The following is a 110,722-nucleotide window of genomic DNA, read 5'->3' as shown; positions in this document are numbered from 1 at the left end:
CCGTCCTTGAGGGTGATCTTCGCGGTGGTGGCGGTGATGTTGTCGGTGACTTTCAGCAGCCGGTCGGGGAGGACGTAGAAGTAGATGTACTTGTCGTCCTGGCCGAGGTCCTCACCGTCCCGTTCCAGACGCGCGACGAGCCGATCGTGGACTTCCTGACTGAAGCGGGCGCGCATCTCGATCTCGACAGGCACGGAAATCTCCTTGTTTCGGGCATGGGTGACCCGCCCGGACCGGCCAGGGGTGGGGCCTGGAGGTCCGGCGGGTGGCGGTATTCAAATAGAGCGGGGCGGACGAGGGACCGTCAGGCGATGTCGCCGAACCGGTCCCGTACGACGCCGTCGTGCAGGTAGTTCGGGAGCAGCACCCCGCCCACCGACACGCGCCGGGTGGCGACCTGCTCCAGGGAGTCGCTCGGGAACCCCTCCAGCAGGCGCAGGCACTGCTGCACCCACTCACGCGAGGTGTTCCACTCGGCGGCGTCGCGGTAGCGGACAGCCAGCGCGTACGCGGTCTCGGCCGCCGTCCAACGGTCGGTGCCGATCTCCCGCTGGAAGCAGGTCTCCAGCTCCTCGACGGAGGCGACGCGGGTTTCGCCGGTCATGGTGCCCTCTCTCACGTGGTGGTGTTCAACGCGGCGACGGCACGCCGGTGACGCGAACGGCCGTCAGTAGGTGAAGAGTTCGGCGAAGGTGCGGTAGTCGTGCAGCTCGTCCTTCTCGAACCACAGACCCACCTCCATCTCCGCCTCCTTCTTGTTCCCCGAGGCGTGCACGAGGTTGGCGACCGCTTTGCCGGAAGCGGCGCTCGCGGCCCGGCTGTGGTGGGAGAAGTCGCCGCGGATCGTGCCGGCGGGGGCCTCGTTGGGGTACGTGCTGCCGACGATCTTCCGTACGGTGGCCACCGCGTCCGCGCCCTCCAGCACGAGCGCGATGACCGGGCTCTGCTGCATGAACGTCGCGGTGAGGTTGTAGACCTCGGCGCCGAGCCGCTCTTCGAGGTCGAAGTAGTGCTTGCGCGTGAACTCGGCGTCCATCTGCTTCATCTTGACGCCGACGATCTTCAACGCCGCGTCCTCGAACCGGGAAATGATCTTTCCGGCGTATCCACGCACCAACGCGTCCGGCTTCAGCAGTACGAGAGTGCGCTCCACCGGCTGTTCCTGTTCCTGGGTCATCGTTTCCCTTTCGGCTTTCAGGCAAGCGATATGACGGACTTTCAGCTTGTCATCGACCCGGGATCACCGGGGCCGGAACAAGTGCTCCGGAGCGGAAACCGAGAACCCCTGGCTGAGCCCATCAGCCACGCAGGGCCGCGTAGTCCCCAACCGTGCTGCCCTGCGTGGCCGTGCAGTGAGAATCCCACCGGACAACGCCCGTGAACGGACAGATTGTCCGTGTGCTTCTCACTCGACTCCCCACACGAACGACCCTCACGTGATAGAGGGTCAACTTCTTTGACTACCAAGGAAGTTGAATTGGAAATGGTTGAAGTGTGGTCACGCCTCAACACAGTTGAGCGCGTAGCCCTACTCACTTGAGTACACGTACTCAAGGCGAAGCTGCGGCTGGCTCGAAGACTTGGCGCATGAGACAAACCTCTGCCTCGGCGGACACGGCCACCCGCTCCCCGCGCCACCCGCACCTCATGCTTGCGATGGCAGCACTCGCCGCCCTGGCGCTCACCGCCTGCGACACCGAGCAGACAAAGGCCGACCGATCGCAAAGCAGCCCCGCCGCCGTCGCCGAGGCTCGGCCCGCAACGGCCTTCACAGAGATGCTGGGCAAGGTCGCGCAACAGTGTCCTGCGAGCGCTCCGCCGGAGGGTCCGCCAAGCGGTCCGGCGGAGACGTCGGCCACCGTGGAGACACCGCCGAGCGACGCGATCGAACCGATCGCCCCCACGGCGGGACCGGAGGTTGAGCTGAACGCCCGCGACTGGTGCGCGGGCAATCTCCACGAAGAGCGCATCGCCCAAGCGCTCTGGAACCTGGCGGAGCCCACCCCCACCAAAGTCAGGGCGATCCTGAACGACCTCGGCTACATCGACGAACGCATCCACGATCTCAAGCAGTCCGGTACGACCACGCGGTTCTTCCTCGACCTCCGTGACCAAGGCGGACGGCTCTGCCTGGACGGCTCGGCAGCTGGCGAGGAGACCGTCGTCGACAAGTGCGTAGCCTCCGTGACCGGCCCATTCACGCCTGGAGAACGAAAAGGGTGACGCCCGGCTTCAGGCTCCTGAACGACGCCGCCGGGAGGCGTTGTCGCTTCTTATGGGCAAGCTCCTCAAGCGAAACATCACTCCTCTCGACTGGTCAGTGCGCCACACCGGTCTGTCAAGACTCCCCGCGCCCGAACGGTACGGACAACTTGTCCGCGCACCGGCCCTCGCGGGCTGGAAAGGTTCCTGGCCGGCGGGGTGGCGATCTTCCGGGCGGTGCCGCGAGCCGTCCGGAAGGCCGTCACCACGTTCACACCGCCGAGTGCCAGGAGCCCTCACGAGCGGTTCCCGGCACTTCTCTCCGGTCAGACGAAAAGGAGTCCGCGTGCTTTCTGTGGAAACCCCCGTGAGGACTGAGCTGGGCAGGTTCTTCGAGGTCTCGGCCCGGCAGTTCGCCACCGATCAACCTGTACCCGAGATGTTCTCGGCCGCCGTCGACGCGGAGTGGCACCTGCTCCTGAACGCCCCCGGGTACGCGGCGTTCTGCGCCGAGCACGCGGGCCGGCTGGTCGGCCACGTCGAGAACTCCGGCTTCGGCAAGGTCACTTGGGTCGACGCGTACGAGGAGATGTTCGGCCCGCTGCCGCAGGTGTGGTTCACCGACGCCGACGGGGTACTGAACGAGCAGGCGCTCGCGCGCTACCGGGAGACCGGCGAGGTATGGGCGGAGTGGGACTGCACCCCCCTCCCCAGCGACGACGTCGTACCGCCCGTTGCCGGATGACGACCGGCCCACGAACAGGAGCGCCCCGGACCCCCGTCGGGGCGCTCCGCCTCGTCGAGGCCCAGACGACCGAGCCCCGCACCGTGGACATCGCGGGGTACGTGGACGCGGTGTCGGCACACTGCCCCTACCTCGCACCATCCGTACGCCGTGGCCTGACCACCTGGACGGTCTACGAAGTCGCCTGCGACGACCGCGAGTTCGCCGAAGCGGGTCTGTTCCACGCGGGCGTCCAGGCGGCGGAGTGGGTCCGCCCCCTCGCAAGCCGTCCGCACGGCGCGCTGGTGTGCGAGAACGTCGTCCTCCTCGGGGACACGGGCCGTCTTCTGGACTGGCCGCACTGGGCGCTGAAGCACCTGTACGGTCCGGTCGGCCTGATGATCGGCAAGTTCCACCACGGCGAAGAACGGCTCGACCGCGAGGACCTCCCCATCCCTCCTCCGCCGTACTCGTTCCTCCCCGTCCGCCCGGCCGTCCGCGTCCGAGACCCCCGTTTCCTCGCGGACACGCCCGATCTCGCGGACGCCCTCACGGTCGCGGTGGACGATGGACGGGACGTCTTCGCCCAAGCCCAACTCCCTCACGACTGGCAGGCGGTAAAAGCATGGTCGCGTTCCCTCCCTGTCCCGCAGAGGCCCGCGCCGCCGCGCAAACCGCCTGCGGAGGCCCCGTAGAGCTGAAGGAGCTGACGAACAGGCGGGGTTCGGCGGTCTGGAAGGCCACCGGACCCACCGGCGCAGTCGCGGTGAAGACCGGCTACGACGACGGCGTGAGCGTCACGATGAGGGAGGCGGCGATGCTGACGGCCCTGCCCGGCCACAAGGTGACCGCCGGCGGATACGACGGCGGGGCGTGGCTGGTCACCCCCTGGCACGACGGCCCCTCGACCTGGAAGACCTTCACGGCAGTACGAGCGGGCGACGGCGACCGCGCACCGGCCCTCCGTGCGGCAGTCGAGCTGTGCCGGGCCGTCGCCGACCTCCACGCCTCCGGCTGGATCCACGCCGACCTCCAGCCCGCCCACGGCATCCATACCCCCGACGGCATCCGCCTCATCGACTTCGCCTGGTCCCGCCCCGAACCCCACGGCCCGGTCGACGGCTACCGCGGCGGCATCGTCCACCTCATGGCCCCCGAACTCGCCGTCGCCGCCCGCGACAAGCAACCGGTCCTCGCCACCCGGCACAGCGACGTGTACGCACTGGCAGGCGCACTGTGGACCTGCGCATCGGGAGCCTGGCCGCTCGACTACCAAGCCGCAGGCATCGACCGCCAGGCCGTGAGCCAGGACGGCATCCGCGACGCCATCGCCACCGGCCAACTCCCCCTGACCCCACCCACCTGGCCCGCGTTCCACAACGCCCTACACCCCGTACTCACCGCACCTCCCGAACACCGGCCGACAGCAGCCGAGTTGGCGCAGATCCTGTGTGCTGTCCAGGCGTGATCTCTCTCCGCGAGCTGCGCCCGGACGACGCACCTGCCGTCCTGCGCATCTACAGCGAACCGTCCGTACGCCACCTGTCGAGACCGGCCATGACCGCCGCCTCGGCCACCGCATGGCTGACGGCATGCCTGGCCGAACAACGCACGATCCCAAGGACGTTGCACTGCTTCGGCATCGACCGCACCGGCGACCTGATCGGCGTGATCAAACTCCGCACCGAGGGAACGACCGCCGCCCTCAGCTACATCCTCCGTGACGACGCCTGGGGTCACGGCCACGCGACCACGGCGGTGACCCTCGTCCTCGACTTCGCGTTCAGGACCCTCCGCCTGACCTCGGTCAACGCCAAACACCACCCCGACAATCACGCGTCAGCACGAGTCCTGACCAAAACCGGCTTCACCCGCACCGGCCACTGCACCTACATCCGGCCCCTCAGACCGGCCACGGTGCGTAGCTGAATGGGTCTCGTCGGCAGCGAGAACAGACCGGAGATGCACACAATCTGTCCGTAGGAACTTTCCGGGAACCCCTTGACGACCGGCGCGCGAACTCCCCTCAAAACTGACCTATTTCACACGAATAACACCGCTTTAACCTCTTCACGAACACGCGATGCGAGCCCTCGTCCCGGCATCCACAGCCTCCACCGCCACGACGCCCCGCCGTCGATCCCGTTAACGCTCGGCAACCACAGGCGCGGGACAACTCCCTTTCCGTACCCTGATTCGAGTCCTCCATCGCGAAGGGAAAGAACCACCGATGAGTGAAAACCTGACGCTGGGACGCCGACTCCGCACGGCACGCAAGACCCGCCAACTGTCCGCCGCCCAGCTGGCGCAGAAGGTCGCGGTCTCCCCGAGCTACATCCAGAAGCTGGAGTCCGGCGCGCGGAAGGCTTCACCGTCGCTGATCCTGGCGCTCGCCAAGGCGCTGCGCTTCGGCCCGGAGGTACTGACCGGCCAGCCGTACTACGGGGAGCCGGAGGCGGAGGACCGCGTCCACGCCGTCATCCCCGAACTCCGCCGTCTCCTGCTCTGCTACGACAGCCCCGACGACCTGGAGATCGCACCGCGCTCCCTCGCGGTGCTCGCCTCGGAGGTCGATCAGGTGGCGACACTGCGCCGCGATGCGCGGTACGCGCCGATGGGCCCCCTGCTCCCGCCGATCATCACCGAACTCACGCACGTAGCTCTCAACAGCCGGGGCGAGGAGCGCAGCAAGGCGTTCTGGCACCTGGCCCGCGTCTACCGCGCGGTGAACTCCCTCGCGCACAAGATGGGACACCACGACCTGTCGAGTACGGCACTGGAGCGGGTCCGCTGGGCGGCGGACCGTTCCGACGACCCGCTGATGCAGTTCACGGCCGGCTACCTGGTCAGCGGCGCGATGCTCCGCCAGGGCGCCTACACCACCGCGCGCCGCAAACTCCTGCAACTGCGCGGGGAGTTGGAACGCCTCCAGCCGGAACGCTCGTACTCGGACGACGCTCTCGCGATCGACGGCGCGCTGCTGCTGAAGCTGGCGGTCCTGGAGGCACGGGAGAACAACGCGGACCGCGCGGACGCCTACCTGCGGGAGGCCGAGCAGGTGGCGGCGCTCGCAGGGAACCGGGACTCACTGGCGTACGAGATGTCCTTCGGCCCGACGAACATCCGTATCCACGAGGTCCACGCGATGATTGACATGGGCGACACGGAACAGGCGCTCGCCCGCCTCACCGAGTGGTCCCCGGCCTCCGGGAGCGAGTGGGTGCCGCCGGTGACGACCGTCGGGGAGCGGTCGAGTCACCACTTCATCGACGTGGCGTCGGCGAAGCTGGTTGCCGGGGACAGGGCGGGCTCCTTCACCGATCTCAAGCGGGCACGGAAGGTCGCGCCGAACCACACCCGCTTCCACCCGTCCGTCCGGGAGACGACAGCGGCGCTGCTCAGGGTCGAGTCGCACCCATCCAACGAGCTTTCCACGTTCGCGAGTTGGACCGGCCTAAGCTCAACCTGAGCCGTTGTCAAGGCTCTTGAGGAGCGGACCCTACGGACTATCTGTCCGCGCACCGAACTCGCTGAATGGAATGGTCTCTTCACACATAGTGGTGAGGAGGCCATTTTCATGTATGACGTCAATCCCGCGGCCAACTTCCGTCCGCCGCGCTGGATGCCCATCGGGGAAGAGTCCGAGCTGTGCTCGGTGGGCGTGTGGTGGGACGTCGTCCGCGCTGGGGAGGCCGTGGGCCGCCGCGCGATCGAGATCCTCCGCAAGAACCGCGAGCCCCTCGGGCCGGTGATCATGGACTTCGGGGGTGCGGAACCCCGGCTGTACTTCCTGGTCCCCGTCGGTACGGCGGCGGACTGGACAGAACCGGAGACAGTCGCGCTGGGCCCCAACTGCCACGTCGTCGTGCCGTCCGCCGAGACCACGACGCCGCCGGGGATGCACTGGTACGTCCCCGCGAGTGGACCGAGGACGCTGACTCTTCCCGCATCCCTGCGCCGCGCGCTGATCCAGGCCCGCGCCGAACAGCGCGGCCCCGCAGGGGAATCGACCCCCTGATGTCCCTGAGCATCTCCTTCGCGCTGCTCTTCGGGATCCTCGTCTTCGTCCTGATCCGGGGCAAGACAGTGAAGCCCGGCCCCGCGACCGTCTGCGTGCTCTTCGGCTTCTTCCTCGCGAGCACCTCCATGGCCCCGAGCATCAGCCAGCTCGTGACGAGCTTCGCGGACGCGATCAGCAGCCTCCGCCTCTGAACCCCCTCGCACCTCCCCCCCACCCCTGCCCGAGGTCCCCCATGCCACCGACGCTCGATTCCCACCACCCCGCACCGCCGCCCGTTGCACCACGCCGCCCCCGCTGCTCTCATCATGGGAAGGCAGACTGATGCGCCTCGTGTACCACCCGGCCGGCCACGACGACGAACTCCGCGTGGCCCTCGTCGAGTTGGAGGCGGGCCGTTGGAGAACAGCACGGGAGCTGCTGCTCGCCACGGGAACGCACGGCGCGCTGCGGACGTCGCGTACGCAGGCGCTGGCCGTGGCCGCCGCGAGGTCGGACGTGGTCGGCGTATGGCTGCGCGAGGAACCCCACCACTACGACGCGCACCTCATGAACGCGCGGGTGGCCGTCGAACGGGTCCTGCGCGCACACCGCCAACACCACCCCCGTACCTGGGAGTTCGAGGCGGACGCGCGGCGCGAGGTCCTGGCAGCGGCCCGCCGGGCGCCGGACGACCCTGTCCCGTGGGTGTGCCTGCTCGCGCTGGCCCAGGTCGACACGCGCCAGCAGTACTACGAACACCGCGCCCCTGCCCCCGAGTTGATACTCCCGACCGGCCCGTGGGGAATCCTCGACCAGGTCAACCAACGCGACCCCTACAACCGCGAGGCGTACCACCGGATCGTGCAGTTCCTGCTCGCCCGCGACGCCCTGCCCACCGCCTCCCAGGCCGCCGTCTTCGACCTCGGCCGCAGCGTCGTCTCCCAACAACCTCTGGGGTCACCGCTGTTGCTCCTCCCCGCGTACGCACTCGTCGAGCAGCGACGGCGCATCGAGGTGGACCTCCTGTGGCGCAGCCAGTGGCAGAAGGAGCCGTTGGTCGGCTACAGCCTCAACGCGTTCCGCAACTGGTTCCACCGGGCACCCCCCACCCTGCGGTCGGTGGCCGACCTGAGCCTCCTCGCCTACGCGCTGTGGGCCGGCGCCAAGTACCAGGAAGCCGCCGAGGTGTTCGCGGCACTCGGCCCGTACGCCTCCCACGAACCCTGGTCGACCGTGTGCGAACGCACCACAGGACCCGACCCTGGTGAGGCGCTCCTCCTGCGGGCTCGCGCGGAGTCCCTCGGCTACGCACGCCGCGCTGCGCACCGCTTCTGATCTCTATTGGCATGAACCTGACCATCCTGTTCCACGATTCCTGGAGGTGGACCTGTGAGTCCCAACCGCCATGCCGCACAACGAAAATCCGATGACGCCTATCTGCGGGAACTGGGATACGAACCCGTCCTCACCCGCCGGATGGGACCCTTCGGAAACTTCGCCGTCAGCTTCAGCGTGATCAGCGTCCTCAGCGGCTGCATGACCCTGTACGGGTTCGGCATGAACACCGGCGGCCCCGCCGTGATGCTGTGGGGCTGGGTCGCCGTCGGCGCCATGGTCATGTTCGTCGGCGCCGGACTCGCCGAGGTCACCTCCGCTTACCCGACCTCGGGCGCGCTGTACTACCAGGCCGAGCAGCTCGGCGGCCGGAAGTGGGGCTGGTACACCGGCTGGCTGAATTTGCTGGGCCTGCTCGGCGCAATCGCTGGCATCGATTACGGGTGCGCCCTGTTCACTGGGGCGCTCTTGAACCTCCAGTGGGGGTTTGAGCCGACGCCGGGGAAGATCATGCTGATCTTCCTGTGCATCCTCGCCCTGCACCTCACGCTGAACTGGTTCGGGGTGCGCCTGGTAAGCATCCTCAACAGCATCAGCGTCTGGTGGCACGTCGGCGGCGTCCTCGTCATCGTCGGCGCGCTGGCCATCGTCCCCTCCCACCACCAGTCGGCCGGCTTCGTGTTCGGGGAGTTCGTCAACAACACCGGCTGGAGCAGCCCGGTCTACGTCGCGCTCCTCGGCCTGCTGCTCGCGCAGTACACGTTCAGCGGCTACGACGCCTCCGCGCACCTCAGCGAGGAAACCACCGACGCCCAGGTCTCCGCATCGCGCGGCATCATCCACGCGATCGGCTGGTCCTGGCTGGCCGGGGCCGTCCTCCTGGCCGGACTGACCTTCGCGATCCAGGACTACGCAGGAACCGTCGGCACCGAGACGGGGGTCCCTCCGGCTCAGATCTTCCTCGACGCCCTCGGCCTCACAGGGGCAAAGCTGCTGCTCCTGGTCGTGATCGTCGCCCAACTGTGCTGCGGCAACGCCGAGACGGCCGCCGCCTCCCGCATGGTGTTCGCGTTCTCCCGCGACGGCGCACTCCCCGGCTCCGCCCAGTGGCGGCAGCTCGACCCCCGCACCGGCACCCCACGCAAAGCCGTCGCACTCGCCGTCGTCTGCGCCGCGCTCCTCGCGCTGCCCAGCCTCTACAGCCCGGTCGCCTACGCGGCGATCACCAGCATCAACGTCATCGGGATCACGCCCGCGTACGCCATCCCGATCTTCCTGCGCGTCAAGAACCGTCACCGTTTCCGGCCCGGACCGTGGAACCTCGGCAGCTGGGGCGTGATCGTCGGCATGGTCGCCGTCCTGTGGGTCGTCTTCGTGACCGTCCTGTTCTGCCTCCCCCAGACCAACCCGGTCTCCGTCGACACGTTCAGCTACGCGCCGATCGCCCTGCTCGTCGTCCTCGTCCTGGCCTGGGCCTGGTGGCGCAAGCAGGGCAGCTCGTACGAGGTCCCGGCCAGCAGCTCCGACCGCTCGGCGTCGTCCTACGAGAGCGAGATCGTCTGATGACGGCCACCGTGAACAACACCCCCCTCAAGCAGGAGAAGACCCTCCCCCTCGCCGACCTCGTCACGGCGGGGACGATCGACACGGTCCTGCTCGCCCTCCCCGACCTCCAGGGCCGCCTGAAGGGGAAGCGCTACGACGCGGGCCACTTCCTCACCCGCATCGCGGACCACGGCGCCGAGATGTGCGCCTACCTCCTCGCCACCGACGTCGACATGAACCCCGCCGACGGCTTCGCCCTCACCTCGTGGGACACCGGCTACCAGGACCTCCCCGTACGCCCCGACCTGACGACCGCACGCGTCGTCCCGTGGATGCCGCGCACCGCGATCGTCCTGGCCGACGCCATGACCCCTGAGGGAACCCCCGTAGAGATCGCACCCCGCCACATCCTGGACCGCCAACTCACCCGCCTCGCCCACCACGGCCTGCACCCCAAGACCGGCATCGAGACGGAATTCGTCCTCTACAAAGGCACCCACAACCAACCCGGCCACCACCCCCTCCACCCCCTCACCACCGAGAACCTCGACTACGCCCTCGACCACAACCCCACCTCCGACCGCTTCTTCCGCCGCCTCCAACGCGCCCTCGCCAAAGCCGGAATACCCGTCGAAGCGATCAAGACCGAAGCAGGCCCCGGCCAGATCGAAGTGACCTTCCCCTACGGCCCCGCCCGCGACGCCTGCGACAACCACCTCCTCTTCAAACACGCCGTCCGCACCCTCGCCACCCGCTCCGACCTGACCCCCACCTTCATGGCCGCCCCCGAAACCGGCCGCGCCAACGGCCTCCACCTCCACCTCTCCCTCTGGTCCAACAACACCCCCCAACTCAACGCCCCCGACGGCAACCTCTCCGACACCGCCCGCCACGCCATCGCCGGCCTCCTCACCGCCCTCCCCGAACTCGCCCCCTTCTACGCCCCCACCACCAACTCCTACAAACGCTTCACCCCCGACTCCTTCGCCCCCGCCACCTTCAACTGGGGCCACGACAACCGCACCTGCGCCATCCGCGTCATCGGCCACGACGACACCCTCCACCTCGAAATCCGCGTCCCCGGAGCCGACGCCAACCCCTACCTCGCACTCGCCGCAGCCCTCGCCGCCATCACCCACGGCATCGACCACAAACTCGACCCCGGCCCCCCGGAAACCGGCAACTCCTACCGCACCCACCACATCCCCGTCCTCCCCACCCTCGCCGACGCCCTCACCGTCTTCGAGGACAGCACCCTCGCTCGCAACGCCTTCACCACGGACGTCATCGACCACTACGCCCACCTCGCCAAACTCGAACTCGACCACGAACGAACCCACGTCACCGACACCGAACGACTGCGCTGGCTCACCCGCGCCTGACGCAGCACTGTTCATCCAAGTACCTGGCCCTCGCGCTCATTCGCGCGAGAGCCTCAGCGGTGAAACCCTGCGCATCGGTTCGGGAACTCGGCTGACCGTCCGGAGAAGGCCCCGGCGATCTCGCGGACCAGGTCATGTACGCGGCAAGTGCGGTCCGTGAAGGCGAGCCGTCCTGCCGATTCATCGGCGGGACGGCTCTGCTCAGGTGTTGTCGCAGGTCTGGTGGTACGGGATTTCCGGTAGGAATTCTTTCCACTGGGCCGGGGTCAAGTTGCGAGCGACGGCCTGGCAGGTGAGGGCGGTGGTGTGCCGAGGGTCGGTGGTCCACAGGATCACCGAGCGGTCCATGCCGGCGAAGGCGAGCGTGTGGCCGTCCGCGCTGAAGGTGACTGCCATGACCGGCTGGGTGTGGCCGGTGAGGCGGGCCCGCAGGCTCCTTCGGGCGACGTCCCAGAGTTGCACGGTGTGGTCGGCGCCGGTGAGGGCGAGTGCGTGTCCGTCGGGGGCGAAGACGACGCCGTCGATCGCACTGTTGTATCCGGTGAGCAATAGGATCCCCAACCCCTGAAAACATCTCAACCACGCCTGAACGGCAGAGTCCGTGGAGAGCCCGGTACTCGGAGACGAGTACGCCGGGTTCGGCGAGCGGCATGGAGAAACGGACCGGTGGCAACACCGGCACCGCGCTCCGTGCCGACTCAACAGGCACCCCCAAGGGGGGGTCTGACTGCCCGTCATTTTGGGGGTGCCGCGTAACTGGCAAGCGCACCATGCACGCTCCGTGGCGCACCTGTGACACGAGCGCGCCCCATCGCCCATTGGTGACGGGGGCTCGCCGAGATTCGCCCGTAGAACCTACGGGGTCACCCTGTATGCGTGGCAGTCAGCGCAACCCTTGATGTATGCCCACCGGAACTTGCCGTTGGGGCTGGTCCGAGTGATCGACGTCGGGTCGTTGCTCCAGTCGCCCAAGCTGTCGCCCATCATGCGGAGCCAGACGTGGCCAGCGCACCAGGCCGCCCCGTCGAGGGGGTTATCGGTCTTGGTGGCCACAGCCTTCGTGGAGGTGAGGGTGAGCGTGTAGATGTTGTTGCACGAGCGCTCGTACTGGAACTTGCCCGGCTTGTCGATCAGAATCGTGTCGGCGGCGAAGGCGGGCGTGGTAGCCAGTGTGAAGGCCGCGGCTGCGGCTCCGAGGACCGTCGCGGCGCGCTTACGCATGAGGGCTTCTCCTCGTGTTCGGTGGTAGTCGGTCAACCGCCACCAAGGTAGGAGGCCGGACACTCACGGAGTACCTATAACTCTTCAGGGTGCACCGGGAGTTCGCATAGGTCGGCCCGGGGCGCGGTGGGGTGGGGTGGGGTGGGTTCTATTGATCCTCGCAACACCCTGGAGTTCAGGGAGTTGCGAGGATCGTGGATTTTGAGGAGTTGAAGGCGAGGTTCTTCGAGACGTTGGACCGTGAGGACGGCAGTGTCTCCGGTGCTGCGCGGGCGGTCGGGGCGAATCGTCACACGGCGGCTGCGTGGGCGCGGAAAGCCGGTGTCCGTGGTCGTGGTAAACCAGGCGCGAGCGAACATTCCGGTAGGGCGGAGTACGACCGGCTTCGCGTGTCCGGGGTGCGACGGCGGGACGCCGCAGCACAGGCCGGTGTCCACGAACGCACTGCCGAGGACTGGGACCGCGGCATCCGGAAGATCGGCGGCGATGTTCGCGGCGAGCATCCAGCCGCGGTTGACCTCCCACGATTGCGAGGGCAGGTTGTCCAGCCCCATGGCCTTGTTGGTGCGTACCCGGTCTTCGACGCCGGCGTGGGAGCGGTGCAGCACGTCCAGGAACTGGGCGTGGCCCGAGCCGGCGATGCCCCACATGTGACGGATGTTGGTCGCGGTGACGCAGTAGCGCCAGCCCGTCTTCCTTTCGAACTCGGTCAGCTTCTTCAGATGCCGCCGGGCCGGACGGACCCGGCGCACGATCAGCCGCATGCCCTCGGGCCAGCCCTCGCGGGTGTTCAGCCCGGTCAGTTCCGCGACGAAGTAGCCTTCCTGGAGGCTGCCGTCCTGGTGCACGGAGGTCTCCCAGGCCATCCCGGGCAGGCGGGCGATGGCTTTCTCGTCGTCTTCGGTGATCTTCCAGCCGACGGTGTAACGGACCGTGCGCCGTGTGGTGTTCAGTGCTTCGAGATGTTCGAGCAGCCCGTGGGTGGCCCCGGCGCCGTCGACCCGGATGAGGATCTTCGCGGCCGACGATCCGGGGATCTGTGCGAGGGCGTCGGCGAGCACGGTGATGTGGTCGGCCACCGTGTTCGCTCCGGCGTTGCCCGGCCGCAGCAGCATGGCCAGGGACTCCGTGGTGTTCGCGCACCACGCGGCCAGCGGATGAAATCCGTACGTCTTCTTGAAGGTGACCGCTGCCCCGGCCTTCTTCGAGGCGGAGGTGATGACCGTCGCATCGAGGTCGATGACGATCCAGCCGCGCAGCCGCTTGCCCGCCACCGTCAGCCAGGGGAAGCCGCCCGGCCGCAGTTTCAGCAGGCCCCACACGTGCCTGCGCACTCTCGCCCGCGCCTTGGCGATCTTCGCCAGGGTGGCCTCGTCAAGCGCGGCAAGAGCACGGCGGGCCGTCGAGTCCGATGCCTCGGGCCCGGACAGCGGGCGATGGTGAAGCTGGGGCTGCTCGGCCTCCGACAGGTTCGACGCCCCGAGCACGATCGCGACCGCCAGGTGCACCAGCACCTCCGCCCGGCCCCGCCAGCCGGCCACCGTGCTGGACGGCAGCACCTTCGCCAGCGCCCCCGTCAGCCCGGTGCGGTCAGCGCACCCACGCAGTAGCACCGCCCCGGCATGCCCGACCAGCCTCTTCCCGTCAGCCACCACGGACAGCCGACGGTCCCACCCTGCACGCTCAACCACCGGAAAGGTGCCTTGCTCCCGCAGCGGATATGACCTAGACACTCACATCCTTGCAGGTCAACGGCACCTTTCTGCTATCGGGGCGTCAGACAGCCCAATTCCGCTGAATAGCCAGGGCTAAGAGGTTGTCTCACGTGGTGAGTTTCGCGAGCTTCTTGTAGCAGGTCAGGGCGGCTGCGAGGCCGAGGAAGGCGAGGAAGTGCGATCCCTTCCGCTCGTATCGCACGGTGAGGCGGCGGTAGCCGAGCAGCCAGGCGATGGACCGTTCGATCTTCCAGCGGTGCCGGCCGAGTCGCTCGCCGGACTCGATGCCCGGACGTGCGATGCGCGGGACCAGGCCCCGTTCACGGAGCCAGGCCAGGTGGTCGGCGGAGAAGTACGCCTTGTCCGCGCGGATCTTGACGGGACGTCGTCTTCGTGGTCCGCGCCGCGAGCGGACGGCGGGTATCGCCCGGATCAGCGGCTTGAACGCCTGGCTGTCGTGGAGGTTCGCGCCGGACACCGCGAGGGCGAGCGGGATGCCCTGGGCGTCGGACAGGACGTGCAGTTTGCTGCCCTTCTTGCCGCGGTCGACCGGGTTCGGCCCGGTCAGTGATCCCCCCTTTTCGCACGGACGGAGGCCGCGTCGATGATCGCCGAGGTCCAGTCCAGCTCACCCCTGGCGCCGAGTCGGTCGAGCACGGCCCGGTGCAGCCGGCGCCACAGGCCGGCTTCGGTCCAGGCCGTGAACCGGCGGTGCGCTGTCGCCGGGGACGTACCGAACGTCGGCGGCAGGTGCCGCCAGGCACACCCGCTGGTCAGTACGTACACCACCGCCGTGAACACGGCCCGCTCATCACGCGGAGCGGTCCCGCCTCCCTGCGGTCGAGCGACGAACGACGGCAGCAACGGGGCGACCAGCTCCCAGAGTTCATCAGGAACCAGCCGCTTCGACAGATCGGCAGTCACGACCGACATCATGCCGCACGAACATCACGCCACATGAGACAACCTCTAAAGCTTCCGCTGCGTCGATCATCCACCGGGCGGTTAACCTCAAGCACTAAGGCGGAGCACCGGGGTTCAGGCCCTCTCAGGGGAGGTGGTCCCCGCGCCTGCGGGGGTGTTCGCCCCGCGGCGCCCCTTGCGTGACCCCGGCCTATGCGGTCCGCGAGGTACTGCCAGAGCCTCCAACGCTTCCACTTCGGGCGCCGACACGTCGGGAGGACATCCCAGTCGTCGGGGTCCGGCCAGCCCTCCGGCGGGTTCGTGGTGCCACGTGGCCACGGAAGGTTTCAAGTCGTGCAACACCCCCTCCCCCTCAGGCCAACAACAACGCCCCGTCCCACGACGTCGCGGGAACACCCCCGGTCGCGTACGTGTGCAGCGCCAGCGCGACCCCGGCAGCCCCTTCCAGCAGCCCGGGCCGGTCGAGGGGACGGGCGGCGAGGTGATGGTCGTACCGGTAGCCGAACGGTGCCTCGGGATCGAACTCGTCGATCACCCGGGCCGCCAGCCCGTCCGCGAGGCCCAGCAGGTCCGGGTCCTTGCTGTCGTGCGCCATCCGCAGCGTGATCTGGAGCATCCCCGCCCACCCGTGGCACAGCGCCGAGTCGACGGTCAGCTCCTCGCTCGCGGCGTTCACCGCACCGTACAGAGCGGCACATGCCTCGGCACACCAGTCCCCGCGCCCCAGCGCGAGGCCCGCGAGGTGGACGGCGCGGGCCGTGCCGACGGTGCCGTAGCACCAGGAGTCCCGCCCGTGTTCCGAAAGTTCGCCGTCGTCCAGGTGGGCCCGGGTGATCAGGTGCGGCCAGTACCCGTCGGCCGTACGCCACCGCGTGAGCAGCGCCATGATCCGTTCGACGGCTTCGGCGTGCCCCTCCACCCGGACGCCCGCCCGCCAGGCGAGGGCGAGCAGCGCGAGGGGGCCGGAAACCCCGTGCGCGAGGCCGAGGTTGAGGTGTTCGGGGAGTCCGTGGTCGAGTCCTTCGGTGATCCACCAGCCGTTCTCGGCGGTCGCGGCGGCCACGAGGGAGGCGAGGAGTTCGGTGAGCGCGGGGGATGCGTCGCGCCGGGCGAGGAGGTAGCGCCCGGTCCCGGTGGTGCCGCTCAGGACGTCGTACGTGGTCCAGGCGCCCACGGAGTGCCCCGCGCGCAGGCGTTCGCGGTCGGCGTGTGCGCGTCGGCGGGCCTGGTCGACGATGTGCCGGTCGAGCCCGGCGAGGAGGGTGGCGTAGCCGCCGTACGTGTCGGCGGCGGCCCGGGCGGCGAAGGCGAGGGCGGTCATTCCGCTGAACAGGGCCTGGGGTTGCAGGCGCAGTCCGGCCGCGAGGGCGGCGGAGAGGTGGGCGTGGACCTGGGCCGCCGGGCGGTGGAGTTCGGTGTGGAGGAGGGCGATCGCGGGGTGGCCGTCGGAGAGGCTCTGGGGGTGCCAGACGGGCTGGGGGTCGCCGGGGTAGTGCATGAGGTTGTCGGGGGCTGCGGCGACGGCCGCCACCCGTTCGGGGTCCGTGAGCCGGTCGGCGATCTCGGCGGCGATCCGGGCCGCCGCCTCCCGGTCAGTGGAGGTCGACGCGGGTGACGGCACGGATGCTCTCCAGGTCTTCCAGCAGGCGGCGTTCGGACGCGGGCAGACCGTGGACGCGCACGGTCTCCCCCGCCACGAGCCGCTCCACCAGCGCAGGCGCGCTGCCGGTCACGACGTGTCCGCAGGCGGCGATCCGCCCGTGCCCGGTGAGGAGGGGCGCGCAGGCGCGTACGGCGGTGTCGTCGCCCAAAGGGCGGGGTACGGCGGGTGGTTCGGTGGGCCAGAAGCCGCCCGCCGACGCGACGCTCAGGGCGAGGTCGGTGGCGCGGTCGGTGAAGACGTCCTCACGCAGGAGGCCGGCGAAGGCGGTCACGGCGTCGTCGAGGGCTGCGGGGAGGGTGCCGAGGCGTCCGTCCGGGCCCGCGTCGGGGGTGAACAGGGGTGCGGAGGCGGCCGGTCGGGTGCCCCGGAAGAGGTCCTTGACCTCGTAGTACGGCCGGTGTTCGCGGCGCGGGACGCCGACGTTGACGCTGGTCGCGGGGGCGCTGCCGGTGCTCTCGCCGACGTGGTGGTAGCGGGCGGGCCAGTACAGGAGGTCGCCGGGTTCGGCCTCGGCGACGAACGACGAGGCGAGGTAGGGCTGGTAGTCGAGGACCGTGTGCACCGGCTCGGTCCAGGGGCGGCCGTCCCAGAAGCGCATGCGTTTCGTGCCGCGTACGCAGTACAGGAACGTCGAGAAGCGGTCCTGGTGGACGCCGACGGGGCTGTGTTCGTAGGAGCCGTGGAACATGGTCGAGCCGGCGGAGTGCTCGGGGCGGCCGACGCGTTCCCACAGGCCGGCGTAGAAGCGCCGGGCGCGGTCCCACAGGGGGTGGGAGAAGGCGTGGAAGCGGTGGACGACGAGGGCGTAGCGCTGCTGGTCGAGGCGCTGGGCCAGGCGTCGTTCGTACCGGGCGAGGGAGCCGTCGGCGAGGTCGGGGAGGTAGTCGTGGAGCCGGGTCTGCTGGCGGCGCTCCACGAGGAACTGGAGGTTGGTGGGGACGGCGAGGGGGTGCGGGGGGCGGCTGCCGCGCACGGCGGCCCCGAACACCTCGTCCTCGGCGAACGGCCCGTCCTCGACGGCCTTGTACAGCACGGGTGCCCGGTCCCAGTAGCGGTCGACGAAGGTGTCCCAGTCGAAGGACTTCTCGGTGGTCAGGGTCATCGGGCGGGCACCTCGGCCAGGTCGAGGCCGCGCAGCCGGTAGAGCCGCTCCAGCAGCGCGAGCACGTTCTTGTCGTCGCCGAGGGCGTGGCACACCTCGGCGACCCGGGTCCGCTCGCCGCCGCGCAGCGCGCCGTACACGCGGTCGGCGGCTGCGGTGGGGAGGGTGAAGACGTTGCCGTTGACCGCCCACACCTCGTGCCGGGGGCCGTCGGGCATGCGGACGATCTCGCCGGTGAGGCGGATCGGGGTGTCGGGGGCGAGGGGGACGGCGTCGCGGGGCGCGGGGATCGGTTCGAGTCCGGCGGCCGACCGCAGCGCGGCCCAGCGCACACGCAGCGTACGGCGCAGGCGCTCGCCGCCGACGAGGTCGCGCAGGTCGTCGCCGAGGCCGGTGAGGCGGGCCAGGGGTTCGCCGATGTCTGCGCCGAGGGGGAAGTACGGCACGGTCTCGTCGTGTCCTCGCCGGGCGTGCACCTGGTCGGCGAGGAGGTCGCGCAGGGCGGCGAACGGCAGCCGCCGGTCGACGGGCACGCGCAGCCGCAGCGCCGTGCACCGCTCCCGGTAGACGTCGACGTGCCGCCGGTCGCCGGGCCAGTACAGGAGGTCGCCGGGTCCGCCGCTGAGGGTCGGTACGCCGCCGTCGGCGATCTCGGCGGGCGGCGGCCCCTGGGCCTCGTCCCACAGCCGTACGTCCATGCGCCCGCGCAGGATCCAGGTGAACGCCGCGTGCGTGGGCGGCTCGGCGGCGCCGGCGTGCTGGGTGAAGCGGTCGCCGGTGAGGATCTCGGCGGTCAGCGGCAGGTTGGGCCAGCCGACCTCCCGCCACAGGCCCTGGATCGCTTCGCGTACGGCCGCCCAGAGCGCGAAGTCGAGCAGCAGCGGCTGCCGTACGGTCAGCAGGTGGCCGTGTCCGGGTACGGCGGTGTCGAGGCGGTCGTGGTAGGCGTCGGGGGTGGGGTCGTCCGGCAGGAGGGCGCCGGGTGCGCGCAATCGGCCGTCGCCGATGAGGAGTTGGACGTCGGGCGTGACGCCGAAGCGGGTGCCGGCGCGGAAGGGGGCGCTGGCGTGGACGGTGAGTGCGTGGAGGGCCTCGATGGTGGCTGGGGGTGGGGCGGGGAGGCGGGTGGGCTCGCGTTCCCAGTGGTCGTGGGCGAACCGGGGCCAGTCGATGGTCATGGGGTCTGCCTCTCCGGTCGCTTCTTCGGTCTGGGGAAGCGTCGCCGGATGCGGTCCGTGTGGTCCGCGAGGGGCTCCATGCCCAGCTCGGCGCGGCGGTGGTCCACGTTCTCGGGGTCCTCGACGGGGCAGGGTTCGAGCCAGCCTGCCACGGGTTCGAACTTCGTGCCGTAGACCTGGGGTCGGCCCTCGTCGATGCGCAGGGCGTCGGTCAGGTAGGCGACGTCGCGCCAGGGGAGGTCGCCGCCCTCGGCCGCCTGCCGCATCAGGTCGAGGCAGTGCCTGCGGAAGTCGAGGTGGCCGTACGCGTGCTGGACGAGGCGGCTCGCCACGCCTGCCGCCGCGGCGCCGACGAGGGTGCGGCCGGGCCAGCCGTGCTCGGCGACGACCGTGGTCAGCCAGGCGATCCCGGCGTCGGTCAGGGTCCGCAGGCGGTCCTCGGCGGCGGGGTCGGTCATGCCGCCGTCCGCCCACGGGGTGCGGATCGCGCCGTCGAGCCGGTCCAGGCGCAGGAGGCGGCGGCGGATCTCCCCGGCGGGCGCGGGGTCGGGCGCCGGTTCGGGGGCGTCCAGGGGGTCGATGCGCAGGCGGATCGTGTGCCGGTTCCACAGGTAGGTGATGCGGCGGCCCGCTCCCGGCCAGTCGAAGGCGGCCTGTCCCTCGCCGGGGCTGTGCAGGAGCAGCCGTACGCCGTGCGTCTCGTCGGTGACGTCGAGGTCGGTGAGGTCGTCGAAGACGTGCTCGGCGGCGTCCCGGAGGGCCACGCCGAGGCCAGCGAGGGTGAGGTGCGCGGCGTCGAAGTGGTCCGGGTGCGGGGGCCAGCCCGCCTCGGGTTCGGGGTGGGCCGTGACGGGGGACGTCGTGAAGGCGTGCGGTGGGGGTGCGAGGGCGAGGACGGGGCCGCCGTCGAGGGCGCGGAGGAAGTAGGGGACGTCCATACGGCGCAGTTGGGCGAGTTCGGCGCGGTCGAAGCGGACATCCGGGGTCGCGGGGGCGGGGGCCGCGCCGCCGCCGGACAGCCAGCGGGGCATGAGGGCGTCGTAGTAGCGGAACGTGGGCTGACGCAGGACGCGTACGTGGTGGCCGGGGGCGGTGTCCACGAGGAAGCGGCGGATCGCGGGGCGCTGACGGCACATCAGGGTCCAGGCGTCGAACATGCCGCGCAGCATCGCCGGGAGGTAGGGGCCGTATCCGGTGCGGCCGTCGGTGTCCGCCACGACGGTTCGCGTCTCGGTTCTCGTGTGGGCGCGGTGGCGGCGGTGCAGGGCCAGGGCGCCGGACGGGGTGGGGCGCCAGCACACCGGGGGGCCTTCGGGGGCGCACCAGCGGGCGGTGGTCTCCAGGCCGACGTGGTGCTGGGGGGTGTCGGCGGTCGGGTCGTGCAGGAGGCCGGTGTCGTAGAGGCGGGTGACCTTGCAGAAGTAGATCTCCAGGTCGATGGGGTAGAGCAGGGGTTCGGGGTCGCCGGGGCGGGTGCCGGTGACGAGGTTGCCGCCGATCAGGTCGGTGATGCCGAAGGCGAACGCGGCGGCGGTCAGGGAGCCGGTGCGGTGCCAGAAGCGGGCCGCCTCGGGTGGGGTGAGGCGGGTGCCGGTGAGTTGCCAGGGGCCTTCGGTGCGGATCGGGGCCCACTGGGGTGGGGGTTCGATCCACTCCTGCCACAGGTAGCCCTTTTCGGCGCCGGGCCAGCAGGTGAGGAGCGGGAAGTGGACCTCTCCGGAGGCGGGGGGTGCGGCGTCGAGGAGGCCGAACAGGGAGGTGGGCGGGCCGGTCTCCGGCTCTGCCGTGAAGAGGAGTTCGCCCGATGCCGGGCGCGGTTTGTAGGCGATGCGGGCGCCGCCCGCGCACTCCAGGCGCAGGACGCGCTGACGTCCGTTGTGGGTCTCCTCGCCGTGCGTCCACAGTCCGACGACCGGGCCCTGGAATGCCGGATTCCCCGGCCAGCAGGTTGTGGTGTCTCTCTGTAATCTGTCCAGGAAAAGGGTGAGAAACGCCTCGCAGCGCGCCGCCCATTCCGTGACGCGTTCACGTGTGTAGTGCGGTCGTCCGGCCGCGCAGGCGACGAATGCCTCGGAGACGACCGGGCCGAAAACATCGCCGTTCGCGATTTCCAGGACGCTTGCGGAAATGACGGCGGAATAACGCCGGGTGGCGTCCGCGCACCAGTTGTCGAGCCGGTCCAGCAGGGCCAGCAGCGGCTCGAACCGGGGTTCCCTCAGCGCCTGCGCGAGCATCCGCGCGTCGCGCTCGCCGCCGAGGAGGCGTTCCGTCGCGACCGTGCCCTCGGGGCCGTCGGCGACCACGGGAGGGAACAGGGCGCCTGCTCCGCCGGCGCGGATCGCGTCGACCATCTTCCGTGCGGCGTACGGCAGTTCAGCGTGTGTGTCCTTCACGTCCTCGTCAGGGGCCCGCATCTCCCACAGCGGCCCCACGCTCACTCGCGCATCCGGCAAAGCTGCCCTCCCGGCTCGTGCCGTCCGGGTGGCACCGCCGTCGACGGCACCACCCGGCGCGCGTCAACAGCAGTAGATCCTCGAACACGTACCGCACGAGGTACCGCTGCCCGAGTTCATCGGTGACGTGAGCGGTGGAATATCCTGTTCCAGATCGCCGATCACCAGGTCGAATACGTCATCCGCACTCTCTTCCGACCCGATCCGGCCCTTTTCCTCGACAGCCTGCATGAACAGCCTCCTGCCGCGCTGGGTAATGGAACCGTCAATCAGTAGAACGGGGGGAAATAGGCGTGTCAAGGGTGCGGGGATTGCCATCGCATCGCCCCGGCACCGAAATTCCCGCCCGGCGTAGCGGGGGCTCCGGGTGGGAGACTGCCTCCGGTGAGCGCACCACTGGAACCAGCGAACTGGCGGAACTCCCCGTGACCGCATCACTGACGTGCACGAAGGTCCGTTCCCTCGAAGGGGGGTACGTCTACTGCTGGGAGAACGCGGAAGGGGGAACCGGCAGCGTCCTGATCGACCCGGAGGGATCGGTGGTCCGGCCGCAGGGACGGCTGCCCGACCGGGTCACCCGCACCTACTGGTAGCTCCTCCAGCACATCGAGCCCGGCAGATCGTCGGGGGTCTCCCTGCTGCCAGGAATCGGCCGGGGGTTCGCCGTCGGGCCCCGCCGCGACCATGCCGTCCGTGGCGATCCGCTCGCTGGGCCGGACCGGCAGGATGTCGCCGCCCCGGAGTTCACCGGGCGCGATCTCCTGCTCGGCGTCGCCGCGCCGGACGGTCGCGGTGGCCGGGACGAGGTCGGGCAGAGCGCGCGAGCCGTGCCGGGCGCGGGCGACGGCGTACTCCTCCAGGGCCTCGGCTGTGGAGAAGCGGGGAGGCGAGGGGGCGGCCTCGCCGTTCGCGACGGCGGCGACGGTCATCAGCGGGCCCGGCGATTCCGCGAGGGCGGAGGGGTGGGCGGGCGCCTCCAACAGGGTCGGCAGCAGCCGGCGCCGGTTCTCGTCCGCCAGCGCGGTGCCGACCCGGGCCGGCGCCTCGGCGTTCGTGGCGGCTGCGGGGCCGTGTCGGTTCGTCGTCCCCATGAGACCTGCCAGTGCGGCTCGCGCTGAATTCGGTGAAGCCTGGATCAAGCCTCACGACGGCTGCGCGCCAGCCACCGCCCGGTCGGGGTCGTCCCGGCGCGGGCCAGGTCCTCGGGGGTTCCCTCGGCGGCGAGGCGTCCGCCGTCGGGACCCGGTCCGGGGCCGATGTCGAGGACCCAGTCGGCGTTCCAGATCAGATCGGTGTCGTGGTCGATGACGATCACGGTGGCGCCGGTGTCGAGGAGCCGGTCCAGGGTGGTGACGAGGGTGGCGACGTCCTTGGGGTGCAGACCGACGGAGGGTTCGTCGAAGACGTAGACGGTGCCCGGCTTGTCGCTGTGCAGGGCGGTGGACAGGCGCATGCGCTGCGCTTCGCCGCCGGACAGGGAGGGGGTGGGTTCACCGAGGGTGAGGTAGCCGAGGCCGACCTCGCGCAGGGCGCGCAGGGGACGGTGGACCGCGCGCTGGCCGGCGAAGCGGTCGGCGGCCTCGTCGACGGTCAGGCGCAGGACGTCGGCGATGGTCAGTCCGTCGCGGACGACGTCCAGCACGGCGGGGTCGTAGCGTCCGCCGTGGCAGGTGTTGCACGGCATCGGCAGGTCCGGCAGGTACTGGATGTCGATGGACAACTCGCCGAGCCCTTGGCAGCCCGGGCACTGTCCGGCCTTGGTGTTGTAGGAGAAGTGGCCCGCGTTCCAGCCGCGTTCCCGGGCCTCGGGGGTGGCCGCGTAGAGCTTGCGTACGGCGTCCAGGGCTCCGGTGTAGGTGGCGGGGGTGGAGCGGGAGTTGGCGCCGATGGGGGACGCGTCGATGAAGCGCAGGGTACTCAGCGGCTCGTCGCAGGCGAACGTGCCGACGTGGTCCGGCAGCGGGGTGTCGGTGAGGTGGGCGCGCAGGGCGGGCGCGAGGCTGTCGAGGATCAGGGAGGACTTCCCGGAGCCGGAGACGCCGGTGACCAGGGTGAGGCGGTTCAGGGGGAGGGCGACGGACAGGTCGCGCAGGTTGCGCAGTTCGGTGACGTGCAGGCGCAGGCACGGGCCGCCCTCGTCGACGCGTCGGGGCGTGCGGACAGTGAGGGGTGCGGTGCCGGCGAGGTAGGGGCCGGTGACCGAGCGGGGGTCGGCGGCCAGGTCGGCGGTGGTGCCCTGGGAGTCCAGGGTGCCGCCGGCGCGGCCGGCGCCGGGGCCGATCTCGATGAGGTGGTCGGCGGCGCGCATGATCTCCAGGTCGTGGTCGACGACCAGGACGGTGTTGCCGTCGTCGGCGAGCCGGTTCAGCGCGGCGAGCAGGCCGTCGAGGTTGGCGGGGTGCAGTCCGATGCTCGGCTCGTCCAGGACGTACAGGACACCCGCGGTGCCGGCGTGGAGGGTGGCGGCGAGTTGGATGCGCTGGAGTTCGCCGGTGGACAGCGTCGGGCCGGGGCGGTCCAGGGTGAGGTAGGCCAGGCCGAGGTCGATCAGCGGGCGCACCCCCTCGGCGAGGCGGCCGGCGAGGTCGTCGGTGAGCGCCTTCAGGTCGCGCGGGAGCCGCGTCGAGAGGGTCTCGGCCCAGGTCAGGACCGTGTCCAGGGTGAGAGCGGAGGTCTCGGCGACGGTGCGGCCGTCGAGGAGGGTCGCCAGGGTCTCCTCACGCAGCCGGGTGCCGTGACAGGTCGGGCAGGCGCGGGTGGTGGTGAAACGGGCGGCGCCCGCGGTGTCGCGGGCCTCGGTGACGGCACGGCGGGCGCTGACGTACGTCATGTTCAGCCGGAACACGCGGCCGGTCTTCGTGGGGACGGCGATCTCGTGCGCCTCGGGGGGTCCGTCCAGGACGAGGTGGCGCTGTTCGTCCGTGAGTTTCCGGAAGGGTACGTCGGTGGGGACGCCCATCTGGGAGACGACCAGGGGCATCTCCCGCCGTCCGGGCAGCTTCCAGGAGGCGACGGCGCCCTCGTCGAGGGTCAGGGAGTCGTCCGGGACGAGCGTGTGGTCGTCGATGTCGTCGACGGTCCCCAGGCCCGAGCAGGTCGGGCAGGCGCCGAGCGGGGAGTTGAAGGAGAACGACTCGGAGGCGGGCATCTGGAAGTACGCGCCGCACTCTGGGCAGGTCTGCCAGCCGTTCTCGTCGGTGGTGCCGGTGCCGACCTCCTCCAGGGTGGGGGTGGAGAGGTGGCCGTTGGGGCAGCGGTGTTCGCCGACACGTGAGAACAGCAGCCGCAGCAGGTTGTAGACCTCGGTCAGCGTGCCGACGGTGGAGGAGCGGCCCGGCGTCGGCGGACGCTGCCGCAGCGCGACGGCCGAGGGGACATGGGTGACGCGGTCGACCGGCGACGGAGGCGTCTGGCCGACCCGCTTGCGCTGGTAGGCGGTGAGGGCGTCCAGATAACGGCGCGAGCCCTCGGCGTACACCGTGCCGAGCGCCAGAGAGCTCTTGCCCGAGCCGGACACGCCGGTGATCACGGTCAGCGCCCACAGCGGAATGTCGACGTCCAGGCCTTTGAGGTTGTTGTGCCGGGCCCCGCGCACCTCCACGAAGCCGGGCAGGGCGCGGGCGGCGGGGTGGGGTGCGGACATGCCGGGCCTCCAGGGAGCGGGTCGGTACGAATTCACCACGTATTCGACTTCGACGGACGGGACTTTCGATCCGGAATTCGACATCGCCGAGAAATATGCGCAGGCGAGATCAAGCTTTCCGAAAAAGAGCCGCTTACCTCAACGTAACCATTGGGAAGTGTGTCACGGATCACTCCCCCGGGCCTTGTCCAGCCTGCTCAGGCATCGACAGCGCCCAGGTGGCCATGGCGTCGAGCACCTCACGCAGCCCTTCGCCCACGGGGGTGAGGCGGTACTCCACTCGGGGCGGGATCTCCCAGGGCCCCGGCGTTTGCCCGGGTCGTCCGGTTTGATCATGTGATGCCGTAGAGGCTGAGGACGAGGGTGCGTTCGGTGTGGGCTCGGCGGCCGGCGGCGGTGTTGACGTACCCGGCAAGCTTGAGCGCACCGCGGATCAGGTCGCGGACGGCGGCGAGGACTGAGGGCGTGTTGTGGGTCCTGACCTGGGACTTGTCCTCGTTGAAGGTCACATCCCGACACCAGTGGACGGTGTTCTCCACGGTCCAGTGCCCGCGAGCCCATGAAGCGATCTCGGCGGCACTCGCTTCCTCGGCGGGCAGGTCGGTGATGGCGTAGACGGTCTCGCTGGACCACTTCTTCGCTCCGTAGAGACGGCGTCTGCGCTGGATGCGCAGGACCTGGGCCGCGTGGGGAAAGAGCAGGCCGTTGACGGTGACGACCTGGACGAGACGCTGTTCGTGGCGGCCGTGGCCGCGGGCGTCGTCACGGTGGATGACGGGGATCTCCTTCCAGGGCAGGGCGTGGAGCTGACGGGCTTGGCCGCGCTGGTTGTTCTTGATGGTCAGCAGGTAGTGGGCGCCGCGTTCGTGCAGGTAGGTGGCGTGGTCGCGTTGGGCGTGGAGGGCGTCGGCGGTGACGACGGCCCCCTTGAGATCGGCGTCGTCGAGCTGGTCGAGCAGGGGTTGGAACTCGGGGATTTCGTTGGTCTTCGCGCCGATCTCGCGGGAGGCGAGGGTGATGCCGTCGCCGTGCCGGACGGCGGAGAGCACGAAGACGCGGCTGCCGTCCGGGCGCTTCGCACTGCGCAGGCACTTGCCGTCCACCGCGATGGCCCGGCGCCGGGAGCGCACCGGTTCGGCGCGGGCGGCCGCCCGGTGGGCGCGGCGCTGTTCGCGTTCGATGCCGCCGTCGGGCATGAGCGGCTCGGGAGAGTGGGACACCGTGGACAGCAGGGGCCGCAGGTGGTCGTAGCCGGCCGCGCTGACCTCACCGGGATCGAGCCGCCCCAGAACGGTGCGCAAGGTCTTCTCGCTCGGGATCCGGTAGCGGCCGCGCAACGGATGGTAGGGCAGACCGAAAGCGGCCAGTTCCTCAGGCGTCGCACGTCGGCACCACTCCGCCGCCGCGGTGATGGAGTCATGGCCCGCCGGGGTCATCGCACAGACCACCAGGGCCAGCAGCGAGGAGACCCGGTAGCGCACCCCGCACGCCCCGCGAGGATCGGTGACCGACTCGAACTCGGCAACCAGGCCGCGGACTTGGTCTCGCGCGGCATCCGAGCCGAGGGCCTCCAGGCGGGGCGCCGGAGAGACGGGAACGACGGCAGGGGATGATGGAGGAACGAACACGGCACCTTCGTGGATCTTGCAGCGTAGAGAACTCCATGATCCACAGGTGCCGTGTTCATCTGCTTCCGAGGCCCGCCAGCATGATCAACCGGCCCAGGCCGGGGCGATCCGGGCAAACGCCGGGGCCCTGGGGATCTCCGCGTACGCGGTACGGGTGACCAGGCCATGTCGCTCGAACCGGCGCAGTCGGCTGGTGAGCGTGTGGGGGCTGATGCCGGGCAGGGCGTCTCGCAGTTCGGTGAAGCGTCTGGGCCCCGGGAGGAGTTCCCGCACGATCAGCGTGGCCCACGGTCCGTCGAGCAGGGCGAGAAAACGGGCGACACCACATTCGCGTTCGCAGAGCTTGTTCATTTTTCCGAGGCTAGTCAATTAGTGCAGTTGATGTAACCGAGGTGTCCCGTGCACTAATGACGCCATGACTTATGTGATTCACGGCGCCACCGGCGCCCAAGGGGCTCCCGTCGTCGCCGCGCTGTCCGCTGCGGGCAAGTCCGTCGTCGCACTCACCCGTGACGCGTCCGCATCCGTCCCCGGCGCGCGGATCGCGGCCGTCGACTACACCTCTCCCTCCGCCCTCACCGACGTCTACCGGGGCTCGGAGGGCGTCTTCGTCCATCTGCCGGTGGTCCCGGAGGCCGACCGGCTGGTCTACGCCCGCAACGTCGTCGCCGCCGTACGCGAGGCCCGTCCCGGCCGGGTGGTGTTCTCGACCAGCGGGTTCGTCCTGGGCTCCGTCGGCGGTGACGGTTTCGGGAGCGCGGTTGCGCTGCTCGTCGAGGGGCTGGCGGACAGCGGGGTTCCATACGCGGTGATCGAGCCTCGGCTGTACTTCGAGAACCTGCTCCTGCCGTTCGTCGCCGAGGCGGTCCGGGAGGAGGGCGTGCTGCGCTATCCGCTGCCCGCCGGTTTCCGGGTCGCATGGACCTCCCACCTGGACATCGCCGATGCCGCCGTCGCCCTGTTCGACCGCACGGACGTGACCGGTGTGGTCGCCGTCGGGCAGGACCCGGCGATCACCGGGGAGGACATCGCCGCGGCCTTCGCGGCGCGGACGGGCCGGAAGGTCGTCTTCGAACCCCTCTCCCCGGAGGCCTTCCGCACCGCCGCCGCGCCCCTGCTGGGCGAGGGTCCGGCCGCGGATGTCGCTGCGGGCTACCGGGCCATGAGCACGCTGCCGCACCACGCGATCCCGGCCGAGCGGTCCGCGCGGAAACTGCTGGGCCTCACCCCGCGGACCGCCGGCCAGTGGCTGGCCGACATCGGCCTGTAGCCGCCGCCCGGCGTGCACCCCCTGACGGCCGCGCACATCCACCCCATCACCTGTGACCTGCGACACATGAACCCATTGGTTACGTTGAGGTGACCGGTTACCGACGGTGACCATAGGAGGGCGGGCGAGGGGTGAACATCCCCGAATTGCGGCCCGCCACCCGTCACCCCCAGCCTGTTGTCAGAGCGCCACACCGCCCGCACCCTCGCGGGCATCAGGAGGAACCGTCATGACCAGCAAGAACGTCGACATCGCCCGCGAGTACTTCACGGCCATCCAGACGGGCGACCTGCGCAAGGTCGGGGAGCTCCTCGGCGAGGACGTCGTCTGGCATCAGCCGGGCGCCAACCGGTTCTCCGGCGAGCACAAAGGGCGTGACGCCGTCTTCGCGATGCTCGGCGGGATGATGGAGGCCAGCCAGGGGACCTTCGCCATCGACACCGTCCACGCCCTGATGGGGAACAGCGACACGGTGGCCGCGAACATCCACTTCGCCGGCCGGCGCGACGGCGCGTCCATGAGCATGGACGGCGTGGACGTCCTGCGCGTCGGCGACGGGAAGATCGTCGAGGTGTGGCTCTTCTCCGCCGACCAGGCCGCCGAGGACGCCTTCTGGGGCGAGTAGGCGGACCTCGCCCGCCGGGGTCCGGAGCCAGTGACAGGCACTCCGGACCCCGGCGGAGGGGGCGTTCCGCGACGAGCGCTTCCGGCTGGGCCGGCGAGAAGGATTGTCATGCCCTCGACATAACCACCCGTACCCGACAGGAGGAACGGTGCGCTTCACCCGCAACGCGATAGGAACCCTCTTCGTGGGCGGCGCTCTCACCATGACGCTCGCCGCGCTCGTCTACCCGTCGATGCTCGGCATCGAGAAGGCATCCACCGGCGGCGAGAGGATCATCGCCGACACCCAGTGGGGTCCCCTGACCGAGGCTGACCGGGACTTCGTCGTCAAGGTCCGCGCCGCCGGACTGTGGGAGTACCCCGTCGGCCAGATGGGCCTCCAGAAGGGCACCAGCAAGGGCGTCGTCAACGCGAGCGAACACCTCATCGACGGCCACGCCGCCCTCGACGTCACCTGCCGCAAGATCGCCCCCCTGCTGAACATCACCCTGCCGAACGTCGCCAGCCCCCAACAGGTCGGCTTCGTCAGCCAGCTGGCCTCCGCGAGCAAGGGCGACCAGTTCGACCGCGAGTACGCCAACATCCTGCGCCAGACGCACGGCTCGATCTTCACCACCGTCGCGAAGATCCGCGCCACCACCAAGAACACGCTGGTGCGCTCCCTCGCCGACCAGGGCAACGACATCGTCCTCGACCACATCGTCCAGATGGAGCAGACCGGTCTCGTCGACATCGACCAGACCCTCTTCCAGCAGACGACCCCGCCCAGGCTCCCGAAGTCCGACCTCACGCCGCCGCCCGGCGTCGCGGGCGGACAGGTCCTCGTCCTGGAGCCGCCGCCGACCGCGACCACCACACCGCTCGACATCGACGCCATCGCCGGCACCGAGGACGGGGTGACCGCCGATCCTGTCGGCGGCTGATCCGCACGACGATGCCGCCGCGAGTTCCGGACTCGCGGCGGCATCGTTCCCGTGTGTACGTCAGGTCCGGGCGTCGTAGTCCTCACGAGCCGCCATCACCTCGGCCATGTGCTCCTCCGCCCAGCGGCCCAGCGCTTCGAGGGGTGCGTGCAGGCTGCGGCCCAGGTCGGTCAGTTCGTACTCGACGCGGGGCGGGACCTCGGTGTAGCTGTGCCGCGTGACGATGCCGTCGCGCTCCAGGTCCCGGAGGGTGTCCGTGAGGACCTTCGCGCTGATGCCGTCCACCGTCGTACGCAGGTCACCGAAGCGCAGCGGGCCTCCGGTGAGGGCGATGACGACCATGGCCGTCCACTTGTTGGCGATGCGGGCGAGCGAGGTCCGGGAGGGACAGGTCGCCGTGAGGATGTCGAAGGCCGGATGCTGTGTCATGCGTGGCACGCCCTTGCTCGTTCACGTGGGACGTACTTGCGGGACTACCATTCGGTATTCCTGGAAGCATGTTCTGTGGAAGATGACTTGTGGCTGATCTCAAGCAGGTGTACCGCGATCTCGTCCAGTTCGAGATCGAGCTGTGGAACGCCGTCGACGCACGGTTGCAGGCCGCGCACGGCCTCCCCCTCACCTCGTTCGAGGTGATGCGCCTCCTCGGGCAGCGCTCCGAGTGCCGCGTCCAGGACGTCGCGGAGGCGTTCGGAATCACGGTCGGGGGCACCAGCAAAGTCGTCGACCGGCTGGAGGCGTCCGGTTACTGCCGCCGCCGCCCGAACCCGAACGACCGGCGCTCCTCCCTCATCGAACTCACCCCCGAGGGACGGCGGTTGACGGACGCGGCGGAGAAGGACTTCGAGGCGGAACTCGACCTGCGGATCGGTTCGGTGCTGTCCGAGGACGAGCTGGAGACTTTCGGCGCCACGCTCAGAACGCTGCGGGCTGCTCGACCCGTGTAACGGCGCCGGGCAGCCCTCCCGCAAAAGTCACCGAGCGGGGACCGCGTACACGCCGAAGTGGTTGCCCGCGGTGTCCTCCAGCCGGGCGAAGCTGAAGCCCGAGGCATCGGTCACCTGCGGCATGAGCACCTTGGCGCCCAGGCCCTCGGCCCTCACGACGGCCTCCCGCACGTCCGGGACGAGGATGTAGAAGATCGCGTAGTTGTCGAACTTGCCCTCGGACTCCCAGACGCCGCCCGCCGGCAGTTCGCCACCGGGCGTCAGGACCGCGTGATAGGTCACGTCGGGCATGTCGGTGTTCAGGGCGTACTTCCACCCGAACATCTCGCCGTAGAACTCCTTGACCTCGTCCGGCCTGTCGGTGCCGAACTCGATCCAGGCGGTGGGGAAGGAAGGACCGGCCATCTTGTTCTCTCCTCAGGGGAAATAGGGGGATTTACGAGCATGCAGCACGACGCACGCCGGCGCACTCCTGCGGTCGCCGGGAGCGGACTCCGGTACGCCGCAGGATTGCCGAGGGCACCACCGTAGACGTATCCATTCCATGGAAGCAACTTCCCGGGATTAATGTTCCGTACTCTCGCCGACCTGCCGTCAGGTCGCGTGGACCTCGACCGTGCGGCCGTCCGGGTCGGTGAGCAGGTGGCGGCCCGGGGACAGTGGCGGTGTGGCTGTCGCGCCGTCGATCGACAGACCCAGCCGGAGGGCGTCGGTCCGGCGGTCCGGGCGGGCGGGGTAGAGCTCGAAGACCGTGCCGTCGCCGAGGACGGCGGCGTAGTGGTCGGGTCCCTGACCATGCCGCTCCGCCGTGAAGCGCAGGCCGAGGTTCTCGTAGAAGCGCCGGCACTCCTCCCGTTGGGGCGAGTACAGCACCAGCAGCGTCACGCGGGCCGAATTCGAGTCGGTCATGAGGTGGTGGGTCCTCTCGCTGGGGGCGGTCGCGATCTGCCTGGTCTCGGCACCGGGATCGACTCCCCCGCACCTCCGAGCCGACGCCATCATGGCCAACGCCCGCCCCCGCCCGGTCCAGACCCCCCTGATCACCACCGCCTACGTCGCCCCTGCGCCTCAGCGCTCGACCCCCGCCGGCGTCAGGCTCAATCGCCTGGCCCACCGGTCCGTGGGATGAGGGCGGCGTTCGACCAGCTCCCTCCTTCAGCTTGTCGATCACGACGACGGCGTTGGAGGGGTCGCAGTTCATCCGCGCGGCCAGTTCGCCGAGGGTCGTCGGAGCTGTCAGCGCGCGCAGGCTGGGGGTGGGCCCCGCCGCTGAACACGTACGGCGTCATCACGGGCGGCGCCCTGCTCGACAACCTCGCCGCGCTCGGCCACGACCCGGCCGGCGTTCACACGTGCCGACTACGTCGTGGCCGAACCCGAGTGGGCGCAGCGTCACGTCCTCGAAGCGCAGGCCCTGGAGCCGCAGGTGCGGACCGTCGCCGAGAGCGAGGAGGCCTTCCCCGGCGCCCGGGTGCGGCTCACTCCCGGCCACACGGTGTACGTCATCGAGGCGGGCGGGAAGCGGGTCGTCTTCGGTGACGCCTTCCACTCCCCTCTCCAGATCACCCGCCCCCCGTGGGAGAACACGATCGGCTTCGCGGTCCACTTCCCCGACCCGTTCGGCATGTCCGCATCGAGAGCCCGGGAGGACGCCCGGCTCTGGTAGCGGGCCCTGTTGGGAGGGACCGCCGCCAGGGCCTCACGTCAGGGGGTGCTTGGGGTAGCGCTCACCTCAGGTCGCGCTCCCTTCGAGCAGCGCCCCCTTCAGGTGGCGGCCGTAGAAGCGGTCCCCGTCCTCCAGCTCGAACCACGGGGTGCCGGTGTGGCCGCCCAGGTTGGCGTGGAGTGTCTTCTGTTCGCTGCCGAACGCGTCGAACAGGTCCAGGGCGCGCTCGCGGGGGTTGCCCTCGTCGTCCCACTGGAGCAGGAGCAGCAGGGGGACGGTGACCTTCCGGGCCTCCTCGCGCTGGGCGTGGGGGATGTAGCCCCCGGCGAAGAAGCCGGCGGCCCGGATGCGGGGGTCGGTCGCCGTGAGGTGGATGCCGAGGGCGGCCCAGCCGGAGTAGCCGACCGGGCCGTCGATGCCGGGGAGGGCGAGGAGGGCGTCCAGGGTGGCCAGCCATTCGGGGGCGGCGCCGGTGACCAGGGGGCCGACGAGGGACTCGAAGGCGTCGTCGGCCGGTTCGCCCGCCCGCATCGCCCGGCGGATCTCGGCGCGGGCCTGTTCGGCGGCGGCCGGCCGGGGGCGGTCGCCGCAGCCGGCGGCGTCGACGGAGGCCACCGCGTAACCGCGGGCCGCCGTGTAGCGGGCCCTCGCCACCAGCCGGTCCTGCTTGCGGGACATGCCGTTGTTGTGGGCCATGAGGATCAGCGGGAGCGGCTGAGCGGAGTCCGGCGTCCACAGGGTGCCGGGGGTCTCGCCGAGGGTGAAGTCACGTTCGAGGACGCCGTCGTCGAGGCGCTGCTCGGAGATGAACTGCATGGGTCGAGCCTTTCGGGAGTACACGACGGCGCTCCCGGACGACCTGTCGCCCGACCGTGACCCCGGAGAGGAGCACCCATGTCGATACAGCGTTCACGGGTACCACCTCCTCGTTCTCTCGCACGGCCACCGGAAACCTAACAGGGGCCGCGCGGTCCGCCAACGGGTTTTCTACAGGTCGAGCACCGCGCGCAGGGCGTTGTCCACGAGCTCCTGCTGTTCGGGGCCGATGTTGCCGTGCGGTGTGCCGGTCTCGAAGCGCGTGGCGGCCAGTTGGAGGAGGTTGACGGCGACGAGGGAGGCGTCGACCGGCGCGGTCAGGCGCACGCTCATCGCCGTATCCGGGTGCTGCGCGGGCGCGTGGAGCACCACGGCGACGACGGCGCCGTACGCCTCGGCGAGGCCGTCGAGGCTGACGACGAGGACGGTGCGGGTGCCTTTGCCGGTGTCGACGTCCCAGACGTCGCCCTTGCGGACGGTCACAGGGTGTCGCCCTCGCCCGTGAGGTCGAGGGGCGCCAGGGAGGCGAGCGTGCGGGCGGCGTCGAGCGTCATCTGGCGGCGTACGGCGCGGACGATGTAGTCGTTCAGCGAGGGGGCACCGGCGGCGGCGTCCCGCAGCTGCTTGTCCATGGCGTCGGGGATGCGCAGGGTGATGGCGGTCATGACACCAAATCTAGTGGCAGAGGTGCCGTCACGGAAGCGGGTCTTCTCCGTCGGCGGCTGCTTGACTCTCCCACTGGGGGAGAGTCGAGGGTGGAGCACATGCGCAAGGACGACGCGTCGGGGCCCACGTGGAGCATCGGGGCCGTGGCACGGCGGACCGGGCTGCCGGTCAAGGTGGTCAGGCACTGGTCCGACGTGGGCATCGTGACCCCGGTTCACCGGACCGCCGGCGGCTACCGCCAGTACGACACCGCCGGCGTGGCCCGGCTCCGGATGGCCCGCACCCTGCGGGACCTGGGGATGGGGCTCGGCGCGATCCGGGCCGCGCTGGACCGCGAGGGCGGGCTCCCGGAGGTGGCCGCGGCCCACGCCGAGGCGCTGGAGGCACAGATCCGCCGGCTGCGGACCCACCAGGCCGTCCTGCGCGCCGTCACCCGCCGTACCACTCACGAAGGGCTTGCTCTGATGACCCGTACCGCCCGCATGTCCCCCGACGAACGCCGCGAGCTGGTCCACGACTTCCTCACCGGCACCCTCGGTGATCTGGACGTGCCCGACTTCCGCGAGGGGCTCCTCGCGGCCGGCTCCGAGCTGCCGGAGGATCCCACCGACGAACAGGTCGAGGCGTGGCTGGAGCTGGGTGAGCTGGTCGCCGGTGACGAACTGCGGGCCGCCATGCGGCGCATGGCCGAGTACGCCGCTCGTCAGGGGCGGGGAGTACGGGACCCCGGCGCGGCGGCGGAGATGCGCGCGCTCACCGACACCTGGACCGCACGCGTCCGCGAAGCGATGCGGACCGGCATCGCGGCGGACTCCCCGGCCGCCGATCCGGTCGTCGCCGGTATCGTCGCCGCCTGGCTGCCCAGCCGCGCGAACACCGGCCCGGCCGTGACCGCCGACGGTCCCGGCGCCCGCGGGCTCCTGCGCGAGCAGCTCACCGCCGCGGCCGAGCCCGCCGTCGAGCGCTTCTGGCATCTGCTGTGCGTCCTCGGTGGCCGGCCCGTGCCCGCCGGGATCGCCGAGGAGGGCCGGTGGCTCGTCACCGCCCTGCTCACCAACCCCGCGCCGGGCGCGCGCGACGCCCGGCTCGAAGCCCTCTACGCCGACGACAGCGACCCCTGGCCGGGGGGTGTGCTGGAGGCTTTCGTCCGCGTCCAGGACACCGTCGGCACGCTCGTGCGCGCGGCGGGGCCGGACCGGTTCGGCCTGCCCACCCCCTGCACGGACTGGACCGTACGGGATCTCCTCGACCACCTGGTGTGGGAGAACCTCGTCTGGGGCGCCCTGGCCCAGGGCACGTCTCCCGCCGTCGGCCACGCCGAGGACCACCTCGGCGACGACCACGTCACCGCCTTCGCGACCGCCGCCGCCACGGCACGCGCCGCCTTCCGGCAGCCCGGCATGTTGACCCGCTCCTTCGGCCCCGCCCCCGGCCGCCGTGTGGTCGAGCAGCTCCTCGTCGAACTCCTCGTGCACGGCTGGGATCTCGCGACCGCCCTCGGCCACGGCCACGATCTGGAGCCCGACATCGCGCGCGCCGCCCTGCCGGTGGTCAGGGAGATCTACGGCGGCCTGCCCCGTACCGCCGGCGGGTCCCTCGCGCCGGCCCGGCCCGCTCCCGAACACGCCCCGGCCCTCGATCAGTTGGCGGCGTTCCTGGGCCGAGCGACCGAACGCGCCTCCTGAGGGCAGGTGCCGTTCCTGGACGCGGTGTCACTCGTAGCGGTACTTCAGGGAGTCCGCCTCCGCCTGCTGGATGTCCGCGATCGTCAGGTCCGGGTTGCGCAGTTGGGCCAGGGTGACCTCCGCCGAGGTGGGCTGCGCGTCCGCCGCGAGCCAGGCGTCCGGCTTCCATGCCGAGCTGCGCAGGAGGGCCTTGGGGCAGTGGGGGTAGACCGCCTCGATGCCGATGACCAGGGCGCCGGCGGGCGGTTTGCCCACGGCGGTGAGCTGGGACAGCAGGTCGGGGCGGGTGGAGACGCAGGCCCGGCCGTTGACCCGGAGGGTCGTGGTGCGCCCGGGGATGATGAACAGGAGCCCGGCGCGGCCGGTGGCGATGACGTTGTGCAGGGTGTCGAGGCGCTTGTTGCCGGTCGCGTCCGGTATCGCGAGGGTCCGGTCGTCCAGGACGGAGACGAACCCGGCGGGGCCGCCGCGCGGCGAGACGTCGCAGTTGCCCTCGGCGTCCGCGCTGGCGATCATCACCAGCGCGGCGCAGCCGATCAACCGCCGGGTCTGCTCGGTGAGTTCGGTCATCTCCTTGCGCCTGGCCGCGTCGCCGGGGTCTTCGTAGGCCAGGCGCAGCGCCTCGGTGTCGCGGACGGCGTCGAGGCTGAGGGAGTCGAAGGCGGTGCCGGTGAGCGATGTCGTCATGCCGTCGACCCTAGGCGGTGCCGGCGATCTTCGCGGAGGGGTTTACGCGGGGCGTTCGCGCAGGGGGTTCACGCGGGAAGTCCACCCCCCGCCAACCGCTCCGGCCGCCGACCACGAACCCCCGCCTACCGCGCCAACCGCCGCCCCCCGAACCCACCCGCCCCGGTCGCCTCCTTCCACCAACTCTCCAGCGCCGCCTGATCGAACGTCCGCCAGTTCGGCGTCTCCGTGACCAGCGCCCGCCCGAGCCGCCGCCCCAGATCGACCATGCCCCGGCCGACAGGAGCGCGGCCCGCGTCGTACGCGGCGAGTCCCTCGGCCCAGGTGTCCGCCGAGGTCAGGGACGTCTCCAGGAGGGTGACGTCCTGGAGTGCCTTGACGGCGCCCGCGCCCGTGTGAGGACGGGCGACCGTGGCCGCGTCGCCGACGAGCAGGGCGCCGTTCACCGCGTAGTGGGGTGCCGTGAAGTCGTAGATGGGCTGGAGGAGCAACTCCTCGGGCGCGGTCTCCTGGACCAGGTCGGCCCAGTAGGGCGGCAGCAACTCGGCGCAGACGTGGGCGAGATGGGCGCTCAGTCCGTCGCCCGCCGTGCCCGGCGGGACGCTCGTGGGCGTCCGCATGCCCTGGTCGAGGCCGGGCGGCGTGGTCGAGTAGAGGACCCAGTTGACGCGGTGCCCACCGGCCCCGTCCGGGATGCGGTACACGACGAGGTGACCGCCGTCGAAGAGGACGTACGCCCCGTCACCGTCGGGCAGGAGTTCCGGATCGCGCAGCCGGCTCTCCGGGTAGGCGCCGCGCCAGGCCAGGTAACCGGCGTACTCGGGACGGACGTCGGCGTACAGAGCCGCGCGCACCGCCGAGCGGTAGCCGTCCGCGCCGACGACCGCGTCGTAGCGCTCGCTGCGCCCGCCCGCGTGCACCACGGCGCCCTCCGGTGTCAGCTCGACCGCCTCGACCGCCGCACCGGTGCGGACGTCCGCCCGCTCGGGCACCCGGCGCCTCAAGTCCTGCCAGAGGGAACCCCAGTTGTAGGTGCGGAAGGAGAAGGGCATGACGGCGACCTCACGGCCGCGCGGGTCCGCCGCGCCGTCGCGGACGTAGAACCGGTTGTGAACGAGCCACCCCGACGGGACGGAGGCGCCGATGTACCCGGCGGACTCCAGTTCCGCGTACCGGTCGCTGTGGACGGCGATCCCGACCCCGCGCTCGGCCATCCGGCCCGAGGCCCGCTCGTACACCGTGATCTCCCCGGCCCCCGCCCGCTCCAGAGCGAGCGCCGCCGCGCACCCCGCGATGCTCCCGCCCACGACCGCAACCCGCCCACCGTGCATTCCGCACCTCCGAACTCGCCACGTATCGCGTCAATTCATCATGTCAGCCGCGTGATTGAAGGGGATCACGCCCCCCGCGCCAGCGGCTGCGCCGCGTACGTGATCCGCACGACGCCGTCCGCGTGCCGTTCCGTCGTCGCGTGGACGCCGAAGACGTCCGCGAGGATCTCCGGGGTGAGGACCTCCAGGACCGGGCCCGCCGCGACGACGACTCCCGCGTTCAGGACCACCACGTGGTCGCAGAGGCGGGCCGCCAGGTCGAGGTCGTGGAGGACCGCGAGGGTGGTGATGCCGGTGGTGCGGATGAGGTCGAGGAGTTCGAACCGGGCGCGGATGTCGAGGTGGTTGGTGAGTTCGTCCAGGACCAGGAGGTCCGGGTTCTGGGTCAACGCCCTTGCCAGGAGGGTTCGTTGGCGTTCACCGCCGGACAGGGAGGGGTAGGGGCGGTCCGCGTACGGGCGTACGCCGCAGCGGTCGATCGCGTCGTCCACGGCTCGTCGGTCCTCGGCGCCGTCGCGGGTCAGCAGGCCGTGGTGGGGGCTGCGGCCGAGGGCGACGATCTCCTTGACCGTCAGGCCGGTCGTGTTGCCCGCGGTGTCCTGGAGGACGGCGGCGGTACGGCGAGCTGCGGCTCGGGGCGTCAGGGACCAGACGTCGTCCTCGCCGACCCTCACCACTCCCCCGGCGGGGCGCAGGGAGCGGTAGACGGTCCGCAACAGGGTTGATTTTCCACTGCCGTTGGGGCCGATCAGGCCGACGATGTCGCCCTTGTGGGCCTCCAGGGTGACGCCGTGGAGGATGGGGGTGCGGTCGAGGGTGACGTGGAGTCCTTCGACGGTGAGTTTCATCGGTCCAGCTCCCGGTTCCATCAGTCCAGCCCCTTGTTCCGCCGCAGCAGCCACAGGAAGAACGGCGCTCCCAGCAGCGCGGTCAGAATCCCCAGCGGCAGTTCGTTCGGCCGGCTCAGCGTGCGGGACAGCAGGTCCACCAGGACCAGGTACACCGCGCCCAGCAGCGCCGTCAGCGGCAGCAGCCTGCGGTGGTCCGCGCCGAGCGTGAGCCGGACCAGGTGCGGGATCATCAGGCCGACGAAGCCGATGCTGCCGGCGACGGCGATGACGGTCCCGGTGAGGAGCGCGCACAGGACCAGGAGGATGGCCCGCAGCCGGTTGACGTCGACGCCGAGCGCCGTGGCGGACTCGTCACCGGCGAGGAGGACGTTCAGGCGGCGGCCGAACAGCGCCAGCAGGACCGTCGTGGCCAGGACGACGACCGCGACCGTGGGCACCTGGTCCCACTCCGCGCCCGCGACGCTGCCCAGCATCCAGAACATCACCGTCCGCAGCTCGGTCGGCGACGCCTGGAGCTGGACGAAGCTGGTCGCGGACAGCAGGACGTACCCGACGGCGACCCCGGCGAGGACCAGCCGGGTCGGGGCGAGGCGCCCTTGTCGCCGGCCGAGCGCGAAGACCACCGCCCCGGCGGCGACCGCCCCGAGGAACGCCGCCCCCGACACCCCGAGCCCGGCGAGCGCGGCACCCCCGCCGAGGGTGATGACGAGCACCGCACCGAGCGTGGCGCCGTAGGAGAAGCCGAGGACGATGGGATCGGCGAGCGGGTTGGAGACGACGGTCTGGAGGACCGCGCCGCAGACGGCGAGCCCGGCACCGACGAGGGCGGCGAGCAGGACGCGCGGGGTACGGAAGGTCCAGACGATCTGGTCGAGGGCCGGGTCGGACGGCGGGGTGCCGGCGCCGGTGACGTGGTGGAGGACGATCGTCCAGACGTCGCCGACGGGGACGGTGACGGCGCCGATGCTGATGCCGAGGATCATCGAGGCAGCCAGCGCGAATGTCAGGAGCGTGCACGCCAGCGCGGCCCGGTGACGTGTCAGAACGCCTCCGGGTGCAGCGCCCTGGCGATCTTCTCCACGGCCAGGTCGTTGCTCGGGCCGAGGTACATCGAGTCGGACAGTGTCACGTACGTCCTGCTGCGCGCGGCCGGCCACTGGGGGAACTCCTTGAGCAGTTTCTCGGCGTAGGCCGCCGGGTTCGGGTCGTTGTAGGCGATGACGACGAGCGCGTCCACGCTGGTCGCGGCGGCCTTCTCCTTGCTGAGGTCGGCGAAGGTGGTCGTGGCGGCGTTCGCGAAGGCGTTGGTGGCGCCGGCCTTGGCGAGGATGTCGTTGAAGATGCCCCGGGAGACGACCGAGCTGAAGTCGTTGGTGCCCATGGACATGTTGGAGAAGAGGACCATGACGTTCGGCTTCTTCGCGGCCTTGGTCTTCGCCGTCACGGACGCGATGTGCGCCTTCGAGGCGGTGATCAACTGCTCGGCCTTGCCGGAGACTCCGAAGACCTTCCCCATGTCGCGCAGGAGCCGATAGCTGTCGGCGACGGTCATCTTCGACGGGTCCTGGTCGCAACCCGCCGGGGAGACATAGCTGTTGGCGCCGACCGTCCTCAACTGGTCGCGCGTGGCGAACCCGTTCTTCTCCTCGAAGCCGTACGAGGTGACGGACAGGACGAGGTCGGGGCGCAGCGCGAGCATCGGCTCGCGGGGGATGTCGTAGGCGTCGTTCGGCTTCACGTTCCCGGTGGGCAGCGCCTTGATCTCGGCGGCCCGGCCCGGGACTTCGGAGGCGCCGTAGCTCTGCTGATTGGCGACGATCCGGTCCTTCAGCCCGAGGGCGAGGAGGGTGGAGACCTCGGCGACGGAGGCACCGTTCATGACGACGACCCGGCGCGGGGACTTCGTGAACGTCACCTCCTGCCCGCAGTTGGTCAGGGTCACCGGGTAGCCGGCTTCCGCCGTACCGCCCGCCCGCTCCTCGGCGGGCGACGCGCCACACGCTGCCGCGAGCAGGCACAGCACGGCGGCGACCGGCCGTTTGATCGACATGGGGGCTCCTTGCTCGATGCGTTCCGGTGCAGTAGTCGGGCGCCAGGGCCGGTCAGTTCCCGCGAACATGTGTCAACTTCCGTGCACGCAAGGTGATTTGCTGTCGACCAGCAAGGCCGAACGGGCGCGGGAGACATGGACAGCAGCCGGGTACGGGCGGAGGCGCGGCTCTGGAAGCGGTGCAGGCTCTCGAAGGCGCGGACGAAGTACTCGGCCGCGCCGGGGTCGCCGCTGCGGGCGGCCAGTGCCCAGGCGGTCACCGCACGTCGCGGGCAGGGAAGAAGCGATCACGTGATGCCCCTCTCGGGTCTCCGGCAGACGGGTACGCCGGACCGGCTCGGCCACGGCGGTGGACGAAGCTCAGCGAAGTTCCGGTGGTTCCGGCCGCCTCAGAGGGCGGCGGCACCCGCCCGCAGCGCGCCGCGTAGGTCACGCCGAAACAATCGAACAGATATAATGTTCGAAACTCGCACTTATAAACATGATTCATGTTCGTTATGGTGGTCGGTATGGATCGTTCGCTCCGTGCCGCTCGCGCGGCGACCTTCGTCTACTTCGTCCTCAACGGCACCCTGATCGGCATGTGGGTGGTCCTGATCCCCGCCGTCGAGGAGCGTGTCGGCATCAGCCACGCGACGCTCGGCGGGTTCCTCGTGCTGCTCGGCTGCGGAGCCTTCGCCGGTATGCAGGTGTCGGGTCGACTGACCGACCGGCTCGGGACACGGACCGTGGTCCCGGCGGCCGGTGTCCTGTGCAGCGCGACGCTGATCCTGCCGGGCCTGGCGGCGGAGCCGTGGTCGCTCGCCGTCGCTCTGGTCGTGTTCGGCTTCTGCAACGGCTGCCTGGACGTCAGCATGAACGCGCACGCCGTACACGTGGAGAAGGCGTACGGCCGGCCCGTCATGTCCGCCTTCCACGCGACGTTCTCCGTCGGCGGGGTCCTCGCCGCGCTCATCAGGGTCGGCGCGGTCGGCGTGGGACTGTCGACGGCCGCGACGCTCGGCGTGGTCGCGGCGCTGGGGGTGGCCACGGCTCTGGTGTCGGCGCGCGCGCTCCTCCCCGCGAGCCCGGCAGAAACAGGAACCGACGACACACCCGCACCCGCCGCGAAGCGCTCCGCACCCACCCGGATCTGGGCGTTGGCCGCCCTCGCCCTCATGATCATGCTGTGCGAAGGTGCCGCCAACGACTGGAGCGCGCTCCACCTCAAGAGCATTCTCGACGCGTCGGAGACGACAGCCGCCTTCGGCTACGGCATCTTCGCCGCCGCGATGACCATCGGCCGCCTCTTCGGCGACCGCCTCACCGCCAGGTTCGGTCCCGTGGCGATCCTGCGCCACGGCTCGGCGACGGCGGCCGTCGGCATCACCGTCGTAGCGCTCTCCCCCTGGGTGTGGACGGTCTTCCTGGGGTGGGCTCTCTTCGGCCTCGGCCTGTCCGGCTGCATCCCCCAGCTCTTCAGCGCGGCCGGCCACGCCGACCCCTCGGCCGCAGGCGCCAACGTCTCCCGCGTCGCCGGTCTCGGCTACCTCGGGATGCTCGCCGGCCCCGGCGTCATCGGCTGGCTGACCCACGCGATGCCGCTGAACGAGGCGTTCCTGCTGATGACGCTGCTGTGCGGGGTCACCGCCGTGGCCTCGGGGATCCTGCGCACCGGCGCCGAGCAGCCGCGCGAGGCCGTACCCAGCGGCCACTGACCGCCTGTGCGGCACGGTCCTGACGCCGTGCCGCACAGGTTCACACCGTCCTGACGACCGTCCCTCCCGCTTCGAGCGCCTCCACCTCGGCGGCGGGTGCGGCGGCGTCCGTGACCAGGGTGTGCAGGAGCGCGGAGGGACCGACGTACGCGTGCGCCGTGTGGCCGAGCTTGCTCGCGTCGGCGGCGGCGATCACCCGGCGTGCGGAGGAGACGCTCGCCTTCTTCACGGCGGCCTCGTCGAGGTCGTACGCGGTCAGCCCTTCGGCCGCGCTGAGGCCGCAGCAGCCGACGACCGCCGTGTCGAAGCGCAGCGCGGACAGCGAGGCGAGGGTGAGGGGACCGATGAGAGCGCCTTCCCCGGCGCGGGGACGGCCGCCGGGGACGAGGAGGGCCGTACGGGTCGGGGGGTCGCTGAGCAAGTGGATCGCCTGGAGCGACAGCGGCATGACCGTGACCGGACGGCCGCGCAGGAGCCGCGCGACCTCCACGCAGGTCGTGCCGCTGTCCAGGAGGACGGTCTCGCCGTCCGCGATCAGCGACGACACCTCCGCCGCGATCCGCTGCTTCGCGTCGACCGCCTCGTGCGACCGCAGTACGAACGGCGGTTCCTCACCGCGCAGCAGCAGCGTGCGCGCACCACCTCGGACCCGCTCCAGGACCCCCTGTGCGGCGAGGACGTCGAGGTCGCGGCGGATCGTCATCTCCGAGGCGCCGGTCAGCTCGGCGAGCACCTGGACCGTGGCACTTCCCGACTCCCTGACGGCCTTCACGATCAGTGTGTGCCGGTCTGCGTTGCTCATACGGTGATTGAACACCACCGAGCGCTCACGCCCGGAACTCCCGGATCACGGTGTCCCGGAACACGGCGGGGCCGCCGATCGTGAACAGCGCGAGCCCCGTGTCGGACGGGTCGGGGAACACCTCGGTCGTGTGCGTGTACCGCCCGTCGCCGATGAACATCTCGACGGACGTCCGGTCGACGAGGATGCGCAGCGAGGCCGTGCCGGTGGACAGGTCGTACGGCGTACGGCTCTCCTGCCAGCGGTCGGAGGGGCTGACGGTGTAGCCCCGGTTGACGAAGGCGTAGGTGCCGTAGACGCCCGCGTCGATGTGCCGCCCGCCGTCCGGGGAGCGCCTCAACTGGATCCCGGCGCCGGTGAGTTGGTCCCCGGTGACCGTGCAGGTCAGTTCGTACGCCGTACCGGTGTAGGGGAGCAGCCGCGAACCGTCGACGGCGAGATCGCCGAGGTCGACCTCACGGGACACGTACCGGTCAAGCGCCGCCACGGGCTGGGACGCCAGGTAGTACGACCCCGACCCGTCCCGCCGCAGCCGCACCTCGCGGACGATGGAGTCGGTCCCGTTGAACCCGTCGCACTCGATCGTGGGCGTCGTGTTGGCGTAGTCCCAGTGGTTCAGCCACCCGATCGCGTGCCGGACCGCCGGATCGAGCACCCCGGCCGCGTCCCGCTTCTCGAAGGTGACCGCCGCGTACCAGTCCCAGCCGTGGTCCAGCCACTGCGGATCGGGCGCGTCGGCGGTGAACGTCGTGCCGTCGAAGGACCCCGTCCAGTACGCGTACGTGCTGGGCAGCCCGGCCCCCTTGCCGTTGGCGCTGACGCCGAGGACCCACTTCCAGGTCCCGTCGTCCGCCCTGATCCGGAACAGGTCGGGGCACTCCAGCACCCCGATGCCGCCCTTGATGAACCCGCCGACGTACGCCCACGACTTGAGGTCGGCCGAGTGGTAGAACCCCACCTTGTCGTTCTCGGCGAGCAGCATCACCCACCGCCCGCGCTCCTCGTCACGGATCACCTTGGGATCGCGGAAGTCCCGTACGCCGGGGTTCGAAAGGACGGGCGCGGTCCCGTAGTTGATGAAATGCCGGCCCCCGTCGGTGGAGTAGTACAGGTACTGCGCCTGCGTGACGTCGTCGGGCGCCATCGTGGCGAGGACGATCACCGCGCCCGCGCCGAACCCCGCCGTGTTCTGCGTGTCGACGACCGCCGAGCCGGACCAGACGTCGCCGTTCGGCGTCGTGTCCTTCGGTACGGCGATGCCCCGGTCGGTGAAGGTGACGAGGTCGGTGCTGGTGGCGAGGCGCCAGGCGGTCCCGGCGGTGGTGCCGCCGGTCGAGTAGTCGGGGTTGTAGAGGTAGTAGTAGTGGTACTCGCCGTCGATCCACAGGGGCCGTTGGGGGTCGTTCATCCACTGGTCGGGGACGGTGAAGTGGTACGCGGCGCGGTAGCTCCCCGCGCACGCGGCGGCCACCGCAGGACCGGGCCGCAGCACAAGTCCTGCGGCCGAGGCCACCAGCAGCGATCGTCTCGACAGATACATCACGCGGCTCCCTCCCCCGACTCCGTCGTCAGGTTGGCCGGAACCCTACCCCTAACTCGTTAAAGGTCAACCCTTCCGGACGCCCGACCACCCACCCGTACACATCCCTTGACAGAGCCTCAGCGCGTTCCCATCATCGGGGAGTCAAGTTGGGCTAACACGAGTTAGGTCCGTCGATGACCCACCCGTTCCTCTCCCGCCGGGACCTGATGCGCTACGGCGCGTACGGCGCCGGTACCGCCGCGCTCGCCGGTGTCGCGGCCAGCTGGGACCGCCTCACCGGCGCCGACATACCCGGCCGCGACGACGGCTCGCTCGTCATCGCCACCCTGGGTTCCGCCTTCGACCCCGCGACGCAGCGCGCCCTGCACGACGGGTTCCGCGCCGTCCACCCCGACATCAGGATCCGCATCAACGCCGTGCAGGCGTACGACTGGTCGGACTTCTTCTCCAAGATCCTCACGCAGATCGCGGCGGGCACCGCGCCGGATCTCGTGTACGTCGCCACCGAGGGCGTGCAGCTCTTCGCGCAGCGCCTCGGGGTCCCGCTGGACGCGTGGGTGAAGCGGGACGCGGCCGAGCTGCGCCCGTACTTCGCCGACGTCCACCCCTCGCTGGTCGAGTCGATGATGTACGAGGGGAGCCTGTACCAGCTGCCGGTCGAGTTCAACGCGGCCGACATGTACTTCAACAACCAGGCGGTGGAGCGCGCGGGTGCGGTCCTTCCCTCGGACGACTGGGACCGCGACGACTTCACGGCGCTGCTGCGGTCGATGAAGCGCGCCAACGGCGACCGGTTCACCCCGTACTTCTGGACGAACCGGCTGTGGGGAGGGGTCGTCCCGTGGCTGTTCGCGAACGACACGAACCTCCTCGCCGAGTCCAAGGCCCCGGGCGGCGACTGGCTCTGGGACGCCTTCTATCCGGAGGCCGAGCGGCGCGGGCGGGGCGGCGGGTACCGGTGGACGACTCCGCAGGCCGACTCCGAGCGGGTCGCGGAGGTGTACGACTACCTCGCCGGGCTCATCCAGGAGGACCTGTGCACGCGGCCCGAGGGGGGTGACGGCCGCAACCTGGTCGGCGTGTTCTCCACGGGCCGGGTCGGGGTGACCCCGGCGGGCGGCTTCTGGGCGGGGGGTCTGCATCTGGCGGGGATGAAGCCGGACGCCTACGACGTCCGGTACTTCCCCCGCTGGCGTACGCAGCGCCACCAGTTCGGCGCGGCCGGGTACGCGCTGCTGCGGACGTCGACGATGCGCGACGAGGCGTGGGAGTTCATCAAGTACACGGCCCGCGAGGACGTCATGACCCGGCTCTTCGCGGCCAACCAGACGACCCCGGCCCGGCGTTCGATGGTGAACGCGGCCCGCTACCGCTCGACGGGGCCGTCCCACTGGCAGACCTTCTACGACACCCTCGACAAGATCCCCTCGACCGGCCCGATCCCGGCTCCGCCGCAGGTCAACGAGGTCGAGCAACTGCTGATCAAGCACACCGGAACCGCGCTGGCGAGCCCCGGCGCGGTACGCCCGGCGCTGCGACGGCTCCAGGGGGACCTGGAGAAGGCCATGGAGCTTGAATCCTCCCCTTCTTAAAGGAAGGGGATTCCTGGCTCACGTTGGCTGTGGACCGGCGGTCCAGCAGCTCTTACACGATCAGCACCAGCCGGGTTGAGACCAGCCCGGACGAGCATCACGTGGGCGGAGTTCTTGTCCCTGGGAGACACGGCTCCGCACGCGGTGCAGGTGTAGGTACGTTCCGAGAGGGGGAGTGCGTGCTTGGTTCTCGCTCCGCACTGGGCGCAGTCCATGGTGGTATGCGCGGGGTTGACGAGGTGGAGTTCACGACCGTGTTTGCGGGCCATGTGGATCAGTGCCCGCTTGGTGGTGCCGATCGCGGCGTCGGCGGCTTTGCGGGCCATCGTGGTCTTGGCAAGGAACTTGGGGCGGAAGTCCTCGACTGCGAGCCTGTCATGGTCGCGGACGACGGCCTTGGCCCACTTGCGACTGGTGTCCTCACGCTGCCGCGCCACTTTCTTGTAGACCTTGGCGGTCTGCCGCTTCGCCTCTCGGTAACCCTTCGAGCCCAACTGTCCCTTCTTCGGCTTCCGGCGGGCTGTTTTGCGTTGGTAGTGGGCAAGCTTCTGCGCGGCCGTCCTGCCGTGCTGGGCGTGCGGAAGATCGTGGGCATCGCTGGTGGTGGTCGCGATTTCTCTGACGCCCCAGTCGATACCGATGTCCCGTCCGGTGGACGGCAGAGTCTCGGTGGTCGCCGGTACGACGAACGAGGCGTACCAGTGGCCGAGGCTGTCACGGTAGATCCGTACCGAAGACGGAGACTGGGGCAGTTCCCGCGACCACACTACGGACACGGCAATGCCGCCGGCCAGATGCAGGCGTCCGTCCCTGAGGCAGAATCCGCGCCGCGTGTAGTTCAGCGACGGGTCGGCGCCGTGCTTCTTCCTGTACCTCGGCATTCCCGCACACCGGCGTTTTGGAAGCCGGGCCTTGATGTCCTTCAGCGCCTTCGCGCGGGACGTGGCGAAGGCGCGAATGGTCTGCTGCTGCGGGACCGAACTACCCTCGCGCAGCCACGCGTTCGCGGCACGGGCCTCGGTCAGCATCCTGTCGAGGCGGGCCGGACCGCACCTCTCGCCGTCCGCATACGCCTTCTTCGACCGTGCGCAGCATTCGTTCCAGACCCACCGGCACCGCGCCCACTCACCGAGCAGGGCGGTGCGGGCGGTCGACGACACCCGAAGCCGGTAGGTGTACCGGGCGTGCCCGGTCCCCCCAGCTTCCTTCAGCGTCACCATGCCACCAATCTACCACTAGTCTAGGGGCATGAATGAAGAAACAAAGATCACTCTCAGACTCCCCGCAGCCCTCCACCAGTGGCTCGCCGCCCAGGCCAAGTCCTCCCGCAGATCTCTCAACTCGGAAATCGTCTACCGCCTGGAGAGCGAGCGCGCCGCCATCGAAACGGACATCGAAACTCCCTGACGAGGCGCCCGCCCGCAACCGAGGCAACCGGCTGCTCGCCGTACTCTTCCTCGCGCCGACCGTCGTCGGGATCGTGGTCTTCACGGTCGTACCGATCGTCGGGTCGGTCGTGCTCAGCTTCTTCCAGTGGGACGTGATCGACGATCCCAAGTGGGCGGGAGGCGCCAACTACCGGGAGATCCTCACCGATTCGACGGTTCTGGTGTCCTTCCGGAACACGCTCGTGTTCATGGTCCTCGCGGTCGCGCTGCAACTGCTGATCGCGCTGGTGCTGGCGATCGCGGTGAACGGGCGGATGCCGGGGTGGCTGCGGTCGGTGTTCCGGTCGGCGTTCTTCTTCCCGCTGGTGCTGTCCGCCGCGTCCATCTCGGTGGTGATGAAGTACCTGTTCAACCAGGACTTCGGCCCGGTGAACTGGCTGCTGGGCACGGTCGGCATCCCCTCGGTCCCCTGGCTGACCTCGGAGCACGGGGCGATGGCGGCCGTCGTCCTGGCGTACGTGTGGCAGCAGTTCGGGTTCTCGTTCCTGCTGTTCGTCGGCGGCCTCAACACCATCCCGAAGGAGGTCCACGAGGCGGCGGCCCTCGACGGCGCGGGCGGCATCCGCAAACACCTCGCCATCACCCTGCCCCTGCTGTCGCCGACGCTCCTGGTGGCGTCCGTGGTCGGGATCATCAACGCGCTCCAGGTCTTCGAGCAGCCGTACGTCCTCACGGCCGGCGGTCCCGGCGACTCGACGCGCACGGTCGTGATGGTCATCTACGAGACGGCGTTCGAGCAGCTCCGCTTCGGCGAGGCGTCCGCCGTGGGGGTCCTGCTCTTCGTGCTGATCATGGCGGTCACCGCCCTCCAGTTCCGGCTCAGCCGGCGTTACGTCCACTACCAGTGAGCCGGGTGAGTCCATTGAGTACGTCCTCCCTTTCCGTGGCGCGGATGCGGCCCTGGGCCCGCGTCGCCGGTCTCGCGGTGTGTGCGCTGCTGACGCTCGGTCCGGTGATCTGGACCGTGTCGACGTCGCTGCGGACCCCGGCGCAGTCCTTCGACCTGCCGCCGAAGATCGTCCCGACCGATCCGACGCTCGACGCCTATCGCGGGGTGTTCGACCAGATCGACGTGTGGCTGTACGCGCTGAACTCGACGCTGGTGACCGGGCTGGTCGCGGTCGGTCAGATGGTCACGGCGGGGCTCGCCGGGTACGCGTTCGCGCGCCTCGAATTCCGGTTCAAGAAGCCGCTGTTCGCGCTGGTCCTCGCGACGATGATGGTGCCGTTGCAGGTCACGATCGTCCCCGTCTTCCTGGAGCTGAAGGAGCTGGGGCTCACCGACACCCTGCTCGGGCTGATCCTCCCGGCGTTCCCGACAGCGTTCGGCACGTTCCTGATGCGCCAGTACTTCCTCGGCATGCCGAAGGACCTCGGCGAGGCCGCGATGATCGACGGCGCGGGTCCGTGGCGGGTCTTCCGGTCCGTGTACGCGCCGCTCGCGGCTCCCGGGCTCGCCGTCGTCGGCGTCCTCGCCTTCAACTACCACTGGAACGAGTTCTTCCGGCCGCTGATCCTGGAGACCTCCTCCGAGAACCTCACGCTGCCGCTCGGCCTGGTCTCCCTCCAGGGCAACCTCGGCACCGGCTCGATCTCCGTCGTCCTCGCCGGGGTCGTCCTGTCCATGCTTCCCGCCGTCGCCGTGTTCGTCGTCGGCCAGCGCCCTCTGCGCGAGGGCATCACGTCCGCAGGAGTCAACCGTTGAGTCACCGTCCGCGCTTCCGGGTCCGTCCGCCGGCCAACTGGATGAACGACCCGAACGGGCCTGTGCGTTGGGGAGGCCTCTACCACCTCTTCTACCAGCACAACCCCGAGGCTCCCGTCCACACGAACGTCCACTGGGGGCACGCCTCCAGCCCCGACCTCGCGCACTGGGACGACCACGGGATCGCGCTGCGGCCTGTTCCCGGCGGGCCCGATGAGGCGGGGTGCTGGTCGGGGTGTGTCGTGGACGACGACGGGGTTCCGACGGCCGTGTACTCCGGCATCCGCCATGACCACAGGGGGTTGAGCGTGATCTGCCTTGCCGTCGCCGAGGACGATGAGCTGCTCGTCTGGAAGCAACTCCCTGTGCCGGTCGTCGCGGAACCGCCGCCCGGCCTGGACGTGACGATGTTCCGCGACCCCTTCGTCTTCCGATTCGGCGGTCGGCGTTGGGCGTTGGTGGGGGCTGGGCACTCCGACGGTACGCCGTCGGTTCTCGTGTACGACTGTGAGGATCTGTACGCGTGGCGGTTCGCCGGGGTGTTGTTGGACGGGCGGGATCCGGTGGCGGCGCGGGTCTTCGGGGCGCGGGCTGTCGGGTGGGAGTGTCCGCAGTTGTGGGAGAGCGGTGGGGGGTGGACGTTGGCGGTGGCTCTGTGGGACGGGGATCCGATGAGTACGGCGTACCTCGCCGGGCAACTGGTGGAGAGTGGCGGGGAGTTGAGGTTCGCTGCGCGTGGGGGTGGTCCGCTGGACCAGGGCCGGGACTTCTACGCCCCCGCCGTTCTCCAGGACGCCGGCCGCACTCTTCTGTGGGGCTGGTCCTGGGAGGCGCGTCCGCTGGAGGAGGTGGAGCGGGCGGGGTGGTCCGGGGTGTTGACGGCGCCTCGGGTGGTGGATCTGCATGAGGACGGTGCGTTGCGTGTCGTGCCGGCGCCGGAGGTCGAACTCCTGCGAGCTGCTGGGCCGTTCAGCGCTGGGGCGTTGCCGCTTGCTTACGATCTGCTGGTGACTGCTCGTTCGGCGGCGACGGTGAGGTTGTTGCGGGGGGCGTCCGGGGCTGAACTCACTGTGCGGATCGATCCGTTGGGCGGGACGGTGACGTTGGATCGGACGGGGTGGCCGCGTCCCGGTGACGAAGTGCCGCTGATCCTGTCGGCCTTGCCTGGTGAGTCTCTCACCGTACGTGTTCTCGTGGACGGTTCCCTGCTCGAACTCTTCGTCGGTGACCGGGCCTCGGCGACCGAGCGTGTGTATCAACGGGCCGACGACGTCGCGGAGTTGGCCGTGTCCGGAACCGACGTCGAGGTCAGTTGCTGGGAGCTGGGCCCACCGAACCCCGTGTGACGACCGGGCACTCCAAGCGGTGGGTGGTGACGGGGGGCGCGGTTCCGGTGGCGAGCGCGTCTAGGAGGAGGCGCACCGCCGTCTCCCCCATCGCCCTGTGCGGCAACGCGACCGTCGTGAGCGGTGGGGTGAGGAACGCGGACATGTGCTCCTGGTCGTCGTAGCCGACGACGGACAGGTCGGCGGGGACGTCGAGGCCGAGGCGTGCGGCGGCGTGCAGGACGCCTGCCGCGACGCGGTCGTTGTAGCAGACGATGCCGGTGGGGCGCAGGTCGGCGGGGACGCCGTCGAGGAGTCGGAGCGCGCCTTCGTATCCGGCGCTGATCTCGCCTCCCGTCCGGGTGATCCACTCCTTCCGCGCGGTCAGTCCGACCGTCCGCAGCGCGTCCCGGAACCCTCGGAGCCGTTCGGCGGTGGCGATGTCGTCGAGGCCGCCGACGAGCGCGATACGGCGGTGGCCCGCGTCGGTCAGGACGCGGGCGGCGCTGCGGCCTCCAGCCCGTTCGGCGGGGATGACGGCCGGCAACGAGCCGTCCTCGGGCAGGCAGTTGGCGAACACGGCGTACGTGCTGTGCAGTCCCTGCGGGACGCGGGCGCGGCGCAGGGACAGGGCGGCGTAGATGATCCCGTCGACCCTGCGGTCGAGGAGTTCGGCGACGGCCGCGTCCTCGGTGGCCGCGTCCTGGCCCGAGTCGACGGTGAGGACGAGGTGGTCGGCGGACCAGGCCGTGTCCATGGCGCCGCGCAGCAGCCGGCCGGCGAAGGGGGAGGTGGCGATCGCGTCCGTGACCAGGCCGATCACAGCGGTACGGCTACGCCGCAGACCTCGGGCAACGGCGTTCGGCCGATACCCGAGCCGGGCCGCCGCCTCGCGGATCTTCTCCTGAGTCTCGGCGGAGAGATTGCCCTCGGCGCGCCCATTGAACACGAACGACACCGCGGTATGGGACACCCCGGCAAGCCGCGCAACGTCCCGCGAGGTCGCCCGCCCGACCTGCACCTTCCCGACCCCGTCCATGCCCGTCCCCACCGACCTCGTCCGACCGGGCCAGCCTACCTGCGGACGGCCTTGACGGGGGCCGCCGAGGGCGGGCCGGCCGACGGGGTACGGGGATCACTGGGGGCTGGGAAGCACAGCTCGCGGGGCCCGGGGGAAGCCACACGGCCCGGCGTTCACAGAGTGCGGGAAGGGCCCGGTTCGCGGGATGCAAGACCACCCGACTCGGCGGGGTCCCTGATGGCCCGGCCCGCAGGATCCGCAGGAGGCCACCGGGCTCAGCGGGGTGCGGGAGGGGCCTGGCTCGCGGAGTGCGAGGCGCCCCGGCCCGGCGGGGTGCCGAGAAGCCCAGCCCAGCGGAGTGCCGGAAGGCCCGGTTCGCGAGGGGCGGGGGAGGCCCCGGTTCAAGAGGGTCAGGGGACTCTGTTCACCGGGGGCCGGGAAGCCCAACCCCCAGCGTCCGGAAAGGGTCCAGTTCACGGGACGCAAGGCCACCCACCCCAGCAAGATCCCGGGTGACCCGGCCCGGTTCACCCGGTGTCAGGAAACCCAGCCCCAGCGTCCAGAAGGGACCCTGTTCGCAGGATGCAAGGCCACCCGACCCGGCGGGATCCCAGATAGCCCGGCCCCCAGGGTCCAAGAGCCGCCCAGTTCGCCGAGTTCCGGAAGCCCCGTTCATCTACACCGCGAGCCACACCGCCTGGTCCGGCGCCAGCGCGTCCCCCTCGATCGGCCCGCTCGTCAGCAAGATCTCGGCGTGTTCCGGCAACTCGTGCGGCTCCCCCGACAGGTTCACCACGCACACGAACCCCGGTTCACGGCGGAACGCCAGAACACCGGCCGGCACCGTGTCGTCCAGCCACGTCAACTCGCCGTCCCCCAGGGCAGGTTGCTCGCGGCGTATCCGCAGAGCCGCCCGGTACAGCTCCAGCATCGAGTCCGCGTCCCCGCTCTGCGCGGCCACCGTACGCGGCGCCCAGTCGTCAGGCTGCGGCAGCCATGGCGCAGCGGCACCCGCAGGGCTGAAGCCGTACGGCGTCCCCGACCCCGACCATGGAATCGGCACCCGGCACCCGTCCCGCCCCCGCTCCGTGTGCCCGGACCTCTCCCACACGGGGTCCTGAAGGACACCCTCGGGAAGGTCCTCCACCTCGGGCAGCCCCAGCTCCTCCCCCTGGTAGACATACGCCCCGCCGGGCAGCGCAAGGGTCAGCAGCGCAGCGGCCCGCGCGCGGCGGGTCCCGAGGGCAAGGTCCGCCGGGCCCGCCGGGACGTACGACTCGTTCGCCACCCACTTCCGCGCGGCCTTGCGCCCGTACCGGCTGGCGTGGCGCATCACGTCATGGTTGGACAGCACCCAGGTGGCCGGAGCCCCCACCGCCCCCAGCGTCGCAAGCGTGTCGTCGATGACCGCGCGCAGGTCCTTCGCGTCCCAATCGGTCATCAGGAAGTCGAAGTTGAAGGCGGTGTGCAGGACGTCGGGTCGGACGTACGCGGCGAGGCGTTCCGGCGTATCCGTCCACGCCTCGGCGACGAAGGCACGGTCGCCGGGGTATTCGTCGGCGAGCCTGCGCCACGCGCGGTAGATGTCGTGGACCTCGTCACGGTCCCAGAAGGGATGGACAACACCCTCGGAAACCTCGGGGAGTTCGGGATCCTTGACCAGACCGTGCGCGACGTCGATACGGAACCCGTCCACGCCCCGGTCGAACCAGAACCGCAGGACGGACTCGAACTCGGCGTGCACGTCCGGGTGTTGCCAGTTCACATCCGGCTGCTGCGGAGTGAAGAGGTGGAGATACCACTCCCCATCGGCGACCCGCGTCCAGGCAGGCCCACCGAACCGGGAGTCCCAGCCATTGGGCGGCAGCGCCCCGTCAGGCCCCCGTCCGGGCCGGAAGATGTACCGCTCGCGTTCCGGACTACCAGGCCCCGCAGCCAACGCCGCCTGGAACCAAGCATGTTGGTCGGAGGAATGGTTCGGCACGATGTCCGGCACGATCCGGATCCCCAACGCATGCGCCTCGTCGATGAGTTGCTCGGCCTCGGCAACCGTCCCGAACAACGGGTCGATCTCACGGTAGTCGGCGACGTCGTAACCATGGTCGGCCATCGGCGACTTGTACCAGGGGTTGATCCACAGCGCGTCCACGCCAAGGGACTTGAGGTACGGCAGCCGGGACCGGATCCCGGCGATATCGCCGACACCGTCCCCGTTCCCGTCGGCGAAACTGCGGATGTAGACCTGGTAGATGACGGCGTCGCGCCACCAGGGAGGAGTGGACACAGCGGGGCTCCTTCGGGCGTCAGGCGAGTGTGTTGTCCGTACGCGGCACGAGGCCGTAGTAGATCCTCGGCGCCCCGTCCAGTGTCAGCGAAGCCTTCCCGTTCGTGACGGGAATCTGCCGGACCTGCCCGACGGCGTCCACCTGCCGGACAGCACCCGGCGCGGCGGCCACGAGGGAGGTCTTGGTGGGCCAGGGATCGGTCCACACCTCGGGGGCGGGGAAGTGCCAATCGGTGCGCTGGCCCGCCGTGTTGAGGAGATAGCCGTCGGCCCGGTTCCACAGGACGACCGCCGGTCCGCCAGGCGTGTCGAACCACAGGCCGAACGTCTTCGGGTCGGCGAAGGTCAACTTCCCCCGAAAGGTGGCCTGGTCGAGCGTGCGGGCGGCGTTCGCGTAGGCGAGGAGCGACGGCTTCGGGCTGAGATCGCGGTTCATGAGGCCGTAGTGGTACTCGACGTTGTCGGGATCGGCGACCTGCGGCATACCGAGGACGCTGTCGTGGAACTGGTACCAGCACACGCACTTGACGCCCTCGGCCTTGGCGAGCGCGAGCGTCAGGAACACGTTCTCGGCGGCATGCCGATACGTGTCGTGCCACCAACTGTTGGGCTTCGTCGGCGCGTACGCCTCGGTGAGCCAGATCTCCTTCTCGCCGTGCTGCGCCATCAGCGCCTTCAGCTGGCGCAGCCCGCCGTAGAAGTTCCAGTACGTGCCGTCGCCCCCGGTGCTCCAACTGTCGCCCGGCGGAATGTAGTCGGGGGTGAAGTTGCCGCGCCCCGGGTGGTAGGCGAAGGCGTCGATGAGGTCCCAGCCACCTGCCGCGATGAAGTTCTCCACCCACGGCTTGTCCATCCCGGCCAGGCCGTTGTTCATCAGCTTCATCGTGGCGCCGGTGGCCGCACGCCGGTCGAAGACGGGGCGCAGCGCCTTGTCGAGGTAACTCTGTGCCGCGTCACCGGTGTTGAAGGGCCGGTTCAGCTCATTGCCGACCTCGAAGTACCCGGCGCCCGCGCCGACGGCGACCGCCAGGTTGTCCGCCGCCCACCCGGCCGCCACGGCATCGGTGACCTCAAGCGACGGCTGGAGTTCGATGTTGTGCCGCATCCCGCGCGCGTCGAAGGCGGCGGGCGGCAGCCCGGGCCCGCCGTCGTACGCGATCCGCACCAGGCTGACGCCCGCCTTCTGCCACAGGTCGAGCACGGCGGTGGCGTTCGGGCGTTGCAGCCAGGGGTAGTTGGCCATGCCGAACATGCTGCCCGCGCCGGCCTGGTAGGTGTACGGCGGCAGCACCGCGAGGTTGGTGCGGGCGAACGCCTCGTCGCCGCCCGATCTGACGGCGACCTCGGCGAGGGCGATACCGGAGGCGGGCGCCCCCAGGGTGAAGGTGTGCCCCCAGGTGGAGTCGGCGGCGACGGTGCCGGTCACGGTCGTCGCGGCGAGCATTACGCCGTCGAAGCTCCTTACCCACAGCTCCAGTTCGACGGTCTTGGCCGCGCCGCCGTTGGCGACGAGGGCGGTGAGCGCGATCTGTTCGCCGGGGGTGTCGTAGAGGTTGAAGTCGCGGTTCGTGGTGAGTTCGAGGCCTAGTTCGCGCCCCCGGCCGATGGTGGCGGTGGCCGAGGGGCGGGTCTCGGAGAAGTAGAAGTCGGCGCGGCTGGTCCAGCCTCCGCCAAAAGCGGCCGTCCCCGGGGCGTGGATCCAGGTCGCGTTCGTCCAGGCCTGGCGGGAGCGGTCGAGGAGGAACAGGCCGTGCAGGGCGGTGCCCCAGGTGGAGGTGTGGGCGACGCCGAGGGTCTCCTCGTACGGGATGCCGCCACCCTCGTCGCGGACCCATTCGGTGACCGGGATGTAGTCGTCGGGTGCGGTCGGCGCCTGGATCGCGCGGCTGAACAGAAAACCGTCGGGGACGAGGGTCGCCGCGCCGGTGACGTGCCATTCCAGGGCGGCGTGCGAGGTGCTGACGCTGAACCAGCCGGTCACGGTGACGGCGGTGTCGAAGGTGTAGTCCATGCGGATCGCCGGAGTGCCGTCCGGGAGCGCGCTCAGGGTCGGGGTGCCGCCGGTCGAGACATGGATGCCGGTGACGCTGTCCTTGACCTGGAACTTCGACCCGGCGGACCGGGTGACTCCGGCGCCGTCGCGGATCGCGAGCCGGCCGCCGGGACTGGCCAGCAGGCTGATGCCCCCGGCGGTCAGCGTGACGTCGCCCGCCGCCGCGTACGCGGTGACGGGGGTGGACTCGGCGACGAGGACGACGCCTGCGGCGAGGGCCGCGCCGAGGAAGCCCCGGCGGTCGAGGTGGGATCGGGAGAAGGTCATCAGCTACTCCAGTGATAATGCCTATCTTCAGATTCGTTAACGACACGTTTCCAGCCGGTCACTCTGCTGTCAACGGGTACTTGTCAGGGGACCTGGCGTGAACTACGGTCATCGCTCAGAGATTGAAGATAGGCATTATCACGATGGAGGAGCGATGGCGTCGAGACCTCGCCGTGTCACGCAACGCGAGATCGCGGAGCTGGCGGGCGTCAGTCAGACCACCGTGTCGGTGGTGCTGAACGACCGCGACGGCTCGAACGTGCGGGTCCCCGAGGCCACCCGGGCGCGGGTCAAGCAGGCCATGGAGCAGCTCGCCTACGTCGCCGACCCCGCCGCCCGCAGGCTCGCCGGTCTCGACAACCAGATCATCGGCGTCTTCACGTACGAGGCGGCGCTCTCCCCGGAGAGCATGGACTTCTACGGCCCGCTCCTGAACGGCATCGAGCGGGCCGCCGAGCAGATCGGCTGGGACCTGCTGTTCTTCACGTCCTCGCCGGTCGAGAACGGCACGCGCAGCCTCTTCCACCGCAAGACGCGCCTCAGGCTCACCGACGGCTGTGTCCTGCTGGGCCAGCAGATGGTCGCCTCCGAGCTGGAGCGGCTGGTAGCCGAGCAGTTCCCGTTCGTGGCGATCGGCCGCCGGGACGAGACGGCCGCCCCCGTGCCGTACGTCGCCATCGACTACACGACCCCGACGGCCGCGCTGATCGACCAGGCCGCAGCCATCGGTCACGAGCAGGCGCTGTACGTCCACCGGGGCCGCGACACGCCGACCGCGCGGGACCGGCGCGACGCCGTCGAGGCCGCCTCGGCGCAGGGGCGGCTGGCGTTCCTGCTGGTCGGCGAGGAGCGGATCGCCGACCTGCCCCGGCTGGCGCGGGCGACCGGGGCCACGCTGATCATCGCGGAGGACGCGTTCCTGGCCGAGGACGTCGCGCACGCGCTGTTCGGGGCCGGGGTCGCCGTACCGGAGGAGATCTCGGTCGCCGCGCTCGGTGAGGTGCGTGGTCATCGGGTGGAGGGGCGGACGCTCGCCGGGTTCCATGTGCCCCGGCAGCGGTTGGCGGCCGAGGCGCTCGACCTGCTCCAGCTCCTGATCTCCACCGACCCGCAGGAGTGGGACGGGCTGGAGAAGGAGCGGTTGCTGGTCGCCGAGGTCGAGCCCGGGGACACCATCGTCGCGCGGACGGAGTCGACGTCATGACCGGCCGGATCACGACCGAGGTGGCGATCGTCGGCGGGGGTCTCGGTGCCATCGCCGCCGCGCTGGCGCTGCTCGAGCGGGGCCGGCGGGTGGTGCTGACCGAGGAGTACGACTGGCTCGGCGGCCAGTTGACCTCGCAGGCCGTGCCGCCCGACGAGCACATCTGGGTCGAGCAGTTCGGCGTCACCGCGCGCTACCGGGCGCTGCGGGAGGACATCCGCCGCTACTACCGCGACCACTACCCCCTGACCGCCGCCGCCCGCGCCGACCGCGAACTCAACCCGGGGCGCGGCCGGGTGAGCAGGCTGTGCCACGAGCCCCGGGTCGCGCACGCGGTGATCACCGCGCTCCTCGCGCCGTACCGCTCGACCGGCCGCCTCACCGTCCTGCAACCGGCGGTCCCGGTCGCCGCCGACGTACGCGACGACGTGGTCCGCAGCGTCACCGTCGCCGATCCGCACACCGGCGCCGAGACCGTGATCGCCGCCGAGTACGTCCTCGACGGCACCGAGACCGGCGATCTGCTGCCGCTGACGGGGACCGCGTACGTCGTCGGGGCCGAGGCGCGGTCCGAGACCGGGGAGCCGAGCGCGCCCGAGACGGCCGATCCCGGGAACGTGCAGTCGATCGCGTGGTGCTTCGTCTTCGACCACGTCGCCGGGGACCACACCATCGAGCGGCCGGACGACTACGAGTACTGGCGGTCCTTCGAACTGCCCTTCTGGGGTGCGCCGATGCTGTCGTTCACGGCGCCGAACCCGCGCACCCTCGTGCCGGAGCAGCGGACGATGAACGTCAACCCGGAGGGGGATGCCACCGGGGATCCCCGGTTCGACGCCGGGGACCGGGATCTGTGGCAGTTCCGGCGGATCGCCGCCCGGCAGAACTTCGCCGACGGGTTCTACGAGAGTGACATCGTGCTGGCCAACTGGCCGCAGCTCGACTACGTGGGCGGCTCGATCATCGACACCGGTGACCGGCAGCTCCATCTGGACGCCGCGAAGGCTCAGTCCCGGGCGTACGTGTACTGGCTCCAGACCGAGGCGCCCCGCCCTGACGGGGGGCGGGGCTGGCCGGGGCTCAGGCTGCGCGGGGACCTGGTCGGTACGGCCGACGGGTTCGCGCAGGCGCCGTACATCCGCGAGTCGCGGCGGATCAGGGCGCTGACGACCGTGCGGGAGCAGGACGTCTCCGTCAAGGTCCGGGGCGACGCCGGGCCCGCGCGGTTCGAGGGGTCGGTGGGGGTCGGGATGTACCGGATCGACCTGCACCCCTCGACCGGCGGCGACAACTACATCGACGTCGAGTGCGCGCCGTTCGAGATACCGCTCGGTGCCCTCGTACCCGTATCCACCCGCAATCTGGTGCCGGCCGCCAAGAACATCGGCACCACCCACATCACCAACGGCGCCTACCGGCTGCACCCGGTCGAGTGGAACGTCGGTGAGTCGGCCGGGGAGCTCGTGGCGTACTGCCTCGACCTCGGCCTGAGCCCTCGGCAGGTGGCGGCGGACGAGCAGCTCGTCGAGCGCCTCCAGGGCCGGTTGACCGGGGCCGGGATCGAACTCCACTGGCCCGAGATCGCCGGGTACTAGCCAACTCCCAGACGAAAGACGCACGCCATGAACAGAACCAGAACGCTGGTCGGCGCCCTCGCGCTGATGGTGACAGCGGCTTGCAGCGCTTCCACCGACGGCTCCGGGTCCACGGACGCCAAGGACGTCAAGCTCCGGATGACGGTCTGGACCTCGAACCAGGACCAGCTCAAGCTGTTCGACTCGATCGCCGCCGCCTACCGCGCGCAGCACCCCGACGTCGCGTCGATCACCTTCGAGAGCCTGCCCTTCGACGCCTACAACACGACCCTCACCACCCAGATCGCCGGCGGCAACGCCCCCGACCTGGTCTGGATGGGCGACCTGTCGCGGGACCTGATCGCCGCCGACGCGCTGGTGGGCCTCACCGACAAGCTGAAGTCGACCGCCGACTGGCAGTACGACGACCTGGAGGCCAGCGCCACCAAGGAGTTCAGCCGGGACGGCACGCTGTACGCGTACCCGTTCTCGACGTCGCCGTTCGCGCTGTACGTCAACACGGACCTGCTGGCGAAGGCCGACCAGAAGGTCGACCCGAAGAACCTGACGTGGGACCGGGTCGCCGCCGCCGGGGCCGCCGTGAACAAGTCGACCGGCAAGGCCGGTTTCGTCGTCCGGGACTTCGACTACAAGGCGTGGAACACCCTCGCCACGGTGTGGACTGGCTTCGGGGCCTCCGCGTGGAGCGAGGACGGCAAGAAGTGCACGTTCACCAGCCCGCAGATGCGGCAGGCGTTCACGTTCCTGCACGACGCGGCGTTCAAGTCGAAGGCGATGCCGGGGCCGGGGACGACGGCCGACTTCTTCGCCGGTGACTCCGCGTTCACCGTCGCCCAGGTCTCTCGCGCCTCGCTACTCACCGGCAAGTTCAAGTACGCCCTGTACCCGCTCCCGGCGGGTCCGGCCGGGCAGCACTCGGTCATCGGCCAGGCCGGGGTGGGCGTCCTGTCCGCGAGCAAGCACAAGACGCAGGCCACGGATTTCCTCGCCTACCTGACCAACCCCGTGAACTCGGCGAAGCTCGCGCGCTTCTTCCCGCCGCCGCGCAAGTCCCTGCTGACCGGCGCGAAGCTCGCCGCCGACAACAAGGTCCTGAGCGCCGAGCAGCTCCAGACGGCCGTGGTCGACCAGCTCCCGGACGCCGTCACCCTCCCCAACCACACCAACCCCGCCGAGATCGCCCAGCGCGGCAAGACGGCGCTGGACGCGATGTGGAAGGCCGACGCGGACGTTCCCGCCGTACTGAAGTCGGTCTGTTCCGCGATCGAACCGGTCCTGGCCAAGTAGCCATGGCCACGCTCACGCCTTCGCGGGTGCAGGCCAAGGCCCCCGGCACCACCGCCAAGCCGCCGTACTGGACGACCCGCCGCCGGGACGTCCTCGCCGGCTACCTGTTCATCGCGCCGCAGCTCGTCGGGGTCCTGCTGTTCGTGCTGATCCCGGTCGGGCTGGCGGTCTGGTACAGCCTCAACGACTGGAACGTCTTCACCGGCGAGCAGACCTTCGTCGGCGCCGACAACTACGCGGCCCTCGCCGACGACCCCCAGCTCCCGTCCGTGCTCGGCGCGACCGCGCTCTTCTGCGGCGGGGTCGTGGTCCTCAACATCGGCCTGGGGCTGCTGCTCGCGGTCCTCCTCAACCGTCGGTTCCGGGGCGCGACGTTCTTCCGGACCCTGTTCTTCTCCCCCGTCGTCGTGTCCGTCGTGGCGTGGACCCTCGTCTGGGGGTTCCTCCTCCAGGACAACGGCGCGATCAACAGCCTCCTCGACAGCGTCGGCATCAGCGGGCCGAACTGGCTCCAGCACGGCGACACCGCGATGGTCTCCGTGATCGTCACGCAGGTGGTCCGCAGCGTCGGCGTCAACATGGTGCTCTTCCTCGCCGCGCTGCAAGGTGTGCCGACGCAGCTGTACGAGGCCGCGCGCATCGACGGCGCGGGGAGCAGGGCGATCTTCACGCGGATCACGCTGCCGCTGATCTCGCCGACGCTGCTGCTGACGGCGATCATCACGGTCGTCGGGGCGCTCCAGTCGTTCGCGCAGATCGCCGTACTGACCGGTGGCGGGCCGGAGTTGAGCACGACCGTGCTCGTCTACTACGTCTTCCAGCAGGCGTTCGAGTTCAACCACATCGGGTACGGCTCGACGCTCGCGCTGATGCTGTTGTCGTTCGTCATGCTGCTGACGCTGGTGCAGTGGCAGTTGCGCCGGAAGTGGGTGTTCCATGAGGAGTAGGCCGAGTCCCGTGCTGCGGCGGGTGCTTCTGGTGGTGGCGCTCGGGGTGCTGGCGATCCCGTTCGTGGTGCCGACGGTGTGGATGGTCGCGGCGTCGGTGAAGCCGCTGCCGGAGATCTTCAAGGCGCCGCCGTCGCTGTGGACGTCCGATCCGACGTTCTCCGCGTACCGGGAGGCGTTCAGCTTCCAGCCGTTCGCCCGGCAGTACGCGAACAGTGTCTATATCGGCGTCCTGGTGACGCTGATCACGCTGCTGGTGTCGAGTCTCGCCGGGTACGCGTTCGCGCGGATCAGGTTCCCCGGGGCCAACGCCCTGTTCCTGGTCGTGCTGGCGGGGCTGCTGGTGCCCAGCGAGGTGACGATCGTCCCGTTGTTCCAGATGTTCAAACAGGTCGGGATGATCAACACGCACTGGCCGCTGATCCTGGTCACCGCGCTCGCCGGGCCCTGTGTGCTGGCCACTTTCATCATGCGGCAGTTCTTCATCGCGCTGCCCGCCGAGCTGGAGGAGGCGGGGCGGCTCGACGGGCTCGGGCGGCCGGCGATCTGGTGGCGGATCTTCCTGCCGCTGGCCAGACCGGCGCTGTCGGCGGTCGCGATCCTGACGTTCCTGACGTCGTGGAACCTGTACCTCGAACCGACGGTGTACCTGACCTCGCCCGAGCTGTTCACGCTCCCGCAGGCCCTGACCCGGTTCACGGACTCCTACGGCGGCGAGATGTGGAACACCCAACTGGCCGCCGCCACCATGACCGTGCTGCCGGTGCTGGTCGTCTTCGTCGTCGCTCAGCGGCAGTTCGTGGAGGGGCTGGCGCACTCTGGGCTCAAGTGAGGCCGGTCAGGCCCCACTTGACGCCTCGCCGGTCCGCCAGATCTCCGTGAACCGGCCCAGCAGCCGGGCCGCCGCGCCCACGTCGTCCGTGAGGGGACGGTCGGCGTGTTCGGCGTCGAGGACCTTCTCCGCCAGCGCCAGCGCCCGCGCGACCGGCAGATCCGCTTCGGGGCGCAGGTCACGCAGCCGCAACGCCCGTACGGCGGCGACGAGTTCGCACCCCACGACGAGCCGGTACGCCTCGCCGGCGCGCAGGGCCTGCCGGGCGGCGAGGGACGCGAAGCTGGCCTGTTCCTCGACGCCCCGGGAGAGCACGGCGTGGCCGAGGGAGGCGGGGGCGCAGAAGGCGCGCAGGTCGCCGAGGGCGGCGCCGGCGGCGTACTCCAGGATCATCACGCCGGAGGAGCCGGGCCGGTCCTCGGCGAGGAAGGGGCGCAGGCGGGTGTAGGCGGGTTCGTTGAGGGTGGAGAGGCGGGCGGTGGAGAGGCGGGCGACCTGGACCAGCGATAGCCTGAAGTGGTCCAGGGCGAGGGCGAGTTGGGCCTGGTAGAAGCCGCCGTGGTGGTAGGCGGTCTGGTCCTCGGGGCAGATGAGGGGGTTCTCGGCAGCCGCGTTGATCTCGATGCCGAGGACGGCCTCCAGGGCGTCGGCGGCTTCGTGCGCGGGGCCGTGGATCTGGGGCAGGCAGCGGAAGCCGTAGGGGTCCTGGATGCGCCCGAGGGGCGGTACGGGGCGGTCCTCGGCGCCGATCAACTCCCGCATCCGGCGGGCGACTTCGACGGACCCCCGGTGCGGGCGGGCCGCGTGCACGGGGGCGGCGTACGCCTCGTGGGAGCCGTCCACGGCGAGCAGGGAGAGCGCGGCGACGACCTGGGTGGCCTCCAGCAGTCCGCGCAACTCGGCGACGGCCAGGGCGGCTTGGCCCAGGGTCAGGGCGTTGCTGCTGATGAGGGCCAGCGCGTCGTTGTTGTCGAGGGGCTGGGGTTCGGGTGCGCCGTCGCCGCGCCAGGGGTGTTCGCCGGCCAGCGCGAGTCCGACTTGGGCGAGGGCCGCGAGGTCTCCGGTGCCGACCGATCCGAACTCGTTGACGACCGGATAGGCGCCGCTCTCCAGCGCCTCGCACAGCGCGGTGACGACGTCGGGGCGCAGGCCGGCCCCGCCGGCGAGGATCTGGTTGGCGCGGACGGCGAGCATCGCGCGGACCTGCCGGGCGGGGAGTTCCTCGCCGATGGCTCCGGCGTGGCTGCGCAGGAGGCGGAGGCCATGGGCGGCGGCCTCCTCGGTGGGGACGTCCTCGCCGCGGTTGGCGCCGACGCCGGTGGAGCGGCCGTAGACGCGTCCGGTCGCGGCGATCTGGCGGGCGGCGTCCCAGACGTCGGCGGTGCGGCGCATCGCGTCGGTGCCGGGGACCGGCCGGGCGGTGCCGTCGGCGAGGCGGACGACGTCCGGGACGCCGAGGGCGGTGCCGTCGAGGACGACCACGCCGTTCGCTGTGTCCAGAATCCGAGACGACATTGAAGAGATAACCTCCCAGATGTGGACACTTAGTCCCACTCACCGATCATCCGCCACGATGGATCAGCGCTGAACCGTTGACAAGTTATTCAGTCACGATGAACTCTGCATGACGTTATGCATCCCGGGCAAGGGGCACCACATGATCCAATTCGACGCGGTCCACAAGCGCTTCCCCAACGGCACGACAGCGGTCCACGACCTCACGCTGGACATGCCTGAAGGCGGCGTGACCGTCCTGGTCGGCTCCTCCGGCTGCGGCAAGACCACCACGCTGCGCATGATCAACCGCATGGTGGAGCCGACCTCCGGCACCATCGAGGTCGCGGGCAAGGACGTCACCCGCCAGGACGCGGCCGACCTGCGCCGCTCCATCGGCTACGTCATCCAGCAGTCCGGGCTCTTCCCGCACCGCACGGTCCTCGACAACATCGCGACCGTCCCCCTGCTGCTCGGCCACGGCCGCCGCAAGGCCCGCGCCCGCGCCGGCGACCTCCTGGAGACCGTCGGCCTGACCCCCGAGGTCGGCAAGCGCTACCCCCACCAGCTCTCCGGCGGCCAGCAGCAGCGCGTCGGCGTGGCCCGCGCGCTCGCCGCCGACCCGCCGGTCCTGCTCATGGACGAGCCCTTCGGCGCGGTCGACCCCGTCGTCCGCACCCAGCTCCAGGACGAACTCCTGCGCCTCCAGAAGGAGTTGAGCAAGACCATCGTCTTCGTCACGCACGACATCGACGAGGCCGTCCGGCTCGGCGACAAGATCGCCGTCTTCCGCACCGGCGGCCACCTCGTGCAGTGCGCCTCCCCCGCCGAGCTGCTCGCCCAGCCCGCCGACGACTTCGTGGCCGGGTTCCTCGGCGCCGAGCGCGGCCTGAAGCTGCTGTCGCTGAAGAACCTCGCGGACGTCCCGCAGGGCCAGGCCCCCGAGGGCGGCGACTGGCGACTCGTCCTCGACGCGGCCCGCAGGCCGCAGCACTGGAAGTCCGGCGACGCCGAGCTTCCCGTACGGCCGCTGCGCGACACGGACTCCCTGCTCGCCGCGCTGGACGAGTCCCTCGCCTCCCCCACCGGCCTGGTCGCGCGCGTCGACGCCGACGGCGTCCTCACCGGGGTCAGCTCGCGCGACGACATCCACGACCGCGCGGGCCACGCCCACGCCGAGGCGCGGACGGCGACCCACACGCACGAGGGCGGGGCCGCGTGAGCATCGACTGGTCCTGGATCGCGGACCACACCGACGAGCTCACCACCCTCACGGTCTCCCATCTCCAGGCCGCGCTCACCGCCGTCCTGCTCGGCCTGCTGATCTCGCTGCCGCTGGCCGTGCTCGCGCACCGGGTCCGCGCCCTGCGCGGCGTCCTCCTCGGGCTCTCCAACATCCTGTTCACCATCCCGTCCATCGCGATCTTCGTGCTCCTGCTGCCGGTCAGCGGCCTCACCCGCACCACGACCGTCATCGGCCTGACCGTCTACACCCTGGTCGTCCTGCTGCGGAACACCGTCGAGGGCCTCGACTCGGTGCCCGCGAAGACCAAGGAGGCGGCCGTCGCGATGGGCACCCGCCCGCTGCGCGTCCTGCTCACCGTCGAGCTGCCCCTCGCGCTCCCCGTGATCATGGCCGGGGTCCGGATCGCCACCGTGATGTCGATCTCCCTCGTCTCCGTCGCCACCTACATCGGCGACGGCGGACTCGGCCAGCTCTTCACCGACGGCTTCCAGCGCGACTTCCCGACCCCGGTGATCGCGGGCGTGGTCCTCACGATCCTGCTCGCCGTCGTCGCGGACGCCGCGCTGGTCGCCGTCCAGTACGTCCTCACCCCGTGGAAGAGGCGGCGAGCCTGACATGTACGAACTCTTCAAGAACCTCGGCTCCTGGCTGACCAGCGGCGCCCAGTGGTCCGGCACCGACGGCATCGCCCACCGGCTCGCCGAGCACCTCCAGTACTCGCTGATCGCCACTCTCGTCGCGGCGGCCATCGGCCTCCCGCTGGGCCTGCTCATCGGCCACACCGGCAGGGGCGCCTTCCTCGCGATCAACCTGGCGTCCTTCGGCCGCGCCCTGCCGACCGTCGGCCTCGTCGTCCTGGTCTTCCTGGCGGGCGGCCTGTCGATGCTGCCGGTGTACGTCGCGCTGGTGGCGCTCGCCGTCCCGTCCATCGTGACCAACACGTACGCCGGGATGACGGCCGTCGACCCGGACGTGAAGGACGCGGCGCGCGGCCAGGGGATGCGCGGCCACCAGGTCCTCCTCCAGGTCGAGCTGCCCCTCGCGCTCCCCCTGATCATGACCGGCCTGCGGCTCGCGCTGATCCAGGTCGTCGCCACCGCGACCATCGCCGCGTACGTCTCCTTCGGCGGCCTCGGCCGGTACGTCTTCGACGGGCTCGCCCAGCGCGACCTCGTCCAGGTCCTCGGCGGCGCGGTCCTCGTCGCCGCGGTCGCCGTCGTCCTCGACCTGATGCTCAGCGGCCTCCAGCGCTTCCTCTTCCGCCACCGCACCGCCTAGGGAACCCTCACATGAACCGACGCGCTCTCCTCGGCGGCCTGTTCGCCGCGGCCTCCGTCCCCGCGCTCGCCTCCTGCTCCGGCGGCATCACCTCGCTCGACAACCAGAGCTCGGACACCTCCGGCGGCGGCTCCAGCAAGGGCGGCCTGACCATCGGCACCGCCAACTTCACCGAGAACCAGATCCTCGGCTACCTCTACGCCGCCGTCCTCACCCAGGCCGGCGTCAAGGTCAAGGTCCGGCCCAACCTCGGCACCCGCGAGATCGTCATCCCCGCGCTCCAGGGCGGCGACATCGACCTCCTGCCCGAGTACCAGGGCGCCCTCCTCGACTACCTCGACCACAACGCCACGGCCACCGAGGAGGGCGAGATGCAGAACGCCCTCACCATCGCCCTGCCCGCCGGGCTCCAGGTCCTGCCGTACGGGCTCGCCGAGGACGCCGACGCGTTCGTCGTCACCCGCGAGACCGCCGAGAAGTACGGGCTGACCTCGCTCGCCGACCTGCGCAAGCAGAACGGCAAGCTGGTCATCGGCGCCGCCCCCGAGGTCAAGAAGCGCAAGGTGGGGGTGGTCGGGCTGAAGGAGGTGTACGGGGTCGACTTCAAGGAGTTCAAGTCCCTCGACTCCTCCGGGCCGCTCGTCAAGGGCGCGCTGAAGAAGGGGGACGTCGACGTCGCGAACCTCTTCACCACCGACACCGACATCCTCGCCAACAAGTGGGTCGTCCTGACCGACCCCAAGAACCTCATCCCCGGGCAGCACGTCGTCCCACTCATCGCCGACCGCAAGGCCGACGACACGGTCCGCAAGGCGCTCGCCCGGCTCGGGAACGTCCTCACCACCGACGACCTGACCGAGCTGAACCAGCAGGTCGACGGTGAGAAGAAGGACCCGGACGACGTGGCGAACGCGTACGCGAAGAAGCACGGGCTGCTGAAGTAGCGGACGGTTACACGGTGGCGGGCCTGCCGCACACCTCCACGCAGACCACCGAGACGTCCGGGTTCGGCGCGGTCGCCGGGACCGTCACGGTGATCGTGTCGCCGGTGCGGCGGTAGCGGAGGCTGGTCGTGGGGTCGTTCAGCAGGTACACGCGAGTGATCCTGTTGCGGATCGCCGGGATCTGGAGGGTTCCGGTGGCCGGCCAGGTGAAGACGTGCGCGAACAGCTTGCCGTCCTTCGCGGTGAACTTCCCCCACGCCGGCTCGGTCCGGAAAGGGCTGCCGGTGGTGCCGTAGATGCTGTCGCCGTAGGTGGCCGTCCACGCGCCGAACGCGGTCAGGACCTTCGTCGTGCCTGCGGTGACGGTCCCCGCTCCCGTAGGGCCGATGTTCAGGAGGTAGTTGCCGTCGCGGGAGACGACGGTAACGAACTCCTGGAGGAGGGCGTGGACCGAGCGGTACGAGTTCTCCTTCGCCTCGTTGTAGCCCCAGGCGCCGTTCATGGTCACGCAGGTCTCCCACGGCCGGTCCAGCGGGGCCGGGGGAACCTTCTCCTCCGGACACGCGAAGTCGCCGAGGCCCAGGTCGCGCTTCACGCGTTCGTTGACGACCAGGCTCGGCTTGCGGGCGATCAGCCAGTCGTACAGGTCCCGGCCGTCGGCCTCCACCCACCAGTCGTCCAGCGTCGGCGTCGCCGGGTTCCCGCACCAGTCGCCGTCGAACCACAGGACCGCCGGGTCGTAGCGGTCCAGGAGTTCCTGGAGCTGTGCCTTCATGTCCGCGATGTACGCGGTCCGCGCGGACAGGGAGGACACCGACGAGAAGTTGTTCTGGTTGGCGGTCTGCGAGGAGTGGTTCCAGTCCATGATCGAGTAGTAGAGGCCGAACCGTACGCCGCGCCGCTCGCACTCCCGCTTCAGCTCCGCGAGCAGGTCGGGGCGGTAGCCGCTGTAGTCGTGGAGGTTGTACTCCTTCGTGCCGGTGGTGTCCGTGAAACCGGGGACGTCCGAGTCCCACATCGCGTAGCCCTCGTGGTGCTTCGCGGTGATCACGAGGTACTTCATCCCGGCGTTCGCGGCGAGTTCGGCGATGGCTGCCGCGCTGAACGAGGTCGGCGCGAAGTGGGCGCTGACCTCGTTCTGGTACGGGGCCTTGGCCCAGTTCTCGTTGTAGAACGCCCACTCGCCGTGGCCCAGATACGAGTACGAGCCGAAGTGGATGAACATCCCGAACCTCGCCTGGTACCACCAGTCCATCTTCGAGGGGACGGTGTACGCCTGTGCCGTCCCCGGCAGTCCGAAGGCAACGGTGCCTCCGGCGAGGGCGGCGGCCTTCATGAGCGAACGTCGGCTGAGGCTGGACACGGAGCGACTCCTGGGGGTCCGGGGACAGCGGGGTGATGCGTGACGGGCGTGGGGCCCGGTGTCACACATCGGAGGAATTCTGGAGGGTGGATCACGATCACGTCCAGAGGCGTGCGGCGATGCGTCACTCACCTTCCGAAAGGTCGGACCTCCGGGGGGTATCAAAAAGGGTCAGTTCCTCCTCATCGGGCGCCTGGAACACCTTCACGTACTCCTCAAGCAACTCCCGCCCGACCGGAACGGTCCCTGGCCCACGCCCCCGCGCTTCGAGTCGCCGGGCCAACTCCTCGACAGGCACGGCGAGATACCACAACTCGACGCCGACCCCGAGCGCCCGCGCGACCGTACGCTTCTCGTCCCGCTCGGCCCGCCCCCAGAACCCGAACTCCAGAACCACGGCCTGCCCGAGCCTCAGCAGCTCCTGGGCGTGCCCCCAGAACCGCCGCTCCAGCCGCTCCCGCGCCTCCTCGTCGAACAGGTCGATGCCGAGGTCGTCCATCCACTCGTCCGGACAGAGCCGCACCGCGGGGATCTCGGGTGCGAGCCGTTTGGCGAGGGTTGTCTTGCCTGAGCCGGGGAGTCCGCAGAGGAGGATCAGTACGGGGGTGGGATGGGCGCTCATCCGGCCATGCTCGCGCAGGCGCTCCGGCTGGCGGAAACGGATATCCGCACCGGCGAGGAGGTGGTGCGGGGCCGGGACAAGGAGGCTGGCGGCCGACTGGACGGCTGTCCGGGCCGCCGACCTCCGCTGCGTCCTCCCTCGACTGGACCGTACGGGCCCCTGTACCTGCCGCCGGTGCCCTCGATCGTCGGCTCCCTGGGCCGCGCCGAGGGCCCGCGCGTCGTCGCTGCGGCCACGCTCGCGTTCCTGGACGCCACACCTGCGGCACGAACCCGGTGATCTGGCGGCCTACAGCGACCTCAGCGTCTACCGCTGATCACCTCTGGTCAGGGCCGGGGAACGTTCCGCAGGTTGGCCCGTGCCAGGTCGAGCATCCTGCCCACGCCCCCGTCGAGCACCGTCCGCCCGGCCGCGAACGCGAAGCCCTTCACCTGGGCCGCCGAGATGTGCGGCGGGATGGAGAGCGCGTTGGGGTCGGTGACGAGGTCGACCAGGAACGGGCCGTCGTGGGCGAGGGCCCGCTTGAGGCCTTCGCGGACGTCCTCGGGGCGTTCGATGCGGATCGCCTCGATGCCGGCGCCCCGGGCGATGGCCGCGTAGTCGACGGGCGCGTGGTCGGTCTCGTACTCGGGGAGTCCTTCCACGAGCATCTCCAGCTTCACCATGCCGAGCGAGGAGTTGTTGAAGACGACCGTCTTCACCGGCAGCTCGTGCAGCTTGACGGTGAGCAACTCGCCCATGAGCATGCCGAGTCCGCCGTCCCCGGACATCGAGATCACCTGCCGCCCGGGGTACGCGAACTGCGCGCCGATCGCGTGCGGCAGAGCGTTGGCCATCGTGCCGTGCAGGAACGAACCGATCACCCGGCGCCGCCCGTTGGGGGTGAGGTAGCGGGCGGCCCACACGTTGGACAGCCCCGTGTCGACGGTGAACACCGCGTCGTCGGCGGCGAGTTCGTCGAGGACGGAGGCCGCGTACTCGGGGTGGATGGGAAGGTGCCGCTCGACGTCCCGCGTGTACGCGCCGACGACGGTCTCCAGCGCCTTGGCGTGCTGGTGCAGCATCCGGTTCAGGAAGGACCGGTCACCCTTCGCCTCGATCAGCGGCAGCACGGCCCGCAGCGTCTCGCGTACATCGCCATGCACCCCGAGGTCGAGCACGGTACGCCGCCCGAGGCGCCCGGCGTCGTGGTCGATCTGCACGGTGCGGGCCTGCGGCAGGAAGTCGTTGTACGGGAAGTCGGTGCCGAGCAGGATCACAAGGTCGGCGTCGTGCATCGCGTCGAAGCAGGCGCCGTAGCCGAGGAGTCCGCTCATGCCGACGTCGTACGGGTTGTCGTACTGGATCCACTCCTTGCCGCGCAGGGTGTGGCCGACGGGGGCGGCGGCCTTCTCGGCGAGGGCCATGACCTCGGTGTGGGCGTCGCGGACGCCGGCACCCGCGAAGATCATGACCTTGCGGGCCTCGTCGATCTTCCGGGCCAGCGCCTGGACCTGGGTGTCCGGCGGGACGACGCGGCCCCGCTCGGTGACCAGGTGGCTGGTGCCGGTGGGGTGGGTGGCCTGGGCGTGGGCGACGTCGCCGGGGATGACGAGGACGGAGACGGCGCTGTTGCCGAGGGCTCGTTGCAGGGCGATCCGCAGGACCCGGGGCATCTGCTCGGGGGTGCCGATCATCTCGCAGTAGTCGCTGCACTCGGTGAAGAGGCGCTCGGGGTGGGTCTCCTGGAAGTACCCGGTGCCGATCTGGTTCGACGGGATGTGCGAGGCGAGCGCCAGGACGGGCGCCCCGGAGCGGTGGGCGTCGTACAGGCCCTGGATGAGGTGGGTGTTGCCGGGTCCGCAACTGCCCGCGCACACCGCGAGTTTGCCGGTGAGCTGGGCTTCCGCCGCTGCGGCGAAGGCGGCGGCCTCCTCGTTGCGGACGTGGACCCATTCGATGCCGTCGGTGCGGCGGACCGCGTCGACGACGGAGTTGAGGCTGTCGCCGACGACTCCGTAGATCCGTTCCACGCCCGCCTGCCGCAGGATGTCCACCAGTTGCTGGGCCACGCTCGGGTTCCGCATCGCCGGACCTCTCCTAACTCGTGTCGCTCTTGCCGGACCCAAATCTAGTTGACACGTCAAGCGCATCGGGGGCAGGGTCTCAGTCCAGCTCGATCAGCCCCCGGCGGACGGCCTCGGTCACCGTGCTCGCCCGGTTCTCGGTACCCAGCTTGCGATAGATCCGCACCAGGTGCGTCTTCACCGTCGCCTCGGTCAGGAACAGCGCCCCCGCGATCCCCCGGTTGCTGTGCCCCCGCGCCAGCAGCCGTACGACCTCGGTCTCCCGCCCGGTCAGCGCCGAACCGGGGTCGGCCATGTGCCCGGCCAGCCGCTCGGCGGCCTCGGGTGCGAGCACCGTCCCCCCGGCGACCGCCGTACGCACCGCCCGGAACAGCTCCTCCGGCGGCCCCGCCTTCAAGACGTACCCGCGCGCCCCCGCCTCCATCGCCCGGACGACGTCCCCCTGGCCCTGGTAGCTGGTGAGGACGACGACCCGTACGTCCGGCAGCGCGGCGGCGATCCGGCGGGTCGCCTCGATGCCGTCCTCCCGTTCGCCCACGCCGGGGGCGTCGGTGAGGCGGAGGTCCATGAGGACGACGTCGGGGCGCAGGGCCTCGGCGAGGTGGAGGGCCTCGTACCCGTCGCCGGTCTGGCCGACCACGGCGAAGCCGTCCTCGCCGTCGAGGAGGGCGAAGAGACCGGCGCGGACCACGGCGTGGTCGTCGACCAAGAGGATGCGGACGGTCATCGGGGGGCTCCGGTGACGAGCGCGGGGACGGGCAGGGTCGCGAGGGCTCTGGTGCCGTGTCCGGGGGTGCTGTCGACGGTGAGGGTTCCGTCGCACGCGGCGAGGCGGTCGCGGATGGCGGCGAGGCCGAAGCCGCGTCCGGCGGCGGTCGTTCCCTGTACGTCCCGGTCGAAACCCACCCCGTCGTCGCGGACCTCCACCGCGACCGTGCCGGTCTCCCGGCGGTCCAGGGTCACCCACACGTGCGCCGCGTCCGCGTGCTCGCACGCGTTGGCCAGCAGGCCCTGCGTGATGCGCAGGAGCGCGGCGGCCTGCTCCGGGGGCACCTCGCGGGCCGCCTCGCCGAGCACGCCGAAGGCGATGTGCGGCATCCCCTCGGGGACGCCCTTGTGCGTGCACAACTCCCGTAGCGCCGCCGCGAGATCGCCGCTCGCCAGGGGCGCCGGGGTCAGGTCCCGGATGATGCTGCGCGTGTCCGCGAGGCTCGCGCCGAGAGCCTCCGCGACCGCGTGGACCTGGCGGCGGGCCGACTCGGGGCGGCGGTCCCAGTCCCGTTCGGCGGCCTGGAGGAGCATCCGGTTGCCGGAGAGTTCCTGGGCGAGGGTGTCGTGCAGGTCGCGGGCGATGCGGGAGCGCTCCGCGAGGACCCCGGCCTCCCGCTGCCGGCGCGCCAACTCGTCGCGGGTGCGCCGGAGTTCGTGCACGAGCCACTGCTGGCTGCGGTAGAGGGCGGCGGTGAACCAGACCGCCGCGACGGGCGGGGCCGCGAGGTCCGGTCTGAGCGTCCCCTGCGTACGCAGGATCGCCGCCGCCAGCAGCAGCGTGATCAGAGCTACGGCGGCCGGCGCGGCCCAGCCCCGGAACATCCGCAGGGCCAGCACCGCCAGCGGTACGGCGAGCCAGATGTAGCCGCCCACGAGCCTGACCGGGAGCACCCACGCGACCCACGCCCACAGGCCCAGGAGCAGGGCGAACCAGACGCGCCGGACGCGGGGGCCCATCCGGTCCCACAGGCCGAGGCCCAGGCCGTAGCCCGTCGCCAGGAGGACGACGGGCGGGGCGACCGACCAGCACAGCGCGCTCGGCAGGTACGCGAGCCGGGCCAGGGTGCTCAGGACGACGGCCAGGAGCAGGAGGTGCGGGAGCGACCGCAGCAGCGGCAGGCCCTTGTAGGTGGCAGGCGGCACGGGGCGGTCCTCGGGTCCGATGACGGACCACCGAGTGTAAACCTGCTGCCGATCAAGGGAGTTGACCCGCGAGGGCTCGGCTCAGCGCCCGGGGTGCAGGCCCGGCCAGCCCGGCGTGGGCTCGCCCCTGACCTCGCCGAAGTACAGCGCGAACGTCTGCTTCAGGCGCTCGACCTCGGCGCGGTCCTCCATGAAGCGGGGGAAGCCGTCGAGGTGGGCGTCCGGGTACTCCCAGACCGGCTTCAGGCCCGTGGGCGCGGGGACGTCCGTCCGTACGGACCAGCTCGCCGAGGACTGGCGCTCGGTGGAGATCTGCCAGTTGAGGTAGAGCTTGGCCGCCGTGGGGCGCGGGCTCTGCTTGAGGATCGCGATGCGCTGGCCCCACGCCATGAAGGGGTGGCCCTCGGTCATGCCCATCTTCGTCGGGCTGGTGACGGTCGGGTTGGCGCCCGTGCCGACGCCGATGACCTTCTGCTTGCTGCTGACCGCGACGCCGGGCGAGAAGGAGCCGCGCGCGAACTGCGGCTGCTGCGCGGCGAAGGCGGCGGCCCAGTCCCAGCCGTACTTCTCGACGTACAGGGCGAAGAGGTAGAGGGACGCGTCGTCGTCGTGCGGGTACGTCGAGGCGATGGCGCCCTTCCAGCGCGGGTCGATCAGGTCGAGCGGGGTGCGCGGCGCGTCCGCGCCGGCCGCCGCGACGTCGTACAGGTAGCTGAAGGAGAGGACCGCGCCGGCCACCCAGGCGCCGTCCGGGTCGCGGAACTGCGGGTGCAGCTTGCTGAATCCGGCGGGCTTGTAGCGCAGGAGCTGTCCCTGGCGCTTCCAGCGGGTGAAGTCGTGGAGGGTCTGGAGCTGGACGACGTCGGGGACGAGGGTGCCGGTCGCGAGCTGGTTGTCGATGCGGACGTCGTGGTACTTGCTGTAGTCCACGATCAGCGTCAGGTCGATCTCGGGGAACCGCTGGCGGAACGCGGCGCGGGCGTTGGCTCCGCTGCCGGAGTCGGCGAGGTCGCCGCCCGCGTAGACGACGAGCTTGCCGCCCTCGGCGACGGCGTCCCGGTACAACTCGTCGAGCGTGCGGGTCTCTTCGCGCGGGCCGGTGACCGCCTGCGCGGCTGCGGGCATCGCCGCCGCTCCGACGACGGCACCCGCGCCGACCGTGAGGATCCGTCGCCTGCTGAACTTGCTGGGCATGTGGGGGGTGAGTCCCTTCTCGGCACCAGGACGACCGCCGTCCCGGCGTCTGCCCACCCTGTCCCGGCACCGGCCGCCCGCGCGTCATCCGGAAGCGGGCGATGCGTTCAATCGTTCGGTTGAACAAGGGGGTTGGCCCGCATGCCCGGTGGCGTGCCCGGTTGTGCCGCCTCTGTCAGGGTCTGGCCGGCTCGGGTGCGTGCGTACAGGACCTGTCTGCCTGCGCGGTGGGCGCTCACCAGGCCGGCGTTGCGCAGGGCGGTGAGGTGCTGGGACGTGCCGCCGGGGGTCAGGCCGGTGCGGCGGGCTAGTTCGGTGGTGGACGCGGGGGCGGTCAGCTCGGTCAGGATCATCGCGCGGGAGCGGCCCAGTACCCCGGCCAGGGCGTCGGGGACGGTCGCGGGGCGGGTGTGCCAGAGCGTGCCGACGGCGCGGGGCGGATAGCGCAGCGAGGGCTGCCACGGTTTGTCGAGTACGGAGAAGACGCGTGGCCAGACGAAGGCGGAGGGCACCAGCAGCAGGCCCTGTCCGTCGAGCCGGCGCGCTCCGCGCACGGTGCGGTGATCCAGGTGCAGGGTGCCTTCGGCCCAGGTGACCTGTGGGTCGAGGTCGGTGAACAGGTGCTGTGCGCCGCCGTCGACGAGGCGTCCGGCGCGGTAGCGGATGTCGGCCTCCAGCAGGGTGAGGATGCTCGGCCAGTACGGGGCCAGCGCCAGTTCCCAGTACGCCTCGATCGTGTCCGCCAGCCGTGCTAGTTCGGCGGCCGGGTCGCCGCGCAGTGCCGCCAGCCGCGCCTGCGGCACCCCGGCCGTGGTGCGCAGGAGCGCCGGTGGCATGGCCCGTACCGTGGCGAGTTCCACCTCCAGCGACGGCAGCGGTGTCGTGGGGGCCGGGCAGAGGAACCCCGGGACGCTGCCGGCCCAGGGCGAGCGCGCGGGCAGCGGGACGAGGTCGAACAGGGGGCTCAGGTCGAGACCGGACGCCGCCAGCCGGGGGCGTACCCGGTCCGCCCAGGTGCGGTGCAGGCCGTGTTCGTCCGCCCCTTTGAGCACCCGGACGCTGGCCATCACCTCCCACAGCGGGGAGATCGCGAAGTGGGTGCGGGCCACGTCCTGCATGGTGAATTCGATCTCGATCATTTAGCTCAGCCTAAATCTCTGGAGTGAGCCGTGCGGTGTCCCGCACCGTACGCCGCATGACCGAAGCACCGGATTCCCCGTGGCGCGTGGGCGCCTTCCGCACGCTCTTCGCCGCGAGCGCCCTCAGTCACCTCGGCAGCAACGTCAGTTATGTGGCGATTCCGCTGCTCGCCGTCACCGTGCTCGACGCCGGTCCCGGCCAGGCCGGTGCGCTGGCCGCGCTGTCCACCGCCGCCTTCCTGCTCATCGGGCTGCCCGCGGGCGCGTGGGTGGACCGCTTGTCCGGGCGCCGCGTACTGGTCGCCGCCGACGCCGCTCGCGCGGTGCTGCTCGCCTCGATCCCGCTCGCCTGGTGGCTGGGGGTGCTCTCGCTGCCGCAGCTGTACGCGGTGGTGCTGCTGACGGGCTGTGCCACGGTGTTCTTCGACGTCGGCTCGCAGAGCGTCCTGCCCGAACTGGTCGGCCGCGAGCACCTCGTACCGGCGAACGCGGCCATCGTCAGCCTGATGGCCGGTGCCAACATCGCCGGCCGTGGCGCGGGCGGCTTCATGGTCCAGCTCCTCACGGCGCCCCTGGCGATTCTCGGCGGGGCCCTCGCCTACCTCGCGTCCGCCTGCGGCCTCACCGGTATGGCCCGCCACCACGCCCGCACGAAGCCCTCGGCCGCCGGGCGACGGCTGCGGACCGAGATCGCGGACGGGCTGCGCCATGTCTTCGGCACCCGCGAGCTGCGGGCCCTGGCGCTCACCGCGACCCTCACCAACCTCGGCGCGCAGATGGTCAACGCCATGCTGCCGGTGCTGTTCAGCCGTGAACTGCACCTGTCCGCCGGGGCACTCGGCCTGTACTGGGCGGCCGGCGGCGTGGGCATCCTGCTCGGTGCCCGCCTCGCCCGCCCCCTCGCCGCCCGTCTCGGCCACGGCCGCACCCTGGCCCTGGCCGGGCCGTGGTTCGCGCCCGCCGCAGTGGCTGTCGCCCTGGTCGGCACCGGCCCGTGGCTGTGGGTGGCCGGTGCCGGGTGGCTGGCGATCATGACCAAGACGGGCATCGACAACGTCCTCGGCGTCACCCTGCGCCAGCACCTGACCCCGGACCCGCTGCTCGGCCGCATGAACGCCACCTTCCGCTTCCTGCTCACCGGCGCCCTGGCCGTCGGCTCCGCCCTGGGCGGCCTCATCGGCGAGGTCGCGGACGTACGCGTCGCCGTGTGGGCGGGCGCGGTGTGCCTGGCCGGCGCCTTCCTCCCGGTCTTCCTCTCCCCCGTCCGCGCGCTCCGGGAGCTGCCGGCTCCGGCGACGCCACACCGGACACCGTCGATTAGGCTCGGCTGAACGGCGGAAGTTGCCACGTCAACCATGCCGATCCATTTGACGCATCACTCTCAGGAGGACACGTGACGGTCGAGGTCGTCGACGCACCCGAGGCGCGCCGCTACGAGGCGCGGATCGACGGGGGTTCCGAGGTCGCCGGGTTCGCGGAGTACATCCGTACGGCGGAGCTGATCGTGTTCGTCCACACGGAGGTGGCGCCCGCCCACGAGGGCCGGGGCATCGGCTCCGCCCTGGCCCGGACCTCCCTCGACGAGGCCCGCGCCGCCGGCCTCAGGGTCCTGGCGACCTGCCCCTTCTACTCGGCCTGGATCGACCGCCACCCGGCGTACGCGGACCTCCTCTACCAGAACCGCAGCAGCGTCAGCGACTGAGCGCTGTGGTGAACGCCAGCAGAGAGGCGGCGGTTCGCTGCGGGTCCTCCAGGATGGGTGAGTGGCCGAGGCCGGGCAGGAGTTCGATCCGGGCGCCCGGGACCGTGCCGTAGTCGGCTGCCGACGAGGAACGCCACCTGCGGTCGTCCTCGCCGAAGAGGACCAGCAGCGGCTTGCCGAGGGGGGCCAGCCGGTCGGGGAGGGGGCGTTCGTCGAGGTACGCGCGCGTGGCCTGCATCGTCGCCGTGAGGGTGTGGAGGGTCATGTGGCGGACCTCGTCCAGGAGTTCCGCCGGGATCTCGTAGCCGGGACGGCTGAAGCCGGTGCTCGCGAACCGGCGGATCTCTTCGTCGGTCGGCGGCCACTGGGAGATGCTGGCATCGGACGCGATGTACGCGTACAGGCCGGGACCGGTGTTGATCAGGGCGAGCCCGGTCACCAGGTCGGGGCGTTGTTCCGCGAGGGCTGTGGCGACCGCGCCGCCGCTGGAGTGGCCCACGGCGACGGCGTGTCCGACACCGAGGCGGTCCAGTACGGCGCCGAGGCGGCGCGCCTGGTCGGGGAGGGCGTAGCTGCGGTCGGCGGGTTTGGCCGACCGTCCGTGTCCGAGGAGGTCGGGGCGGACGATGTGGTGGGAGCCGGTGAGGTGGGGGACGAGGGCGTCCCACGAGCGGGCCGAGGAGGCGGAGCCGTGGATGAGGAGGAGTGCGGGGGCGTCGCGGGGGCCGTCCTGGCGTACGTGGAGGTCGCCGTCGTCCAGCGTCGGAGTGTCGGTCATGCGCCCACTGTCGCCGCCGGCGCCCGCCGCCGTATTGGACGAATGTTCCCCTCAAGTAGCCTGCGCCCATGGGGACTTTCCAGCACGGTGCCGCTGTCTGGGACGTCGCCTGCCCCGAGCGGCCCAGCCGCACACCCGGTCTCACCATGGCCGGGTTCCGGGTCCGTGACCTGGACGCGCTGCGCATGGTCCCGCACCCGGCGGTGACGCTGCTGCTGGAGTTCGGGGCGGGAGCGCCGGTGCTCGACAGTGCGGGCGGGCGGCGGCGGGGATGCCTGGTCGCCGGGCCCGGTCTGGGGTCGGGCGGTGCGGCCGTGGTGAGCGGCGAGGACGTCGAGTGCGTACAGGTGCGGCTGTCCCCCGTCGTCGCCCGCGCGGTGCTCGGCGTCTCCCCCGCCGACCTCGACGGCGACGCCGTGCCCCTGGACGCCCTGTGGGGCCGCGAGGCGGGCCGGATCCGGGAGCGGCTCGCCGAAGTGCCGTCGTGGCAGGGGCGGTTCGCGCTGGCGGACGCGTTGCTGGGCCGCCGGTACGAGGCGGGGGCGCCGGTGGACCCGGAGGTCGCGTGGGCGTGGCACCGTATCGGCGTCAGCCGTGGCCTGGTCCGGGTCGACGGGCTCGCGGCGGAGGTCGGCTGGAGCCGCAAGCGCCTGTGGTCCAGGTTCCGTTCCCAGCTCGGGCTGCCGCCGAAGCGCGCCGCGTCCCTGGTCCGTTTCGACCACGCCGCCCATCGCCTGGTCGCGGGCGAGTCCGCGTCCCGGGTCGCGGCGGACGCCGGGTACGCGGATCAGTCGCATCTGCACCGGGAGGTCGCGGCGTACACGGGGGCGACTCCGGCGGCGGTGGCCCGGGAGCCGTTCCTCGCGGTCGACGACTTGGCGTGGCCGGGCCTCATGTCGCCGGGCGCCGCCCGGAGTTGACCCTCGCCGAGATCCTCCGGCTCCGGGCCTGCCCGGTCCGTGCCGGGCAGGCTGACGCGGCAAGTCGGTTCAGCGGACGGCGAGTTGCGTTGCGGGCGCCGACAGAGCCGTACCGTACGGGCACTTCGTCCGTGACCGGGAGATGCCGCTCGGGTCCGCGAGGGACGGGCACAGGAACTGTGTGTAGCGCGTGTCGTTGTCGAGGAAGATCTTCAGCCAGGGGATCGTGCGGCGGGTCACCGCGGAGTTGCCCCAGGTGGGGAAGCCGTGGCCGCCGGTGGTGAGTTCGAGGGCCGCGCCCGGGGTGGCGGCGGGCATGGTCGCGTACAGGTTGTCAACGGACGACGGCGTCACGACGCTGTCGTCCCGCGCGCTCACGATCATCGTCGGGACGCGGAGGGTCGAGAGGTTCTGCGAGGGCGAGAAGGGGGCGAGCGGTACGGCCGCCTTCAGGGCCGGCCGGCGTTCGGCCGCGCTGATCGCGCCGCCGCCTCCCATGGAGTGGCCGAGGACGCCGAGCCGGTTCGGGTCGACGCGGTCGCGTACGGGGCTGCGCTGCGTCAAGTAGTCGAGCGCGGCGAGGAGTTGGGTGCCGCGTGCGGTGTCCCAGTCGAGGGTGCTGTTCGTGTCGATGCCGATGACGACGAACCCGAAGGACGCGAGCCAGGGCCCCATCCAGGCGCCCTCGTTGTCCCAGCGGGCCGTGTAGCCGGGTACGGCCGCGATCGCGGCCCAGGTGCCTTGGCTGGTGTCGGTCGGGTAGTAGATCTTCCCGCCGTTGAACCCGTTGCCCGGCGCGACGGTCAGTTCGGCCGTGGCGAACGTGCCGCGCTGGGCGGCGACGCTGCTCACGGTCGGGTCGGGGCCGCGCTGGTAGGGGTTGGCCTGCGCGGTCGCCGGCGCGGTGGAGACGAGCGCGGCGAGCAGGCCGATCACGGCCGCGATCAGCGCGGCTCGCAGTCGTACTGTCCTGTTCGGGTGCATGCGGTGCGGTCCTCTCTACTGGTGGAGGTCAGGAGGTTCGCGCGGTGCAGGTGGCGGTGGCCGAGGGGGTGCCCGGGGTGCTGGCGATGAAGCCGAAGGAGGCGCTCGCGCCGGGGGCGAGGGCGCCGTTCCAGGACGCGTTCGTGACGGTGGCGGTGCCGTCGGCCGCCGTGCTCAGGGTGCCGTTCCAGGCCTGGGTGATCCGGGCGCCCGTACCCGGTACGACGGTGGCGGTCCAGCCCGTCGCCGGGGAGGTGGAGGTGTTGGTGACCGTGACCTCGCCCTGGTAGCCGCCCTGCCAGGAGGAGACGGCGCGGAAGGTCGCCGCGCAGGCGCCCGGGTCGCCGGGATCGCCGGGGTCGCCCTGGACGAGGAGTGCGGTGAGGGCCGGGTACCAGCGGGCGGCGATCTTCGCGTTACCGGGGTCGGAGGGGTGCACCCCGTCGTACGTGTCCGTCGCCGTGTCGAACCCCGTCCACTGGTCGACGACCGTCACCGGGGAGCGGCTCGTGCTCGTCGCCTGGGCCCAGGCGGGGATGCGGGCGTTCAGGTCGACGGCGCGCTGGGCGCAGGCGGAGCAGTTCGTGGGGGTCATCGGGATGATCTGGGCGACGAGGATCTTCATGTCGGGGTTGGCGGCCCGCATCTGGCCGACGAGTTTCGTGTAGGCGGCGAGGATGCGGTCGGGGGCGATCGCGCTCCACACGTCGTTCGTGCCGAGGTGCATGGCAACGATGTCCGGGCGGGTGGCCGCGAGGCGGGCGGGCATCAGGTCCTGGTCCGCGATGTTGGTCACCAGCTCGCCGCCGTGGCCCTCGTTGTCACCGTCGAACGGCTGGCCGCAGCCCTGCTGTGCGAGGGTGCCGACGAAATCGATGTTCGTGTATCCGGTGCTCTGCAACTGGTTCCACAGGAGCGCCCGCCAGCAGCCCGGGGAGCCGGTGATGGAGTCGCCGAGCGGCATGATGCGGACGGGGGGTGCGGCCGAGGCGGGCGGGGCGAGGGCGATGCCGAGGCTGAACAGGAGCGCTGCGAGAAGGATCCGCAGGAGGGGGGACGGGCCGGGTCTGCGCATGCTGGTCCTCATTCCTTCGCGAACGTGCCTTTGTTCGTTCTCCCGGAACCCATGGACCGCATCACGAGCTTCCCGACGATCTGATGAACTGTCAATCACCCGTCACGCACTATGACTTGTAGTCACTGACGCCCGGCCAGTTACCCGCTGCCCCACCGGCGGTGCCGCCGCCCCGCTCACGCGGACTCCAACTGCTCCGCCAGCCGCCGCAGCCCCTCCCGGATGAGCCGCCCGTACTCGTCGTCCCCCAGCGCCCCGATGGTGTCCCGCGCCCGCTGAAGATGCTCGCGGGCCTGAACAAGATCCCCCAACTTCCGGTGACACTCCCCCACATTGAGATGCAACGACGGATACAGCCCGGCCACCGACAACGTGACCCCGGCCCGCGCCACCCGCTCGTCGGTGACGAGACCGGCGGCGGCGAGTGCCCGCAGGTCCCACTCCAGTTCCTCGCGTACGTCGTCCTGCACATCGGCCATGGCGTGCGCGAGGACGCACACGTACAGCGGGTCCCCCTCCTCGCCGCCGATGTCGGCCCAGATCTCCGTGAACAGGTCGCGCGCGGCTGCCCGTTGGCCTTGGTGGTGGTGCAGTTCCACGGCGTGGCCGATACGGAGGATGGTCGGGTCGGTGATCAACGGCGGCTCCTTCGGCGGGGGTTGGCCGTGCGAGCCTAGGCGCGCGAGCGAGGTGAGAAGCCCCCCAGGCGCCCTGCCGGTTTCAGGGTTTGCGTGCGATGCCCCCGGCGATGCAGCGTTGCGCCACGTTCAGTGGTTTGAGGTGGGGTGTGTCGGGGTGCCAGTCGGCGCAGCGGGTCAGGCCGGGTGGGAGCAGGTCCAGGTCGGCGAAGAGGGATTCGAGTTCGGCCGTGGTGGAGAACGTGCCGCTGCCCATCATGCTGTGCAGGAACATGTGCTCCAACTGCCGGGCGGTGGCGCTGTCTTCGTCCTCCGGGTCGAGGAAGTGGCTGATCGCCACGTAGGAGCCGGACGGCAGCGCGTCGATGTAGGCGCGCATGATGTCCTCGCGGGTGCGTACGGCTTCGGCGTTGTAGTGGTGCAGCGTGCCCAGCTGGAGCAGGGCGATCGGCCGGGTCCAGTCGAGTTCGGAGCGTACGACGGCGTTCCGCAGCAGCGTCTCGGGGTCGAAGATGTCCTCGGCGACGATGACCGTGTTCTCGGTCCCGCTCTCTTCGAGGAGCGCGCGGCCGTGGGCCAGGACCAGCGGGTCGTTGTCGACGTACACGACCCGGGCGTCGGGGGCGCCGCGCCGTACGACGCCGTGGGTGTTCTCGGCGGTCGGCAGGCCGGAGCCGCAGTCCAGGTACTGGGTGACGCCGGCCTCGCCGGCCAGGAAGCGGCAGGCGCGGATCAGGAAGGCGCGGTTCTCGACCGCGAGGTCGGCGGCCTCGGGGGCGGCCCTGCGGACGGCGGCGACGACCTCGCGGTCCACCTCGTAGTTGTCGGTGCCGCCGAGGAAAGCGTCGTACACCCGGGCGATGCTGGGTTTCGTGGGGTCGATGTACGGGGGTGTCGTACCGGACATGGCGCCTCGCAGGAAGTCGGGCGGGTCGGTAGGCCCCGCCCGCTCGTCTCACCCTTTCACCGACCCCTGCAACAACGCCGTCACGAACTGCCGTTGGAACACGAGGAACACGATCAGCGTGGGCGTGAGGATGAGGAGGGAGCCCGCGCAGAGGAGGACCAGGTCCGTGCCCCACTGGCCCTGGAAGGCGCCGAGCGCTCCGGCCATCGTGCGTTTCGCCGGGTCGTCGACCATCACGATGCTCAGGAGGAACTGGTTCCAGGTCCACAGGAACAGGAGGATCGTGAGGGAGGAGATGGCGGGGCGGGCCAGGGGTACGTGGACGCGCCAGAAGAGCTGCCAGGTCGTGGCGCCGTCGACGCGCGCGGCCTCGGACAGCTCCTTCGGCACGTTGAGGAAGTGGGCGCGCATCCAGTAGACCGCGAACGGCATGTAGAGGCCGATCAGCGGGAGGACGATGGCCCAGCGGGTGTTCAGGAGGCCGAGGCCGTCGATCTGGTGGTAGATCGGGGTGATGACGGCCTCGAAGGGCATGGTCAGGCCGAGCAGCAGGACACCCATCGCGATGCCCCCGCCGCGCACCTTGAGGTGGCCGAGTCCGAACCCGGCCATGGTCGCGAGGACGACGGCGGCCGGGACGACGCCGAGGACGATGAGGACGCTGGAGTTCAGCAGCGCACCCATGTTGGCGACGTCGAAGGCGTCGGCGAAGTTCCCCCACTGCGGGTCGGAGGGCCACTCCAGGCCGGAGGGGACGGTCCCCCGGGGCTGGAGCGCGGCGGACAGCATGCTGACGAACGGCAGGAGGGTGACGACCATGAGCAGGACGAGGAAGGCCCGCCCGGTGAGCGCCTCGCGGCGGCTGATGTTCACTTCACTTGCCCTCTCGGGAGAGCCGCTGGATCGGCAGGACGCAGAGCAGGACGAGCAGCATGAGGACGACAGCGAGCGCGGAGGCGAGCCCGACCTGCCGCTGGGCGAACGCGAGCCGGTAGATCTCCAGCCCCGGCACGGTCGTCGAGGTCCCGGGCCCGCCGCTGGTGGAGATGTACACGATGTCGAAGCTGGCGAGCGCGGCGATGACGGTCACCGTGAGGCAGATCCCGATCTCGCGGCGCAGGCTCGGCAGGGTGACGGCGAAGAACTCCCGCACCGACCCGGCCCCGTCGATGCGCGCGGCCTCGTACAGCGACGGGTCGATCTTGCTCATGCCGGTGACGAGGAGGATCGTGCACAGGCCGAGCATTACCCAGGCCCCGATGATCCCGACGGCGGGCAGCGCCGTACCGAACTCGCCGAGCCAGGCGCGCGTGTACCGGCCGAGGCCGATCGCGTCCATGACCTGGTTGACCATGCCGGTCGTACTCAGGACCCAGCTCCAGGCGATGCCCGCGGCGACGAGCGGGATGACCTGCGGGAGGAAGAGGACGGTCCGGGCCGCCGTACCGAGCGCGCCGGTGCTGACGCGGTGGATGAGGCTCGCGACGAACAGGCCGAGGACGACGGGGACGAAGCTGAAGAAGACGATCAGCACGAACGCGTGCCCGATGATCTCCAGGAGGTCCGGATCGGTCAGCACGGTCCGGTAGTTGTCGAGCCCGACCCACTCCGAGGGACCGATGCCGTCCCAGCGGTAGAGGGAGTACTGAAAGGTCGTCAGCAGGGGCTTGAGGACGAAGAACCCGTACACGGCGAGGGCGGGGACGACGAACAGCCAGCCGCTCCAGCGGGTCCCCCGCCGCTTCCTCACGACCTTCCCGGCCGTACGCGACAAGGGTCGCACCTCGGGCAAAGTAGCGGTCACCGCGACAGCTCCTTCGCGTACTCCTTCTGTACGGCCTTCACGTACCCCCCGGGCGTCTGCTGGCCCACGATCAGCTTCTGGAGCTCGGGCGTGATGGCCGACGCGAAGATGGACCCGGTCGCGTTGGCGGTGAAGTCCACCGCCCCGTTCTCGGCGGCGAGTTGCTGCGACGCGGCGAGGGTCGAGGCGAGGACGGTGCCCGCCTTGGCCTGCGGTACGGCGAGATCGGCGGGCCCGCCAGGGCTGGAGCCGCCGACGTCGACGAGGATCTTGCGCGCCTTGGCGTCCGTGTGCAGCCAGTTGAGGAAGTACGCGGCCTCGTTCGGATGCTTCGAGCGGGCCCCGATCCCGAAGGTGTTCGGCGAGGACATCGCGACGTGCCGTCCCCCGGACTTCTCGGCCGGGAAGAGGAAGAAGCCGACGTTGCCGGGCATCTTCGCGTCGAGGTTGGCCGACTCCCAGTCCCCGTTGAACATGAACAGGCCCCGCCCCTTGGTGAAGTCACCGACCATGGTGGTGTAGTCCATGGCGTTGGCGTCCTTGGTGAAGTACCCGGCGCGGGCCCACTTCCCGATGGTCTCGGCGGCCTTGAGGGACGCCGGGGTGTCGAAGGTGGCGCCGGTCTTCTGGAAGATCCAGTCGTTGACGGCGGCCGGGTCGGTGAACTGGTTCTGGAGCGCCTGGTACGGGAAGTTGATGCCGGCGGTGTTCTTGTTGAACTGCACGATCGGCTGGACCCCCGCCTGCTTGGCCCTGCCCAGCAGCGCCTCGAACTCGGCGACGCTCCCCGGCACCCCGCTCATGCCCGCTTTCTTCGCGAGGTCCTTGTTGTAGAAGACACCGGTGACGCTGTACCCGAGCCCGGCGCCGTACAGGGGCCCCGAACCCCGCTGCCCCGCCTTGTCCACCCGGAGCTGCGCGAGCTGGGAGGCGGGGAACTTGTCCCACCCGTACGCCTTGAAATACGGGTCGAGATCCTTGAGCAGGTTGTCCTTGACCAGGTCGACCATGGTCGGCAGCCGCATGATGTCCGGCGCGTTGTCCCCGGCCAGGACACGCGGCGCGTTCTCGACGAGCACCGTGAACTGGTCCTCGCGCACCTTGAAGGTGACGTTCGGATGCTGCCGGGTGAACTCGTCCGCCAGCGCCTTGGCCAGCGGGAACCCGGTCTCGGCGTACATCTGGAGCGTGACCTCGCCGGTGCCGAGCGAGGTGCTCACCGCCGGGTCCCCGGTGGAGGCGGCGGGAGCGCCGGAGCCGGGAGCGCTGCACGCGGCGCCCAGGAGTATGAGGGGGATCATCAGGGCCCGTACCGGCCATGGTTTCGCCGTGCCTTCGTACATGGAGCACTCCTTGCCTGGGTCACGAGGGAGGGATCGGGGAGTCCCGGTCGAGGTCGTGGTGGCGGACACGGTCCGGCGGCTCCGGACGTGCCTGTGGGGAGGCCGTGACAGCCGGTTCCGGTGATCCCGGCACCGTCGGTCCAGACGGTTGCCAAGGCGGCTTTCACCGGTGCTAAATAGATTTAGCAGTGAGCATGAGCCCTGCCTCAGACCCTGTCAAGCACCGTGCGGAGGAACGCATTTGAGCCGACGACGCGTCACGATGACCGACGTCGCCCGCCTGGCCGGGGTGTCGCCGACCACGGCGTCCTTCGTCCTCGCCGGCCGCCGCGACATGCGCATCTCGGGCGACGCCGAGGAGCGTGTACGGCGCGCCGCGCGCGAACTCGGCTACCGGCCCAACCTCACCGCCCGTGGCCTGCGCACGTCGGTGACCAGGACCGTCGCCCTGATCTCGGACACCATCGCGACGACCCAGTTCGCGGGCGAGGTCATCCACGGCGCCCTCGACGCGGCGGGCGCCCGCGAGCACGTCCTGTTCGTCGCGGAGACCGAGGGGGACGCGCAGACGGAGACCCGGCTCGTCGAGGGGATGCTGGACCGGCAGGTCGACGGGTTCGTGTACGCCACGATGTACAGCCGCGAGGTGCGGCTCCCGGCCGCGCTGCGGGACGCCCGGGTGGTGCTGCTCAACTGCTATGAACGGGACGCGCGTTGGCCGAGCGTCCTGCCGGACGAGGTGAACGCGGGCCGCGACGCGGCGCGTGCGCTGCTCGACGCCGGGCACCGGGAGGGTGTGCACGTCATCGGCGGGCGTCACGTGACGGAGGCGACGCCGGACGGGGTGTGGGCGGGGCTGGAGCGGATGCGGGGCATCGAGGAGGTGCTCGCGGGGGCGGGCGTACGGGTCGACGGGGTCGCCGAGTGCGACTGGCAGCCCGAGGACGGGCACCGCGAGGTGGGGCGACTGCTGGCGGCGGGGACCGTGCCGCGCGCGTTGGTCTGCCTCAACGACCGGCTGTCGCTGGGGGCTTACCAGGCGCTCCAGGAGGCGGGGCTACGGGTGCCGGACGACGTGTCGGTGGTGTCGTTCGACGACTCGGACCTCGCGATGTGGGTCCGGCCGCCGCTGACCAGCGTGGCGCTGCCGCACTACCGGCTGGGGCGGCTGGCCGTGGAGACGCTGCTCGACGGCGACACGGAACCGGCCGTCCACCGCGTGCCCATGCCGGTGATGCTGCGGGCGTCCCATGCGCGGCCTCGCGGCTGACGGGGGATCAGCGGAGCCCTTCGGGGGTCCAGTGCACGGGTACGGGGTCCGACAGCTCCCCCACGAACACCCCGTCCCGTTCGTCGACGAACCCGATGAGCTGCCAGGTTCCGTCGGCGCCCTGGACCAGGCGGGGCGCGTAGAGGTCCGGGCCGGGTACGGGAGTTGCCGTAGCCGGGTCCCAGGGGCCCGTGACCGACGCGCCGGGGATCGCCCACAGGCGGCCCTCGTCCGCGCGCGGGTGCGGGGTGTTGGTGCAGAACAGCAGCAGCGGCTGTCCGTCCACGACCGCGACCTGCGGCACCTCCAGGTGTCCGAACCCGGCGGGTTCCGTGAGGGGTGGTTCCACGGTCCAGTCGAGGAGGTCCGCCGAGCGGGCGTGGCCGATGACGCCCCGGCCCGCTGCGGGGCCCTGGCCCGCACGCGCCGTGATCAGCATGTGCCAGCCCTCCCCCGCCGGGTCGGGGAACACCCACGGGTCGCGCCACGCCTCCTCGTGCCAGGTCCCGTCGCCGAGGCGTTCGTACCAGGCCGGGTCGGCCTCGACGAGGGGTTTGTCGCCGTGGCGGTGCCAGGTGTGGAGGTCGTCGGAGACCGCGAGGCCGATGCGCTGGACGAGGCCGTTCTCGGCGCGGCTGACCCCCGTGTAGTACAGGTGCCAGCGGCCGTCGGGGGCCCGGACCACGGAACCCGTCCAGGTGGCGAGGTCGTCCCAGGCGGGGTCGTCGGCGGCGGTCAGCGCGTCGGCGGTGAGGTGCCAGGTGCGCAGGTCGTCGGAGACGGCGTGGCCGACCGAGGCGCGGTGGTGGCGGCGGTCGGGGTCCAGGAGGGCGCGGGACGCTCTGAGGAAGAAGGCGTGGTGGCGGCCTTCGTCGTCCCGCGTGTACCAGCTGTCCCACACCCAGTGATCGGGCAAGCGCAACATCGACGTGCCTCTCGCTCACAGACGTTGCGGGAAAACTAGCAGGCTAAATCGTTTTATCAAACAGTCGGCTCATCCTGCTGGGTGGGCGCCCCGACAGACCCCCGCACTTGGACGGGCATCGGCACCCACCGCACGCCGGGCCGCACCTCCTGGTCGAGCAGGGTCTCCACCGCCAGCCGCCCCATCCGCTCGTGCGGCAGAGCGGCCGTCGTCAGCCCCGGACGCAGCCAGCCCGCGATGGGGTCGTCGTCGAAGGAGACGACGGAGACGTCCCCCGGCACGGACAGCCCCGCCTCGGCCAGCGCCTGGTACGCGCCGAGGGCCAGCCGGTCGTTCATGCAGACGATGCCCCGGGGCGGGGTGCGGCGGCTCAGCAGCTCGCGCATCGCCTCGTACCCGTCGGCGGGCTCCCATTCGTCGGCCCGGCCGCCGGGGGTGAGGCGCAGGCCGTACGGCTCCAGGGCGCGCCGGATGCCGCGCAGGCGGGGGCCTGCGGCGAGGGAGCGGCGGGGGTCGCGTTCGACGGCGTCGGCCCGGCCGATCACGGCGATACGGCGGTGGCCGTGCTCCAGGAGGAGCGTCGCCACGTCGTGGCCCGCGCGTTCGTCGTCCGGGAGGATCGCGGCGACGGGTTCGGCGCTGTCGGCGTTGAGGAGGACCGTGGGGCGGCTCGCCATCGCCGGGGGCACGGTCAGGCGGCGGCATGCCATGGCCGCGTACACGAAACCGTCGATCTGGCGGTCCAACATCGCCTCGACCGCCTGCCGTTCGGCCTCCGGGTCGCCCTGGGTCTCGGCGATGAGGAGGACGTGGTCGCGTTCGCGGGCCGCTTCGAGGGCGCCGCGGATCATGTCGCCGGCGAAGCGGGTGGTGGCGACGGCGTCCGAGACGAAGGCGAGCGTCGCGGTCTTGCGGGTACGGAGGCTGCGGGCGGCGACGTTGGGCCGGTAGCCGAGTTCCTCGGCGGCGGCGAAGACCCTGGCGCGGGCCTCCTCCGAGATCCGGGTGCCGGGGCGGCGGTTGAGCACCAGGGACGCCGCTGTCACCGACAGCCCCGCGTGCCGTGCCACGTCGGCCAGGGTCACTCTGCCCATGTGTCGCTCCTCCCGCGCGGGGCCATCTTCGCCCATCGCGCGGGCACGCCCGGCCACCCGGTCCCGTCGCCGAAGGGAGCACGCACGACAGCCCCTGCACGCCGTCGGTGCGTTTTCCGCACGCTCGCGTCACAACACGGCAAAGAGATGGGGAAATCGGACCGATCGAGCGAACCTCGCGGTGCCGAAGTGCCTATGGGGAAGTGTGAGGAACACTCCGTCGCCCCCGCACCCAAGGATCTCCCGTTGACCACCCATGACGTCGCCGCGCCGACGATCAGCCAGCTGCCCGACCGCCCCGCCGTGGCCCGCGTCCCTCTGCCGAAAGGTTCACTGCCCTCGCTCACCGGTATGCGCTGGGCCGCCGCGCTGCTCGTCTTCCTGCATCACATCCGGAACTTCGGTTACTTCGGCGGTGAGAGCGGGCGGCTGGTGGACTGGGCGGCCGGGCCCGGTGCCGTAGGGGTGTCGTTCTTCTTCGTGCTCTCCGGGTTCGTGCTGGCCTGGTCGGCGCGGGACGGCGACAGCGCCCACCGGTTCTGGCGGCGCCGGCTCGCCCGGATCTACCCCGTCCACCTGGTCACGGCGCTGCTCACGCTGGTCCTCGCCGCGACCCTCATACCCGGCCTGCGACCCAGCGGCACCGGCGAGACCGTGGCGAACCTGTTGCTGGTCAGCTCGTGGAAGCGGGACTGGTGGCAGGCGGTCAACCCGGTGAGCTGGTCGTTGACCTGCGAGGCGTTCTTCTACGCGGTCTTCCCGCTGCTCCATGTGTTCCTGCGCCGGTTGGGGTCCCGCGCACTCGTCGGCGTGATGGCCGCCGCCGCCCTGCTCGTGCTCCTGCTCCCGTGGGCGAACCTCCACTACTCCCTGGACTGGACCCTGACCAGCAACCCCGCCGCCCGCCTCCCGGAGTTCGTCCTCGGAGCCGCCGCCGGTTGCCTGGTCCGGCTCGGCGCGTGGCGCGGCCCCGGGCTGGACGTGTCCCTCGCGCTCACGGTCGTCGGCTACTTCCTCACGCATCAACTCCCCAACGGCTACTCGACGTCCGCGTGCACGGTCATCGGCCTGGCCCTACTGATCCCGGCAGCGGCGATGGCCGACCTACGGGGCCTGCCCTCCTTCTGGCGCCGACGCCGGCTGGTGGTGCTGGGCGAGTGGTCCTTCGCGTTCTACATGGTCCACGTCCTGGTACTACGCCTGGGGGAACAACTCCTCCCCCTACGCCACCTCCCGACGGCACTGGCACTCACGGTCACCGGCGCCGCCCTCCTCGTATCGCTCGGACTGGCATGGGCACTGTACGAGGGCGTGGAACGCCCCGGCCGACGCCTACTCCTGCCCCGAACCGGACGGTGACCGGCGAACACGACGCTCACCGACCTGTCAGGACAACCACGTACCCCTGGCCTCGCGGTTCAGGAAGTCGATCAGCCGGGTCTCAGAACGGGCGATACGTTCGCGTCGGTCCTCCGGAAGCGCGGCCAAGGCGTCGGTGAGGGTTCGTTGCCGGGGGACGTGCACCAGGTCGGCGGTGTAGGTACGGCAGTCCGGGCACCACGCGAGACCGACGCACCGCTCGTACAGGGGGGATTCCGGCGGGTGGCAGCGGTACTGGTACGAGCGGACGGGCGTCCGGCAGGCCGCGCAGGCGTATCGGTCTCCGTCGGGGACCGTGTCCAGCGCGCCGACCTTCGTCCATCGCCATCGCGCGGCCGGTGCTCTTCAAGTCGTCATGCCGGGCATTCTCTCCCGACGCTTCCGGGTGGTCAGTGCGGCACCGATCTGCTGCTTCGAGCCGACGGTCCGGCCGGCAGCCACGTAGTTCTTGTTGCCGAAGTGTCACCTCATGACCACCAGGTGACCGCTGCTCGCCAGGCGATTTACCGAAGCCCGGGGAATGCTGGGGAGCGTCACCGCGAGCGATCAGCCGCGCGAAACACCCGAACCGCATCGGAAGGAATCTCACGCCATGACCGCGACTGCGCCCAAGGCTCCCACCGCACCAGGGGTGCGGTCCTGGTGGGGAATCCCGTACGCCACCGCCGAGCGATACCGCCGCCCCGTGGTCGCGGACTTCGACCCGGACCTCCCCTACGACCGCAAGGGCGTCGTCTCCGTCCAGCCCGACAGCGGGGACTGGCTCGAAGCCGACAGCGGGACCGGCGAGGACTGTCTGAACCTGAACGTGTGGGCCCCCGAGCAGCCGGCCGGCACGGCGCTGCCCGTGGCCGTGTACATCCACGGCGGCGGATTCGAGTACGGCGCGAACACGCAGATCACCTCGAACGCCGCCGGCCTCGCCGCGTCGGGCCGCGTGGTGGGTGTGTCGGTCAACTACCGGCTCGGCGCCCTGGGCGCGGTCTCGCTGTCGCAGTACGGCGGGCGGCTCGCCGAGGCGAGCAACCTCTGCCTTCAGGACGTCATCGCCGCGCTGACCTGGATCAAGGGGAACATCGCCCACTTCGGCGGCGACCCCGACAACGTCACCGTCTACGGCCACAGCGGCGGCGCCTACTCCACCTTCGGCCTGCTGGGCGCCGCCTCCGCCGACGGCCTGTACCGGCGGCTGGCCGGGTTCTCCGCCGGGCCCTCTCGGCTCCAGCCGGCCTGGTGGGCCGAGGAGCTCGCCCACCTGTTCGTCACCGAACTCGGCGTCGCGGACAACCCCGAGAAGCTGCTCGACCTCGACACGGCGTCCCTGGTGGCCGCCCTGCACAAGGTCACCCCGACGGACCTCGGAGTCCGTGGCGGGATGGACAGCAAGAGCCTCGGCGTCGTCCTGGACACCGGACAGCCCGGCGCGGTGCTGCACGCCCACCCCATGGACGTACTCGCCTCGGGCACACACCGTGATGTCGACGTGCTGCTGAGCATGGCCAGCGACGACATGGGCTGGTGGGTGGCGAACGACCTCGACCGGTTCGACCCGCACACCGTCGACCGCATCGTCGACGAGATCGCGGGCTGGCGCATTCCCCGCTCCCGCGCCAAGAAGATCGTCGACGCCTACGACCAGGACGGCCGTACCCCTGCCGAGGTCCGCGCCGCACTCCTGACGGACTACCTCTTCGGGCTCCCCGCAGCGCGTGGCGCCCTGACCCACGCCGCCGCCGGCGGCAACGCCCACCTCCTCCTGATCGGCCCCGCCGAGGGCACACCCGCCGTACACGGCACAGAGATGTACGCCCTGGTCGGCCAGGAACAGCCGGGCCGCAGCGCGGAACAGGCCGAGCGCGACACACGTATCCGCGACCTCGTCCTCGACTTCGCCACCGGCGAGCAGACCCGCCTGTGGCCCGCCGTCACGGACAAGCCCACCTCGGAAACCGTCGGCAACCCTCCCTTCGAGGCCACCGCCCACTACCGGCAGGCCCTCGACCTGTGGGAGGGCATCGACCGCCCCTGACAGCGATCCGGAACAGCGCAGAACAGAGTAAGGAACTCGGCATGAGCCAATCGATGCGGGCCGTCGTCGTCACCCGGCCCGGCGGCCTCGACGCACTGGAGATCAAGGACGTCCCGGTGCCCGTCCGCAAACCCGGCTGGGTACGGATCAGGGTGAAGGCGTTCGGCGTCAACGAGTCCGAGGTCACCACCCGCAAGGGTGAGTCGGACGCGGAGGTCACCTACCCCCGTGTTCCCGGCATCGAGGGCGTCGGCGTGGTCGACGAGGCCGACGAGGACAGCGGCCTGCGGCCGGGCCAGCAGGTGGCCACGATGATGGGCGGCATGGGCCGCTCCTACGACGGCACGTACGCCCAGTACGTGACCGTCCCCGCGGCACAGGTCATCCCGTTCGGGACCAGCCTGCCGTGGGAGGTCGTCGGCGCGCTGCCGCAGATGTTCCAGACCGCTTACGGGTCCCTGACCCGCGGCCTGGACCTCCAGGCCGGGCAGACACTGCTGATCCGCGGCGGCACCTCCACGGTCGGGCTCTGCGCGGCCACGATCGCGAAGGACCTCGGAGCGACCGTGCTGTCCACCACCCGCAGCGAGTCGAGGTCAGGGGAACTGCGGGCCGCGGGCGTCGACCATCCCCTCGTCGACAACGGCACGATCGCCGACCAGGTGCGCGAGCTGATCCCGGACGGCGTCGACGCCGCCCTGGAAATGGTCGGCTGCTCGGTCCTCCCCGACACCCTGCGCACCGTCCGCCGCCACGGCACGGTCTGCTTCATCGGCGCCCTGGCGGGCCAGTGGACGATCCCCGACTTCAGCCCGTTCATGATCCCGGGCGGGGTGCGGCTGACCTCCTACGACGGTGAGGCCGCCGACCTCCCGGCCGACGTCCTCGCCCACCAGCTCCAGGCCATCGCCGCCGGACGTCTCAACGTCCCGGTCGCGAAGGTTTACCACGGCCTGGAACAAGTCCGCGACGCCCAGGCCAACCTCGAATCCGGCGCCACACCGGGCAAGCACGTCGTCGTCCTGGACGACTGAGAACTCGTCACCTATGCGAAAGCCCAGCCCCATGGACCACAGCGAAGCGCTCCCCCTGTTCGACGACGATCCCGGCCCCGACACCACCGCACCGGCCGTCGAAGACCTCTCGCGTCCACTCGCCGACCGGCTGCGCCCGCGCACCCTCGGCCAGGTGGTCGGCCAGGAGCATCTGTTGGGCGACGAGGCACCGATCGGGCGGATGGTCGAGCGGCAGCACCTGGTGTCGATGGTCCTGTGGGGGCCGCCCGGCTGCGGGAAGACCACCATCGCCCGGCTCCTCGCCGATGCCGCCGGTCTGGTCTTCGCCCCGCTGTCGGCGACCTTCTCCGGGGTCGCCGACCTGCGCCGGGTGTTCCGCGACGCCGAGCAGCGCCGGGCGCGGGGGCGGGGGACGCTCTTGTTCGTCGACGAGATCCACCGCTTCAACCGCGCCCAGCAGGACAGCTTCCTGCCCTACGTGGAGGACGGCACGGTCGTCCTGGTCGGCGCGACCACCGAGAACCCGAGCTTCGAACTGAACGGCGCGCTGCTCTCGCGCAGCCAGGTCTTCGTCCTCAAACGCCTCGACGAACAGGCTCTGCGAACCCTCACGGCCCGCGCCGAGGAGCTGACCGGACGCCGGCTGCCGCTGACCGACGAGGCCCGTCAGGCCCTGCTCGCCCTGGCCGACGGGGACGGCCGCTACCTGCTCAACATGGCCGAACAGCTCCAGGCCCTCCCCACCGGCACCGGCCCGCTGGACGTGGCCGGGCTGGCGCGGCAGGTGCAGCAGCGGGCCCCGCTGTACGACAAGGCCCAGGAGGGTCACTACAACCTGATCTCCGCGCTGCACAAGTCGATGCGCGGCTGCGACCCGGACGCCGCCCTGTACTGGCTGGCCCGGATGCTGGAGGGCGGCGAGGACCCGCTGTTCATCGCCCGCCGGCTGGTCCGCTTCGCGGGCGAGGACGTCGGCATGGCCGACCCGAGCGCCGTCCAGCAGACCCTTGCCGCGTGGGACGTGTACGAGCGGCTCGGCTCGCCCGAGGGGGAACTCGCCCTCGCCCAGGCCGTCGTCTACCTGGCCACCGCCCCGAAGTCCGTCGCCGTCTACCGAGGTTTCGGCGCCGCGACCAAAAGCGCCCGCCGTACCGGCTCCCTCATGCCGCCGCCGCACATCCTCAACGCACCCACCCGGCTGATGAAGAACCTCGGCTACGGCAAGGGCTACCAGTACGACCCGGACTCCCCCGACGGCTTCTCCGGCGCCGACTACTTCCCCGAGGACATGGACCGCGAGACCTACTACCGGCCCACCGAACACGGCCACGAGGCCGAGATCGGCGACCGCCTGAAGCACTGGTCCCGACTGCGTACCCAGCGACGCCACCCGGACTCCGGCTGAGCCAGGATCAGCCGCTCACGGCCCACATCCCCTGGGTGAAGCTTGAATTGTTCGCTGCACCAGGCCACGGATGCCGTGCGGCGCAGGCCGCTTCCGTCGGGCTCTACCTGGGCGTCGAAGCCTGATCCTTTGTGCCCTGCCCCACGCTGAGCCCGTCCAGCAGAAGGTCGCCGAGTTCGGAGAAGGCGTCGCCTGCGGTCAGGCCGGTCCTCTCCAGGAGGGCCCCCGACTGGACCGCGTCGATGGTGACCGCCACGACGTGGGCGGCGAAGTGGCCGTTGAGCGCGCGGAAGACGCCGGTCCGTACGCCCTCCTCGATCAGTTCGTGGACCCGGTGTGCTGCGGCGGCGGAGTTCTTGCGGTAGATCTGCGCCGTCGGTTCGTAGCCGACCATGTCGTCGTAGAAGGCGTGGGAGTGGCGGCGCATGGCCGTGCCGACGCCGGTGAGGTAGACGCGGATGCGCTGCCTGGGGTCCGGCTCGGCCTGCACCGCCTGTTCGATCTCGGCTGTCGCGTCCCGGAAGAAGGTGCGGGTCACCGCCAGTACCAGCTGTTCCTTCGTGGAGGCGAGGCTGTACAGCGTCGCCTTGGAGCACTCGAGCCGTTGGGCGAGCTCGTCCATGGTCACCGCGGTGAAGCCTTCGGCCAGGATGATCGTCTCGGCCTGGAGCAGCAGTTCGTCCCGTCGGCGCGTGTCGACGACCCGCTTGCGCGCGGTTCGGCGCGGGCGTCGGTCACGCGAGTCGGTCTGGGCCGTCACCGTGGCAGTCCCCCTGAAGATCTCCGCCGGAAGCGGCGAGTGGTCGTCCGGGCCGGAAGGCCGACCCCTGGCAAATGGGTACCAGCGTACCTCCAAACGTACCCACGGGGACAAGGCTGTCGGTCACCGGATCGAGGAGCCGATGGAGATGCCGCCGTCCACATCCAGGACGACCCCGGTGATGTAACCGGCGGCCTCGCTGGCAAGGAACGCCGCAGCTTCGGCGATGTCCTCGGGGCGGCCGGTGCGGCGCATGGGGACCTTGGCGGTGAGTTTGTCGCGGGCCGGGCCGTTCATGGAGGCGAGCATGGGGGTCTCGATCAGCCCGGGGGCGATGGCGTTGGCGGTGATGCCGTAACGGGCGCCCTCCAGCGCGAGGGTGCGGGTCATGCCGACGATCCCCGCCTTGGCGGCCACGTAGTTGGTCTGGCCGAAGTTCCCGCGCCACGACATGGAGGAGAAGCTGACGATACGGCCGTAGCCCTGGCGTTTCATGGGCCCGAACGCGGCGCGGGCGCAGTGGAAGCCGCCGGTCAGGCTGACGCCGATGACCGCGTGCCAGTCGTCGTCGGTGATGTCCTCCACGCGGTTGTCACGGATGATGCCGGCGTTGTTGACCAGCACGTCTAGGCGCCCGACACCATCGATCCAGGCGTTGACCTGGGCCGAGTCGGTCACGTCCACCACGTCGGTGCGGAGTTTCGCGTCATGGGCCTCGGCGATGGTCCCGGCGGCTTCAGTGAGGGCCTGTTCGTTGACGTCGGCCAGGGCGACCATGGCACCCTCCGCCGCGAACCGGGTCGCCATGGCGAGGCCGAGCCCCTGCGCGGCGCCGGTGATGGCGACGACCCGTCCCTGGTAGCGATTCACTGGTTGCCCGCTTTCGTGGTGGAGGGAGCGAGGAAGGCTCGCAGAGCATCGGCCACGGAACTGGCCGACCAGTTGTCCGCGAAGGTGGCCAACTCCTCGCGCAGGGCCTGTTCGGGAGCCATGCCGTCGATCCGGTGCAGGAGTGTCTTGAGGTGTTCCTGGGCGGGACTGTGACGGTCCGCCAACTGCTGGCAGATGCGGGTAGCGGTGGCGTCGAGGTCGCCCTCGGGCACGATCGCGCGGATCCAGCCGGTGCTCTCGAACGCGGTCGCGGGCAGCAGTTCGCCGGTGAGCAGGAGCCAGCGGGACAGTCCCCGCCCGACCGCACCGGGCAGCCGAACGCTCGACCCGCCGGCCGGTACCAGACGCTGCTTCAAGTGCCCGTCACCGATGAGCGTGGTGTCGGCCGCGACAACAACATCGCAGGCCAACGCGAGTTCGAGGCCCCCGGCGACAGCGTGACCGTGCAACACGGCCACCCATGGCTTCGGGCTGGCCGCGATACGGCTGAAGCAGGCCGATACGTCGGTCAGGAAGTCGACCGGGTTGTGGCCGGCGTCGTCCAGCTCCAGGAACTGGTGGAAGTCCCCGCCGGCGCAGAAGCTCGGCCCCTTCCCCGCCACCGCGACGACCGCCGTACCGGGATCGGCCTCGGCGCTGGTGATCTGCTGGTCCAGGGCTGCTACGAGGGTGACGTCGAGGGCGTTGCGGCGCTCGGGGCGGTTGAGCGACAGCCATCGGACGGGGCCGCGTTGCTCGACGAGCAGCGGTTCCATGCCGGTCAACGTGACTCCTCGGTGCGTCGGCGCTCGCGCAGCAGGTAGCGCTGCGTCTTGCCGCTGGGCGTCTTGGGCAGGGCGTCGATGAAATGGACCTGACGCGGGTAGGCGTGCGCGGCGTACCGGGTCTTGACCAACTGCTGGAGCTCGGTGGCCAGTTCCGGTGAGCCGTCGACGCCGTCGCGCAGGACGACGTACGCCTCGATGACCTCGCCGCGGACGTCGTCGGGGGCGCCGATGACGCTGCACTCGGCGACCGCGGGATGCTGGGCGAGGACGCTCTCGATCTCGAACGGCCCGATCCGGTAGCCGGCCATGATGATGACGTCGTCGTCGCGGGAGGAGAAGAAGAAGTCCCCGTCGGCGTCGACCCGCCCGGCGTCGCCCGTGAGGTACCAGCGGCCGTCGGGGGTGAACTTGGAAGCGCTCTGCCCGGGGATCTGGTAGTCGCGGAAGGTCATCAGCGGGCTCGCCGCGACGTCGATCGCGACCCGGCCGAGCACGCCTTCTCCGGCCGGCTCGTCCTTCTCGTCGGCCAGGACGGTGAGGCTCCAGCCGGGCAGCGGACGGCCCATCGATCCCGGCTTGAGCGGACGGGCGAGTTCGGGATGGTGGTGGTTGGCCAGGGGCATGCCGACCTCGGTCTGGCCGAAGTGGTCGTGCACGGCAAGGCCCAGCGCGGTGGCGGCCCACTCGTTGACCTCGGGGGTCAGGGGTTCGCCCGCGCTGGACGCCCGCTCCAGCCGCAGCCCCTCGGGCACCGGTACCGACGAGGAGCGCAGCCCTCGGTACACGGTCGGGGCGGCGGTGAAGTCGGTGATCCGGTGCTCGGCGAGGGTGCGCCAGGTCGTCTCGGCGGAGAACCCGCCGGACAGCAGCAGGCTGGGGATGCCGGCGGCCATCGGGGCGACGACGGCCGCGTACAGCCCGTAGGCCCAGCCCGGGTCGGCGGCGCACCAGTAGCTGCTGTCCCCGGTGACGCCCAGGGCGTACTCCAGGTAGATCTGCCATCCGGCGATGTAGGAGACGGGGTGGATGACGCCCTTGGGCTTGCCGGTGGTGCCGGAGGTGAACATGTGGACGAGGGGGCCGTCCCCGCTCATGGTGGTCGCGGGTACCGGCTCGGGTGACGCGGCGGCGACGAGGTCGGTCAGCGACAGGTCACCGCCCGACGTGGCCGTTCCGGTGACGACGACGCGGCGCTCGGGGTCGTCCGGCATGTCGGGGCCCGGGTCGAGTTTGTGGCGCTGGTCGGGGTCGACGACCACGACGTGTGCACCCGCGCCCTCCAGGCGCAGGGCGATGGCCTGGGGTGCGAACGCGGTGAACAGCGGGACGTAGACCGCGCCGAGCCGCCAGGTCGCGAGGATGACGGTCACGAGGTCGGTGCTCTTGCCCATCAGGGTCGCCACCCGGTCGCCCGGCCCGACGCCGAGCTCCTGCAACGCCCGCGCACAGCGGTGGGAATCCGCCGCGAGCTGCCCGAAGGTCAGGACGGACGCCTCGCCGGCGGCATCGACGACGGTGAACGCCACCCTGTCGGCGGGATGCCGGTCGCACAGCAGCCACGCCACATCCGCCTCGGAGAACTCGGAGAACTCGGAGAAAAGGGATCTCGCGACCCGGTCGGCGGCGCTCACGACTGGTCCTCGCGGTCGATGACCGGCAGGACCAGACGGCTGGGGTGGTCCGGTCCGTGGTGGATGTGGTTGACCGCGGGGATCATCTGCTCCTCGCTCTCACGGGCGATGACGCCGCCGGTGTTGGTGTTGCGGTCGTAGCGGGGGAAGTTGCTGCTGGAGACGTCCACGCGGATGCGGTGACCGGGGAGGAACACGTTGGACGTGGCGGTCATGTCGACGGTGATCTCGTAGACCGAGCCGGGCTCCATCAGTTCTTCCGTGGCCAGGCCGCCCCGGTAGCGGGCGCGCAGGATCCCGTCGCACAGGTTGATCGCCCTGCCGTCGGGGAAGACGTCGACGAGCTTGGCGGTGAAGTCGGTGTCCACGGCCGACGAGGAGACGAACAGGGTCAGGCTGACCGGACCGGTGACCTCGACGGGCTCCTCCAGCACCGGCCCGGCGAAGCACAGGACGTCTTCGCGGGCGGCGACGGTCCGCTGATCGACCGGGCCGCAGAGTTCCCGTGTCACCGGCATGGTCGCCCCGCCCGCCGTGGGAACCGGGCGGCGCGGGTCGTAGAGGTAGGTGTCGTGCCCGGCGCCGGTCGGCGGCTCGGTCGTCAGCGCGCCGTCGCCGCCCGCTGTGTTGGCGTGGCCGGCGCTCGTGAGGTGGAAGTCGGTCCACCTCGTGTCGGGCAGCGGCCAGTCCTGCTCGTCGCGCCACTGGTCGATGCCCATCACGAAGATCTTCACCGGCGCCACGCCGTCCAGAGCGGTGGTGTCGCCCCGGAGCCAGCGGTCGAAGAACTTCACGTGCAGGCCGGTCAGGCCCAGCATCTGCGCACTGGCGAGCGGACCGAAGGAGCGGTCGGCATAGACACCGGTCGAGGAGATGTGATCCCACGGGCCGATGATCAGCCGCTGCCCCTCACGGGCCTGCGCACTGCCCGCCTGCTGACGGGCGGTGGTGTACGTGCGCACCGTCTGCCCGATGTAGAGGTCGTACCAGCCGCCTATGTTGAGCGCCGGAACGGTGACGTTCTTGAGCTCGGGCGTGAGCTCCATGGCGTCCCAGTACGCGTCGTGGGAGGGGTGGGCCAGCCAGTCGTCCCACCACTTGCCGTACTCCGCCAGGACCGGGACCTCGGCCGTGGGCAGCACGTCGTTCAGCGGCTCCGGGTACAGCGCCGCCCGGCCGAGCCGCTGCACCTGGGACACGGAGCCCTCGCCGGCCGCCAGGGACCGCTGGGCGTCGGCCATGTACATCATGGCGTTCCACACGGTGACCAGGCTCAGTGAGAGCGCGCCGCCCGGGCCGTACCAGGGCGCTTCGTAGTTGTCGGTCGAGGTGACGGACGGGGCGATCGCCTTGAGGGCGGGGGCTCCGGTGACGGCGGTCTCCCACTGGACCATCCCGAGATAGGACCCGCCGTACATGCCCACCGTGCCGTCGGACCAGGGCTGCTCGGCGATCCAGGCGACGGTGTCCTCGCCGTCGTCGCGGTCGGCCAGGTGCGGAACGAACTCGCCCTCCGAGCGGTGGGTGCCCCGGCAGTCCTGCACGACCACCGCGTAGCCCGCCTCCAGCAGAGGCATGAGGTCGGGCATGACCCCGCCCAGGCTGACGCCGAACACGTCCTTGCCGTAGGGCATGCGCACGAGCAGCGTCGGAGCCTGCCCCTGGACCGGATGCCACACGTTGGCGGCGAGGGCCACTCCGTCGCGCATCGGGACCCGGACGTCTATCTCGTACAGGTGCTGCATCGGTGCTCCTCTTTGAGCCGACGGTGGTGCTCCCGGATGCCGGGTACGTTAGGAGGTACGTTCGTACCCTGTCAATTACCGTACGGTGGGTCCGGCCTCCCCTTATCCGCCGTTCGCGCGGGCCGCGAAGGCCGCCGGGGTGAGGCCAGTGCGGTCGCGGAAGAAGCGGCCGAAGTTCGCGGGGTCGGTGAAGCCGAGGTGGACGGCCACGGCGCGGGCGTCCCACCGGGCGGCTGCCAGCAGGCGCCGGGCTTCGAGGAGGCGCCGGTCGTCGATGAGTTCGCGTACTCCTTTGCCGGTGGCGTCGCGGGCGGCGCGGCTGAGGGTGCGGACCGAGCAGCCGAGCAGCTCGGCGTAGTCCGCGGCCTGGTGCAGTTCGCGGAAGTGCAGCTCCAGGGCGTCCAGGAAGTGCCGGTAGCGGTCGGCGCGTGCGGTGTCGGCCGTGGCTGTGCCGGCGATGCCCGGGGAGTTGGCCAGGCGCAGGAGCAGCGATTCGAGCAGGCTGCGGCGCAGGGCGTGGTGGACGGTGAGGGGGCGGCGGCCCAGTGCGCGGTGTTCGTCCAGGAGTTGGAGCGCCGTCTGCTGGAGCCAGGCGGTGTCGTCGGGGTGGGGGCTGAGCACGGGAGGGGCCTCGTGCGCGGTGAGCGGGGCCAGCAGGCGGGCGATGTCGGGGCGCAGTACGTCGGGTTCGAACAGGATGAACGGGCCGCGGGCCGCGCCGGGCGGATGCCAGCACTGGGCGTGTCCGGGGCGTACCCACAGCCACTGGCCGGGGGTGACGGTCCGCGTGACGTGGTCGACGTCGTGCCGCAACTCCCCTTCGGTGACGGCGATGAGGTAGTGGAAGGTGGCACGGCCCGGACGGGGCGGGTTCCACGGCCAGTCGTCGTGCTGGGCGAAGAAGTCCTCGACGGTACTCACCTCAAGGCCGTAGGGGGTACCGACCGGGGGCTGGAAGCCGTAGAGCCGAACCTCAGCCGGTCCGACCGGGGTTCCGCTCAGCTGGAAGTGTCGCTTGTCGACCATCATGTGTCCGCAACTTACAGCCCTTCCGGTCGGCTTCGACGGAAGGATGGGGCGCCCCCCGGAACCGCGTGTCGGCCACTTCTACGGCGCGGCCCCGATGGTAAGTGGATCGACTTGCCTTACGGACGGCGCGGGAGTTACCTTCATAAGGTGAGTCAATCGACTTACCTTATGTCTCGGCAAGGAACCATGACCATGAATCGTCTTGCGGGCAAGCGCGCCCTCGTCACCGGCGGCACGAGCGGGATCGGTCTGGAGACCGCCCAGCGTTTTATTGCGGAGGGGGCCGACGTGCTGGTCACCGGCGTCACCCCGGCCAGCATCGACAGGGCGCGGCAGGTCCTCGGGGACAAGGTGCCGGTGGTGCAGGCAGATGCCCGCGATCTCGATGCTCAGCGCGGGCTGGCGGAGCGGGTGCGTGAGCATTTCGGGGAGCTGGACGTGGCGTTCCTGAACGCCGGTGTCTCGGACTGGCGGCCGTTCGAGGACCACACGGAGGACAGTTTCGACCGGCTCTTCGACATCAACGTCAAGAGCGTCTTCTTCCTCACGCAGGCCCTGGTGCCCGTGCTGGCCAACCCGTCCTCGGTCATCCTCAACGCGTCCAACAGCGCGCACGGCGGCTACGGGAACTCGAACGCCTACGCCGCGACGAAGGCGGCCCTCGGCTCCCTGATGCGGTCGTGGAACGCGGACCTGCTCAGGTCGCACGGCATCCGGTTCAACGCGGTCAGCCCCGGCCCGGTGGACACCCCGCTGTACGCCAAGCTCGGGATCGAGGACCCCGCGCAGCAGGCGGCGGTGCTGGAGGGGATCAGCGCCGGCATCCCGCTGGGTCGCATGGGTCTGCCCGCGGAGGTCGCGGAGGCCGTCGTGTACCTGGCCTCCGACGCCTCCGCTTTCGCGGTGGGCCAGGACCTTATCCTGGACGGTGGCCAGACCGTCCTCTGACAGCGGGGACGCGGCCGGGAGACGGGCGAGGGGCGTGGGTATGGCGGTGGCGGAGACCGGTGGCGATACGTGCCAGGCCGGGTATCACGCGCAGATCAAGGAGGAGAACCGCGCGCGCATCATCCGTGCCGCCCGCGACCTCTTCCTCGACCGGGGATACGACAAGGCCTCCCTCGCCCAGATCGCGAAGAAGGCCGGCGTCTCCACCGGCACCCTCTTCAAGCGGTACCCCTCCAAGGCCGCCCTGTTCGCGGCCGTCACCGCCGAACAGTGGCAGCTGGACGTGGAGTACGCCGAAGCACCCCCGCCCGGTGATCCCCGGTACGGTCTGGACCACATCGGCCGCGACTACGCCTGCCTGGTCTCACGGCCCGGCACGGCCGCGCTGTGCCGCCTCATCATCACCGAACTCCCCCAGATGCCGGAACTCGCCGACATCGTCGGCACCGGCTTCGCCATCGACCGCGGACCCTTCTTCGACCGGCTCCGCAACTACCTGGACACCGAGGCACAGGCCGGCACCCTCGACTTCCGCTCGGCCGACGGACAGCCACAGTCGGCAGCCACCGTCGCCGAACAGTTCCTCGGCATGATCTGCAGCCAGTTCCTGTGGCCCCAACTCGTACGCACCGACTTCGTCCCGCCCAACCCCACCGACGCCGCCATCGTGGACGAGGCCGTCGCGCTGATGCTCACCCGCTACAGCACCGAATCCTGAACCCGAGCGCTCGGGGTTCAGGATCTACGGCGTCCCAAGGACCCGGCTCGCCCGGAGATCGCCGCCCCTCCTCACGCTCCCGGAACCGCGCCTTCCCCTCCTCCAGCGCAACCGTCTCCACCACCGGCCGCACCCCGGTCGTGACAGCGAACCGCATCGCCTGTTCCGTATCGGCCGGACTCCCCGTCAGATGCCCGGCGACCGTCGGCGCCCCCATCACCAGCTTCCCCAGCGGCAGTTGGAGCGGCATCCCGTCGAAGCCGACGACGGTGAGCCGCCCATGCGGGGCGAGGCCGTCGACCAGTTCCGCAAGGGGCTTCGTGCCGGCGGCCGTGGACAGGATCAGCCGCGCGCCACCCAACTCGGCGAGCGCGGCCCCGGGCTGCTGCCGCTCGGCGTCGATGTAGTGCCGCGCGCCCAGCTCCTCGGCGAGCCCCCGCTTCCCCTCCCCCGCCCGATCGCGACGGTCTCGAACCCCCTCGGGAATCCGGGCGAGGGTGGCAGCGGGAACGGTGATCGTGCCCGCAGCTCCCGCCGAACCACCCGACGGTCACCCGCTCCCCCACCGCCCACCCGGCGACGTCCGGCCCCAACTCGGCGACGACACCGGCGACTTCGTGCCCCGGGGTGACGGGGAAGCCGGTCGTCGGGGCGGGGTCGCGGAACGTGCCGATGTCGGCGCCGCAGATGCCGGTGGCCTGCACGTCGATCCGCACCTCGCCGCTCCCAGGTGCCCGCGCCTCACTCGGGGCCGCTCCTGAAGGACGCCCTGGCGTGCCGGACGAAGGGCCGGATGTCGACGGCGTCACGGTCCCGCGACCAGACCAGGCGCAGCGGTACGGGCGGGAGGTCCGTGACGGGGATGGTGACGGTGCCCTCGGGTTCGCTGCCCCGTTGCTGAGGGATGCCGAGGGCGCAGGCCTGTCCGAGCCGGACGACGGCCAGCATCTGGAGTCCGTCGCTGACCTCGGGTCCGGGCCGGCCGGGCGGTCCGGCGGGCCACAGGTCGGGGTCGGCCAGCGGCGTACCCACCCCCGTCCACCGGATGAACGTCTCCTCGGCGAGGTCGGCCACGCTGACGGCGTCCTTGCCGGCCAGCCGGTGCCGGGTGCTGACGAGGATCTGGCACGGCTCGTGCCGGACGACGACGCCGGCCAGCCCGGTGTCACGCGGGTCGGCGCGGCACAGGGCGAGGTCGGCGCGGCCCGAGCGGACCCGTTCGAGCTGGTCCTCGGGGGTGCCGACGGTCGCGCGGGCGGGGCAGGGTGGGGCCGTGTCGTTGTACGACCTGACGAGCCGGTCCAGGAGCAGGGCGTCGCACCCGGCACTGGCGACGGTGACGGTGTCGTACCGCTCGGCGGCCCGGCGGACCCGGGCGGTCAGGTCGGCGGCGCGGGCGAGGAGGGCGCGGCCCTCGTCGAGCATGACCTCGCCGACCGGGGTGAGGGCGACGCCCTGCGGGGTGCGGTCGAGGAGCGGGGCGCCGAGGTCGCGTTCGAGGGCGCGGATGGCGCGGGACAGGGCGGGCTGGGTCATGGTGAGGCGCTGGGCGGCGCGGGTGAAGTTGCGTTCCTCCGCGACCGCGACGAAGTACTGGACCTGCCGGATCTCCATGCGGGCACTCTCCCACGTGCGGCCATGCCGCGAGGGCATCGCGCCATGCCGAAGCGGACCTTCCGCGCACGGCTCCCGGACGGTGAGGTGGAGGACGTATCAACACGATCGCAAGGAGCAGCAATGTCGAAGAAGGCAGTGGTCACGGGCGGTACCGGCGGGATCGGTCTGGAGACGGCCGCGGGGCTGGCCGCCGAGGGGTGGGACGTCACTGTCGTGGGCCGCGACGCCGTACGGGGTGAGGCGGCGGTGGCCCGCATGCGCGGGGCGGGGCGTTTCCTCGCCGCCGACCTGTCCTCCCTCGCACAGACCCGCGAGCTGGGCCGCCGCCTCGCCGCCGAGGGCCCCCTGGACCTGCTGGTGAACAACGCGGGCGGCATGTGGGTGACGCGCCGCGTGACCCCGGAGGGCATCGAGGCCAGCGTCGCCCTCAACCACCTCTCGCCGTACGTCCTCACCGAGGCGCTGCTGGACGCGCTGGCGGCCGGGTCCCCGAGCCGGATCGTGAACGTCACGTCGTCCTCGGTCACCGCAGCGCAGGCGGTGTACGACGAGGTCGAGCCGCCCGGCCCGTACTACGGTCTGGCGGCCACCGGGCGGGCCAAGCTGGCGCATCTCGTGCACACCCTGGACCTCGCCGAGCGCGTGCAGCCGTACGGTGTGTCGGTGTTCGCGGCCGATCCCGGCGCCGCCGCCACCCCGAACGCGGCGGAGATGACCGTCGAGATCCTCCCGCCCGAGCTGCGCCCGCACTGGGAGATGATCCAGCAGGCCGTCTCCGCCCCGGTGGCCGACGCGGCGCGCTCCCCGTTGGCGGCGGCGACCGATGCCGCGCTGGAGGGGAGCACCGGCGTCGTCCTGGGCCCGGACGGGCAGCCGGACGGCAAAATTCTGGCAATCATCACGCCGGAGATCGCGGACGCCGTACGGGTCTGGACGGCCAAACTCCTTGCCACATACGGCAGTTGATCCAGTAGTCGCTTCCAGACCCAGGCTAACCGGACCCCAGGGTTCGGTTAGCCTGGCGGGCAAACGGACCCTTGGGTCCACTTGACCTTCCTGGAAGACGGAATCCATGGCAGACACGAACGGGGCGAGAACCGCGCCCATAGGCCGGAGCATGGCCATCCTGGGGCTCGCCGCGCTGGCCTTCTCGCTCGCGCAGACCTCGCTGGCGCCCGCGCTGAGCGACATGGCGGCCTCACTGCACACCAGCCCGCAGAACACGGCGTGGGCGCTCACCGGTTACCTCGTGGCCGCCGCCGTGCTGACGCCGGTGTTCGGGCGGCTCGGGGACATGTTCGGGAAGCGGCGGCTGCTGGTCGCCTCGCTGGTGCTGTTCGCGATCGGCGGGGCGTGGGCCGCGCTCGGCGACAGCCTCACCGTGGTGGTGATCGGACGCGTCGTGATGGGGGCGGGCGGCGGCATCTTCCCGCTGTGCTTCGGCATCATCCGCGACGAGTTCCCGGCGCACCGCCGGGCCGGCGCGGTCGGTCTCGTCTCCGCCATCGCCGGGCTCGGCGGCGGGCTCGGCCTCCTGATGGGCGGACTGCTGGTCGACCACGCCTCGTACCGCTGGATCTTCTGGGCCGGCACGATGATGGCCGCGGTCGCCGCGGTCGCCGCGCACTTCCTGCTCCCGGAGTCCCCGGTCCGCACCCCCGGCAAGGTCGACTTCGCCGGTACGGCCCTGCTGGGCGCGGGCATCACCGCTCCCCTGATCGCCATCAGCCAGGCGTCCACGTGGGGGTGGACCAGCGGGCGCACCCTCGGTCTGATCGCCGCCGGTCTGGTCGTCCTCGCGGTGTTCGTGCTGGTGGAGCGGCGCACCGCCGAGCCCCTCGTCGACATGGGCGTCCTGGTCCAGCGCCCGGTGCTGATGACCAACGTGGCGACGCTGCTGATCGGCTTCGGCATGTTCGGTGTGTTCCTGCTGGTCCCGCAGCTCGTGCAGACGCCCGAGGCGAGCGGGTACGGCTTCGGCGGCGACGCCACCCGGGCCGGGCTGCTGATGCTCCCCGGCTGTCTGATGATGCTGGTCGCCGGGCCCCTCTCCGGGGTCCTCACCGCACGTTTCGGCGGGAAGGTGCCGCTCTCGCTGGGCGGGGTCGTCACCGCCGCCGGGCTCGCGCTGCTCGCGGTGGCGCACGGTTCGCAGGGTGCCGTCCTCGGGTTCACCATGGTCGTCTTCACCGGCATCGGGCTCGCCTTCGCCGCGATGCCGAACCTGATCGTGGACGCCGTCGACCCGGCCAGGACCGGCGAGGCGACCGGGGTCAACGCCCTGGTGCGGTCCGTGGGTTCGTCGCTCGGCAGCCAGGTCATCGCGAGCATCCTCGCGAACAGCGCGACCGCGTCGAACCCGCTGCCCACCGAGCACGCGTACACGGTGTCGTTCCTCGTCGGCGGCGCGGGCGCGCTGGTCGCCGCCGTCGTCACGCTCCTCATCCCCCGGGCGCGCCCCCGCCGGCAGGCCGAGAGTTCCGGGCCGCTCCCCGAACCGGCGCTGGCCGTCGAGGACGGCAAAAACCGTCACACTTGAGCCCATGGACACGACGAAAGCGACCGAGAACTGGTCCGAGCGCCGTACCGACGCCCGCCGCAACCACGAGCGGATCGTCGCGGCGGCCTTCCAGGTCTTCGCGGAACGCGGCCTGGACGGCACCGTTCCCGAGGTCGCCGCGCGTGCGGGGGTCGGCAAGGCGACCGTCTACCGCAGCTACCCCACCAAGGACGACCTGGTGCAGGCCGTCGTCCGGCACCGCTTCACGCGGCTGGAGGACCGCACCGCCGAGGCCCTCGCGGAGCCGGACGCGGGCCGGGCGCTCGCGGCGCTGCTGCCGGACGTCTTCGAGATGATGTCCGCCGACCGGCTCCTCGCCGACGTCATCCACGAGCAGCAGTGCCCCGAACTCCTCGACATGATCGCCTCGCTCATCGACGCGGCGAAGGAGCAGGGGACAGTCCGCCCCGACGCCACCGGGACCGACCTGAGGATCCTCGCGGGCGGCTGCGCGAAACAGCTCGTCCGGCTGGGCATCACCGATCCCGCGCAGTGGCGGCGCTTCGGGGACCTGGCGGTGGCGGCGCTGCGGACCGGGTGAGCCGACGGGGTCAGTGTTCGTGCGGCCCCGCCCGGTGCACCGGTCCGTGCGCGTCGTCGCAGTGGTCCCCGGCCCGCTCGTCCGGCGGCGTGATCGTCAGAATGTCGTCGGGGGTCTCCTCGCCCACATGGTCGACCTGGAGGGTCGCGTGGGTGATCGCGTGGTCGGTGCGGAGGAGGCGTTGGAGGTCGCGGCGCACCGCGTGGCAGTCGCCGCCGGGGGCCACCAACACGTGCGCCGAGAGGGCCGGTTCGCCCGAGGTGATGGTCCAGAGGTGGAGGTCGTGGATCTCCACCACCGAGGGGCGGGACGCCAGTTCGTCGCCGATGGCGTCCGGGTCCAGGCCGACGGGGGCCGCTTCCAGGAAGATGCGGCCCGAGTCGCGGACCAGGCCGTAGCCCGCCTTGACCATCAGGGCGACCACCACCAGCGTCGCGATCGCGTCGGCGCGGGCGAACCCCGTGAGGACGACGACCAGCGCCGCGATCGCCGTGCCGATGAACGCGAACAGGTCGTTGAGGATGTGCTGGTAGGCGCCCTCGACGTTGAGGGAACTGCGGTTGGCCCGGGAGATGCACCAGGTCGCGGCGATGTTCACGACGATCCCGGCGAGGGCGGTCGCCAGCATGAGGCCGCCCTCCACCTCGGGCGGGTCGATCAGGCGCCGGACCGCTTCGTACGCCAGCCAGGCGCCCAGCAGGAGCAGGGTCAGCCCGTTGGCCTGGGCGGAGAGGATCTCGGCGCGCTTGAGGCCGTACGTGAAGCCGCCCCGCGCGGGCCGCGCCGACAGCCGCATCGCGACGAGCGCGAGGACGATGGACACGGCGTCGGTGAGCATGTGCGCGGCGTCGGAGATCAGCGCCAGCGAACTCGCCATGATCCCGACGACGACCTCGGCCGCCATGAACACCGTGATCAGGGTGAGGGCGATGCCGAGCCAGCGCCGGTCCGCGTCGGCGCTCACGCCGTGGGAGTGCCCGGCGTGGTCTGCGGTGTCGTGATGACTCATGGCGAACGCTTTCCTCGTACCGGTTTCCGAAAGCAGTGAAACGTACACCGGGCGCCTGCGCCTGCGTAAACGCGGCCGGCGGGCCGGCGGCGCTAGGCGCACGTCTCCTCCATGCGGGTGAGCGCGTCGTCGAAGTGTCCGGGGAGCGCGTCGAGCCCGGGGACGCCGGTGTCGGCCAGGAAAGTCACGCGCAGGTGCCCCCGGTGCACGGTCCAGGCCACGAAGAGGGGCTGTCCCGGCACGGAGGGCGGGACGAGGAACGCGGCGTGGGCGCGGCGCCCCTGCCACGCCGGCTCGGTGCGCAGCCGTACGTCGGCGAGGGCGAGGGGGACGCGGCGGGGGTCGATGGTGCGGCTGAGGCCGAGGCGGGCGCACCAGTAGGGCAGGTGGTCGAAGAGGACGGTGTGCCGGCCGGCGAGTTCGGCGAGCCGTTCGGGGGACGCCTCGGTGCGCAGGGCCGCCAACTGCGCGGCGGGCGACGGCTCGTGGCACGGAAGCGGGAGGACGGCGACGGCTCCCCGGTTGCCGAGCAGCCTGTGGGGGTCGTCGGCGGCGCGGACGCTGACGGCGAAGGTCGCCCCGAGCGGCGCGGAGGCGGCGTGCCAGGTGTCGGGGTGCCAGGCGCGCAGGGCGCCGGTGAGGGCGGCGAGCGTGATGTGGCTGAGTCCGGCGCGGGTGGCGCGGACGACGGTGTGCAGGCGGCGTACGTCGTAGGTGCCGAGGGCGGCGCGGCGGGCGGCGCCCGTCATGTGCTCGGCGGGCGGCCAGGGTGCCGGGCGGCGGCGGGGTGCGGGGAGCAGGTCCTTGAGGAGCGCGGCGCTTTTCGCGGAGCCGGTGATCGTGCCGGTGCCCCGGTGGGCCGTACTCGGTCCGAAGAGCCGGTCGACGGTCTCGGCCACGGCCCGGCCGTCCTGGAAGGCGTGGTGGGCGCGGTAGGCGAGGGCGAAGCCGTCGCCCGTGGCGGGGGTGCAGATCCACAGGCCCCACAGGGGTCGGCCGGGGTCGAGCGGCAGGTCGAGGACGGCGTTCAGGGCGGGCGCGGGGTCTTCGAGGACGTCGCCGGGGACGGTGAGGGTGTGGATGTGGGCGCGGGGGTCGTAGCCGGAGTCCGGAATCCAGTGGCGTCGTTCGGGGTCGGCCTTGAAGGTGAGTTCGGGCAGGCGGCCCCGGATGTGGTCGGCGAGTTGTTCCGGGGTGGGCGGTGGGCCGGGGAAGGTGAGGAGGGCGCCGAGGTGGAGGCGCGGGTCGGGGCCGTGGGCGGCGATCTCCAGGATCAGGCGGTCCCGGGTGGACAGGGGCAGGGTCATGGGGCGCGGTCCTAGGCGGGGGCGAGGACGAGGACGGCGTTGTGTCCGCCGAACCCGGCGGAGACGGAGAGCGCCGCGCGGGCCGTGTGGGGGCGCGGGGCGGTCGGCAGGTCCAGGTCGATGTCGGGTGAGGGGCGGTCGAGGTTGGTGTTGGGCGGGAGCAGGCCGTGGCCGAGGGCGAGCGCGGTGAGGGCCGCCTCGACGGTTCCGGCCGCGCCGAACAGGTGGCCGGTGACGCCCTTGGTGGAGGAGACGGGCGGCCGGTGCGGCAGCAGCCGGGCCAGGGCCTGCGCCTCGACGGTGTCGCCGAGGGGGGTGCCGGTGGCGTGGGCGTTGACGTACCCGATGTCGGCGGCGGTGATCCCGGCGTCGGTGAGGGCCGCACGGACGGCGGTCGCGATGCCGTGTCCGTCGGCGCGGGGGCGTACGGCGTTGTGGGCGTCGCTGGAGGAGCCGTGGCCCAGGAGCCGGGCGTGGACGCGGGCGCCCCGGGCGGCGGCGTGGTCGACGCGTTCGAGGACGAGGGCGCCGGCCCCCTCGGCGGCGACGAACCCGTCCCGGCCGGCGTCGAAGGGCCTGCTGGCGGCGGCCGGGTCTTCGCAGCGGTGCGAGAGGGCGCCGATCCGGTCGAACCCGGCGAGGTGGAAGGGCGTCAGGATGGCCTCGGCGCCGACGACCACGGCGGTGTCGCAGCGCCCCAGGCGCAGCAGGTCGGCGGCGAGGCCGAGCGCGCTCGCGCCGGACGCGCAGGCGGTGTTGACCGTCGTACTGGGGCCGCCCGCGCCGAGCGTGATGGAGAGTTGCGCGGCGATCGAGTTGGGCAGGGAGGAGGGGAC

General features: G+C 70.9%; 106 protein-coding genes and 4 pseudogenes (2 of these 110 only partly in view). 46 read left to right on the top strand and 64 right to left on the bottom strand.

The window, feature by feature from the left end; genetic code table 11:
- From J8M50_RS23990 to J8M50_RS23980, 3 genes and pseudogenes are all read right to left on the bottom strand, one after another.
- Positions 1-194: pseudogene (locus J8M50_RS23990) on the bottom strand (hypothetical protein); its annotated part reaches 205 nt to the left of the window's first position; the annotation flags it as partial.
- Between the two features lie 110 nt (positions 195-304).
- Positions 305-604 carry a hypothetical protein gene (locus tag J8M50_RS23985; protein ID WP_010361025.1) on the bottom strand — a complete coding sequence of 100 codons (300 nt, stop codon included), beginning with the start codon at positions 602-604 and terminating at the stop codon, positions 305-307.
- A gap of 63 nt (positions 605-667) precedes the next feature.
- A complete protein-coding gene (locus J8M50_RS23980; RefSeq protein ID WP_010361026.1) occupies positions 668-1,177 on the bottom strand; it encodes a nucleoside-diphosphate kinase in 510 nt (169 codons plus the stop codon).
- Positions 1,178-1,587: 410 nt separating this feature from the next.
- Here J8M50_RS23980 and J8M50_RS23975 point away from each other — a divergent pair, with 410 nt between their 5' ends.
- The 11 genes from J8M50_RS23975 (at position 1,588) to J8M50_RS23925 (ending at position 11,188) form a co-directional block, all read left to right on the top strand.
- Complete coding sequence (locus tag J8M50_RS23975) at positions 1,588-2,223, top strand: hypothetical protein (protein ID WP_223786255.1); 636 nt, start codon at positions 1,588-1,590, stop codon at positions 2,221-2,223.
- Between the two features lie 346 nt (positions 2,224-2,569).
- Positions 2,570-2,947, top strand: coding sequence for a hypothetical protein (locus tag J8M50_RS23970; protein ID WP_010361028.1), 378 nt, complete (start codon positions 2,570-2,572; stop codon positions 2,945-2,947).
- A complete protein-coding gene (locus tag J8M50_RS23965; RefSeq protein ID WP_010361029.1) occupies positions 2,944-3,621 on the top strand; it encodes a DUF6875 domain-containing protein in 678 nt (225 codons plus the stop codon). The genes J8M50_RS23970 and J8M50_RS23965 overlap by 4 nt, the downstream gene beginning before the upstream one ends.
- The gene (locus J8M50_RS23960) at positions 3,552-4,394 is read left to right on the top strand and encodes a protein kinase family protein (protein WP_010361030.1); all 843 of its coding nucleotides are present in this window, start codon (positions 3,552-3,554) and stop codon (positions 4,392-4,394) included. The genes J8M50_RS23965 and J8M50_RS23960 overlap by 70 nt, the downstream gene beginning before the upstream one ends.
- Positions 4,391-4,855 (top strand): GNAT family N-acetyltransferase, encoded by a 465-nt coding sequence (locus J8M50_RS23955; RefSeq protein ID WP_010361031.1) that lies wholly within the window; start codon positions 4,391-4,393, stop codon positions 4,853-4,855. Before J8M50_RS23960 ends, J8M50_RS23955 begins: the two co-directional genes overlap by 4 nt.
- Positions 4,856-5,156: 301 nt before the next feature.
- The gene (locus tag J8M50_RS23950; RefSeq protein WP_010361032.1) at positions 5,157-6,395 is read left to right on the top strand and encodes a helix-turn-helix domain-containing protein; all 1,239 of its coding nucleotides are present in this window, start codon (positions 5,157-5,159) and stop codon (positions 6,393-6,395) included.
- 108 nt (positions 6,396-6,503) lie between these two features.
- Complete coding sequence (locus J8M50_RS23945; protein ID WP_010361033.1) at positions 6,504-6,944, top strand: hypothetical protein; 441 nt, start codon at positions 6,504-6,506, stop codon at positions 6,942-6,944.
- On the top strand, positions 6,944-7,138 hold the full coding sequence (locus J8M50_RS23940) for a hypothetical protein (RefSeq protein WP_010361034.1): 195 nt from the start codon (positions 6,944-6,946) through the stop codon (positions 7,136-7,138). The genes J8M50_RS23945 and J8M50_RS23940 overlap by 1 nt, the downstream gene beginning before the upstream one ends.
- A 130-nt stretch (positions 7,139-7,268) precedes the next feature.
- A complete protein-coding gene (locus J8M50_RS23935; RefSeq protein ID WP_010361035.1) occupies positions 7,269-8,261 on the top strand; it encodes a hypothetical protein in 993 nt (330 codons plus the stop codon).
- A 141-nt stretch (positions 8,262-8,402) separates the two neighbouring features.
- Positions 8,403-9,824 (top strand): amino acid permease, encoded by a 1,422-nt coding sequence (locus J8M50_RS23930; protein ID WP_010361036.1) that lies wholly within the window; start codon positions 8,403-8,405, stop codon positions 9,822-9,824.
- Positions 9,824-11,188, top strand: a complete 1,365-nt coding sequence (locus J8M50_RS23925; protein WP_059048453.1) for a glutamine synthetase family protein — start codon at positions 9,824-9,826, stop codon at positions 11,186-11,188. Before J8M50_RS23930 ends, J8M50_RS23925 begins: the two co-directional genes overlap by 1 nt.
- Positions 11,189-11,389: 201 nt before the next feature.
- Here the strand turns inward: J8M50_RS23925 and J8M50_RS23920 are convergent, their stop codons facing one another.
- The 14 genes from J8M50_RS23920 to J8M50_RS23855 form a co-directional block, all read right to left on the bottom strand.
- Positions 11,390-11,749, bottom strand: a complete 360-nt coding sequence (locus J8M50_RS23920; protein ID WP_075662175.1) for a WD40 repeat domain-containing protein — start codon at positions 11,747-11,749, stop codon at positions 11,390-11,392.
- Positions 11,750-12,043: 294 nt separating this feature from the next.
- Positions 12,044-12,409 (bottom strand): hypothetical protein, encoded by a 366-nt coding sequence (locus J8M50_RS23915; RefSeq protein WP_010352985.1) that lies wholly within the window; start codon positions 12,407-12,409, stop codon positions 12,044-12,046.
- Positions 12,410-12,483: 74 nt separating this feature from the next.
- Positions 12,484-14,061 (bottom strand): IS1380 family transposase, encoded by a 1,578-nt coding sequence (locus J8M50_RS23910; RefSeq protein WP_233450445.1) that lies wholly within the window; start codon positions 14,059-14,061, stop codon positions 12,484-12,486.
- Between the two features lie 169 nt (positions 14,062-14,230).
- Positions 14,231-15,057 (bottom strand): IS5 family transposase gene (locus tag J8M50_RS23905; RefSeq protein WP_370516800.1). Its coding sequence is split into 2 segments (ribosomal slippage): positions 14,231-14,698 and positions 14,701-15,057, totalling 825 coding nucleotides; the frame shifts between segments, so codons are not numbered across the junction.
- Between the two features lie 343 nt (positions 15,058-15,400).
- The gene (locus J8M50_RS23900) at positions 15,401-16,669 is read right to left on the bottom strand and encodes a lanthionine synthetase C family protein (protein WP_010355902.1); all 1,269 of its coding nucleotides are present in this window, start codon (positions 16,667-16,669) and stop codon (positions 15,401-15,403) included.
- Entirely contained in the window at positions 16,641-17,813 is a 1,173-nt protein-coding gene (locus tag J8M50_RS23895) for a JmjC domain-containing protein (protein ID WP_010355901.1), read from the bottom strand. Before J8M50_RS23895 ends, J8M50_RS23900 begins: the two co-directional genes overlap by 29 nt.
- Entirely contained in the window at positions 17,810-18,991 is a 1,182-nt protein-coding gene (locus tag J8M50_RS23890; protein ID WP_010355899.1) for a hypothetical protein, read from the bottom strand. The genes J8M50_RS23895 and J8M50_RS23890 overlap by 4 nt, the downstream gene beginning before the upstream one ends.
- A complete protein-coding gene (locus J8M50_RS23885; RefSeq protein WP_040837173.1) occupies positions 18,988-21,405 on the bottom strand; it encodes a DUF6624 domain-containing protein in 2,418 nt (805 codons plus the stop codon). The genes J8M50_RS23890 and J8M50_RS23885 overlap by 4 nt, the downstream gene beginning before the upstream one ends.
- Positions 21,406-21,507: 102 nt before the next feature.
- Entirely contained in the window at positions 21,508-21,675 is a 168-nt protein-coding gene (locus tag J8M50_RS23880; RefSeq protein ID WP_162947387.1) for a hypothetical protein, read from the bottom strand.
- A 203-nt stretch (positions 21,676-21,878) separates the two neighbouring features.
- Positions 21,879-22,535: a P-type ATPase actuator domain-containing protein gene (locus tag J8M50_RS23875; RefSeq protein ID WP_010355897.1), complete on the bottom strand. Its 657-nt coding sequence runs from the start codon at positions 22,533-22,535 to the stop codon at positions 21,879-21,881.
- Positions 22,536-22,579: 44 nt separating this feature from the next.
- On the bottom strand, positions 22,580-25,087 hold the full coding sequence (locus J8M50_RS23870) for an AAA family ATPase (RefSeq protein ID WP_010355896.1): 2,508 nt from the start codon (positions 25,085-25,087) through the stop codon (positions 22,580-22,582).
- A gap of 169 nt (positions 25,088-25,256) precedes the next feature.
- Positions 25,257-25,514 (bottom strand): winged helix-turn-helix transcriptional regulator, encoded by a 258-nt coding sequence (locus J8M50_RS49210; RefSeq protein WP_308010544.1) that lies wholly within the window; start codon positions 25,512-25,514, stop codon positions 25,257-25,259.
- On the bottom strand, positions 25,420-26,715 hold the full coding sequence (locus tag J8M50_RS23860) for an ISAs1-like element IS1629 family transposase (protein WP_006378747.1): 1,296 nt from the start codon (positions 26,713-26,715) through the stop codon (positions 25,420-25,422). The genes J8M50_RS49210 and J8M50_RS23860 overlap by 95 nt, the downstream gene beginning before the upstream one ends.
- A gap of 84 nt (positions 26,716-26,799) precedes the next feature.
- Positions 26,800-27,066: a winged helix-turn-helix transcriptional regulator gene (locus tag J8M50_RS23855; protein ID WP_223786253.1), complete on the bottom strand. Its 267-nt coding sequence runs from the start codon at positions 27,064-27,066 to the stop codon at positions 26,800-26,802.
- A gap of 64 nt (positions 27,067-27,130) precedes the next feature.
- On the opposite strand from J8M50_RS23855, the gene J8M50_RS23850 reads away from it, so the two are divergent.
- The 3 genes from J8M50_RS23850 (at position 27,131) to J8M50_RS23840 (ending at position 29,532) form a co-directional block, all read left to right on the top strand.
- Positions 27,131-27,985, top strand: a complete 855-nt coding sequence (locus J8M50_RS23850; protein ID WP_029184151.1) for an SDR family oxidoreductase — start codon at positions 27,131-27,133, stop codon at positions 27,983-27,985.
- A 229-nt stretch (positions 27,986-28,214) separates the two neighbouring features.
- Positions 28,215-28,610: a nuclear transport factor 2 family protein gene (locus J8M50_RS23845; RefSeq protein WP_010355892.1), complete on the top strand. Its 396-nt coding sequence runs from the start codon at positions 28,215-28,217 to the stop codon at positions 28,608-28,610.
- Positions 28,611-28,758: 148 nt separating this feature from the next.
- On the top strand, positions 28,759-29,532 hold the full coding sequence (locus J8M50_RS23840; protein WP_010355891.1) for a DUF4142 domain-containing protein: 774 nt from the start codon (positions 28,759-28,761) through the stop codon (positions 29,530-29,532).
- Between the two features lie 60 nt (positions 29,533-29,592).
- Here J8M50_RS23840 and J8M50_RS23835 read toward each other — a convergent pair whose 3' ends face one another.
- Positions 29,593-29,961 carry a winged helix-turn-helix transcriptional regulator gene (locus J8M50_RS23835; RefSeq protein ID WP_010355890.1) on the bottom strand — a complete coding sequence of 123 codons (369 nt, stop codon included), beginning with the start codon at positions 29,959-29,961 and terminating at the stop codon, positions 29,593-29,595.
- An 89-nt stretch (positions 29,962-30,050) separates the two neighbouring features.
- Here J8M50_RS23835 and J8M50_RS23830 point away from each other — a divergent pair, with 89 nt between their 5' ends.
- The gene (locus J8M50_RS23830) at positions 30,051-30,479 is read left to right on the top strand and encodes a MarR family winged helix-turn-helix transcriptional regulator (RefSeq protein WP_010355889.1); all 429 of its coding nucleotides are present in this window, start codon (positions 30,051-30,053) and stop codon (positions 30,477-30,479) included.
- 27 nt (positions 30,480-30,506) lie between these two features.
- Here the strand turns inward: J8M50_RS23830 and J8M50_RS23825 are convergent, their stop codons facing one another.
- Both J8M50_RS23825 and J8M50_RS23820 read right to left on the bottom strand, forming a co-directional pair.
- Positions 30,507-30,884, bottom strand: coding sequence for a VOC family protein (locus tag J8M50_RS23825; protein WP_010355888.1), 378 nt, complete (start codon positions 30,882-30,884; stop codon positions 30,507-30,509).
- 189 nt (positions 30,885-31,073) lie between these two features.
- Positions 31,074-31,388 carry a VOC family protein gene (locus J8M50_RS23820; RefSeq protein ID WP_010355887.1) on the bottom strand — a complete coding sequence of 105 codons (315 nt, stop codon included), beginning with the start codon at positions 31,386-31,388 and terminating at the stop codon, positions 31,074-31,076.
- A gap of 457 nt (positions 31,389-31,845) precedes the next feature.
- Between J8M50_RS23820 and J8M50_RS23815 the strand changes: the two genes are divergently transcribed.
- Positions 31,846-32,145 carry an MBL fold metallo-hydrolase gene (locus J8M50_RS23815; RefSeq protein WP_010355885.1) on the top strand — a complete coding sequence of 100 codons (300 nt, stop codon included), beginning with the start codon at positions 31,846-31,848 and terminating at the stop codon, positions 32,143-32,145.
- 66 nt (positions 32,146-32,211) lie between these two features.
- Here J8M50_RS23815 and J8M50_RS23810 read toward each other — a convergent pair whose 3' ends face one another.
- From J8M50_RS23810 to J8M50_RS23800, 3 genes are all read right to left on the bottom strand, one after another.
- Positions 32,212-32,961 (bottom strand): dienelactone hydrolase family protein, encoded by a 750-nt coding sequence (locus J8M50_RS23810; protein WP_010355884.1) that lies wholly within the window; start codon positions 32,959-32,961, stop codon positions 32,212-32,214.
- A gap of 171 nt (positions 32,962-33,132) precedes the next feature.
- The gene (locus J8M50_RS23805; RefSeq protein ID WP_010355883.1) at positions 33,133-33,444 is read right to left on the bottom strand and encodes a hypothetical protein; all 312 of its coding nucleotides are present in this window, start codon (positions 33,442-33,444) and stop codon (positions 33,133-33,135) included.
- Positions 33,441-33,626: a hypothetical protein gene (locus J8M50_RS23800; RefSeq protein WP_010355882.1), complete on the bottom strand. Its 186-nt coding sequence runs from the start codon at positions 33,624-33,626 to the stop codon at positions 33,441-33,443. The genes J8M50_RS23805 and J8M50_RS23800 overlap by 4 nt, the downstream gene beginning before the upstream one ends.
- A gap of 99 nt (positions 33,627-33,725) precedes the next feature.
- Here J8M50_RS23800 and J8M50_RS23795 point away from each other — a divergent pair, with 99 nt between their 5' ends.
- Positions 33,726-35,312: a TIGR03086 family metal-binding protein gene (locus J8M50_RS23795; RefSeq protein WP_040837169.1), complete on the top strand. Its 1,587-nt coding sequence runs from the start codon at positions 33,726-33,728 to the stop codon at positions 35,310-35,312.
- Positions 35,313-35,339: 27 nt separating this feature from the next.
- On the opposite strand, the gene J8M50_RS23790 is transcribed toward J8M50_RS23795, so the two are convergent.
- From J8M50_RS23790 to J8M50_RS23770, 5 genes are all read right to left on the bottom strand, one after another.
- A complete protein-coding gene (locus tag J8M50_RS23790; protein WP_010355880.1) occupies positions 35,340-35,999 on the bottom strand; it encodes an MSMEG_1061 family FMN-dependent PPOX-type flavoprotein in 660 nt (219 codons plus the stop codon).
- A gap of 125 nt (positions 36,000-36,124) precedes the next feature.
- Positions 36,125-37,330: an FAD-dependent monooxygenase gene (locus J8M50_RS23785; RefSeq protein ID WP_010355879.1), complete on the bottom strand. Its 1,206-nt coding sequence runs from the start codon at positions 37,328-37,330 to the stop codon at positions 36,125-36,127.
- Between the two features lie 65 nt (positions 37,331-37,395).
- Positions 37,396-38,178 (bottom strand): ABC transporter ATP-binding protein, encoded by a 783-nt coding sequence (locus tag J8M50_RS23780; protein WP_010355878.1) that lies wholly within the window; start codon positions 38,176-38,178, stop codon positions 37,396-37,398.
- A 20-nt stretch (positions 38,179-38,198) separates the two neighbouring features.
- On the bottom strand, positions 38,199-39,164 hold the full coding sequence (locus J8M50_RS23775; RefSeq protein WP_010355877.1) for a FecCD family ABC transporter permease: 966 nt from the start codon (positions 39,162-39,164) through the stop codon (positions 38,199-38,201).
- A 56-nt stretch (positions 39,165-39,220) separates the two neighbouring features.
- Complete coding sequence (locus J8M50_RS23770; protein ID WP_010355876.1) at positions 39,221-40,231, bottom strand: ABC transporter substrate-binding protein; 1,011 nt, start codon at positions 40,229-40,231, stop codon at positions 39,221-39,223.
- A 497-nt stretch (positions 40,232-40,728) separates the two neighbouring features.
- On the opposite strand from J8M50_RS23770, the gene J8M50_RS23760 reads away from it, so the two are divergent.
- Positions 40,729-41,928, top strand: a complete 1,200-nt coding sequence (locus J8M50_RS23760) for an MFS transporter (protein ID WP_010355875.1) — start codon at positions 40,729-40,731, stop codon at positions 41,926-41,928.
- Positions 41,929-41,968: 40 nt separating this feature from the next.
- Here J8M50_RS23760 and J8M50_RS23755 read toward each other — a convergent pair whose 3' ends face one another.
- Together J8M50_RS23755 and J8M50_RS23750 are read right to left on the bottom strand one after the other, a co-directional pair.
- Positions 41,969-42,730, bottom strand: a complete 762-nt coding sequence (locus J8M50_RS23755) for a DeoR/GlpR family DNA-binding transcription regulator (RefSeq protein ID WP_029184148.1) — start codon at positions 42,728-42,730, stop codon at positions 41,969-41,971.
- 25 nt (positions 42,731-42,755) lie between these two features.
- Positions 42,756-44,270 (bottom strand): glycoside hydrolase family 32 protein, encoded by a 1,515-nt coding sequence (locus J8M50_RS23750; RefSeq protein ID WP_010355873.1) that lies wholly within the window; start codon positions 44,268-44,270, stop codon positions 42,756-42,758.
- A gap of 176 nt (positions 44,271-44,446) precedes the next feature.
- Between J8M50_RS23750 and J8M50_RS23745 the strand changes: the two genes are divergently transcribed.
- Positions 44,447-45,865 (top strand): ABC transporter substrate-binding protein, encoded by a 1,419-nt coding sequence (locus tag J8M50_RS23745; protein WP_010355872.1) that lies wholly within the window; start codon positions 44,447-44,449, stop codon positions 45,863-45,865.
- Here J8M50_RS23745 and J8M50_RS23740 read toward each other — a convergent pair.
- Complete coding sequence (locus tag J8M50_RS23740; protein WP_010355871.1) at positions 45,862-47,085, bottom strand: RNA-guided endonuclease InsQ/TnpB family protein; 1,224 nt, start codon at positions 47,083-47,085, stop codon at positions 45,862-45,864. The genes J8M50_RS23745 and J8M50_RS23740 overlap by 4 nt on opposite strands.
- Positions 47,086-47,113: 28 nt before the next feature.
- On the opposite strand from J8M50_RS23740, the gene J8M50_RS23735 reads away from it, so the two are divergent.
- From J8M50_RS23735 to J8M50_RS23720, 4 genes and pseudogenes are all read left to right on the top strand, one after another.
- A complete protein-coding gene (locus J8M50_RS23735; protein ID WP_075661981.1) occupies positions 47,114-47,272 on the top strand; it encodes an Arc family DNA-binding protein in 159 nt (52 codons plus the stop codon).
- A gap of 13 nt (positions 47,273-47,285) precedes the next feature.
- Positions 47,286-48,161, top strand: a pseudogene (locus tag J8M50_RS23730) (carbohydrate ABC transporter permease); the annotation flags it as partial.
- Positions 48,162-48,205: 44 nt separating this feature from the next.
- Entirely contained in the window at positions 48,206-49,018 is an 813-nt protein-coding gene (locus J8M50_RS23725; protein ID WP_178855077.1) for a carbohydrate ABC transporter permease, read from the top strand.
- Complete coding sequence (locus J8M50_RS23720; RefSeq protein WP_029184146.1) at positions 49,015-50,364, top strand: glycoside hydrolase family 32 protein; 1,350 nt, start codon at positions 49,015-49,017, stop codon at positions 50,362-50,364. Before J8M50_RS23725 ends, J8M50_RS23720 begins: the two co-directional genes overlap by 4 nt.
- Here the strand turns inward: J8M50_RS23720 and J8M50_RS23715 are convergent.
- The 3 genes from J8M50_RS23715 to J8M50_RS23705 all read right to left on the bottom strand — a co-directional run bounded on the left by J8M50_RS23715 (position 50,327) and on the right by J8M50_RS23705 (position 55,968).
- Positions 50,327-51,382, bottom strand: coding sequence for a LacI family DNA-binding transcriptional regulator (locus J8M50_RS23715; RefSeq protein WP_010355867.1), 1,056 nt, complete (start codon positions 51,380-51,382; stop codon positions 50,327-50,329). The two genes, J8M50_RS23720 and J8M50_RS23715, sit on opposite strands and share 38 nt — an antisense overlap.
- Before the next feature lie 658 nt (positions 51,383-52,040).
- Complete coding sequence (locus J8M50_RS23710) at positions 52,041-53,648, bottom strand: glycoside hydrolase family 13 protein (RefSeq protein ID WP_010355866.1); 1,608 nt, start codon at positions 53,646-53,648, stop codon at positions 52,041-52,043.
- 19 nt (positions 53,649-53,667) lie between these two features.
- A complete protein-coding gene (locus J8M50_RS23705) occupies positions 53,668-55,968 on the bottom strand; it encodes a hypothetical protein (RefSeq protein ID WP_010355865.1) in 2,301 nt (766 codons plus the stop codon).
- Between the two features lie 154 nt (positions 55,969-56,122).
- Between J8M50_RS23705 and J8M50_RS23700 the strand changes: the two genes are divergently transcribed.
- The 5 genes from J8M50_RS23700 to J8M50_RS23680 are packed head-to-tail and all read left to right on the top strand — an operon-like array spanning position 56,123 to position 61,833.
- Entirely contained in the window at positions 56,123-57,172 is a 1,050-nt protein-coding gene (locus tag J8M50_RS23700; protein WP_010355863.1) for a LacI family DNA-binding transcriptional regulator, read from the top strand.
- Entirely contained in the window at positions 57,169-58,767 is a 1,599-nt protein-coding gene (locus J8M50_RS23695) for an FAD-dependent oxidoreductase (protein ID WP_010355862.1), read from the top strand. The genes J8M50_RS23700 and J8M50_RS23695 overlap by 4 nt, the downstream gene beginning before the upstream one ends.
- A 27-nt stretch (positions 58,768-58,794) precedes the next feature.
- A complete protein-coding gene (locus J8M50_RS23690; RefSeq protein WP_010355861.1) occupies positions 58,795-60,054 on the top strand; it encodes an ABC transporter substrate-binding protein in 1,260 nt (419 codons plus the stop codon).
- Positions 60,055-60,056: 2 nt separating this feature from the next.
- Positions 60,057-61,001 carry a carbohydrate ABC transporter permease gene (locus J8M50_RS23685; protein WP_010355860.1) on the top strand — a complete coding sequence of 315 codons (945 nt, stop codon included), beginning with the start codon at positions 60,057-60,059 and terminating at the stop codon, positions 60,999-61,001.
- Entirely contained in the window at positions 60,991-61,833 is an 843-nt protein-coding gene (locus J8M50_RS23680; protein ID WP_029184145.1) for a carbohydrate ABC transporter permease, read from the top strand. Before J8M50_RS23685 ends, J8M50_RS23680 begins: the two co-directional genes overlap by 11 nt.
- A 6-nt stretch (positions 61,834-61,839) precedes the next feature.
- Here J8M50_RS23680 and J8M50_RS23675 read toward each other — a convergent pair whose 3' ends face one another.
- The gene (locus J8M50_RS23675) at positions 61,840-63,348 is read right to left on the bottom strand and encodes an aromatic amino acid ammonia-lyase (RefSeq protein WP_010355858.1); all 1,509 of its coding nucleotides are present in this window, start codon (positions 63,346-63,348) and stop codon (positions 61,840-61,842) included.
- Between the two features lie 142 nt (positions 63,349-63,490).
- Between J8M50_RS23675 and J8M50_RS23670 the strand changes: the two genes are divergently transcribed.
- Genes J8M50_RS23670 through J8M50_RS23655 form a run of 4 tightly spaced genes read left to right on the top strand, consistent with a single transcriptional unit; the run spans position 63,491 to position 66,795 of the window.
- Entirely contained in the window at positions 63,491-64,549 is a 1,059-nt protein-coding gene (locus tag J8M50_RS23670; protein ID WP_010355857.1) for an ABC transporter ATP-binding protein, read from the top strand.
- A complete protein-coding gene (locus J8M50_RS23665) occupies positions 64,546-65,187 on the top strand; it encodes an ABC transporter permease (RefSeq protein WP_010355856.1) in 642 nt (213 codons plus the stop codon). The genes J8M50_RS23670 and J8M50_RS23665 overlap by 4 nt, the downstream gene beginning before the upstream one ends.
- Before the next feature lies 1 nt (position 65,188).
- A complete protein-coding gene (locus tag J8M50_RS23660) occupies positions 65,189-65,851 on the top strand; it encodes an ABC transporter permease (protein WP_010355855.1) in 663 nt (220 codons plus the stop codon).
- Between the two features lie 11 nt (positions 65,852-65,862).
- Entirely contained in the window at positions 65,863-66,795 is a 933-nt protein-coding gene (locus J8M50_RS23655; RefSeq protein ID WP_010355854.1) for an ABC transporter substrate-binding protein, read from the top strand.
- A 10-nt stretch (positions 66,796-66,805) separates the two neighbouring features.
- Here J8M50_RS23655 and J8M50_RS23650 read toward each other — a convergent pair.
- A pseudogene (locus J8M50_RS23650) lies at positions 66,806-68,158 on the bottom strand (alpha-L-fucosidase); the annotation flags it as partial.
- Between the two features lie 124 nt (positions 68,159-68,282).
- Positions 68,283-68,780 (bottom strand): P-loop nucleotide/nucleoside kinase family protein, encoded by a 498-nt coding sequence (locus J8M50_RS23645; RefSeq protein WP_010355852.1) that lies wholly within the window; start codon positions 68,778-68,780, stop codon positions 68,283-68,285.
- Here J8M50_RS23645 and J8M50_RS23640 point away from each other — a divergent pair.
- Positions 68,769-69,059, top strand: coding sequence for a hypothetical protein (locus J8M50_RS23640; protein WP_010355851.1), 291 nt, complete (start codon positions 68,769-68,771; stop codon positions 69,057-69,059). The genes J8M50_RS23645 and J8M50_RS23640 overlap by 12 nt on opposite strands.
- Positions 69,060-69,106: 47 nt before the next feature.
- Here the strand turns inward: J8M50_RS23640 and J8M50_RS23635 are convergent, their stop codons facing one another.
- The 5 genes from J8M50_RS23635 to J8M50_RS23615 all read right to left on the bottom strand — a co-directional run bounded on the left by J8M50_RS23635 (position 69,107) and on the right by J8M50_RS23615 (position 75,093).
- Positions 69,107-70,846 carry a pyruvate dehydrogenase gene (locus J8M50_RS23635; protein ID WP_010355850.1) on the bottom strand — a complete coding sequence of 580 codons (1,740 nt, stop codon included), beginning with the start codon at positions 70,844-70,846 and terminating at the stop codon, positions 69,107-69,109.
- 79 nt (positions 70,847-70,925) lie between these two features.
- Positions 70,926-71,573: a response regulator gene (locus J8M50_RS23630; protein ID WP_010355849.1), complete on the bottom strand. Its 648-nt coding sequence runs from the start codon at positions 71,571-71,573 to the stop codon at positions 70,926-70,928.
- On the bottom strand, positions 71,570-72,760 hold the full coding sequence (locus J8M50_RS23625) for a sensor histidine kinase (RefSeq protein WP_010355848.1): 1,191 nt from the start codon (positions 72,758-72,760) through the stop codon (positions 71,570-71,572). Before J8M50_RS23625 ends, J8M50_RS23630 begins: the two co-directional genes overlap by 4 nt.
- A gap of 81 nt (positions 72,761-72,841) precedes the next feature.
- Positions 72,842-73,954, bottom strand: coding sequence for an ABC transporter substrate-binding protein (locus tag J8M50_RS23620; RefSeq protein WP_010355847.1), 1,113 nt, complete (start codon positions 73,952-73,954; stop codon positions 72,842-72,844).
- Between the two features lie 107 nt (positions 73,955-74,061).
- Entirely contained in the window at positions 74,062-75,093 is a 1,032-nt protein-coding gene (locus J8M50_RS23615) for an ArsR/SmtB family transcription factor (protein ID WP_010355846.1), read from the bottom strand.
- Between the two features lie 56 nt (positions 75,094-75,149).
- On the opposite strand from J8M50_RS23615, the gene J8M50_RS23610 reads away from it, so the two are divergent.
- Together J8M50_RS23610 and J8M50_RS23605 are read left to right on the top strand one after the other, a co-directional pair.
- Positions 75,150-76,424, top strand: coding sequence for an MFS transporter (locus tag J8M50_RS23610; RefSeq protein WP_040837164.1), 1,275 nt, complete (start codon positions 75,150-75,152; stop codon positions 76,422-76,424).
- Between the two features lie 62 nt (positions 76,425-76,486).
- A complete protein-coding gene (locus J8M50_RS23605; protein ID WP_010355844.1) occupies positions 76,487-76,795 on the top strand; it encodes a GNAT family N-acetyltransferase in 309 nt (102 codons plus the stop codon).
- Here the strand turns inward: J8M50_RS23605 and J8M50_RS23600 are convergent.
- Positions 76,785-77,573 (bottom strand): alpha/beta fold hydrolase, encoded by a 789-nt coding sequence (locus J8M50_RS23600; protein ID WP_010355843.1) that lies wholly within the window; start codon positions 77,571-77,573, stop codon positions 76,785-76,787. The genes J8M50_RS23605 and J8M50_RS23600 overlap by 11 nt on opposite strands.
- A 68-nt stretch (positions 77,574-77,641) precedes the next feature.
- Here J8M50_RS23600 and J8M50_RS23595 point away from each other — a divergent pair, with 68 nt between their 5' ends.
- The gene (locus J8M50_RS23595; RefSeq protein WP_010355842.1) at positions 77,642-78,493 is read left to right on the top strand and encodes a helix-turn-helix domain-containing protein; all 852 of its coding nucleotides are present in this window, start codon (positions 77,642-77,644) and stop codon (positions 78,491-78,493) included.
- 69 nt (positions 78,494-78,562) lie between these two features.
- Here the strand turns inward: J8M50_RS23595 and J8M50_RS23590 are convergent, their stop codons facing one another.
- The 7 genes from J8M50_RS23590 to J8M50_RS23560 all read right to left on the bottom strand — a co-directional run bounded on the left by J8M50_RS23590 (position 78,563) and on the right by J8M50_RS23560 (position 85,244).
- Entirely contained in the window at positions 78,563-79,477 is a 915-nt protein-coding gene (locus J8M50_RS23590) for an alpha/beta hydrolase family protein (RefSeq protein WP_010355841.1), read from the bottom strand.
- A gap of 28 nt (positions 79,478-79,505) precedes the next feature.
- Positions 79,506-80,552 (bottom strand): cellulose binding domain-containing protein, encoded by a 1,047-nt coding sequence (locus tag J8M50_RS23585; protein ID WP_010355839.1) that lies wholly within the window; start codon positions 80,550-80,552, stop codon positions 79,506-79,508.
- Positions 80,553-80,728: 176 nt separating this feature from the next.
- Positions 80,729-81,190, bottom strand: coding sequence for a hypothetical protein (locus J8M50_RS23580; protein ID WP_010355838.1), 462 nt, complete (start codon positions 81,188-81,190; stop codon positions 80,729-80,731).
- A gap of 82 nt (positions 81,191-81,272) precedes the next feature.
- The gene (locus J8M50_RS23575; RefSeq protein WP_010355837.1) at positions 81,273-82,097 is read right to left on the bottom strand and encodes an SAM-dependent methyltransferase; all 825 of its coding nucleotides are present in this window, start codon (positions 82,095-82,097) and stop codon (positions 81,273-81,275) included.
- A gap of 48 nt (positions 82,098-82,145) precedes the next feature.
- A complete protein-coding gene (locus J8M50_RS23570) occupies positions 82,146-82,970 on the bottom strand; it encodes a carbohydrate ABC transporter permease (protein WP_010355835.1) in 825 nt (274 codons plus the stop codon).
- A gap of 1 nt (position 82,971) precedes the next feature.
- Positions 82,972-83,901, bottom strand: a complete 930-nt coding sequence (locus tag J8M50_RS23565; protein ID WP_050987290.1) for a carbohydrate ABC transporter permease — start codon at positions 83,899-83,901, stop codon at positions 82,972-82,974.
- A complete protein-coding gene (locus tag J8M50_RS23560) occupies positions 83,898-85,244 on the bottom strand; it encodes an ABC transporter substrate-binding protein (protein ID WP_010355831.1) in 1,347 nt (448 codons plus the stop codon). The genes J8M50_RS23565 and J8M50_RS23560 overlap by 4 nt, the downstream gene beginning before the upstream one ends.
- 241 nt (positions 85,245-85,485) lie before the next feature.
- On the opposite strand from J8M50_RS23560, the gene J8M50_RS23555 reads away from it, so the two are divergent.
- Positions 85,486-86,514: a LacI family DNA-binding transcriptional regulator gene (locus J8M50_RS23555; protein ID WP_029184143.1), complete on the top strand. Its 1,029-nt coding sequence runs from the start codon at positions 85,486-85,488 to the stop codon at positions 86,512-86,514.
- Positions 86,515-86,521: 7 nt separating this feature from the next.
- Here the strand turns inward: J8M50_RS23555 and J8M50_RS23550 are convergent, their stop codons facing one another.
- Entirely contained in the window at positions 86,522-87,439 is a 918-nt protein-coding gene (locus tag J8M50_RS23550) for a glycoside hydrolase family 68 protein (protein WP_010355827.1), read from the bottom strand.
- 56 nt (positions 87,440-87,495) lie between these two features.
- Positions 87,496-88,533, bottom strand: coding sequence for a LacI family DNA-binding transcriptional regulator (locus J8M50_RS23545; RefSeq protein WP_010355825.1), 1,038 nt, complete (start codon positions 88,531-88,533; stop codon positions 87,496-87,498).
- A gap of 246 nt (positions 88,534-88,779) precedes the next feature.
- Between J8M50_RS23545 and J8M50_RS23540 the strand changes: the two genes are divergently transcribed.
- The 4 genes from J8M50_RS23540 (at position 88,780) to J8M50_RS23525 (ending at position 94,363) form a co-directional block, all read left to right on the top strand.
- The gene (locus tag J8M50_RS23540) at positions 88,780-89,892 is read left to right on the top strand and encodes an acyltransferase family protein (RefSeq protein WP_223786252.1); all 1,113 of its coding nucleotides are present in this window, start codon (positions 88,780-88,782) and stop codon (positions 89,890-89,892) included.
- Between the two features lie 613 nt (positions 89,893-90,505).
- Positions 90,506-91,942, top strand: a complete 1,437-nt coding sequence (locus tag J8M50_RS23535) for a carboxylesterase family protein (RefSeq protein ID WP_010355822.1) — start codon at positions 90,506-90,508, stop codon at positions 91,940-91,942.
- Between the two features lie 53 nt (positions 91,943-91,995).
- A complete protein-coding gene (locus J8M50_RS23530; RefSeq protein ID WP_010355820.1) occupies positions 91,996-92,976 on the top strand; it encodes an alcohol dehydrogenase catalytic domain-containing protein in 981 nt (326 codons plus the stop codon).
- A 31-nt stretch (positions 92,977-93,007) separates the two neighbouring features.
- A complete protein-coding gene (locus tag J8M50_RS23525; protein ID WP_010355819.1) occupies positions 93,008-94,363 on the top strand; it encodes a replication-associated recombination protein A in 1,356 nt (451 codons plus the stop codon).
- 103 nt (positions 94,364-94,466) lie between these two features.
- Here the strand turns inward: J8M50_RS23525 and J8M50_RS23520 are convergent, their stop codons facing one another.
- The 6 genes from J8M50_RS23520 to J8M50_RS23495 all read right to left on the bottom strand — a co-directional run bounded on the left by J8M50_RS23520 (position 94,467) and on the right by J8M50_RS23495 (position 101,186).
- Positions 94,467-95,123, bottom strand: coding sequence for a TetR/AcrR family transcriptional regulator (locus tag J8M50_RS23520; RefSeq protein ID WP_010355817.1), 657 nt, complete (start codon positions 95,121-95,123; stop codon positions 94,467-94,469).
- A 123-nt stretch (positions 95,124-95,246) separates the two neighbouring features.
- On the bottom strand, positions 95,247-95,993 hold the full coding sequence (locus tag J8M50_RS23515; protein WP_010355816.1) for an SDR family oxidoreductase: 747 nt from the start codon (positions 95,991-95,993) through the stop codon (positions 95,247-95,249).
- Positions 95,990-96,769, bottom strand: coding sequence for an enoyl-CoA hydratase/isomerase family protein (locus J8M50_RS23510; RefSeq protein WP_010355815.1), 780 nt, complete (start codon positions 96,767-96,769; stop codon positions 95,990-95,992). Before J8M50_RS23510 ends, J8M50_RS23515 begins: the two co-directional genes overlap by 4 nt.
- 5 nt (positions 96,770-96,774) lie before the next feature.
- Positions 96,775-98,412, bottom strand: coding sequence for an AMP-binding protein (locus J8M50_RS23505; RefSeq protein WP_010355814.1), 1,638 nt, complete (start codon positions 98,410-98,412; stop codon positions 96,775-96,777).
- On the bottom strand, positions 98,409-100,157 hold the full coding sequence (locus J8M50_RS23500) for a CocE/NonD family hydrolase (protein WP_010355813.1): 1,749 nt from the start codon (positions 100,155-100,157) through the stop codon (positions 98,409-98,411). Before J8M50_RS23500 ends, J8M50_RS23505 begins: the two co-directional genes overlap by 4 nt.
- 102 nt (positions 100,158-100,259) lie before the next feature.
- Positions 100,260-101,186 (bottom strand): helix-turn-helix domain-containing protein, encoded by a 927-nt coding sequence (locus J8M50_RS23495; RefSeq protein WP_010355811.1) that lies wholly within the window; start codon positions 101,184-101,186, stop codon positions 100,260-100,262.
- A 192-nt stretch (positions 101,187-101,378) separates the two neighbouring features.
- On the opposite strand from J8M50_RS23495, the gene J8M50_RS23490 reads away from it, so the two are divergent.
- A complete protein-coding gene (locus tag J8M50_RS23490; protein ID WP_010355810.1) occupies positions 101,379-102,134 on the top strand; it encodes an SDR family oxidoreductase in 756 nt (251 codons plus the stop codon).
- 40 nt (positions 102,135-102,174) lie between these two features.
- Complete coding sequence (locus J8M50_RS23485) at positions 102,175-102,852, top strand: TetR/AcrR family transcriptional regulator (protein ID WP_010355809.1); 678 nt, start codon at positions 102,175-102,177, stop codon at positions 102,850-102,852.
- On the opposite strand, the gene J8M50_RS23480 is transcribed toward J8M50_RS23485, so the two are convergent.
- The 3 genes and pseudogenes from J8M50_RS23480 to J8M50_RS23470 all read right to left on the bottom strand — a co-directional run bounded on the left by J8M50_RS23480 (position 102,827) and on the right by J8M50_RS23470 (position 104,466).
- Positions 102,827-103,339, bottom strand: coding sequence for a zinc-binding dehydrogenase (locus J8M50_RS23480; RefSeq protein WP_223786324.1), 513 nt, complete (start codon positions 103,337-103,339; stop codon positions 102,827-102,829). The two genes, J8M50_RS23485 and J8M50_RS23480, sit on opposite strands and share 26 nt — an antisense overlap.
- Positions 103,340-103,397: 58 nt before the next feature.
- Positions 103,398-103,556: pseudogene (locus J8M50_RS50115) on the bottom strand (alcohol dehydrogenase catalytic domain-containing protein); the annotation flags it as partial.
- 37 nt (positions 103,557-103,593) lie between these two features.
- Positions 103,594-104,466 carry a LysR family transcriptional regulator gene (locus tag J8M50_RS23470; RefSeq protein WP_010355807.1) on the bottom strand — a complete coding sequence of 291 codons (873 nt, stop codon included), beginning with the start codon at positions 104,464-104,466 and terminating at the stop codon, positions 103,594-103,596.
- Between the two features lie 123 nt (positions 104,467-104,589).
- Between J8M50_RS23470 and J8M50_RS23465 the strand changes: the two genes are divergently transcribed.
- The 3 genes from J8M50_RS23465 to J8M50_RS23455 all read left to right on the top strand — a co-directional run bounded on the left by J8M50_RS23465 (position 104,590) and on the right by J8M50_RS23455 (position 107,570).
- The gene (locus J8M50_RS23465; protein ID WP_010355806.1) at positions 104,590-105,435 is read left to right on the top strand and encodes an SDR family NAD(P)-dependent oxidoreductase; all 846 of its coding nucleotides are present in this window, start codon (positions 104,590-104,592) and stop codon (positions 105,433-105,435) included.
- A 106-nt stretch (positions 105,436-105,541) separates the two neighbouring features.
- A complete protein-coding gene (locus J8M50_RS23460; RefSeq protein ID WP_100216810.1) occupies positions 105,542-107,008 on the top strand; it encodes an MFS transporter in 1,467 nt (488 codons plus the stop codon).
- Between the two features lie 4 nt (positions 107,009-107,012).
- Positions 107,013-107,570, top strand: a complete 558-nt coding sequence (locus J8M50_RS23455; protein ID WP_010355804.1) for a TetR/AcrR family transcriptional regulator — start codon at positions 107,013-107,015, stop codon at positions 107,568-107,570.
- A 10-nt stretch (positions 107,571-107,580) separates the two neighbouring features.
- On the opposite strand, the gene J8M50_RS23450 is transcribed toward J8M50_RS23455, so the two are convergent.
- From J8M50_RS23450 to J8M50_RS23440, 3 genes are all read right to left on the bottom strand, one after another.
- On the bottom strand, positions 107,581-108,579 hold the full coding sequence (locus J8M50_RS23450; protein ID WP_010355803.1) for a cation diffusion facilitator family transporter: 999 nt from the start codon (positions 108,577-108,579) through the stop codon (positions 107,581-107,583).
- Positions 108,580-108,671: 92 nt separating this feature from the next.
- The gene (locus J8M50_RS23445; protein WP_075661971.1) at positions 108,672-109,886 is read right to left on the bottom strand and encodes a wax ester/triacylglycerol synthase domain-containing protein; all 1,215 of its coding nucleotides are present in this window, start codon (positions 109,884-109,886) and stop codon (positions 108,672-108,674) included.
- 11 nt (positions 109,887-109,897) lie between these two features.
- Positions 109,898-110,722: the 3' portion of a beta-ketoacyl-[acyl-carrier-protein] synthase family protein gene (locus J8M50_RS23440; protein WP_010355799.1), read on the bottom strand. 498 nt of this gene lie beyond the right edge of the window; the window shows 825 of its 1,323 coding nt (coding positions 499-1,323); the start codon falls outside the window, past its right edge — the gene reads right to left on this strand; its stop codon occupies positions 109,898-109,900.

Origin of the sequence: Streptomyces acidiscabies (assembly GCF_020010905.1) — a bacterium.
In the GTDB taxonomy this organism is placed as follows: Bacteria; Actinomycetota; Actinomycetes; order Streptomycetales; family Streptomycetaceae; genus Streptomyces; species Streptomyces acidiscabies.
Note: the sequence above shows the minus strand (reverse complement) of the source record. Positions and strands in the feature narration are given on the sequence as shown.

What these genes read in the sequence shown, in the direction of transcription:
- J8M50_RS23985 (WP_010361025.1), bottom strand. Translation starts at nt 604, where the DNA reads ATGACCGGCGAAACCCGCGTCGCCTCCGTCGAGGAGCTGGAGACCTGC.
- J8M50_RS23980 (WP_010361026.1), bottom strand. Translation starts at nt 1,177, where the DNA reads ATGACCCAGGAACAGGAACAGCCGGTGGAGCGCACTCTCGTACTGCTG.
- J8M50_RS23975 (WP_223786255.1), top strand. Translation starts at nt 1,588, where the DNA reads ATGAGACAAACCTCTGCCTCGGCGGACACGGCCACCCGCTCCCCGCGC.
- J8M50_RS23965 (WP_010361029.1), top strand. Translation starts at nt 2,944, where the DNA reads ATGACGACCGGCCCACGAACAGGAGCGCCCCGGACCCCCGTCGGGGCG.
- J8M50_RS23960 (WP_010361030.1), top strand. Translation starts at nt 3,552, where the DNA reads ATGGTCGCGTTCCCTCCCTGTCCCGCAGAGGCCCGCGCCGCCGCGCAA.
- J8M50_RS23950 (WP_010361032.1), top strand. Translation starts at nt 5,157, where the DNA reads ATGAGTGAAAACCTGACGCTGGGACGCCGACTCCGCACGGCACGCAAG.
- J8M50_RS23945 (WP_010361033.1), top strand. Translation starts at nt 6,504, where the DNA reads ATGTATGACGTCAATCCCGCGGCCAACTTCCGTCCGCCGCGCTGGATG.
- J8M50_RS23940 (WP_010361034.1), top strand. Translation starts at nt 6,944, where the DNA reads ATGTCCCTGAGCATCTCCTTCGCGCTGCTCTTCGGGATCCTCGTCTTC.
- J8M50_RS23935 (WP_010361035.1), top strand. Translation starts at nt 7,269, where the DNA reads ATGCGCCTCGTGTACCACCCGGCCGGCCACGACGACGAACTCCGCGTG.
- J8M50_RS23930 (WP_010361036.1), top strand. Translation starts at nt 8,403, where the DNA reads ATGGGACCCTTCGGAAACTTCGCCGTCAGCTTCAGCGTGATCAGCGTC.
- J8M50_RS23925 (WP_059048453.1), top strand. Translation starts at nt 9,824, where the DNA reads ATGACGGCCACCGTGAACAACACCCCCCTCAAGCAGGAGAAGACCCTC.
- J8M50_RS23915 (WP_010352985.1), bottom strand. Translation starts at nt 12,409, where the DNA reads ATGCGTAAGCGCGCCGCGACGGTCCTCGGAGCCGCAGCCGCGGCCTTC.
- J8M50_RS23895 (WP_010355901.1), bottom strand. Translation starts at nt 17,813, where the DNA reads ATGACCCTGACCACCGAGAAGTCCTTCGACTGGGACACCTTCGTCGAC.
- J8M50_RS23890 (WP_010355899.1), bottom strand. Translation starts at nt 18,991, where the DNA reads ATGACCATCGACTGGCCCCGGTTCGCCCACGACCACTGGGAACGCGAG.
- J8M50_RS23885 (WP_040837173.1), bottom strand. Translation starts at nt 21,405, where the DNA reads ATGCGGGCCCCTGACGAGGACGTGAAGGACACACACGCTGAACTGCCG.
- J8M50_RS23880 (WP_162947387.1), bottom strand. Translation starts at nt 21,675, where the DNA reads ATGCAGGCTGTCGAGGAAAAGGGCCGGATCGGGTCGGAAGAGAGTGCG.
- J8M50_RS23875 (WP_010355897.1), bottom strand. Translation starts at nt 22,535, where the DNA reads ATGGGGACGACGAACCGACACGGCCCCGCAGCCGCCACGAACGCCGAG.
- J8M50_RS23870 (WP_010355896.1), bottom strand. Translation starts at nt 25,087, where the DNA reads ATGTCCGCACCCCACCCCGCCGCCCGCGCCCTGCCCGGCTTCGTGGAG.
- J8M50_RS23855 (WP_223786253.1), bottom strand. Translation starts at nt 27,066, where the DNA reads ATGAACAAGCTCTGCGAACGCGAATGTGGTGTCGCCCGTTTTCTCGCC.
- J8M50_RS23850 (WP_029184151.1), top strand. Translation starts at nt 27,131, where the DNA reads ATGACTTATGTGATTCACGGCGCCACCGGCGCCCAAGGGGCTCCCGTC.
- J8M50_RS23845 (WP_010355892.1), top strand. Translation starts at nt 28,215, where the DNA reads ATGACCAGCAAGAACGTCGACATCGCCCGCGAGTACTTCACGGCCATC.
- J8M50_RS23835 (WP_010355890.1), bottom strand. Translation starts at nt 29,961, where the DNA reads ATGACACAGCATCCGGCCTTCGACATCCTCACGGCGACCTGTCCCTCC.
- J8M50_RS23825 (WP_010355888.1), bottom strand. Translation starts at nt 30,884, where the DNA reads ATGGCCGGTCCTTCCTTCCCCACCGCCTGGATCGAGTTCGGCACCGAC.
- J8M50_RS23820 (WP_010355887.1), bottom strand. Translation starts at nt 31,388, where the DNA reads ATGACCGACTCGAATTCGGCCCGCGTGACGCTGCTGGTGCTGTACTCG.
- J8M50_RS23810 (WP_010355884.1), bottom strand. Translation starts at nt 32,961, where the DNA reads ATGCAGTTCATCTCCGAGCAGCGCCTCGACGACGGCGTCCTCGAACGT.
- J8M50_RS23800 (WP_010355882.1), bottom strand. Translation starts at nt 33,626, where the DNA reads ATGACCGCCATCACCCTGCGCATCCCCGACGCCATGGACAAGCAGCTG.
- J8M50_RS23795 (WP_040837169.1), top strand. Translation starts at nt 33,726, where the DNA reads ATGCGCAAGGACGACGCGTCGGGGCCCACGTGGAGCATCGGGGCCGTG.
- J8M50_RS23790 (WP_010355880.1), bottom strand. Translation starts at nt 35,999, where the DNA reads ATGACGACATCGCTCACCGGCACCGCCTTCGACTCCCTCAGCCTCGAC.
- J8M50_RS23785 (WP_010355879.1), bottom strand. Translation starts at nt 37,330, where the DNA reads ATGCACGGTGGGCGGGTTGCGGTCGTGGGCGGGAGCATCGCGGGGTGC.
- J8M50_RS23780 (WP_010355878.1), bottom strand. Translation starts at nt 38,178, where the DNA reads ATGAAACTCACCGTCGAAGGACTCCACGTCACCCTCGACCGCACCCCC.
- J8M50_RS23775 (WP_010355877.1), bottom strand. Translation starts at nt 39,164, where the DNA reads ATGATCCTCGGCATCAGCATCGGCGCCGTCACCGTCCCCGTCGGCGAC.
- J8M50_RS23770 (WP_010355876.1), bottom strand. Translation starts at nt 40,231, where the DNA reads ATGTCGATCAAACGGCCGGTCGCCGCCGTGCTGTGCCTGCTCGCGGCA.
- J8M50_RS23760 (WP_010355875.1), top strand. Translation starts at nt 40,729, where the DNA reads ATGGTGGTCGGTATGGATCGTTCGCTCCGTGCCGCTCGCGCGGCGACC.
- J8M50_RS23755 (WP_029184148.1), bottom strand. Translation starts at nt 42,730, where the DNA reads ATGAGCAACGCAGACCGGCACACACTGATCGTGAAGGCCGTCAGGGAG.
- J8M50_RS23750 (WP_010355873.1), bottom strand. Translation starts at nt 44,270, where the DNA reads ATGTATCTGTCGAGACGATCGCTGCTGGTGGCCTCGGCCGCAGGACTT.
- J8M50_RS23745 (WP_010355872.1), top strand. Translation starts at nt 44,447, where the DNA reads ATGACCCACCCGTTCCTCTCCCGCCGGGACCTGATGCGCTACGGCGCG.
- J8M50_RS23740 (WP_010355871.1), bottom strand. Translation starts at nt 47,085, where the DNA reads ATGGTGACGCTGAAGGAAGCTGGGGGGACCGGGCACGCCCGGTACACC.
- J8M50_RS23735 (WP_075661981.1), top strand. Translation starts at nt 47,114, where the DNA reads ATGAATGAAGAAACAAAGATCACTCTCAGACTCCCCGCAGCCCTCCAC.
- J8M50_RS23725 (WP_178855077.1), top strand. Translation starts at nt 48,206, where the DNA reads ATGCGGCCCTGGGCCCGCGTCGCCGGTCTCGCGGTGTGTGCGCTGCTG.
- J8M50_RS23715 (WP_010355867.1), bottom strand. Translation starts at nt 51,382, where the DNA reads ATGGACGGGGTCGGGAAGGTGCAGGTCGGGCGGGCGACCTCGCGGGAC.
- J8M50_RS23705 (WP_010355865.1), bottom strand. Translation starts at nt 55,968, where the DNA reads ATGACCTTCTCCCGATCCCACCTCGACCGCCGGGGCTTCCTCGGCGCG.
- J8M50_RS23700 (WP_010355863.1), top strand. Translation starts at nt 56,123, where the DNA reads ATGGCGTCGAGACCTCGCCGTGTCACGCAACGCGAGATCGCGGAGCTG.
- J8M50_RS23695 (WP_010355862.1), top strand. Translation starts at nt 57,169, where the DNA reads ATGACCGGCCGGATCACGACCGAGGTGGCGATCGTCGGCGGGGGTCTC.
- J8M50_RS23690 (WP_010355861.1), top strand. Translation starts at nt 58,795, where the DNA reads ATGAACAGAACCAGAACGCTGGTCGGCGCCCTCGCGCTGATGGTGACA.
- J8M50_RS23685 (WP_010355860.1), top strand. Translation starts at nt 60,057, where the DNA reads ATGGCCACGCTCACGCCTTCGCGGGTGCAGGCCAAGGCCCCCGGCACC.
- J8M50_RS23680 (WP_029184145.1), top strand. Translation starts at nt 60,991, where the DNA reads ATGAGGAGTAGGCCGAGTCCCGTGCTGCGGCGGGTGCTTCTGGTGGTG.
- J8M50_RS23675 (WP_010355858.1), bottom strand. Translation starts at nt 63,348, where the DNA reads ATGTCGTCTCGGATTCTGGACACAGCGAACGGCGTGGTCGTCCTCGAC.
- J8M50_RS23670 (WP_010355857.1), top strand. Translation starts at nt 63,491, where the DNA reads ATGATCCAATTCGACGCGGTCCACAAGCGCTTCCCCAACGGCACGACA.
- J8M50_RS23660 (WP_010355855.1), top strand. Translation starts at nt 65,189, where the DNA reads ATGTACGAACTCTTCAAGAACCTCGGCTCCTGGCTGACCAGCGGCGCC.
- J8M50_RS23655 (WP_010355854.1), top strand. Translation starts at nt 65,863, where the DNA reads ATGAACCGACGCGCTCTCCTCGGCGGCCTGTTCGCCGCGGCCTCCGTC.
- J8M50_RS23640 (WP_010355851.1), top strand. Translation starts at nt 68,769, where the DNA reads ATGGGCGCTCATCCGGCCATGCTCGCGCAGGCGCTCCGGCTGGCGGAA.
- J8M50_RS23645 (WP_010355852.1), bottom strand. Translation starts at nt 68,780, where the DNA reads ATGAGCGCCCATCCCACCCCCGTACTGATCCTCCTCTGCGGACTCCCC.
- J8M50_RS23635 (WP_010355850.1), bottom strand. Translation starts at nt 70,846, where the DNA reads ATGCGGAACCCGAGCGTGGCCCAGCAACTGGTGGACATCCTGCGGCAG.
- J8M50_RS23630 (WP_010355849.1), bottom strand. Translation starts at nt 71,573, where the DNA reads ATGACCGTCCGCATCCTCTTGGTCGACGACCACGCCGTGGTCCGCGCC.
- J8M50_RS23620 (WP_010355847.1), bottom strand. Translation starts at nt 73,954, where the DNA reads ATGCCCAGCAAGTTCAGCAGGCGACGGATCCTCACGGTCGGCGCGGGT.
- J8M50_RS23615 (WP_010355846.1), bottom strand. Translation starts at nt 75,093, where the DNA reads ATGATCGAGATCGAATTCACCATGCAGGACGTGGCCCGCACCCACTTC.
- J8M50_RS23610 (WP_040837164.1), top strand. Translation starts at nt 75,150, where the DNA reads ATGACCGAAGCACCGGATTCCCCGTGGCGCGTGGGCGCCTTCCGCACG.
- J8M50_RS23600 (WP_010355843.1), bottom strand. Translation starts at nt 77,573, where the DNA reads ATGACCGACACTCCGACGCTGGACGACGGCGACCTCCACGTACGCCAG.
- J8M50_RS23595 (WP_010355842.1), top strand. Translation starts at nt 77,642, where the DNA reads ATGGGGACTTTCCAGCACGGTGCCGCTGTCTGGGACGTCGCCTGCCCC.
- J8M50_RS23590 (WP_010355841.1), bottom strand. Translation starts at nt 79,477, where the DNA reads ATGCACCCGAACAGGACAGTACGACTGCGAGCCGCGCTGATCGCGGCC.
- J8M50_RS23585 (WP_010355839.1), bottom strand. Translation starts at nt 80,552, where the DNA reads ATGCGCAGACCCGGCCCGTCCCCCCTCCTGCGGATCCTTCTCGCAGCG.
- J8M50_RS23575 (WP_010355837.1), bottom strand. Translation starts at nt 82,097, where the DNA reads ATGTCCGGTACGACACCCCCGTACATCGACCCCACGAAACCCAGCATC.
- J8M50_RS23560 (WP_010355831.1), bottom strand. Translation starts at nt 85,244, where the DNA reads ATGTACGAAGGCACGGCGAAACCATGGCCGGTACGGGCCCTGATGATC.
- J8M50_RS23550 (WP_010355827.1), bottom strand. Translation starts at nt 87,439, where the DNA reads ATGTTGCGCTTGCCCGATCACTGGGTGTGGGACAGCTGGTACACGCGG.
- J8M50_RS23545 (WP_010355825.1), bottom strand. Translation starts at nt 88,533, where the DNA reads ATGGGCAGAGTGACCCTGGCCGACGTGGCACGGCACGCGGGGCTGTCG.
- J8M50_RS23535 (WP_010355822.1), top strand. Translation starts at nt 90,506, where the DNA reads ATGACCGCGACTGCGCCCAAGGCTCCCACCGCACCAGGGGTGCGGTCC.
- J8M50_RS23530 (WP_010355820.1), top strand. Translation starts at nt 91,996, where the DNA reads ATGCGGGCCGTCGTCGTCACCCGGCCCGGCGGCCTCGACGCACTGGAG.
- J8M50_RS23525 (WP_010355819.1), top strand. Translation starts at nt 93,008, where the DNA reads ATGGACCACAGCGAAGCGCTCCCCCTGTTCGACGACGATCCCGGCCCC.
- J8M50_RS23510 (WP_010355815.1), bottom strand. Translation starts at nt 96,769, where the DNA reads ATGGAACCGCTGCTCGTCGAGCAACGCGGCCCCGTCCGATGGCTGTCG.
- J8M50_RS23500 (WP_010355813.1), bottom strand. Translation starts at nt 100,157, where the DNA reads ATGCAGCACCTGTACGAGATAGACGTCCGGGTCCCGATGCGCGACGGA.
- J8M50_RS23495 (WP_010355811.1), bottom strand. Translation starts at nt 101,186, where the DNA reads ATGATGGTCGACAAGCGACACTTCCAGCTGAGCGGAACCCCGGTCGGA.
- J8M50_RS23490 (WP_010355810.1), top strand. Translation starts at nt 101,379, where the DNA reads ATGAATCGTCTTGCGGGCAAGCGCGCCCTCGTCACCGGCGGCACGAGC.
- J8M50_RS23485 (WP_010355809.1), top strand. Translation starts at nt 102,175, where the DNA reads ATGGCGGTGGCGGAGACCGGTGGCGATACGTGCCAGGCCGGGTATCAC.
- J8M50_RS23470 (WP_010355807.1), bottom strand. Translation starts at nt 104,466, where the DNA reads ATGGAGATCCGGCAGGTCCAGTACTTCGTCGCGGTCGCGGAGGAACGC.
- J8M50_RS23465 (WP_010355806.1), top strand. Translation starts at nt 104,590, where the DNA reads ATGTCGAAGAAGGCAGTGGTCACGGGCGGTACCGGCGGGATCGGTCTG.
- J8M50_RS23460 (WP_100216810.1), top strand. Translation starts at nt 105,542, where the DNA reads ATGGCAGACACGAACGGGGCGAGAACCGCGCCCATAGGCCGGAGCATG.
- J8M50_RS23455 (WP_010355804.1), top strand. Translation starts at nt 107,013, where the DNA reads ATGGACACGACGAAAGCGACCGAGAACTGGTCCGAGCGCCGTACCGAC.
- J8M50_RS23450 (WP_010355803.1), bottom strand. Translation starts at nt 108,579, where the DNA reads ATGAGTCATCACGACACCGCAGACCACGCCGGGCACTCCCACGGCGTG.
- J8M50_RS23445 (WP_075661971.1), bottom strand. Translation starts at nt 109,886, where the DNA reads ATGACCCTGCCCCTGTCCACCCGGGACCGCCTGATCCTGGAGATCGCC.